Here is a 114,005-nt window from a genome sequence, read left to right on the forward strand (position 1 = left end):
CTAACTTGCCGGCCGTGCCGCTGCTTTTGCTTCGCTTCTCCCAAATCGACCTCGCCGCCTGGGATGCCTGCGTGGCGGCCAGCCCCAACCGCGGCGGGCTGCCGTATGCTTTTGCGTGGTATTTGCAAATCACGGCCGGCCGCTGGGATGCCGTGGTGGAGCCCGACGGGCGCGGCGGCTACCGCTCGGTGCTGGTGCTGCCGGTGCGTCGGCGGCCGTGGGGGCGCCAGGTCGTGCAGCCGCTTTTCACCCAGCAGCTCGGCCTGCTGCTAACCGCTGAAAGCCAGCACCGCGACCTGGCCGAGTATCTGGTCCTGGCTGTTTCCTACCCCCGCTTTTATACCCAGCTCGGCGCGGCCCAGCCCTGGCCGGCGCTGCCGCCGGCGCTGGGTTTTTCGCTCAGTGAGCGGCGCACGTATCACCTATCGCTGGCCCCGCTCTACCCTGCCCTGCTGGCCAACTACTGCGCCGACTACCGCCGCCGCCTGCGCCGCCTGCCCGGCCCGCTAGTTGGCGCCCCGCATGACGAGTTCAACTCACTTAATGAGCCCAATCCGGTGCGCGAAACCGCGTTCGCTGAAGCCATCATCAGCTTATTCCGCCAGCACAAAGGCGCTGAAATCGGAAGCCTGAAGCCGCGCCACTACCGCCTTTTGGCGCGCCTGATTGCCGGGTTGCAGCGCCACGGCCACGCGCTGCTGCTGGAGCTGCGTGCCCCCGAAACCGGCGAATTGCTGAGCGGCGCCGTGTTCGTGCGCCTGCCGGAAGTCATCATCTACCTGTTCTCCGCCACTTCCCCGGCGGGGCGGCAAGCGGCGGGCCCGCTGCGCCTGCTCGACCACGTTATTCAGCAGCACGCGGGCACGCCGGGCCTGGTGCTCGACTTCGAGGGTAGTATGCTGCCCGGCGTTGCCCGATTTTTCGCCAACTTCGGGGCCGCGCCCGTGCCTTACGCGGCCCTTACTTCCACCCGCCCACCCCGGCTTCGCCTGCTAAAATGGATGCGTCCCTGACTTCTGAATCTGCCGCCGCGACGGCCGGAATCCCTACCCCCCCTGCCGCCGCCAACCCCGCCGCCGACGACGCCCGGCTGCACATCGTCTGCGCCGAGCCCAGCATTGCCAACCATTTCCTGGCCGAGCTGCGCGACAAGGAGATTCAGAAGGACAGCCTGCGCTTCCGCCGCAACCTCCAGCGGCTGGGTGAAATCATCGCCTACCGCATTAGCGCCCACCTCAGCTACACCGACCAAACCGTGCAGACGCCGCTGGCCGCCGCCACCGGCAAGCTCCTGCACGACTTCCCGGTGCTGGCCACGGTGCTGCGCGCGGGCCTGCCGTTTCACCAGGGCTTTCTCAATTATTTCGACCAGTCGCCCAGCGCCTTCGTGGCCGCCTACCGCATCGAGGGCACGGCCCAGGTGCAGGTGCAGGTCGATTACCTCTCGGCGCCGCGCCTCGATGAGCGGGTGCTGATTCTGGCCGACCCGATGCTGGCCACCGGCAAAAGCCTCGTGCAGACGTACCGCGCCATGCTGCGCTTCGGTTTGCCGCGGCAGGTGCACATCGCGGCCGTCATTGCCTCGCCCGAAGGGCTGGACTACGTGCGGCGCGAAATTCCCGAAGCCACGCTCTGGGTGGCCGCCGTCGATGAAAAGCTCAACGAGCAGGCCTACATCGTGCCCGGCCTCGGCGATGCCGGCGACTTGGCATTCGGCTCCAAGATTTAAGTGGGAGCTTAGGATAAAAAGGCGGTCATGCAGAGCGCAGCGAAGCATCTCGCGTGCAGCAGTAATCTAATCGTTGCAAAAGCTGATTACTTCCCCGAGCGAGATGCTTCGCTGCGCTCTGCATGACCGTCCTTTTCCTACCACACAGCTTCACTACCACCAACACAACCGGTACCTTTACCAGCCCTACCCCCACTTCCGAAACCAACCGCCCGCCGTGCTGCCCCAGCTTGCCAAATACGCATCCGTATTCCTGATAAGCATGGTCAAGTTCGTGGGCGGACCGCTGGCGGGCGCCTCGCTGGGCCTGGGCTTCGCCGAAACGCTAGGCCTGACGGTGGCCGGCATGATGACGACGGTTATCCTGCTCTCGGGCGTCGGGCGGCGCTGGGTGCGCCACCGGCAGCAGCAGCGCCGCCTGCGCCACGAGAAGGTTTTTTCACGCCGCTCGCGCACCATCGTGCGCGTGTTTCAGCGCTTCGGGATGCCCGGTCTGGCCCTGTTCACACCCATTCTGTTCACGCCCATCGGCGGCACCGTCGTGGCTACGCTGCTGGGCGTGCCGCGCCCGCGCATCTTGCTGCACATGCTCTGGAGCGCCCTGCTCTGGGGCGTCACACTCACCTTGCTCAGCGACGAACTGGCGCACTGGCTTCACCGGTAGGAGCAGGCTGGGCCCGTGCCGCCTGCGCCGGGGAAGCGGTCCGGTCCGACGGCTTTTTCAGCTGTCCGACTGGTTGAAAGGCGCGCCGCTTGCTGGTTGTTATCAGGAACAGCCTTGCCGAATTAGCATCCCGAATCGTGCAAGCTGGCCTCACGACCACTGGTCGGACGCCTCCGGCGTCGGACCGGACCGCCTCCCCGGCGCAGGCGGCGCTACCGGCCAGGCTACCGGCCGCGCCGCTTCAGGGCCTTGGCGCCGGGCGCCGAGGCGCCTTTCTTGCCGGGGTGGGCCTTGCTGCCCTTGCGGCTTTTGGTGCGGCCGGCCACGAACACCTTGCCCGTCCGCTTGTCAATCGTCTCGCCGGGCTTAATCCACTCTTTCTTCTCGTGAAAGGCGCCCTGAAACGAAGGGTCGAGCTTGCGGCGGCGCTCGTCCAGCTCGCGGCCCATCGCCTGCTGCTCCTCAAAGGGCGTCTCCTCGACCTTCACCTCCGCGGGCAGGGGTAGGGATTCAATCTTCTGATTAATCAGCTGCTCAATCTCGCCCACGTGCACCATCTCGGCCTCGTTGGCGAAGGTGATGGCGGCGCCCGTGTGCAAGGCTCGCCCGGTGCGCCCGATGCGGTGCACGTAGTCGTCGTGAATCAGCGGCACGTCGAAGTTGATGACGTGGCTGACCTGCGGCACGTCGATGCCGCGGGCGGCCACATCAGTGGCTACCAGGTAGCGCACTTCGCCGGCGCGAAAGGCGTCCATGCTGTTCATGCGCGCGTTCTGACCTTTGTTACCGTGAATCACACGCACCTCGCCGGCCGGCGCCTTGCGCTCCAGAAAGTGCGCCACCTGGTCGGCGTGCTCCTTGGTGCGGGCGAAGAGCAGCACCCGCGTCATCGTATCCTGATTGGTGTGCAAGAGGTGATGCAGCAGGTTGATTTTGGTGAGCAGGTTGGGCGTTTGATACAGCGTCTGCGACACCGTGGAGGCGGTTTGGGCGGGCGGCGTGACTTCCACGCGCACCGGAAACTCCAGGAATTCCTCGCTCAGCAACGTCACGCGCTCCGGCATCGTGGCCGAGAACAGCACGTTTTGCCGCTTGCGCGGAATCACCTCCAGGATGCGCCGAATCTGCGGCATGAAGCCCATGTCCATCATCTTATCCGCCTCGTCCAGCACCAAAGTTTTCAGCTCCTTGAGCACCAAATCACCCTTCAGATAAATCTCCATCAGCCGGCCCGGCGTGGCAATGAGAATATCCAAGCCTTTAGCAATGGCCTCAATCTGCGACTTCGGCCCCAGTCCGCCGTAGATGGCCAGCAGGCGCAAATCGGTGTGCGCAGCCAGCTTTTGCAGGTGCGTTTCAATCTGAATCGCCAACTCGCGGGTCGGCGCCAGGATGAGGGCGCGCGGGTGCTGGCCCTGCGCGTACTTCACCTTCATGAGCAGCGGCAGGCCGAAGGCGGCGGTTTTGCCGGTGCCGGTCTGGGCGATGCCCAGCACGTCGTGGCCGGCCAGCAAGAGCGGAATAGTTTGGATTTGAACGGGCGTGGGATCAGTGAATCCGGCCTCAGCGACGGCGGTAAGTAGCTGTTTATTAAGCTTGAAGTCAGCGAAGGAAGGCGCGGCGGGAGTTTCGGGAGTCATGGGGCAAAGGTACGGCGCGCCGTAGCGTGGACTCTGCGAGTCCGCGCGTGGGCGGATTAGTTAGGCTGACGTTCGGATATCGTTCCCGCGCGGACTCGCAGAGTCCACGCTACTGCCCCACGAACTTTTCTTGCCCATTCCGGCTTCCTTTTCTATCTTTGCGCCAGCAAAACCAAACCTGGTAGATATAGCTCAGCTGGTTAGAGCGTCGGATTGTGATTCCGAAGGTCGTGGGTTCGAGCCCCATTATTTACCCTTATTTACTGCCTGAAAAGTCCCCGGAAAAGCTTCCGGGGACTTTTTTTATGGTCGGCGCCGTTGTGCCGCCAATTCGCATTTTCCTACCCCCTCTTTTCCCCAGCACTTATAGAGATGAGCTTACTCATTATCGGTTCCGTGGCCTTCGACATCCTGGAAACGCCTTTCGGCAAGACCGACAAAATCCTCGGCGGCGCGGCGCCCTTCATTGGCCTTGCCGCTTCCTACTCGGTAAAGCCCGTGAACCTGGTGGCCGTGGTGGGCGATGATTTTCCGCAAGCCGATATTTTGCTGTTGCAAGAGCACGGCGTTGACACCGAAGGCCTGCAAATCCGGGCCGGCGAAAAGTCGTTTTCCTGGTCGGGCAAATATTCGCAGGACCTGAGCACCCGCGAAACCATCGCCACGGAGCTGAACGTGCTGGCCGATTTCGACCCGGTTATCCCGCATTCCTACCTCGACTGCAAGTACCTGATGCTCGGCAACTTGTCGCCACAGGTGCAGCGCCTCGTCATTCAGCGCCTTGTCAACCGGCCCAAGCTGATTGTGATGGACACGATGAACTTCTGGATGGACAGCGCGCTGGAAGAGCTGAAAACCACGATTGAGATGGTCGACGTGCTTTGCATCAACGACGAGGAAGCCCGCCAGCTTTCGGGCGAGCACTCGCTGGTGAAAGCGGCCAAGAGCATCATGGCGCTCGGCCCCAAGTTCCTGATTATCAAGAAGGGCGAGCACGGCGCGCTGCTCTTTCACAAGCACAAGGTGTTCTACGCCCCGGCCCTGCCCCTGGAAGAAGTATTCGACCCCACGGGGGCCGGCGACACCTTCGCCGGCGGCTTCATCGGCTACCTGGCCGCCACCGACGACAACAGCTTCGAGAACATGAAGCGCGCCGTGATTCACGGCTCGGCGATGGCCTCGTTCTGCGTCGAGAAGTTCGGCACCGAGCGGCTGCTGCATCTGAGCCCGGAGGAAATCGAGGCCCGCGAAGCCCAGTTTGCCGACCTCGTGCGGGTGCTGCCCGAAACGGCCATCGCCAACGTGCCGGCCGTTTAGGGTTGGGCTGAAGAAGAGGGGTAGGGAATTGGCGGGTGGCAACCCTTTGGCGGCCGTGCGGGTACAAGGCAGCATCCGTTCACCTTATCTATCCCGCGCCATGTCTCTCAAGAACATTCCCCTCGACCTCAGCGAAGAAACTTCGGGCCAGACCAATTCCAAGAACCAGCCTAAAGGCGACGGCGACTCATCGGAAGTGCAGAACCTGAATCAGAATCACCTCACCGAGCAGGGCAACGAAACCAAGGGCAGCACGCCCGGCGGCAACTTCAACGAGGTGCGCCACACCCAGACCAACAAGCCCCGCAGCAATCCGCAAGGCAACGCCCCGATGTCGCAGGACAAGACGAACGCCGAGAAAGGCCCCGGCAGCCACGCTGATTAAGTTTTTAGCGACTTACAAAAAGCCCCGCTGGATGTTCCAGCGGGGTTTTTCGTTGTATGCCCACCAACCAACGCTGGCGCCAGGGCGGCATCTCTCACCGATTGGCAGGCCGTGGGCCGTGAAAAACGGCCCGCGCCATTCTTACACTTCGGCGTCGGAGAACACGTCGGTCCAGTCCATAGCCAGGCCGGGCAGCGTGTGGCAGGGAATGGCGCCCGGGCCGGCGTACTCGCCCACGAGGCGGTAGCGGCCCGAAGCCTCGTCGCGCACGAAGGCGGCCAGGCTGCTTTCCTGCGGCGTGACTATCCAGTATTCGCCCACTTCGTTTTCCTCGTAGAGGTCGAACTTGTCCTTCCAGTCGCGGGCGGCCGTGCCGGGCGACGTAACCTCAATGATGAGGTCCGGGGCGCCGAGGCAGCCCCGGCGCTCAATCTTAGCTGGGTCGCAGATGACGCAGATGTCGGGCTGCACCACGGTGTGGATGGCCGTGTCGGCAGGACGGGGCGAGGTGCCGCGCTTTATCAGGCGCACGTCGTAGGGAGCGATACGCACCTGACAGGCGTGCCGCCGCAAATGGGCTTTGAGCAGGAAGTGCAGCTCTCCCACGAGCGCCTGATGCTGGTCGGTAGGGGCGCTCATGCGGCGCATGACCTTGCCGCGCAGCAGCTCCACCAGCTCCGTGAACTGCCAGCTCAGGTAGTCGGCGTAGGTGTAGGTGCCGTTGGGGTCGAGGTCGGCGGCGGAAGTGATGAGGATGGCCATAAGTTAAAAATACGCCCCCGACCGGCAGCGTGACTATATGTACACGCTCGACAGCCTGTTTACGAGCCCTGTGTCGGGTCGAACTGCCACCCGCACGCCCTCAGACGGACTGGTAGATTTTGGCATACCGATGCTGCGGACTTGCCCAGCTTCATGGGCGACATTACAGGTACGCTGGCAGTATCCTATGCGGCGTGGGACAACCCTGACCTGCAAAAAGTTGCTACGCTGAATGATATTGTGGAGCTAGAATACCTCATTACCTCGTCCCATAATGACTTAGCATCCGATGCCGAAGGCTTTGGCTACTACGACTTGTGGAAGAATGTCTTTCGAGGTCGGCAGGAGGTAACGCTCTCCGAGCTATTAACCCGCTACTACTCCCCCAATTTTACCACCCATACGTATCGGCAGCGCTGGAAGAGCTTTTGCGAAATGCAAAAATTCATTATTCCCGCTGTGGAGTTGAATAAGTATAAATGAGTGCCTGACATAACTGATAGGCAATCTTCTTTTATGGTAGCACTCAGAAACAGAGCAATAAATTATTATACGTTTGGCTACTTTGCGGAAGCTGGCCTTGGAAGGCGATTTGCGCTCGGTCTTTTTACGACAACTCGTGGCTACTTCATACGCCCTACTGAGCCGCCAACCTTAGCCCCGGAACATATTGACCTGGTTCTGGGAAACGCTTTAACGCAAGTCAAGAGCCTACTTATTGCTGAAAACTCATGTCAATTAAGCTCCTAAAAGCCTTTACCGGGCGCAAATCCTTCTGGTTTGTGGTGGTCCTCGTGGTCGCAGGTCTGTTCTTCGCTATCAGTTTATTGCCCTAGTTACTCGTAGCTACGGAGGAAAAGGCGCGGCGTCAGGGTGCCCCCGACTACGGCGTATTGCATCTGCGCGGCCTGTTAGCCCTGCAACTCCTGGTAGAAGCGGGCATCGGTTATGGCCTGCTGCGCTATCTGCCGCGCACGGGGAGCTTCTATCTCGGATTACGGGTGATCGTGGTGGGGCTGCTGGTGGTGGCCTTTTTACTCTGGGCGCTATGGCTGGTAGGGAGCTTTGTGTTTACGGGCCTCGGCCCGAACCCCGAGGGCTTATTTGGGTAGGTTAGCCGCTCGCCCGAGCTCCTGCGTCCCACGTGTTTTTTCTACTTTCTTTTTAGTGCGTTACGTTATGACGTCATGACGTCAAATTCTTATCCTCGTCTTTCCAATCTATCCAATTTCAATCAGTTACCCACTGGATTGCAAATGTTGCAGCCGGCGGCCAATGCGGCGTTTGGTGTGCTAGAAAAGGTGCATTATCGCAATTTGCTGGTGCAGCTAGGCAGCAGTGCATCCTCACTTGCGGAACCACAACTAATCCGCTTTAGTCGTTAAAATCAGTTAAATCAGTAGATTAAAACTCCCAGCCCAGCCACCTGGCAAACCCCGTCCGCTGCGCCGCGTCGGCCTCGGCCAGCTTGGCAACCTCGTATTTGGGGCCGAAGCTCTCGCCTTCCTGCGCGGCCAGGGTCACGGTCAGCAGTCGGTTTTGGCGAAACACGCTGACCTCATACTGCGCGGCGCCGCTGGAAAGCAGGCTTTGCAGGTTCATGGTTACACGGCGGCCGTTGACGGCAATCAGCTCGTCATCTACCGTCAGGGCCGCGGCGGCGGGCGAGTTGGGCCAGATGTAGCTGACTTCGGTGCGCTCGTTTTTCAGCACCGTGCGGAAGCCGAACTGCCCTTCCGAGGCCGACACGTTTTCGCTGCTAATAAGCTGGCAGCCCACTTTGCGCAGCGCGTTTTGCAACGGCTCGATGAGCGGCGCGGTGCCGTCGATGAACTGGTCGAAATAGCGCTTCATGTCGCGCCCGGCCACTTCGCTCACCAGGCGCTGGTAGTCGGCCTCGGTGTAGCCGACGCCGGTTTTGCCGAACTCCTCGTACAAGCGGCGCATCACGTCATCGAGGCTGCGGGCATGGCCGGAAAGCTGCCGCAAGGTCAAATCAAGCAGCAGCGCGGCCAGCGCGCCTTTGTGGTATACCGACACTTTGCGGTCGGGCACGCCGGGCCGGTAGCCGTCGAGCCAGAGGTCCATGCTGGCGTCGGCCAGCGACAGATTGTCGCCGCCCGCGTCGTCAAAATGCTTGCGCAGCACGGCGTTCAGCTCCTCAAAATACTGGTCCGGCGTGCGCACCTGACTGCGCGCCAGCAGATATTCGCCGTAGTAGGTCGTGATACCCTCGGCGATGTAGCAGGTGCGGAAGTAGTTTTCGCGACTGTAATCATACGGCTGCAGCTCGGCCGGCCGGATGCTCTTGATGTTCCAGGTGTGAAACAGCTCGTGGCAGCTCACGCCCAGCAGCTCCTTATACAGGCCGTCGCTCATCAGCAGCTCGGCCGGGCCCAGCACAATCACGGTCGAGTTGGCGTGCTCGACGCCGTGGTAGTGCTTGTAGGGCAGAAACTGGTTCAGGAAGTGGTAGTCCTTGACCGGCAGTGAGCCGAATAGCTTGAGCTGCGCCTCGGTGAAGGCCTGAAAATCGGCCAGCAGAATGTCCCAGTTCAGCACCGCTTCCTCGCCCTGCGCCCAGACGTGAAAGCGCCTACCCCCCGCCTCATACTCAAAGTGCTCAAGTGTCGGGCTGGCAATGAGCGGCGAATCCGCCAGCTGGTCGAAGTTCTGAGCCGTGAGCACGTGCGGGCTGGTCTCGGGCAGGCCGCAGGCTATCTGCCAGTTATCCGGCAAGGCCAGCTCCAGCGTGCATTCCTCATCCTCGCGGCCCACGACGTACAGCAGCGCCTGCACCGGGTTCAGATACAGCTGCGACGCATCGAGCCAGGAGCCGCCGGCATCCATCTGGTGCGCGTAGAAGTTGTAGCTGACCTTGAGCTGCTTGCCGGCCGCGTCGGCCACTTCCCAGCGGTCCTTGGTTGTCTTGCGGGGGGGTAGGGATAGGCCCGTGGCCGCGTCCGTAACGACGACTTTCTGGATTTTCTGCGCGAAGTTTTGCAGCTCGTAGCGGCCGGGCCGCCAAGCGGGCAGCTGCAAGGCCAGCGGCGCGGGCGCCTCGGCCGGCACGTCGAGCGTAAGCTGAATTTGCAGGTAAAAAGTAAGCGGATTGTCAAAAGAGACGTGGTACTGAATCATCGGGCAAAGCAGAGTTAGAGTAGAGTTAAGGCGCAGAAGCTACAAGGGTACTTACAGTTTTGTACGTGAAAAAAGGCAATTCAAACACGTATCCTGAGTGCCTTCTAAGTCAGCGCGTTCAGATTATTTGCACGGCTTAATCGAAACCCGTACCTTTGCCGGCCCAACTCGAATCCCGACTTTTCGCTTTATCCCGATGAAACGCACCTACCAACCCTCGCAGCGCAAGCGCCGCAACAAGCACGGCTTCCGCTCGCGCATGGAAACCGTCAACGGCCGCAGCGTGCTGGCCCGCCGCCGCGCCAAAGGCCGCAAGCGCCTCACCGTCAGCGATGAAGGCCGCCACAAGCGCTAGAGTTTAGTACTTGGTTGTTGGTGCTTAGTGCTTGGTGATATCACTAAGCAGTTTTTGTATATGCCAAGCACCAAGCACCAAGCACCAAGCACCAGAAGACACACCTTCCCGAAAGAGGAACACCTGTGCCGCAAGAAGCTCATCGACGAGCTTTTCAGCGGCCGGGGTTCCTCTTTTGGCGTTTATCCCCTGCGCCTCATCTGGCTCCCGGCCGCGGCGCCCGGCCCGGGTCCCCCGCAGGTGCTCATCAGCGTCAGCAAGCGCACTTTCAAGCGGGCCGTGGACCGCAACTACCTCAAGCGCCTCATCCGCGAGGCCTACCGGCTGAATAAATACCGGCTGCTGGAAGCGCCGGGCGGGCATCCGGTGGCCGTTTTGGGCATCTTATACACCGGCAAGGAGCAGGCTCCGCTGGCCCTTGTGCAGAAAAAATTAATTTCCGGGTTTCAGCGTTTGCTGGCCGAATCAGATGCGCAACCTACGGCCTAGGTTTGGTATCTTCACGGCAGGTTATTGGTCGCAAGGAATACGCGCAAACAGGCGGTCATGCTGAGCTTGCGAAGCACCTGGCGTGCAGCAGTAATCTGGATGGCTGAACAATGATTGAATTAGTGCTGCACGCCAGATGCTTCGCAAGCTCAGCATGACGTTCTAACTGCCCCCGCCGCCGACCCAAATTAATCAGCTATTCGATATATGAACCGCAAGAAGCTCCTCCCCCTGCTGGCCCTGACCGGCGCCTCGCTCTTCGCCTTTCGCCCGGCCGGCGACAACGAGCGCTTCTTCGAAATTGCCAAAAACCTGGACATTTTCGTCACCCTCTTCAAGGAGGTGAACACGTATTACGTGGACGAAATCACGCCCGCCAAGCTGGTCAAGACCGGGATTGATGCCATGCTCAAATCCCTGGACCCATACACGAACTACATCCCCGAGGACGATATTGAGGACTACCGCACCCTCACCACGGGGCAGTACGGCGGTATCGGCATCTCGACGCCCGTTAAGCGCGGCGGCAAGATGGTGGTGCGCACTGTGTATGAGGGCTACCCGGCGCAGAAAGCGGGCCTGCTCCCCGGCGACGAAATCATCAGCATCAACGGCGTCAGCATCGAGAAAAAGTCGGACGCCGACGTGAGCAAGATGCTCAAGGGGCAGGCGCAGTCGGTGGTAAAGCTCGCCGTCACGCGCTACGGGCAGGACAAGCCGGTGGAACTGACCATTACTCGCGACCGAATCCAGGTAGAAAATGTGCCCTACGTAGGCATGATTTCGCCGGAAATCGGTTACTTCCGCCTGGGAGGATTCACCGTCGATGCGGGCCGTGAGGTGCGTGCCGCCGTGGCCAAGCTTAAGGAGCAGGGCGCCAAGAAGCTGGTGTTTGATATTCGCGGCAACCCCGGCGGCTTGCTCAATGAGGCCGTGAACGTGTCCAACCTCTTCATCGACAAGGGCCTGGACGTGGTGAGCACCAAGGGCAAGGTCACGGAGTGGAACAAGACCTACAAAGCGCTCGACACGCCTTTGGACACCCAGATTCCGATTGCTATCGTGACCAGCAACCGCTCGGCGTCGGCCTCGGAAATCGTGTCGGGCGTGCTTCAGGACTACGACCGGGCCGTGGTGGTGGGCGAGCGCACCTTCGGCAAGGGGCTGGTGCAGGCCACGCGCCCGCTGAGCTACAACTCGCAGCTCAAGGTGACGACCGCCAAATACTACATTCCCAGCGGGCGCTGCATCCAGGAAATCGACTACGCCCACCGCGCCGAGGATGGCGGCCTGACCAAGTTTCCCGATTCCTTGCGCACGGCCTTCAAAACCCAGGCCGGCCGCACCGTGTATGACGGCGGCGGCGTGGCCCCCGACGTGGACGTACCGGACCGCGAAATTGCCGACATCACCCGCGTGCTGCTCCAGAAAAGCTACCTTTTTGACTTCGCCACGCGCTACCGCGCCGAGCACGCCAGCATCGCGCCGGCCCGTGAGTTCAAGCTCGCCGAAGCCGACTACCAGAAGTTCATCGCCTATCTGCAAGGCAAAAACGTGAGCTACAGCACCGACGCCGAAAAAGTCCTGGCCGACCTCACCAAAAAGGTGAAGGAAGAAAAGCACTACGACGACGTGAAGGCCGAGCTGGAAGCCATGCGCCGCAAAGTCAGCACCAACAAAAGCAACGACCTCGTGCGCTTCAAGCCCGAAATTAAGGAGCTACTGGAGCAGGAAATCGTGTCGCGCTACTACTTCGAGAAAGGCCGCACCGAAGCCGGTTTCGATGATGACCCCAACATCCTGGCCGCCGTGCGGGTGCTCAACGACCCCAACCAGTACGCGGCGCTGCTCAAGCCCACGGGTCACGCGGCGAGTTCAAGGAAGTCGGCAGGAGTAGGGAAGTAGGCATTGCTACATTTCTGCCACCCCTCATTTTCAGCTTAATTTATATGACCGCTGACCAATGTCTCGACCAGCTCGAACCGCTCGTTGCGCAAGTACTGGCAGTTTCGGACCGCCACACGGCCCAACTCAAGCAACTGGTGAATTTTGCTATTCAGCAAAGCGAGAATATGGATTTCGTTTTGCGGACTTTACTAGAAGTGAAAGAGCAGTTGCAAATTATGAATGAGAAGCAGCAGACTCTAGACAGCAAACAACAAATGATAGATGGAAAGCTGCAAACAATAGAGGATAGGCAGCAGGGCATGGACACCAAGCTTGACCGGATTCTCGGCTTGCTTGGCGGGAGCGGCAAATAGAATTGGTGCATCACTGTTGTCCATCGTTACATCTCACTATTCAAACCCACGAGCCACACGGCCAGCGCGCGCAAGTCGGCGGGAACACCGAAGTAGGTAAGTGAATATTTGATAGTTCGATTTATGAAGCTGTATCACATCGGACTGTTGTATATTCTGCTTTTGTGCGAAGCATGTTCAACTCAATCGAAGCAGAATCTACCAACTGCTCAAGTCAAGGTGCCAATCGATTCACTCGCATGGATTGATACAGTTAGATTCAATAACAAATTGACGGACAGACAGCAAAAGCTAGTCTACCTCGTTCGAAATAATGAAGAAGACTACGAAAAACTGAAAGACACAAACAGAGTCGCGTTGCGCTTTTTTTGGTGGCGGGCTTTTAATCCCTATGTAGTAGTCCGTGTCGAAAATCGACCTCAGATATATGATTCCAGCGGTGTGCGCAAACTTTATCAAGAATGGTTCGCGCTTTATAAAGAAGACATCACTCAGCTTAACGATGATTGCCCAGTCCGCAAGGAGAATAAATGCTTTGGCAAGCCTTTTCCATTTGTGCATCAACAACAGGTCGCTATTTTACCATTAAATGAGACTACAGCAATTATTAATAAGCTGAACACCATTGGTTTTTGGCAGATGAAGCCTGAATATAATCGTGGTATACACACTGACGGCTCTAACTGGATTTTAGAAGTCTATTACAAAGGCCGCTATAAGCAAGTCGAGGTTGATTTGTCAGCGCACCCCGTGAAGGATGTGTGCCTGGAGATGTTAAGGTTGACTGGGAAAAAGCTGGACCCAAAAGAGATTTACTAAGTAATCCTATTCATTATAAAAATTACCGCGCGTCCCTACTTTCACTATTTCGACCAACAGCACGGCGTCGAAGATGGAATACAACACGCGGTAGTCGCCCACGCGAATCCGGTAGCCTTCGCGGCCTTTCAGCTTCAGATAACCATACGGGCGCGGGTTATCGGACAGCATTGCAATTTCAGTTTTTACTTGTTGGGCAATTTTAAGCGGCAGTTTCTTGAATTGCTTGGCAGCTTGCGGCGAAAATTCAACTCGGTATCGTTTGGGCGCGGGCGGTTCCTGATTGGGTTTGGGTGGGCGCTTCACGTAGGGCTAGGTAAGCTTGGCTTGGTGTAACGCCTCGTACTCCGCCATTACCTGCTCGAAGGGGATGCCCTTTTCCGCGGCAATACTTTCAAGATATTCGGCGCGAGCTGCGTCAAACTCTCGCGCCTCAAACTCTTCTTCCTGCTCCTCTATTTTCTGCACAATGCGCCATTTGATTGCGCCGGGCAGCGCATTGAAAAGAGCCATGAACGCTTCGGCTGTTGTTTCGATTGTGGCTTTCGGTAGCTTTTTGGCGCGGGCAGGCTTGGACGGCGCTGCCTCGGCGGCGGGTTTGGCGGCTGGGGCGCGGCGGCGTGGGGCGGCGGGTTGAGGAGCGGCGGTTTCCATGAGAAAGAGCGGGAATAAGCGGAGTAACCAAAGTTACTTCGGGCCTGGGGTAAATCCCTACCCCCTCGCGTTGGTCATGCTGAGCCTGCGAAGCATCCTCTCGCCGGGGAACGAAGCTAGAACAGTTAATTACTGCGTCGTCCCAAGGTGATAAGATGCTTCGCAGGCTCAGCATGACCAACGCGAGGGGGTAGGGAGTTCAAATGAAAAGTCTCTAAATTCCTGTTAACCAATCTTCACAGCGCGGTGTCCATCACCTCGTCCCCATCATCAGCCATCGTTTTAGCTAGCTTTTCGATGTTGAGGCTGCGGGCGGAGGCGTCGAATATCTCGCGGTAGGTGCCGCGGCGGGCGTACAGCTCATCGTGGGTGCCGCGTTCGACCATCCGGCCCTTTTTCATCACGAAAATGCAGTCCGAGTCCACGATTTGGGCGAGGCTGTGGGAAATGATGACCACGGTGCGGCCCTGCTTGATGGCGTCGAGCGAGTTCTTGATTTGCTCGGTGGCGATGGCGTCGAGGCTGGCGGTGGGCTCGTCGAGGAAAATGATGGGCGGGTTTTTCAAGAACAGCCGCGCGATAGCGATACGCTGTTGCTGGCCGCCAGAAAGCTGCTGGGCATCCGATTGGTACTGGCGGGGCAGGTCCAGAATCTGGTCGTGCAGGTAGGCCTGTTTGGCGGCGGCTTCGATGTCGGCCTGGGTGGCGGTGAAGTCGCCGTAGCGGATGTTTTCCTCGATGGTGCCCTTGAAGATGTGGTTTTTCTGGAGCACGAGGCCGATGCGCTGGCGCAGGGCCTGGGTGTCGTAGTCGGCCAGGGGTAGGCCGTCGAGCAACATCGTGCCTTCGTCGGGGGCGTAGAACTTGCAGAGCAGGTTGATGAGCGTGCTTTTGCCGGCGCCGCTCAGGCCGACCAGGGCGGTGGTTTTGCCCGCCTCAATAGTCAGGCAAACGTCGTGCAGCGCGGGCGTGCCGCCAGGGTACGTGAAATCGACATTGTAAATCTCGAACGTGCCGCGCACCTGGCCGGGCGCCAGCGGGCCGGTTTTTTCGGCCGCGTCGTCGGCGTCGAGGATGGCGAAAAAGCCTTCGGAATACGTCAGGGCCTCGTTCATCTCGTCGTAGATGCGGTGGAGCTGGCGGATGGGCGCCGAGACGTTGTTGAAAAGCAGGATGTGGAACATGATGGCGCCAATGGAAATCTGGCGGTCGAGCACGAGGTAGGCCGTGAGCACGATGATGACGACCACGCCGATTTGCTCGACGAAGGTTTTGAGGCCGTCGTAGCGGAAGTTGGTTTTGCGCGTCACGAGCTGGGCCTGCACTAGCTTGGCCTGGGTGTCGGCCTGCTTTTCGCCCTCGTAGGCTTCGCGCACGAAGCTTTTGATGACCACGATGGAGTCGATAATGCTGATGAGGCCGTGGTTTTTCTGCTCACGTAGGCGTTGCAAGCCGCGCCGCACGCCTTGCAGCCGGTCGGCTTGCCGGAAGCTGAGCCAGAAATACACCGGCAGCACGGCCAGCGCGACCATCCCGACCCACTTGTTGGCCACGAACATGATGACCAGCGCCACGATGGCGTTGGCGAAGAGGGGTAGGATGTCGATGAAGAAGTTCTGGACGAGCTTCATCAGGCTTTCCACGCCGCGGTCGATGCGGGTCTGGAGCTTGCCGGTCTGGTTTTCCTCGCTCGTGAAAAAGCCCAGCTCGTAGCTCAGCAGCCGGCTGACAGCGGTTTGGGAGAGCGTGCTGGAGACGTTGATGCGGATTTTCTCACCAAAATACTTCTGGCCGAAGGTGATGAAGGTGTTAATGATTTCCTTGCCCAGCAGGATGCCGCTCACGATGCCTAGCATCCGCCAGCCGGCGGCCAGCCCCAGCCCGCGGTCGAGCAGGCTCTGCACGTGGTCCACGATGTAGCGCAAGACGAACGGGTTGACCTGCGCGGCCAGCGAGCCGACCAGCGTGAGCAGCAGCGTGGCGACGACCAGCGGGCGGTAGGGCCGCACGAAAGGCAGCAGGCGTTGGATGATTTGCCAGAGGCTCATATCGGCGGCGAGGGGGGTAGGGAAGGCAGCGCGGGTTAGACGGGCGGGGTATGATGGAGGTTGTTGGCGCGGGGGAACCTCACCCCCCTACCCCCTCTCCAAAAAAGAGGGGGCGCCGGTCATGCGCAGCCAGAGCCATAAGTGAATAGCCATAAGTGACTTGTGACTCGGCTGCTCATTAAGGGCCCAGGCTTCGAGTTACTCAGCCACCTAACTTTGCTTTCTCTATTAATTACCCGCTTGGCCGACCTGCTACTTTCCCTCGATACCTCTTCGCCTATCTGCTCGGTGGCCTTGCACGCGCTGGCCGATGGCCGCCTGCTGGGCCTTTCGGAGCTGCGGGTGGCGCAGTCGCACTCCACGCACCTGACGGTGCTCATTGAGCAGTTGCTGGAGAACACTGGCCATTCCCTACCCCACCTCGCGGCCGTGGCCCTGAGCGACGGGCCGGGCTCCTACACGGGCCTGCGCATCGGGGCGGCGGCGGCCAAAGGGCTGTGCTTCGCGCTGGATATTCCGCTGCTGGCCGTGGGCACGCTGGCGGCACTGGCCCGGCAGGTGGCGGGCGTGACAGCTTCGGCTGAAGATTACTTACTTTGCCCGATGCTGGACGCGCGGCGGCAGGAGGTGTACACGGCTATTTACCGGGCGGATGGCGCGGAGGTGCTGGCCCCTACCCCCCTCATTCTAAGCGAAGGCGCGCTGGCCGAACATTTGGCCCAGTCCCGCGTGTTGTTCTTTGGCGACGGCGCCGCTAAGTTTCGGGCGCTGCTGCCGGCTGATTTGGCGGCTACGAACGCACGTTTCTTGGCGGGCGTGGTGCCGTCGGCAGCGGCGGTTGGCGGGCTGGCGCGGGCGGCGTACCAGCGGCACGAGTTTCGGGATGTAGCCTATTACGAGCCGTTTTATTTGAAAGAAGTTTACACTACCACGCCCCGCGCCTGAGCTTGCGCGCTAGTGCCGGTAGCCCTGCCAGGTGCCGCCGTAGCGGTAGCCGGGCTGGGTTTTAGCTTTGATACAGCAGCCCTCACAAACAAAAACCCAGCTTTTGCCTTCTCGCTGCGTTTGTATCCGGTACAGCGTGGCAGCTTCCGTCTGGCAATAGGCGCAAAACTTAGTTTTCATACCTGATGGCTCGTCATTAATTTCTGCTCTTACCGCTGTATTGGGCATCCTGTTTCTTATTTATCATCCCGCTATCTGCTTATGGAACCGCTCTTCGTGAACCGCGTCGCCAATTCGGGCCTCGTCACCCTGAACCTGGAAGAATTTATTCATGCCGGCGAGCGGGTTGTGTACGACATCAAGGACAACCTTTTCCACGGGCTGATGCTGCGCGAAAAAGACTTCCGCGAGTTCATCAAAACCCACGACTGGACGCAGTTTAATGGCCAGAGCGTGGCCATCATCTGCTCGGCCGATGCCATCGTGCCGACCTGGGCCTACATGCTGCTGGCCATCAGGCTGCAAGCCCACGCGCACCGCTACGTGTTCGGCAACTTGGAGGCGTTGGAGCAGGCTTTGTTTCAGGAAGCCATTGCCGGCATTCAGGTGGAAGAATACCGCGACGCGAAAGTAGTGGTGAAGGGCTGCGGCGACCAGCCCGTACCCACGTTTGCCTACGTCGAGATTATGCACAAGCTGCTGCCCGTGGCCGCCAGCGTGATGTATGGCGAGCCGTGCAGCACCGTGCCCCTATATAAAAAGGCGAAAGTGGCGGCCGGCGTGGCCGAGTAGTTAGCTGTAGCGCGGACTTGGTAGTCCGCGCTACTCAGAACTTATAGCGCACCTGCGCCTTCACCTCCGAGCGCTCGTTGCCCTGAATTTCCTCCAACCCGGAGCCAACCGTGGTTTGGTGCCGAAAGTGCGTGTTGGCGTAGCGCAGCCAGAGCGTGAAGTGCTGATTGACACTGATTTGGGTTAGCAAATAAACCCGCGTGCCCTGGCCGGAGAGCGCCGGAATGGAGACGGCATACAGAATATCCTGCTCGAATACGTACTGCCGGGTGTCGTAGTCGTCGGTATCGAAGAGGGCATAGCGAGCTGAGATTTTCAGCTTCCGGGAGGGCTGCACGCTCACGTCCTGGGCCAGGAGGTAGCCGCGGCGCCAGGGCAGGCCGATATCGTCGCGCAGTTGGCTGGCTTGCAGGCGGGTGCGCAGTTCCAGGGCGGGCAGGGGCTGGGTGTTGAGGTAGAGCAGTAACGAGCGGCGCGTTTGCGGCGCGGGCAGGGGTAGGGGCCGGGCGGGGTCGCTGGGTAGGTTATAGGGCTTTTCGCGCTGCCGGACTTGCAGGTAGAGCAAACTGGTTTTCGAGGGCGCATAGGCCAGCCGCAACAGCGCGTCGTGGCCGCGGCTGGGCGCTGTCACCTGGTAGCGTAGCCAGGGAAACCGGAACTGGTCGTAGTAGGCGCTGACTTCCCACTTAGCGGCCGGCCGCACTTTCAAGCCCAGGTAAAGGCCGGTTTCGTTGATGTTGCGGGTGTTCTCGCTGAAAGCGTTACCGTAGAGCGTGTGAAAATCGGGGGTGAAATGACGGGTCAGCACGGCCGCATCCACGTTGGCGGCCAGGCTGGCGAGCACGCCATTCACTGTCCCTACCCCCCCGCTAGCGCTGCGTGCCGTTTCGCCAAACCAGAGCAGATTGCGCCAGGCGTAGCTGTAGTGCAAGCCCAGGCTCAGGTTGTTCTGGCCCCGAAACTCAAATCGATTATAGGGCTCATCGCGCTTAAGCAAGGGCGTATCGAAGTGGGTGCCAACGACCGTCAGGCCGGCCGAGAAGCGGCCCTCACGGCTGCTGAACTCCAGGTTGCCGCCGCCCACGGTTTCGGCCAGGCGCTGGCGGTTGGCCTGCTCCGTGGCCGTGCGGTGCAAGCCCGTCAGCAAGAGGCCGGAGCTGAATTCATCGACCGCGGCCAGCGAATCAGCCCGCTGCTGAAGGTTAGCATCAACGTGCTTGTAAGAGGCAAACGCCGTGGCTGCCACGCGCGCCGTGAGCTGATACGTGGCCGCCGCGCCCCGGAAAAAGCTGTTTTCGAGCAGCGCCGCGTAGGGCCGCACCCCCACCGACGAGCGCCGCAGCGTCGTAATCGTCTCCGCGCCCTTGCCCACGGCCAGGCCCGACGAGAGCAGCAAGCCCTGCCCGAATTGCAGCTGGTAGTCGCCCAGTGCCAGCGTCCGCAGCTTACCCCGCTCCTGCACCACGAAGTGCGCCGACACATAATCGGCCCCAAACTGCCGCCGGCCCGGCCGCCAGGCTAAGGGCTCGCCGGCATCTTTTTCGGCCGTGACGCCCAGGCTGAAATCGCGGCTGTGGCTGACGCGGTAGCGCAGCACAAGCTTGTCAGGCGAGCCGAGGTAGCGCGTCGTGGGCCGGCCCTGAAACGTGTCGGAGGCCGCGTAGCCTTTGCGCGCTTGGAGCACCCGCTCGTAGCGCAGAAACAAGGCGTTGTTATCCTCATTTTTAATGCGCTGCCAGAGCGGCCCGCGCTGCCCATTGGCGTCGGCGCTGCTCACCACGACGAAGGGCGCCACGCGGTAGATAGTGCGCAAATCAAACCCCGGCACGATTTGCAGCTCATACAAGCTCAGCAGCTCGCCGGTGGCGGCGCGGTGAGCCAGCAGCGCGCCAATCTGGGTTTCCGACAGCAGCAGCAGCGCCCGCAGCTGCTCGCGCGTGGCCGTATTGAGGTTGAGCGGCGTTTGATAGTATTGCAGCAGCGTCTCGTACAAATCCTCGTAGGGCACTTGGTCGGAGGTGATTTCGGCGAACAGCTCCTGCGTCAGCCGGTCGAGGTCGGGGGGGCGGCGGGGGTAGTCTTGCGCTTGGGATGAATCAAAAATGAAGAATGAGAAATGAGGAATGAGCAGTACTCGAAGCCAGCCGCTACCGCTGAGGCCGCGGCCAAGGCTAGCCACCATCAATTTCCCTACCCCTCCCCCGCCGGAACATCCCTGTTTGCGCCCCGCGACACCCTGCGCGCTAACCCTGCCAAGCCCTGCGCGCAATAGTGCCTGGCCCACTAGCACGGAAAACCAATTTTTCATCGCTCGCTTTTTTCAAAGCGCAAACTCAGGCTCAGCTGCTGGCTCAGGCCCAGCGCCGTCTGCCAGGCCGCGGCGTAGTCAAAAGCATAGCGGCCGAAGCGCAAACCCAGCCCGGCCGTGGTTTGCTCGCTCAGGCTGGCGAAGCCCAGGCGGGCCGCCAGCACCGGCACCAGCTGGTATTCCAGGCCGGCCTTGAAATTGGCGGCGCGCTCTACCTCTTTCTCCGTTTCGACGCAGAGCAAAACCGACTTCGCTGGCCGGTATGCCAGGCCGGCCTTGAGCACCGTGGGCACCCGCTCATCCAAGTAATCAGCCAGCCGGGCCTGGTTTAAATTGTAGAGATAAGCGCCAAAAGTTAATTTTTTGGGCAGCATCTCCACCTGTCCGCCCAGGCTGGCCAGCAGCACGCGCCGGCTGCCGAGGCCTTCGAGGCTGAGTTGCAGCACCTCCAGCCGGGCACCCACGGCCACCAGTCCCAGCCGGTAGCCGTAGCCGGCCGCCAGCCGCGTCTCATTATAGAGCGCCCCACCAAAGCGCTGCGCCTCCAAGCCGACCACGCCCCGCCGGGCGCGGGGCCCGGCGCTTTCGGCGGCGCGCTCGGTGCCGCCCAGGGGCAGGGCCACAACCAGTGCCGCCACGTTAAGCGCAGCGCTGAAATAGCGGTTTTCGGCGTAGGCGCCCCCGGTCGGCTGGCTCAACTCGCCGAGGCCGGCGGCGTTGTTGCCCACGGCCCACACCTCACCGGCCAGCGCCACGGAAGCGTTGCTCAGGCCAGCGGCGCGGGCGCCGTGCACGCCCGGCCCGCTGGCCTGCGCCCGCGCGGCATGGCCTAGCGGCGCGGCGGCGCACAGCCCAAGCAAAAGTCGAAGAAAGATAAATCGCGCAGGCTGAGGCAGTAGCCGTCTAATCATAGCTGGAAGATAGGATGCGGCCCGTAGCTGGTCGGACCCGCCCGCTATTTTCTTAGTTTATTTATCTTCTACCTGATTTGCGTTATCCGCCGCTGCCGCTCATGCCCCGCCCTACCCCCCCTTCTTCCCGCACTGAAACGGTTACGTATCAGAATCAGCCGCTCACGTATCAGCTGCATTTTCGGCCCCGGCGCACGCTGGGCTTCGTGGTGCGCCCCGATGGCAGCCTGCACGTGAGTGCCCCGCGCGGCACCGCCCCGGCCTGGGTGGCGGCGCAGGTGCTGCGCAAGGCACCCTGGATTGTGAAACACCAGACGGCCTTCCGGCAGCGCCCACCCGCGGCACCGGCCCGCGTCCCCGAAGCGGGCACTCCGTACTATTTTCTGGGCAATCCCTACCCCCTGCTTTTAGCGCAAAGCCCGGCCACCGCCGTCACGCTCACGGCCGGGGCGCTGCGCGTAACGGCGCCCGAATCCCTACCCCCCGCCCAACTGGCAACCCTGCTCGATGACTGGTACAGGCGGCAGGCGGCCACCCAGTTTGCCGAGGCCCTGGCGCAGGTCTGGCCGCTATTTACCGAGTTCAGCCTGCCCCGCCCGGTGCTGCTGGTGCGGCCCATGCGCACGCGCTGGGGCTCGTGTACGCCACGCACGGGCCGCATCCGCCTGAGCCGCGACCTGGTGCGGGCCCGCCCGGAGTGCATCCGGTATGTGCTGCTGCACGAGTGCTGCCACCTGCTGGTGCCCAACCACTCGGCCGCCTTTTATGCCCTGCAAACCCGGCTGCTGCCCGACTGGCCGCACTGGAAACAAGAGCTGAACGCGCTGCCGCGGTAGGGCTGTTTGGAGAGGAGCGGCCCGGCAGCAGGCAGGACCCAGCCAGTTATCCGGCATCGCTGAATTTATGAACCACCTTTTTCGCTGCCTCTTGCTCGGCCTCATCTGGTTTTATCGGCACCTGATTTCGCCGCTCACGCCGGCCAGCTGCCGCTACGTGCCCACGTGCTCGGCCTACGCGGCCGAGGCCATTGGCCGGTATGGGCCCTGGCGCGGGGGCGGGCTGGCCCTGCGCCGCATAGCCCGCTGCCACCCCTGGGGCGGCCACGGCCCCGACCCCGTACCCTAGCGCTGGCCCGGCCCGTATAGCGAGGCCCACCGGGCACCGCGCCTGGCGAATAAGCCGCTGCTTTTGATTTACTTTTCTCTGATGCGCATTCCCATTTTCCTCGGCAGCCTGAGTCTGCTCGTGCTCACGGCCGGCTGCTCGCAGGCCCAATCCGACCAGGCCGCCGAAACCAGCACCGACCAAGCAGCTACCACGGACGGCGCCAAGGAAAAAGGCAAGGGCAAGAAGAACAAGGGCAAAACCAAAAGCAAAGACGCCGCCGCTGTCGCGGGGCTACGGCGCGTGGGCTCGCTCAAGGGCGTGGTGCCCGAAAGCTCCAGCCTGTGCCCGGCCCCGCAGCCGGGCACCTACTACAGCTTCGGCGACGGCGGCAATCCGTCCATCCTTTATCAATTCGACGGCACGGGCAAGCTGCTCGGCACCCTGGAGCTGGGCGCGACCAACGACGACTGGGAAAGCCTGAGCCGCGACGACCAGGGCAACTACTACCTCGGCAACTGCGGCAACAACGAGAGCCGCCGCCGCGACCTTTCCATCTATCGCCTGCGGCCCGACCAGCCCAACCAGCTCCAGCAAATCAGCTTCCGCTATCCCGACCAGACCGAGTTTCCGCCCAGCAGCAAAAAAGCCCAGAACTTCGACTGCGAGGCCATCGTCTGGCACGCCGGCCGGGTGTACCTGTTCACGAAAGACCGGGCCGGGCGCACCAGCAAAGTGTACAGCGTGCCCGCCGCGCCCGGCGACTATGAGGCCCAGTTGGTCACATCCCTGGCCATTGCCGGCGAAGTGACCGACGCCGCCCTGCGCCCCGACGGCCGCCGGCTGGTGCTGCTCGGCCGCGAAGAGCTGTTCATCCTCGACGGCAGCTCCTGGCAGGAAATCCTCAAAGCCACCCCGCGCCAGATATCATTGGCCGGCGCCGGCCAGACCGAAGGCTGCACCTTCAAAGACGCCAACACGCTGCTGATTTCAACCGAGCAGGGCGGCCTGTTTGAGTATAAGCTGCCATGAGTTGAGTTAAAAGTGAAGAGTTAAACGTTAAAATCCCTACCCCCTGGTCTGGCTTGAAGCCGAATAAGGGGGGTAGGGATTTTAACGTTTAACTCTTCACTTCTAACTTAAACGCTCTACCCCTTGCGCGGGGCGGTAACCTTGCCGGCGTCGGCGGCTTCCTGCTCGTCGAGGTCGCGCGGGGCGTAGCCGTAGGGGTTGTTGGGGTTTTTGCCGGCGCGCAACAGCACCGCGATGCCCACAAAAATCATCGGAATGCTCAGAATCTGGCCCATGTTCAGGGGCAGCTTGTCTTCAAATGCCTCCTGGTTGAGCTTGATGAACTCGACGAGAAAGCGTTGCGTGAAGAGCAGGACGACGAACAGCCCGAAAATCAGCCCGCGCGGGGTGCGCTCCTTGGTGCGGTTCCAGAGCAAGTACAGGAAAGCGAACAGCGCCACGCAAAACAGCCCTTCGTAGAGCTGCGAGGCGTGGTGCAGCTCATTCTGAATCGTGAGGTTGGCGGGCGTAGCGCCGTGCAGCTCGGCATAGCGCAGAAACTGGAAGCCCCAGGGCACGTCGGTTTTGCTGCCGATAATTTCGGAGTTCATCAGGTTACCCAGCCGGATGCAGGCCCCGCCCGTGGCCACCACCAGCACCAGCCTATCGAGCACCCAGAGGTAGTCAAACTTATTGTTGCGGGCAAAAAGCCAGGCCGCCAGCAAGATGCCAATGGTGGCGCCGTGGCTGGCCAGACCGCCCTCCCAAATCTTGAAAATCTCGGGCCAGTGCGCGGCCGTGAAGTAGTAGTCGGGCGCGTAGAAGATGACGTGCCCCAGCCGCGCCCCGATGATGGTGGCGATGAGAATGTAGACGAACAGCGTATCGACCCAGCGCGGCGACACCCGCTCGGCGCGGTAGATGTGGTTGAGGATGTAGAGCCCAATCAGGAAGCCCGACATAAACAGCACCCCGTACCAGCGGAAGGTGAGCGGCCCGAGGTGGCCGATAATGGGGTCCACGGACCAGGGAATGGCGGCGAAGAATGGGCTCATGGCACAAAGGTAGGCGTAAGGCGAAGTTTCCCTTGGCGCGGCCTTCGGACCGCCCGGCGGCACCACTACGCGAAGGGAAACTTCGCGCTACAGCCCGGCCAGCTCCTGAGCGAAGCCGCCGCTCAGAATCGGGAAGCGCAGCCAGGAGCGCGGGTCCACATTGTAGTCGTCGAGGTGAAAGCTCGGCGCGTAGCGCTCGCGCTTCCACTGGTTGCGGCTCCAGAGCTGGTAGAAGCGGCGCACGTAGGCGCGCAGCTGCTCCGGGTCGAAGCCGGTGCTCTCCGTTTCCAGCGCGGCCAGCACCTGGCTGGGGCTGAGCCGGTCGTAGAAGGCCAGGCGCTCGATGCGGTTGAGCAGGGGGTAGGGCATCAGGTCGCGCTCATCGGTTTGCTTATCCTCCAGGGGGCGCAGCTCGGCGGTGGGTTGCAGGGCGTTGACGTGGCGCAGGGCGGCGTAGCCCAGCTCCGTTTCGGCCCAGCGCAGCCATTTCTTCACGAAATCTTTATCGACGCCCGCGATGGGCGAGATGGAGCCGGCCGTGTCGCCGTCCATTGTGCAGTAGCCCACGCTGGCCTCCGAGCGGTTAGAGGTGGTGATGAGCAGGCAGTTCTGCACGTTGGCCAAAAGCCAGATACCCGGCGCCCGCACCCGCGCCTGAATATTTTGCAGGGCCAAATCGTCGGTTTGCCAGGTCAGCTCCCGGCCCAGCGCGCCCTCGATTTTGCCCACGTAGCCCGTCACCTGCTCGTCAATCGTCCAATTGAAAAACCGGGCGCCGAGGCTGTCAGCCAGCTCCTTGGCCGAATTAAACGTGTCGTCCGAGGAATTGACCGTGCCCTGATACGCGCAGGTTAGGAGCTGCTGCACCAGCTCCTGATTTTGAGTTGAAAGTTGAGAGTCAAAGGTTAAAAGCTCCGACGCATCTTGCCTATTTCCTACCCCTTCCTCCCCTTTTAACTCGTCCCTTTCAACTTTTAACTCCTTCACCACCTGCCGCGCCGCGCCGCCCGCGCCGGCCTGTTCCACCACGGTTTCGGCCGCGGCCGGGAAGCAGCCGCTACGCCGCTTGAACTCCTCGACGCCCAACTCCTCGACGCCCAGGCGCACCATCTCGGCCACGCCCACGGCGCAGAAGCACGAGTCGGCGCCGCCGCTGAGACTCAGCACGAAGCCGCGGCTGCGCGCCTTGCGCAGGTAGTCGAACAAACCCAGGCTCATGGCTTGGTTGAGTTCGCGGTATTCATCGGGGGTAGGGAGCTGCGCAATGGTTTCGGCCGGCGCCACTTGCTGGCTGAAATCTACGTCCACGAACTCCAGGTCGACTTCCTTGAAGCTCAGCAGCTGGTTGCGCAAGAGCAAGTGGCCGTTGCGGGCCACGATGATTTCGCCGTCGTAAATGACGCGGCCGGCCTCGTTGCCGAGCAGGTTGGCGTAGAGGTAGGTGCAGTTGAATTTGCGCGAGGCATTGAGCACCAACTGATAGCGCACGTCGGTTTTGCTCATCGCGAAGTGGCTGGCCGACGGATTCACAATCAAATCCACGCGTCCCACGAGGCGGCAGGCGGGCCGCACGTCGTCGGGCCGCCAGGCATCCTCACAAATCTCAAAGCCGAAGCGCACGCCCTGGTGCTCAAAAACCAGGTCGCCCAGCGGCCAGGTTTCGCCCTCAAACGTCACGATCGTGGTCTCGCCCGCCGGCCAGGGCACGAAGAAGCGCGTCTCGTAGTGCACGCCGTCGTTGGCCAGAAACTGCTTGGCCGCGAAGCCCAGAATCTGCCCGTCGCGCAACACGGCGGCCGTATTATAGGTGCGGTGCGCCAGCCGCACCGGCAGGCCCACGACCACGCAAATCCCCTCGGTCCAGGGCCGCACGGCTTGCAGCTGCGCCAGCGCCGCCGCCGGCAGCCACTCGCTCAGAAACAAATCCTCGCAGCCGTAGCCGCTGAGGCACAGCTCCGGCAAACACAAAATCCCTACCCCCCCTTCCTTCGCCAAGGCGATGGCGGTGCGGATGTTGCGCAGGTTGTTTTCCCAGTCGAGTGGAATCTGATTCAGGGCGGCGCCGGCAATTCTCATAAACCACGAAAAGTTAAACTTATTTAACCAGTGAAACGCAGGTCAGGTTGTGCGCAAATTAACAAAGCGGCGTTCTGCCCACGGCCAGCTAGCCGCGCTGAACTGCCTCGTGAAGTAGGCGCTCCGCGGTATAGCGCGGCTCGTAGCCCAACTGCTGGCGGGCTTTCTCGATGCTGTAAACCTGGTCGATGGAAGCGGGAAATTGCCAACCGAGCTGCTCGTAGATGACCGCTGCCTGTGGCAGGCGCTGGTCGATAACCTGGCGCGGCGAGTGCTTTAGCCTGCCGACATCATCGCGCTGAAACGGGCTGCCAGCCGAGATATTAAAAACCTCAAACTCCGAAAACCGGTGCTCCAATGCCAGTAAATGACCTAGTGCCCCGTCGCGCTCGTCCAATCCGCGGTAGAGCCGATTGTTGGCGGCCAAGTTCGGCGGCTCGGGCAGGAAGCGCGAGACGCGCAGCACGACCGTTTCAAGGCCTTCTTGCCCGAAAAAATCCCGACACAGGGCCTCCGCTGCCTGCTTGGTGATGTCGTAGATGTCGCGCGGTTCGGGCCGGAGCGTCTCCTCTACCCACACGGCTTGCTCGGGATGCACCATCGCCTGCCCATAAATGGACGTGGTGCTGGTATAAATAAACTTGCCAACGCCGTGCTGGCAGCCGGCCTCCAGCAGATTGAGCGTCCCACCGATATTGGTTTCGACAAACTCGGCCCGGGGGTAGTGCAACTCGTAGTGCCGACCGTGCAGCGCGGCCGTATGCAGAATAGCCCCTACGCCCCGCACGGCTCGCTGCACGGCGGCGGCCTCCCGAATGTCGAGCAACAAGTCAGTGGTTGTGGACGGCAGCAAATCGGCGCCGACTACCTTATAGCCGCGGGTGCGCAACAGCAGAACAATTTCCCGCCCCAGCCGCCCGGCCGCTCCCGTCACTAGCACTGGACCGCTTATGTTCATTGCTGCTTTAAAGAAGTTAAAGAAGTGCTATTGTCCGCGGCCTGCTCTCGGCCCTACCCTACCCCCAGCGCCTGAAGTGCCCGTTCCGCCGCCAACTGCTCGGCCTGCTTCTTACTCAGGCCCATGCCCGTCGCTACGGCCTCGTCATCGAGCAGCACTGTGGCCGAGAACTCCATTACGCCGCCGGGGCGGGGCTCGCCATTGATTTCGTAGCGCAGCACCTTACCCTGGCGCTGGGCCCATTCGATGAGCTTGCTCTTGTAGTTGCTGGTCGTCGTGGCCAGCGAGTGCACGTCCACGAAGGGCTTGACGAGGCGGTTGAGCACGAACTTGCGCGCCGCCTTGTAGCCCAAATCCAGGTAAATGGCGCCCACCAGGGCTTCCAGCGCGTTGCCGTTCACCGAGCGCGAGCGGGCCACGCGGGTCTGGGCGGCATCGAGCTGCACGAGCTTATCGAGGCCGAGCTTGAGAGCCAGCGCGTTGAGGCTTTCGCGGTTCACGATGCGCGAGCGGGTTTCGGTCAGAAAGCCTTCCTGCTCATACGGGAACTTGCGGAACAGGTATTCTGCCACCACGGCGCCCAGAATAGCGTCGCCGAGAAACTCCAGCCGCTCGTTGCTTTGGTGGCGGCCCGGCAGCCCTTGGTCGCGCACGGCCGAGGAGTGCGTGAACGCCAGCTGGTACAGCCGCACGTTGTCGGGCTCGTGGCCCGTCACGGTCATCACGGCCTGCCGAAACTGCTTATCCGAGCCGAGCAGGCGGCGAAAAAGACCGAAAAGCGGAAGCGGCATTACAAGATGAAGTCTGGGGGTAATTCCTCAAAAACAGAACGTCATGCGGCGCGCAGCGAAGCATCTCGCGTGGGGAAGTAACTCAATCGTTGTGGGCCATTGATTACTAACCGGGCGAGATGCTTCGCTGCGCGCTGCATGACGTTCTATTCTTCTCTATTCCGCGATTTTCCGAAAAACCACGGTCGTGTTGTGCCCGCCGAAGCCGAAGGTGTTGCTCAGGGCCACGTTCACCGGGCGGGCCTGCGCCGTGTTGGGCGTAAAGTTCAGGGCCTGATTGATGTCCGGGTCGGGGTTGTGCAGGTTAATCGTGGGCGGCACCATAGCGTGCTGCATAGCCAGCAGGCAGGCCACCGCCTCGATGCCGCCGGCGCCGCCCAGCAGGTGGCCGGTCATGCTCTTGGTCGAGGAAATGTTGAGCTGCGCGGCGTGCTCGCCAAACACCTGCTCAATAGCTTTCACCTCGGCGCCGTCGCCGAGCGGCGTGCTTGTGCCGTGGGTATTGATGTAGTCCACCTCCTCGGCCCCGATTCCGGCGTCGCGCAACGCGTTCTGCATCACCAGCACCACGCCGGAGCCGGTGGGGTCGGGCGCCGTGATATGGTAGGCATCCGACGACATGCCGCCGCCAATCAGCTCGGCGTAGATGCGGGCGCCGCGGGCGCGGGCGTGTTCGTATTCCTCCAAGACCAGCGCGCCGGCGCCCTCGCCCAACACGAAACCGTCGCGGTCGCGGTCGTAGGGCCGGGAGGCGGCGGCCGGGTCGTCATTGCGCTCACTCATGGCCTTGAGGGCGTTGAAGCCGCCAATGCCCGACTCGGTGATGGCCGCCTCCGAGCCGCCCGTCACCACCACCTCGGCCATGCCCAGGCGCAGGTAGTTGAAGGCCGCGATGATAGCGTCGTTGGACGAGGCGCAGGCCGACGTGGTGACGAAGTTAGGCCCGCGAAAGCCATTTTTAATCGAAATATTGCCCGACGCGGAGTCGGCAATCATGCGCGGAATAAAGAAGGGCGAGTAGCGCGGCGTGCCGTCGCCGCGCCCGAACTGAAAGCATTCTTCCTGCAACGAGCGCAGCCCGCCGATGCCGGAGCCCCAGATGACGCCCACCCGGTTTTTGTCTACGCCGCCCGTCAGCAGGCCCGCGTCGGCAATGGCCTCGTCGGCGGCCACGACCGCGAACTGCGTGAACAAGTCCATCTTGCGGCCCTCCTTGCGGTCAAAAAAGTCGTCGGCGTTGTAGCCTTTGACTTCGCAGGCGAAGCGGGTCTTGAACTTGGTGGCGTCGAAGCGGGTGATTTCGGCCGCGCCACTCGTGCCCGCGCGCAGGCTTTCCCAGTAGGCCGGGGCAGTATTGCCCAGGGGCGTGAGAGCCCCGAGGCCGGTGACGACAACACGTCGGATGGACATGACCACAGATTTAACTGATTTTAACGGACTGTTGAGAATTCCGCTCGTTTAGGCAACCTTCATTCTTAAATCAACTCATTTAAGCAGCCTGGCCAATAAGTGGCAATTACTGCCAGGCGTAATGCTGCCAGGCGCCAATCAGGCGGCCCCTACAAATGCCAAAACCGGCCGGCAGCAAGCCGGCCGGTGCATTTGAAGAGTGAGTGGAAGTGCTACTAGCTCAGATTAACTGATTATTCAACGAACCGCAACGGCGGGCGGAACCCCAAAAAGTCCGCGCTATCCGTCGAAATCAGTTAAATCGGCGGTCTTATTTGGCGTGCTCTTCGAGGTAGCTGATGGCCTGGCCTACGGTGCCAATGTTCTCGGCCTGATCGTCGGGGATGCTGACGTTAAACTCTTTCTCGAACTCCATAATCAGCTCGACCGTGTCGAGCGAGTCAGCGCCCAAGTCGTTGGTGAAGCTGGCTTCGGGAGTTACTTCGGAGGCTTCAACGCCCAGCTTGTCGATGATGATAGCCTTTACTTTTTCTGAGATTTCAGACATTTCCGTAGGAGGTTAGGAGAATATGAGGGCGCAAAGTAACGCTACTTTCCCGAACAATGCCAAGCTCAGCGCTGCCCGCCCGGCTTATAAGATTTGGGGCCGCCCGCTAGCCCGCCGCCCGCCGCCGGTGTAGATTTGCGCCGGGCGCCCCGCTCTGCTTGCCATGAAAACCTTCACCCTGGAAGTCGCCTTCGACTGCGACTTCGACTTGTTTGGCCTCGTTTCCAGCTCCCGCGACTACACCCTGGCCTGGACCCTGAACCGGACCCTGCGCCTGCGCCTCATCCGGCAGCCCGACCTCGTGGTGGACCTGCTCAGCCAGGGCCGGCTGCTCTTCAGCCACTACCTGCACGTCACCGAAACCCTCACCTTTCGCCTGCTGCGCAACCGCTCCCTGACTTCCTCAGCCCTGAAAAAGCCTTTTCTGGCCCCCGACTACAAGCAGTATGACTACCTGCTGCACATCACCAACGGCCAGGGCTCGCTGGCGGCCGACGAGCTGCTGCCCACGCTCGCCGTACTGCCGGCCGTGCAGTACGCCGGCCCGGTGGAGGTTGAGGGATTGAAATACAAGGAGAATTTTCAGTTTTAACTTTTTGAATCGAAGAGAACGTCATGTTCATCTGGCGTCCGCCCCGCGAAGCATCTCGCTCGGGGCAGTAATCAGACCTGGCCTTACGGTTGGATTAGTTACCCCAGCGAGATGCTTCGCTGGGCTCAGCATGACGTTCTTTACCAGCTCAAATCCGACCCAAGCAGCCCCTACCCCCCTCCCTTTATGGAATCTCGCCAGACCTACAACAAGACCAAAATCGTGGCCACGGTCGGCCCCGCCTCCAACACCTACGAGCGCCTCGGTACCCTCATCCGCGAGGGCGTGGACGTGTTCCGGCTCAATTTCTCGCACGGCGAGTACGAGGAGCATCTATCGGTAATCAACACCGTGCGACGCCTCAACAAGGATTTGCGTACCAACGTGGGTCTGCTCCAGGATTTGCAAGGGCCCAAAATTCGGCTGGGCGAAGTAGAGGGCGGCAGCGTCGAAATCAAGCGCGGCGACAAGATTAAGCTGGTTTGCGGCGAGAAGGAAATCACGACGGCCGAGCGCCTGAGCACCATCTATCTGGGGCTGGCGCGCGACGTGAAGCCGGGCGACCAGATTCTGCTCGACGACGGCAAGATTGAGCTGAAAGTGCTGGCCACGGACCGCGAAAAGGAAGTGGACGTGGAAGTTATTTACGGTGGCACCGTCAAGCCCCGCAAGGGCATCAACCTGCCCGACTCGGATGTGTCGGCGCCGAGTATGACCGAGAAAGACATTGCTGACCTCAAATTCGGCCTGGAGCACGACGTGGATTGGGTGGCGCTTAGCTTCGCGCGCCGCGCCGAGGACATCCGCTTTATCAAGCAGCTCATTGCCGAAAGTGGCAAAACGGCCCGCGTGGTGGCCAAAATCGAGACGCCCGAAGGCCTGCGCAACCTCGACGAAATCATTGCCCTGAGCGATGCCGTGATGGTGGCCCGCGGCGACCTCGGCGTGGAGGTGAGCATGGAGGAGGTGCCGATGGCCCAGAAGATGATTATCGCCAAGTGCAACCTCGCCGGCAAGCCCGTCATCGTGGCCACGCAGATGATGGAGAGCATGATTTCGGCCCCGCGGCCCACCCGCGCCGAAACCTCGGACGTGGCCAACGCCGTACTCGACGGCGCCGACGCCGTGATGCTCTCGGCCGAAACCGCCGTCGGCGCCTACCCCGCCGAAGTAATCCGGTCGATGGTGGGCACCATTTCCAGCGTCGAGAGCCGCAGCCCCACGCTGTTTAATAAGTGGTGGTCCATTGACCCCAACGCCCCGACGTTCATGGTCGACAGCATCCTGTCGGCCTCGTGCCACCTGGCCAAAAACACCAACGCCAAGGTCATTACCGGCATGACGCACCGCGGCTACACGGCCTTCCAGCTGGCCAAGTACCGCCCCAAAGCCAACATCTTTATTTTCACCGATAACCGCCTGCTGCTCACGGCCCTGAGCCTGGTGTGGGGCGTGCGCGGCTTCTACTATGACCGCCTCGTGAGCACGGATAACACCATCTCCGACATCCGCAACACGCTCCTTACCACCGGCCACCTGCAGGTCGGCGACGTGTTCATCAATACCGCCTCCATGCCGATTCAGGACAAGGGCCTGGCCAATATGGTGAAGGTGAATGTCGCGTAATGTCTGAACCACGGATTTATCGGAATTAAGCGGATTAGTCGGATTTCGGGGACGATTCCGCTCCTAAGCCGAAGATGAAAAAGGCCACTCGATTGAGTGGCCTTTTAGTTTTTGAGGGGGGTAGGGATATCAGATTGAGCGAAGCGGAATCGTCCCCGAAATTCGACTAATCCGCTTAATTCCGATAAATCCGTGGTTCAGATAACTTGCAAGCGCCACGTCAGTGGCGCGGCACCGGGCGCCAGCAGCTGCACCAGATACAGCCCGGCGGGACGCCCGGCCAGCGGCACTGGCAAAGCGGTTTGGCCCGCGCCTACTGACGTGCTCCACACGCGGCGGCCTAGCGCGTCGGTAAGGCTGAGCGTGGTGTCGGGCCGGGCGGGCGCGGCCAGTGTGAGCGTGGCCGCGCTACCGGCCGCCGGGTTGGGGTGGAGCGTGGCCGCCGCGGCGGCGCGCGCGGCGCGGGCCGGCAGCAAGGTTACGAAGTCGCCGCAGGTGCCGCACTCGCTGCGCTGGCCATTGGAAAGCTGGCGACGGGAGCAGGCCAGATTATCCTGGTACACATAGACGAGACCAACAGCAGGCGCAAATCCTTGGAGCCACGCTAGATAATCGATGCCGGGCACGAAAACTTTCAGCGCAACGGACGTCCCCGATTGCGGATACAGCCGGACGTTGCTAACCGAAAAGTCCGTCTCTTGGCAACCGGATGCACGGCTCATAATAATTGGCAAGCCAGCTTGGATAGCTTGCCGGTCCGACTGCCCCGCACTTGCCCGCTTGTATTCCAGCGTAAACAAACCGAGGTATGGAAACTGCGGCGACTGGCCCGTGCGTAGCGAAATAGCCAAGCGCTTTGTCGTGACGGGGGTGAAGCTCGTGGTGTTAGTGGAACCGCAGTCCAGCCCGCTTACCGCCTGATGGCGGATTTGCTCCAAATAAGTGTAACTCAGACTGTCCGTCGACTGCTGACGGGTCAAAATCCGGCGCAAAGTATAGGTGATAAAGCACGGAAACGGGTTTATCCAATCCTCCGTTCTAAACCCAAACTCATCCCCCGGCTGATAGTTAAACAGCACAGTCGGCGAGTAGTATTTTGACTCGCCGATGGGCACCGGCACGTCGGCCAGGTAGAGCGGCTGGCTGCCGGGCTGCCCGCGGTAGAGGTTGCGCGGCAGCTGCACGGCCCCGTGGCGGCGGCTGAAAACGAGCGTATCGCCGTCCGGCTGCGTGCGCAAGGTCAGCGTTAAGTCGCGGACGCCGGGCAGGATTTGACGCTCTTCCCGGCTTGCGACGCGCGCCGTGCCGGCCCGCTGGCCAGCGGGCTGCTCGTAGCTGCTGCCGACGGCGCCCTCGGTTTGCAGCGTCCACTGCCGGGCCGGGCCCAGGGTGTCGGCGTCTAGAAAAAAGGTGTAGGTGCCCGAGCCGGGCCGGAACCGCATCCGCGCGCCGAACAGGTTATTAGTGGTTGGCACGTAGCGGCTGCCATCCAACTGCCGCAGTGTTCGGTTGAAGCGGTACACCGAGTCCGGCCCGTCGGCATACACCGAATCCACGCGCAGCGTGAAGATGATATCCGCCTTGGCGGTGCGAAACGCATACACCAGCCCCGGCCGAAATGGCCGCCACGCCGTGACCTGTGCCATTACGCCTGGCAGTGAAGTTAACACCGATAGCCCGAGCAGCGGCAACGAGTACAAGCATTTCATGCGCTTCGCGGAAAAAGCGGGGGTAGGAAGAACCAGCAAGATACATCGCGCAGCCACTATATCCTCAGGGGCTGAACGCAAAAAGCCCCGCACCTTGCGGCGCGGGGCTTTTTGTGAGAGAGCGTGAAGCCAGGCGTTGGGGCGGCGCGGCCTGACTTCACTAGAGCCCGTTACGCGCTGAGCGCATTGACGAGCTTTGTCAGCTTGCTTTTGTTGTTAGCAGCTTTATTCTTATGGATGATGTTCTTCTTGGCGAGGCGGTCGAGCATCGACGATACCTTCTTGAGCAGCTCCTGCGCGGCGGTGGCATCAGTGGTTTGACGCAGGTTTTTGATGGCCGTGCGGGTAGATTTGTGCTGGTAGCGGTTTAGCACGCGCTTGGCTTCGTTGCTGCGGATGCGCTTGATAGCCGACTTATGATTTGCCATGAAAAGAGTAACTATGGGAGCCGGCGGGGCCGGAACGGATTCGCTTGGGCGGGCAAAGGTACGATTGGTTTTGGGAAATGCAAGCCATTAAAATCAGGAAAAAGAACGTCATGCAGAGCGTAAGCGAAGCATCTCGCTCGGGGAAGTAATCAAAATGACTGAACGATTGAGTTACTTCCCCGAGCGAGATGCTTCGCTTACGCTCTGCATGACGTTCTTATGGCATGACGTTCTTGTAGCTTACAATTCGATTTTCGTCCCCTTGCCTCTCCTGCCTTCCACCTACCGCCCACCGGCCTACCTGCTCGGCAGCGGCCACTTGCAAACCATCGTGCCCGCGCTGCTGCGCCGGGTGCCCGATTTGACGTACCGCCGCGAGCGGATTGAGCTGCCCGACGGCGACTTCCTCGCCCTGGACTGGGCCGCCGCCCAGCCAGCCCCTACCCCCCCCTCCGCTCGCAACCCCGCCCGCAAGCTGGCCATCATCTCCCACGGCCTGGAAGGCAGCTCCGACCGCGCCTATATCCGCGGCCTGGCGCGGACCCTGACCCGCGCCGGCCTCGACGCGCTGGCCTGGAACTACCGCTCCTGCGGCGAGCCCAACCGCCTGCTCCGCTCCTATCACCTCGGCGACACCGGCGACTTGCACCACGTCATCGGCCACGCGCTGGCTTCCGGGCGCTACGATTGTGTGTACCTGACGGGCTTCAGCGCCGGCGGCAACGTGACCCTTAAGTATTTGGGCGAAGACGCCGGCCGCGTGCCGGCGGCCGTGCGCCGGGCGGCCGTGTTTTCGGTACCCACCGATTTGAAAGCCAGCTCCGTGCACATTGCCCGGCCCCAAAACCAGGTGTACCTGCGCCGGTTTATGAAAACGCTGCGCCAGAAAATCCGCGACAAAGCCGCCCTGCTGCCCGGCGAGGTTGATTTGACTGGCCTGGAGAATTTGCGCGACTTCCCGCAGTTCGATGACCGCTACACGGCGCCCATGCACGGCTTCGCCTCGGCTGATGCGTACTACGCCCACGCCAGCTCCGGGCAGTACCTGGCCGGTATCCGGGTGCCCACGCTGCTCGTCAATGCCGAGAATGACCCCTTCCTACCCCCCTCCTGCTTCCCGAGGGCGGCGGCGGCGGCCAGCCAGTTCGTGTTTCTGGAAACGCCCACCGATGGCGGCCACGTCGGCTTCGCCGAAGGCCGGCCGGATGGCGCGTATTACTCGGAGCGGCGGGCCGTGGCGTTTTTGCTAGCCGAATGAATCAGAAAGGCGCTTCTATTTGCCGGCCGGAATGAACACAACTTTCTTCGTCTCGAAATATTCCTCCTGAAAAAAGTCGCTCAGACTGGCCGTCCGCGCGGGCAGTCCAGACTCGGCAATTTCCTGGCTCAAGTCGCCGCCCTTGAGGTAGTAAAGGCCGGCGCCCGGGGCGGGGTGCACCTTGTAGCTGCGCGCAATCCAGGGGTGAAATTCGGCCAGGCGGGCCACGGCCCGGCTTACCACGAAGTCAAATTTGGTTTTGACCTGCTCGGCCCGGATTTGCTCGGCCGTCACGTTATCCAGCCCCAGCGCGCCGGCCATAAACTGCACGGCCCGAATCTTCTTGCCGATGCTATCGACGAGGTGAAACTGCACCTCGGGAAATAGGATGGCTAGCGGCAGGCCCGGCAGGCCGCCGCCGGTGCCCACGTCGAGCACGGCGCTGCCGGCCGGGAACTGCACCACTTTGGCCAGGCCCAGACTGTGCAGCAGGTGGCGCTCCTCCAAATTCTCGATGTCGGGGCGGGCCACCAGGTTCACTTTCTCATTCCAGGCCCGGAACTCGGTTTCGAGCTGCGCGAACTGCTTTTTCTGAAGCGGCGTGAGGTCGGGGAAGTAGTGCGTGAGGAGAGACATAAGGGGTAGGGTGCGGGGCTTGCCCCCGCCCGGCGTTGGCGCCGCTCAATTCTTGATTACTACAACGATTGGTGCTCACGCGCCGGGCGGGGGCAAGCCCCGCCGCACCCTACAAAAAAGCCCCGACCTGCGCCGGGGCTTTTTGTTATTCAAAATCAGGCTTAAATCACGTGCTTGTTGTCTTTCACCATGTCAAAAAGCAGCTCACGGGCGCGGTGCAGCTGGGCCTTGACGGTGCCAAGCGGCGCTTTTAGCTCCGTGGCAATTTCCTCGTAGCTCAGCTCATCGAAGTAGCGCAGCGAGACCAGGCGCTTGTACTTCTCGGGCAGCCGCGAGACGACGTGCTGCATAATTTCAATTTTCTGGTTTTTAATCGTCGTCTCCTGCGGGTTGAGGCCCTGGTCGCGAAAGTCGATGGTGATTTCGTCGCCGTTGTCGATTTTAATGGCCGAGTCAATGCTCATCGTCTTGATTTTATTCTTGCGAATAAAGTCAATGCAGTTATTGGTGGCGATGCGGAACAGCCAGGTGCTGAAGGCGTACTCGGGGTTGAACTTGTGCAGGTTGCGGAAGGCCTTGGCGAAGGCCTCGATGGTGAGGTCTTCGGCGTCGTCCATGTTGCGCACCATCTTGAGCACCACGTGGTAGACCGGCTTCTTGTAAATCTGCATCAGCTCGGCATACGCCTTTTCGTCGCCGTTGTCGACGGCGCGGCGGATGAGCTTGAAGTCGTGCTTGGCCTTGGCCGAGAACTGCTTCTGAACGTCGGGGTTGTTTACTTCCATTGGAGACGGCGGCTGAAAAAGAGGGAGATTCCCAGCGCGAGATAGGAGATGAAATAAAGGAAGTCGAGCAACGGCAGCAGCACCAGCGGCGGCCGGCCAGCTTGCAGACGCCGGTTCAGGCGCCTATAAACCGCCAGTATGACTAAAGTTCTAAAAATTCCGACCAGGGTCAAAGTTACCCAATTTTGGGCAGATAATACGAGCCCCAAAAGCCCACAATAGTACGCCATATTAGCACTCAAAAACAGCCCCAGCCGCAGGCGGTCGGCGAGAGGGTAGGCGGGCCCGGCCGAGAGGTGGCGGCGCTTCTGCCGCCACCACGCCGCCCAGGTTTCGGCGGGCCAGCTGCTGGCTTGGGCCGGGCCGTCGGCCACCACAGCCACCCGCAAACCCCGCTTCACCGCCGCCTGCACAAACAAGTCGTCGTCGCCGCTGAGTTGTTTTAAATGGCTGGCAAAACCTTTCGTGGCCTCAAAGGCGGCGCGGGTGTAGGCCAGGTTGCGTCCGACGCCCATATAAGGCTGCCCGCGCCAGGCGAAGCTCAGGTACTGGGCGCCGGTGAGCAGCGTTTCGTAGCGGATAAGCTGGTTGAGCAGGCCCGGCCGGGCGGCGTAGGGCGAGAAGCCGAGCACGAGGTCCGCCCCGGCTGATTCCCTATCCCCCCCTTGCGGGCTGAAGCCGCGCTGCATCAGGCGCAGCCACTGCGGGCTGGCGGGGCGGCAGTCGGCGTCGGTGAAGAGCAGGCGGGCGTGGCGGGCGGCGCGGATGCCGAGGGTGAGGGCGTACTTTTTGGGGGCCAGGCCGGGCGGCGGCGCGCGCACGGTCACGAGGCGGAATTTATGAGGGTAGAGCTGGACGTACTGCTGGGCCAGCAGCGGCGTCTCGTCGGTGCTGCGGTCGTCGATGAGCACGATTTCAAAGCCGGCAGCATAATCCTGGGCCAGCAGCAGCGGCAGCAGCTCGCGCAGGTTGTCGGCCTCGTTGCGGGCGCAGACGATGACCGAGACCGGCTCCGTGTCGGGGCCGGGCTGGTCGGCGGGTGCCTCGGCCGGACGGCGGGCGAAGGGTAGGAAATAGTAGCCCGCGTAGCCGAGCTGCACCAGCACCGCCAGCAGCAGCAGGGCCAGGCCGGGCGTGATGGTCAGCTCAGGCAAGGGGGGGGGTAGGGAATCGGGCCAGCAAAAGTAGGCGCGGCAGGAGCAGGGGCTACCTTTGCGGGGAAAATCTGTCATGCTGAGCTTGCGAAGCATCTTATCCCCGTCGGACGACGCAGTAACTAATACTATACTGTTCGTTAAGGCGGGATAAGGTGCTTCGCAAGCTCAGCATGACAGATTTGATTTTCTGCCTTTCTGAATGACGTTCGACCTACTTACTACCGACCCGCAGACCAAGGCGCGGGCGGGCCGGCTGCAAACCGCGCACGGCGCCATCGAGACGCCGATTTTCATGCCCGTCGGCACGGCGGGCACCGTGAAGGCGGTGAGCCAGCAGACACTCAAGGCTGACGTGCAGGCGCAGGTTATTCTCGGCAATACCTACCACTTGTATCTGCGGCCGGGCTTGGAGGTGCTGCGGGCGGCCGGCGGCCTGCACCGGTTCAACGGCTGGGACCGGCCGATACTGACTGACTCCGGCGGCTACCAGGTGTTTTCGCTCTCCAACACCCGTAAAATCAAGGAGGAAGGCGTCACGTTCCGCTCGCACATCGACGGCTCGAAGCACCTGTTTTCGCCCGAGGGCGTGATGGACATTCAGCGCGTCATCGGGGCCGACATCATCATGGCCTTCGATGAGTGCACGCCCTGGCCCTGCGAGTACGCCTACGCCCGCCGCTCGCTCGACATGACGCACCGCTGGCTCACGCGCTGCATTCAGCGCTTCGACGGCACCGACGGCCTTTACGGCTACGAGCAGACCCTTTTTCCCATCGTGCAAGGCAGCACGTTCAAGGATTTGCGCGTGCAGTCAGCTGAGTTTGTGGCCAACCAAAACCGCGCCGGCAACGCCATCGGCGGGCTGAGCGTAGGCGAGCCAGCCGAGCTGATGTACGAGATGACGGAGCTGGTTTGCGATATTCTGCCCCCCGACCGTCCGCGCTATCTGATGGGGGTAGGGACGCCGGCTAATATTCTGGAAAACATTGCGTTGGGCGTCGATATGTTCGACTGCGTGCTGCCCACGCGCAATGCCCGCAACGGGATGTTGTTCACGAGCCAGGGCATTATTAACATCACGAATAAGAAGTGGGCCACCGATTTTGAGCCTATTGATGCGGCCATTGGCGGGCCGGCCAGCACGTTCTACTCGCGGGCCTACGTGCGTCATTTGTTCCAGAGCCAGGAAATGCTCGGCCCGCAAGTTGCGTCGGCGCATAATCTGACATTTTATCTCTGGCTGGTGCGGCAGGCGCGCACGCAGATTCTGGCCGGCACGTTCCGGGAGTGGAAGGAGCGCATGGTGACGCAGGTGATGACGCGATTATGAATCGCAGATGGTGCATATGAATCGAGATGAACGCAGATTCGTTCTGGCGTTGGATGATGTTCTGATGTCTGATTCGTTTCGATTGACTTTAATTAAATAATAGTACCGTTAAAATATCATCCACTAGTCGAACATCATCCAACGCCAGAACATCATCCGCTAGTCGAACATCATCTGCGTTCATCTCGATTCATCTGCACCATCTGCGATTCATGAAGCTACTCGACTGGTATATTATCAAGAAGTTCCTCAGCGCGTTTTTCTTTACCGTGCTGGTGCTCGTGTCGGTTATCTGCGTGATTGACTTCACCGAGAAAAACGATAACTTCATGAAGCACAGCCTGCCGATGGGCAAAATTATCTTCGGCTACTACGTTTACTTATTTCCTTATTTCGCCAATCTGCTCTCGCCGATTACGGTTTTTATTGCCGTGGTTTTCGTGACGGCGCAGCTGGCGGCGCGCACCGAGATTGTGGCCATTCTGGCCTCGGGCGTGAGCTTCCGGCGGCTGCTGCGGCCCTACGCCATCGGCGGGGCGGTGGTGGGCGTGGTCATTTTCGCCTTCGTCGGCTGGATACTGCCCATCGGCAACAAGACGCGGGTGCAGTTCGAGAAGGATTACGTCAAGAACCCGTACCGCTTCAAGGAGCGCAACATCCACATCCGCGTCGGGCCGAAAAGCTACGCCTACATGGAAAGCTACGACAACACGGCCAACGTGGGCTTTCGCTTTGCCTTGGAAACCATCGACGGCACGCTGCTCAGGCGCCGGATGACGGCCGACGCCATCACCTGGGACTCGACCAAGCACGTGTGGCACCTCACGCAGCAGCTCGTGCGCACGTTTCGGGGGCCGCAGGACGAGACGCTGCTCACCCTGCCGCCGCGCGACACCACGCTCAACCTGTTTCCGAAAGACTTTGCCAGCACCTACCGCCTGGCCGAAACCCTGACCTTGCCGGAGCTGAATAAACTAATCAGAACCAAGCAGGAGCGCGGCGCCGACGACACGCAAACGTATCTGAGCGAGAAGTACGAGCGCTATTCCTACCCCTTCGCCATCATCATTCTGACGCTCATCGGCGTGATTCTGAGCGCCCGCAAGTCCCGGGCCGGCGTGGGCGGGCAGATTGCGCTAGGCTTCGTGCTGGCGTTCGTGTTCATCATTTTCGTCATCTTCAGCCGCAACCTGGCCCAGGTCGGGCAGCTCTCGCCGCTGCTGGCCGCCTGGATTCCGAGTATGCTGTTCTCGGGCATCGGACTGGCGCTGTACCGATTTGTGCCGAAGTAGGGGGGGTAGGGAAATTAAGGGAATAGGCGGTCATGCTGAGCGCAGCGAAGCATCTCGCGTGCGGCAATAATCGGCTCAGCCAAACGATTCCACGCGAGATGCTTCACTGCGCTCAGCATGACCGCCTTTTAAGCTCCAAATCATCATCATGATCAAAGACTACCTCAAGCTTCATTTCATCGTCCTGCTGTGGGGGTTCACGGCCATTCTGGGCAAGCTGCTGAGTTTGCCGCCGGTCGAGATTGTGCTCTGGCGCACGGGGCTGGCGGCGGCCGGCATCGGGCTGCTGCTCACGCTGCGCGGGCAGCCTTTGCGCGTGCGTGGGGCGCAGTTGGCGCGCCTGCTGGGGGTAGGGACGCTGGTGGCGGCGCACTGGATTACGTTTTTTCTGGCCGCGCGCCTGAGCAGCGTGAGCGTGTGCCTGGCCGGCATGGCCACGCTGGCCCTGTGGACCTCGCTGCTGGAGCCGCTGCTGCTGCGCCGGCCGGTGCGCGGCTACGAGGTCGGGCTGGGGTTGCTCACGATGGGGGGCCTGTACCTGGTGTCGCAGGCCGAGCTGGACCAGCTCGCGGGCCTGCTGGTGGCGGTGCTCTCGGCAGGGCTGTCGGCCTTGTTTAGCGTGATTAACTCCAGGCTCACGCAGCAGCATTCGCCCTTGCAGCTCACGTTTTATGAGATGCTGGGCGCCAGCCTCAGCATCGCTCTGTTTCTGCCGTTCTACAGCCGCTACTTCACGCCGGGCGCGGGCCTGCACCTGGGCCTCAGCGGCCTCGACTGGCTGTGGCTGCTCTTGCTGGCCGGCGCCTGCACCGTGTATGCTTTTTCGGTTTTCGTCGAGCTGATGAAGCGCCTGACGCCCTTCACCGTCAACCTGACCATCAACCTGGAGCCCGTCTACGGCATCGTGCTGGCCGTGCTCATCTTCGGCGACAAGGAGCGCATGGCCGGCGGCTTCTACCTCGGCACGGCCGTGATTCTATTGAGCGTGCTGATTCATCCGCTGGTGGCGCGGCGGTTTAGGAGGAGTGAACAGTTAGCCGTGAACAGTTAGCAGGGAGGCGCTTAATAGTGAACGTTTGGCGCTTAGCCCCCGGCGGGGCGGCCCATCGGTAGATTCCCTACCCCCTCTTCCGTGAGCAAAGCCCCAGCGGGGCGACCCAATCCGCTTGCGCAAGTGGCGCGGTTGCGATGAGTCGCCCCGCTGGGGCTTTTCGTTTTTCCTACCCCCTACTTTCTACCGATGGGCTACCCCGCCGGGGCTCTCGTTCAAACTGTTCACTACTCACTACCTAAAGCCGGCCGCGCCACACCAGCCACTCCGGCCGGGCGGCCACGTCGGGCGCTTCCTCGCGGCCGGGCCAGAGGCCGTACACGGCTGAGCCGGAGCCCGACAGGCTGGCGTAGGCGGCGCCGGCGGCGTAGAGGGCGCTTTTCACCTCGGCCAGCACCGGATGATGCGGCGTGAGGGCCTCTTCAAAATCGTTGGTAACGGTCTGGCGCCACGTCTCAATCGGCCGGGCCAGGGCGGCGCGCAGCGCGTGGCGCGGCGGGCGCGGCGTGATGGCGGCGTAGGCTTCGGCGGTGCTGATGTGCAGATTAGGATAAATCACCACGGCCGCCGTGCCGGCCAAGTTCAAGGCTATCGGCTCGAATACATCACCTTTTTCCAGGGCCAGCACGGGCCGGTTTTCGAGAAAAAACGCGCAGTCGGCGCCCAGCCGGCGGGCATAAGCAAGTAATTTATCCGAAGGCAGATTCAGCGCAAACAGCTTATTTAGAGCGCTTAGCGCAAACGCGGCATCCGACGAGCCGCCGCCCAGGCCCGCGCCGATGGGCACGACTTTGTGCAGGTGCATCTGCACGGGCGGCAAGTTAAAGTCAGTGCGCAGCAGCGCGTAGGCGCGTAGGCAGAGGTTGGTTTCCGGCGCGCCCGGAATGGGGCGGCCGGTGAGGGTGAGGGGGGCTTCGGTCTGGCCGGGGGGGGTAGGGAGGATTTCCAGCGCGTCGGTCCAGGGCAGGGGCACGAACACCGATTCGAGGTTATGGAAGCCGTCGGGCCGCCGCGCCGTGACGTAGAGGCCCAGGTTGAGCTTGGCGTTGGGGAAAGTGAGCAACTGAATTACGAGTTATGAATTACGAATTACGAGTTATGACTTTCAGGCGCGGCCATTCACTCATTTATTTTCCTATCGGTTGATTTAAAGCTAAGCGCCGTCCGGCAATCTACTTTTGCACTTGTCGGCGGCAGGCCAAAATTCAGCATTGGAAACGCAAAACTCCTTTTACCGTCGCCGCGGCAAGCGCCTGCTCGACCTGGCACTGGCCGGGCCGCTGCTGGGGCTGACTTTGCCGCTGCTGGCGCTGGCGGCGGGCCTGGCGGCGGGGCAAAACCGGGGCGCCTGGCTGTTTCGGCAGGCGCGGCCGGGCCAGGATGGGCGGCTATTCACGCTCTATAAAGTTCAGACCATGACCCAGGCCCGCGACGCGGCCGGCCAGCTGCGGCCCGACGCCGAGCGCCTGCCGCCGCTGGGCCACTGGCTCCGGGCCACTTCTCTTGATGAGCTGCCCCAGCTCTGGAACGTGCTGCGCGGCGAGCTGAGTCTGGTCGGGCCGCGCCCGCTGCTGCCGCAGTACCTGCCGCTGTATTCGGCGCGGCAGGCGCGGCGCCACGCGGTGCGGCCCGGCCTCACGGGCTGGGCCCAGGTGAACGGGCGCAACGCCATCAGCTGGGAAGAAAAGTTTGAGCTGGACATCTGGTACGTCGAGAACGTGTCCTTGGCCCTGGATTTGCGCATTCTTTGGCGCACGGCTGGCCGGGTGCTGCGCGGCAGCGGCGTAGCCGCGACCGGCGCGGCCACCATGCCGGCCTTCACGGGCACGGCCTCATCGGCCGTTGGACCGCCCGGCAAGGCCGCGCCGGCTGCCGCGCGCCGTGCCTGAATTCCTGCTATGAGCCCGCTCCCTACCCCCCCTTCTCCCGCCAATACCGCCGCGCCCAGCCCACCGGCGCCGGCGGCTGCCCGGCCGCGCCTGGCTATTTTCGGGGCGGGCGGGCTGGGGCGCGAGGTGCTGGCGCTGGCCCACCAACTCAACGAGGCGGCGCCCACCTGGGAGCTGTTCGGCTTTTTCGACGACCAGCCGCCCGCCGCCCCCGCCCGGCTGGGCCTGCCCTACCGCGGCACCAGCACTGACCTGCTGGCGCTGGGCCGGGCGGCCAACCTCCCTACCCCCCTGCACGTGGCCATTGCCGTGGGCAATGGCCGCCACCGCGCCGCCGTGGCCGAGCGCCTGCGGGCCGCTGGACCCGAACTGTGCTTTCCCAGCCTTGTTCACCCCGGCGTGGCTTGCCAGCCCTACCAGCGCCTGCAAATAGGCCAGGGCTGCCTGATTCAGCAGGGCTGCATTCTGACCACGGACGTGACGCTGGGCGACTTCGTGCTGCTAAACCTGGGCTGCACCGTGGGCCACGACGCCCGGCTCGATGATTTTTGCTCCCTCATGCCGCACGCCAACGTGGGCGGCGGCGCCCACCTGTCGGCGGGCGTGTACCTGGGCACCAACGCCACCGTTATTCAGGGCGTGCGGGTCGGCGCGCGCACCATTGTGGGCGCGGGTGCCGTCGCGGTCCGCGACTTGCCGGCCGACGTGACGGCCGTGGGTGTACCGGCGAAGGCAATTATGAGTTATAAATTATGAGTTGTATCTACCTGATTAATAATCAATTCGTAACTCATAGTTTATAACTCACAGCTCAAACAAATGCGCAGTCAGGACCACGACCGGCTTTACCTTTCCCCGCCGCACCTGGGCCGGCACGAGCTGAACTACGTGCACAAGGCCATCGAGGACAACTGGGTAGCGCCGGCCGGGCCCAACATCACGGGCTTCGAGGCCGACATCTGCCAGGCCACGGGCGCGGCCCACGCCGTGGCGCTGGTGTCGGGCACGGCGGCCATTCACCTGGGGCTGGTTCTGCTCGGCGTCGGGCCGGGCGATGAGGTGCTGTGCCCCTCATTCACGTTTGTAGCCACGGCCAATCCCATTCTGTACCTGGGCGCCACGCCCGTCTTTATCGACAGCGAAGCCGATACCTGGAACCTGTGCCCAACGCGGCTGCGCGAGGCTATCATAGATAGAATCAGACTCGGCAAAAAGCCCAAAGCCCTCATCCTGGTGTACCTCTACGGGATGCCCGCCAAGCTAGCGGAAATCCTGGCTTTGACCGCGGAGTTTGGCATTCCGGTGCTCGAAGACGCGGCCGAGGCGCTGGGCGCCCACTACCAGGGCCGGGCCCTGGGCACGTTCGGGGGGGTAGGGATTTTCTCGTTTAATGGCAACAAGATTCTGACGACCAGCGGCGGCGGCGTCCTGGTTACCAACGATGCTGCCCTGGCCCAGAGAGCCCGCTTTCTAGCCACGCAAGCCAAGGATGAGGCGCCGTATTATCAGCATTCCGAAGTTGGCTACAACTACCGCCTCAGCAACCTGCTGGCTGGCATCGGCCGCGGCCAGATGGAGCTGCTGGCCGAGCGCGTGAAGCGGCGCCGCGAAATCTGCGGCTGGTATCAGCAGCACCTGCGTCCGCTCGCGCCGTCCCTGGCCGTGGCACCCGCCGCCGAGCCGCCCGGCGCCCACGCCAATCGCTGGCTCACCACCATCCTGCTCGCGGGCGCCGACGACTCTCTCGCCGGCGAATTCCCTACCCCCCCGCTCACGCCCGAAGCCCTGCGCCAGCACCTCGAAACCCATAACATCGAGAGCCGCCCGTTCTGGAAGCCGCTGCACTTGCAGCCGCTGTTTCGGGCCGCGCCGATGTATGGCGGCGCGGTCTGCGAAGACCTGTTTGCCCGCGGCCTGTGTTTGCCCAGCGGCACGGCCCTGACGGAGGCGGATTTGCAACGGGTGGCCGGGGCGCTGGCGGAGGGGGTAGGAAAAAGGTAGCGCGGACTTTGTAGTCCGCGCTACTGTGGCAGCTCCTTTACCAGCTGCAAGCCCAGCGCCGGCAGATGGTCGAAATCATTATCAGCGGTATGCAGGGGCAAATCTAAATCCAGCGCTGTGGCCGCTATCCACAGGTCATTCTTGCCCATGTTGCGGGCGCTCAGGCCGGCGGGCAGCGGCTGGCCCAGCAGCTTGCCCTGGCTGTAGGCATCTAGCCGAGCGTAATAATCAGTAAGATGCTGCCGCACGAATGCCACCGGGTAGCTTTCAATCAAGTGCTGTAGAAATGCTACGCGCTGATATCCCCAGTTATTTTTCAAGGCAAACGCTTTTAACTCACCAACCACCACAACTGGCAAAATAGCTTGTGTGGGCAACACCTGCTGCCACCGAATGTGCGCGATGACAAAATTCGTGTCACAAACCACGGGCGGAGGCTTCGCGCTCTTCGCGCAGAATTTCGTCCATCAACCGATTCTCCTCCTCGGTAAATCCGAGGTCAGGAATCTCCAGCGGCTTTTTGCCGCACACAGTATCAAGAAACCGCTGCACACCCCAGCGCTTAATGTCTGTGGTTGAATATTCATTTATCCGGCCCGGTCGCAGGGGCGGAATGATGTCGGAATCGGAGATGATTTCAATAGGCATGGCAAGGAGCGGATGTTAAGCAAGGGCAAGCTACAAACTTCGTCACCCGGCCCCGCGGTTCCGGCGGGCGCAACATCGGGCTTAGCTCAAGTAAGCCAGCTCGCCGGTCAGCAACCCGCCTCAGCTGCGGGCCCCTACCCCCTCCGTGAGCTTCTCCACCGATGGCGTGGTGGTGGGCACGTGCTTGGCCAGCACCCGGTTTTCGCGCTCGAACACGCGCATCAGGACAATGAAATAGGAGAGCAGCAGCGGGCCGATGGCCAGGCCCACGATGCCGAACACCTCGACGCCGCCGATAATGCCGACCAGTGTAATCCAGGGGTGAATGTCGCCCATCTTCTTGCCCAGGTAGATGCGCAGCACATTGTCGACGTTAATAATCACCACCACGCCCACGATGAGAATGCCCGCGCCCAGCCCCGGATGGCCCTGCGCAAACTGATAGAGCGCCGCCGGCCCCCAGACCAGCGGCGTGCCCAGCACCGGAATAAAGGCCACGAACACGGCCACCAGGCCCCAGAACAGCGGGTCGGGCACCTGGAAAATCCAGAGCGTGAGGCCCGTCAGGGCACCCTGAATGATGGTGAGCAGGCCCTGGCCGAGCACGTTGGCGTTCACGTTGTTTTTCAAGGACTCGCTCAGCTCTTCCTGGGTTTTCTCGCGGAAAGGCAGGTAGCGGTGCAGCCCGCGCAAGAACGCTTCTTGCTGCGAAAACATGAAGTAGAGCGTGAACAGCATCAGGCCCACGATGGCGATAAACTGAATCAGGCCGCTGGCCAGCGACGGCAGCCAGCCGCTGACGCGCGTGGCGCCCTGCTGCAAGAGCTGGCGCGTGTTCTGCGGGTCCGTTATCTTGAACTTGGTCAGGTCTTCGAGGCGGTGGACGACGGCCAGAATCTGGTCGGTGTTGCGGGACAGATTCGCCAGGCGCCCGATGAGCAGCGTCGTGAGCATGTAGAACGGTACGATGAGCACCACCAGCGAGAGAAGAATGAGCAGCACCGTGACCAGCGTGCGGTTCCAGCCGCGGCGGTGCACGAGCGCCGTAAAGATGGGCCGCAGCACGACGTAGAGAATGCCCGCGCCCAGGAAAGAAGTCAGGTACTGGAGCAGCCCGAACAGGATGAGCGCGGCCAGCACCAGGAGCGAGCAAATCAGCAGCAGGTGCCGCTGCGGGGGCGAAAAGATATTTTCTTCGGGTTCGGGCGTAAGGGAGGTTGGTTGCATAGAGGGGGGTAGGAAAGCTGACCAGGCGCGGCGCTGGCCGTTCGGAATACGAATTATGGCTTTCCGGGGCGATGCGGCCCGGCTTATTTTCCCGCACGGCAGCAGCGCAAACTTTGTAGTTCGCGAATGGGCGATTTTAGATTGTTCGACAATTGTTCAACTCGCGGACTACAAAGTCCGCGCTACTGCCCTACCCCCCTCCCCTACTCCAAGGCCTGCGCCAGGTCGGCCAGCAGCTCGTCGGCGTCCTCCACGCCCACGCTCAGGCGCAGCAGTCCCAGGCTGATGCCGAGCTTGGCGCGCTGCGCCTCGGTCAGGGCGCGGTGCGAGGTGGTGAGCGGGTGCGAGCAGCACGAATCGACGCCGGCCAGCGAGGGCGCGAACGGAAACAGGCGGGTGCGCCGCATAAAGCTGTTGACGGCGGCGCGCTCGTCGGCCAGGCGCAGGGTCACGATGCCACCGAAGCGGCCGGCGCCCTGCCGCGCCGCCAGCGCGTGCTCTGGGTGGGCCGGCAGGCCGGGGTAATATACCTGCCGCACCGCCGGCTGCTGGCTCAGAAAATCGGCGACGAGCTGGGCATTGGCGCAGTGCTGAGCTAGGCGCAGGCGCAGCGTTTTGAGGCCGCGCGCGGCCAGCCAGGCTTCCAGCGGGCTGATGGTGAGGCCCACAGTCGCGCCAATCTGGCACAGGCGAGCAGCATCGGCGGGGTCGGCGGCTACCACGGCGCCGGCCGTCACGTCGGAGTGGCCGGCCAGGTATTTGGTTATGCTGTGCAAGCTCAGGTCGGCGCCCAGGGTCAGCGGCCGGGTGAGCACGGGCGAGGCAAAGGTGTTGTCGACCACCAGCTTGATTGCCAGCGCCCGGCAGGCGCCGGCCACGGCCGGCAGGTCGGCCACGCGCAGCAGCGGGTTGCTCATCGTCTCGCAGAGCAAAAGCCGGGTGCGGGACTGGCAATAGGCTTGCAGTGCCTCCGCGCTATGCAGCTCGGCAAACGGCACATAGCTCACCGTAATAGCCAGCCGGCTCAGCTCCTGGCTGAGCAGCGCAGCCGAGCCGCCGTAAATGTCCTCGGCGCAGAGCACATGGTCGCCGGCCCGGCAATAGCACAAGATGGCCGCGAAGATGGCCGCCATGCCCGAGCCCGTCACGACGGCGCCGGCACCCTCCTCCAGCGCGTTGATTTTGGCGGCCAGCTCCTCGGCGTTGGGGTTGCCGTTGCGCGAATAGAGGTAGCGGCTGCCGGGCTCGCTGAAATACGCCTCCACGTCGTCGAGGTCCGCGAATTTGAACACCGACGTCTGATAGATGGGCGTGATTTTAGGATTAATTATCATAAGGCAAAAGAAGCGGGTTGCTACTAAAAATGGCCCGAAATGACGACTGGGCCGCGTGGCCCGCGCGGCCCAGTCGTCATTTCGGGCCCTAGCGCTGGCTCACCGCCCACCGAATCTTCCTGGTCCCCGCCCTGCCTCCGCCCAGCGGGCGAAAGGGGGGTAGGGAATGCGGCTTTTTATGAGTCAGGTAAAAACACCCGCTTCCTGTTGCTTAAAAATCAGAAATAGAGCAGGTTTTAGTTGAATAATACCGAATCAGAGTAGCTTTGCAGTTGGTCAATTTTTATCTTCTACCCTTTTCTTTCTTTCCATGAAACACCTGTTGACTCTCTTGGGAATGAGCCTGGCGTCGATGCCTTTGCTGGCGCAGTCGCCGCCGGCGCTGCGCCCGGATTTGCACCGGGCCGGGGCCGCCCAGCCGCCGGCCGTGGCCGCGCTGCGCACTACCCACCACTCGCCCCTCAGCCGCGACTTGCAGCAGCTGTTTCAGTACGCGCAAGGTGCCGGGCTGGGCGGCAGCCGCACGGCCAGCGCCACCACGGCCCTGCGCACGGCCTTCCCGCTGCTCTCGGTAAACGCAGCCGGCGGCAGCGCGAGCAGCAACAGCGGCCCTTCGGTGGTGCTCGTGCGCATCACGGCCCGCAACGTGGCGGCCCTGCGGCCGGCGCTCGAAGCCCGTGGCTTCGTCACGATTGCCGAGCGCGGCAAGCTGCACTTCATCGAGGGTGAGCTGCCCCTGAGCCAGCTCGCGCCGGGCGCCGCTGGCATCGGGGCGCTCACGGGCCAGGGCCTGCTGGGCGTGCGCGCCATCTGGCAGCCCATGACCAGCGCCGGCCGCTTCCAGAACCAGGCCGACTACGGCCTGCAAGTGAACCGGGTGCGGGCGGCCCGCCCCACCGGCTACGACGGCGCCGGCCAGCGCATCGGGGTGATGAGCGACTCCTATAATGCCCGCGGCGGCGCGGCGGCCGGCGTGACGGCCGGCGAGCTGCCCGCCGACGTGCAAGTGCTGCAAGACCGGGCCGCCGGCCAGGGCACCGACGAGGGCCGGGCCATGATTGAGCTGGTGCACGACCTGGCCCCCGGCGCGGGCAAGGCGTTCAGCGCCATTTTCCGGGGTGAGGCTGACTTCGCCGACCAGATGCTGCGCCTGGCCGACCCGACGCTGGGCAACTGCAACATCATCGTTGATGACATCTCGTACCTGGCCGAGCCCATGTTTCAGGATGGCGTGGTGGCGCAGGCCGTAAATGAGGCCAGCAACCGCCTGGGTGTCACGTATTTCGGCTCGGCTGGTAATGGCGCCGACGAGTCCTGCGAGTACGTCTCGCCGGTGTTCAAGCCCGTCTCGGCCGAAGCCGGCGCCGATGCCGAGCTGGACTTTGGTGCCAGCTTCGCCGCGGCCGGCGCTTCCGATACGCGCCAGCATTTCAGCATTCCCAAAGGTGCCACGTTCTTCCCGATTTTGCAGTGGAGCGACCCGTTTTATACGACCGACGGCGTCAAGTCGGACCTGGACATGTACCTGATTAAGACCCGCTCTAACGGCGTGGTGCTCCGGGGCGATACAGTGGCCATCAGCAACGACGACAATCTGGCCAGCCAGACGCCGGTAGAGGGCATTTCCTACACCAACAACAACGACACGGACACGGAATTTGACCTGGTTATCGTGCGCTACGGCGGCACGGCCAACCCGGCGCGGGTGAAGTATATTTCCTACGGCGACCTTATTTCCGACGACCCCGACGACGGGGGCATTCAACTCGAATATTTCACGCGCAGCAGTACCGTCACGGGCCACCACGCGGCCATCGGCAACATCTCGGTAGCGGCGGCGCCGGCCTACTTGCGGCTGGTAACGGAAGATTTCACGTCCAAAGGCGCCCCGGTTTTTCTGTTTAATCCCGACGGCAGCCCGCTGGCCGCCGCCGAAATCCGCGCCAAGCCCGACTTTACCTCTATTGACGGGGTGAGCACCTCATTTTTCGGGCAGAAATTTGACGGCCAGGACCCCAAGGATGGTTTCCTGTTCTTCGGCACCTCGGCGGCAGCTCCCAACGCGGCGGCCGTGGCGGCGCTGCTGCTCCAGGCCCAGCCCAACCTTACCCCTGTGCAAGTGAATGAGCGCCTCAAAAACACGGCCCGCGACATCGGCGCCGCCGGCTTCGACGCGCTGGCCGGCGCCGGCCTGATTAACGCCTACGACGCCATCTTTGGCCCGCAGACGCCCGCCGCGGGTCCGTTCGCCGAAACCTTCGACACGCCGGGACTCTCGCGGGCCTGGGAGCTGCAAGGCGCTTCCTACGGTCGCATCCTGGTGCGCAACGACTTCGGGCCGGCTTCCGGGCCGGGCCACCTGGTGATGGATGGCATTTTGGCCGCCGTCGGTGTGTCGGAGCGCCGCAACATTGCTTCTCTGCGGCTCAATTTGAGCGCCGCAGCCCCCGGCGGTTGGGTGCTGAGCTTCAAACACAAGAAGTTCGCGGGCGAAACCGACGAGGCTATGGCCGAAACCTTCACCGGCAACCCCAACGTCGACGGCGTGGCGCTGAGCGTGGACGGCGTGAACTGGTTTAGCCTGACGCCGCTGACCGGCACGGCCGCCACCACCAGCTACCAGACCGTGACGGTGAACCTGACGGAGTTTGCTGCCAGCAAGAACCTGACCTTGGGCGCCGACGTGCGCATCCGCTTCCAGCACTTCGGCAAGGGCGAGGTGGATACGGCGCCCGTGGCGGCCCGCGGCGGCCGGGCCTTCGACGACGTAACCGTGAGCGGCGCCAATGTGGTGCAGGCGCCGGTGGCGCAGTTCAGCTCATCTTCGACGGGGACGCCGCTGTGCCCCGGCAGCACCGTGCAGTACACCAACGCCGCGCTGTTTGCACCCACCAGCTTCCTCTGGACCTTCGAGGGTGGCACGCCCGCTACCAGCACCGACCCCAACCCCGTCGTGACCTACAACACGGCCGGCACCTACCGCACCACCCTGACCGTGACCAACGCCAGCGGCAGCTCGACCCGCACGACGGAGAGCGTGGTGGTTATCTCGGACGTCAAGCCGACGGCCAACTTCCGGGCCCGGCAGGCTCCGATTTGCCCCGGCAGCAGCATCAGGTTCACTAACCTGTCGACCAACTGCGCCAGCACTTACGCTTGGACCTTCGCCGGCGGCACGCCCGCCACGAGCACCGAGATGAGCCCGACCGTGACCTTCGCCACGGCCGGCACCTACACCGTGACGCTGGTGGCCCGGAACGCCAACGGCGAGAGCGGCCCCAAAACCTTCACGGTGGTGGTGCAGGGCGCGGCCCTGGCCGTGCCCTACGCCGAGAACTTCGCCAGCGGCATCCCCGCGGCCTGGGGCGTGCTCAACCCTAACAACGACCTGACCTGGACCGCGGCGCCCAACACGCTGCTCAAGGACGGCACCCGCGGCACGGCCGTGCTCATGCCCTTCTTCAACTACGTAGCTCAGGGCCGCCGCGACTCCTTGCAGTCGCCCACGTTTGATTTGCGGGGGCAGCCCCTTGCCAACCTGCGCTTCGACCTGGCTTACGCCCCGGCTACCCCGGTGGCCGACTACAACGACTCGCTGGCGGTGTTTGTGTACGCGGCCTGCACCAGCACGCCGCTGGCCCGCGTCTATCTGAAGTCCGCCACGGGCGAGCCGGGTGGGCTGGCCACGGCCTTGCCGCGCCCCAGCACGCCCTACACGCCGACTGCCACGAGCCAGTGGCGCCAGGAGAGCGTCAACCTGAACGCTTACCTGGGCCAGCAGATTTACCTGCGCTTCGTGGCCTACAATCAGTTCGGCAACAATCTCTACCTGAGCAATATTCGGGTGGATAATACCGCTGCGCTGGCCACGCGTGCCCAAGCCGACTCGCCGGCGCTGCAAGCCTTTCCCAACCCCGTGGCCGGCGGCGCCCGGCTCACGCTGGATTTGCCCCAGGCCCGCGGCACCGCCACGGTGCGCGTGCTCGACGCGCTCGGCCGCGTCAGCTACCAGACCCAGCTGATACTAAATCCTAGCGCCAGCACCCGGCGCGTGCTCACCTCGCCCGTAGCGGCCGGGCTCTACACCGTGCTCTGCCAGACGGCCGATGGGCAGCTCTACTCGCGCCGCGTGGTAGTGGAGTAAGCCGCCTGGCTTAATACAAAAAGCCCTGCCGCGCTGTGCGGCAGGGCTTTTTGTATTAAGCCAGGCGGCTTGGGCGCTGCTTGCCAGATTCCCTACTCCCCTTGTTCCCGGCCAAGGGTCGGCGCCGGCCGGCGCCGGCCGCGGGCAACTCAGAAGCTACCAATGAGCGGATACAAAAAAAGCCTCCCTAGTTATTAGGAAAGGCTTTTTTCGCTTAACTGAAGCCCGACCTCAGGCGCCCGCCGACTCGGCCAGCACTATCACGCTGTTGCGCAACACTTCCACCACGCCGCCGCTGATGCGGAACGCCTCGCGGCCGGTAGCACCGGTCAGCATTACGTCGCCGGCCTGCAGCGCCGAGATGAGCGGGGCGTGGTTGTCGAGCACTTCAAACTGCCCGCCTACCCCCGGAAATTTGGCCGACGACACTTCGCCCGCGAATACTTTCCGGTCAGGGGTGATGATTTCGAGATGCATATTTTTTCTGTCATGCTGAGCTTGCGAAGCATCTTATCACGTTCGCGCCGCTCGGGTTATTATTTCTGACAAAAGCAGCTGTGATAAGATGCTTCCTTCGTCAGCATGACAAACGGGATTACTTCGCTTCCGCAATCAGGCGCTCACCTTTCGTCACGGCGTCCTCGATGGTGCCGACGAGGTTGAAGGCGGCTTCGGGCAGGTGGTCGTGCTTGCCGTCGATGATTTCATTGAAGCCGCGGATGGTGTCCTTGATATCTACCAGCACGCCGGCCAGGCCAGTGAACTGCTCGGCCACGAAGAAGGGCTGCGAGAGGAAGCGCTGCACGCGACGGGCGCGGTTCACGGTCTGCTTGTCCTCCTCCGACAATTCGTCCATGCCCAGGATGGCGATGATGTCCTGCAACTCCTTGTAGCGCTGCAAAATCTCTTTCACGCGCTGCGCGGTGTTGTAGTGCTCGGCGCCCAGCACCTCGGCCGAAAGAATGCGCGAGGTCGAGTCGAGCGGGTCCACGGCGGGGTAAATGCCCAGCTCGGCGATTTTGCGGCTTAGTACGGTCGTCGCGTCCAGGTGAGCGAACGTGTTAGCTGGGGCCGGGTCGGTCAGGTCGTCGGCCGGCACATACACGGCCTGCACCGACGTGATGGAGCCGCGCTTGGTGCTCGTGATGCGCTCCTGCATGGCGCCCATCTCGGTGGCCAGCGTGGGCTGGTAGCCCACGGCCGACGGCATCCGGCCGAGCAACGCCGATACTTCGGAGCCGGCCTGGGTGAAGCGGAAGATGTTGTCGATGAAAAACAGGATGTCGCGGCCGGCGCCGGTGCCGTCGCCATCGCGGAAGCTCTCGGCGATGGTCAGGCCCGACAGGGCCACGCGGGCGCGGGCGCCGGGCGGCTCGTTCATCTGCCCGAAAACCAGCGTGGCCTGCGACTTCTCCATCTCGGCCATGTCCACTTTGGTCAGGTCCCAGCCGCCGGCTTCCATCGAATGCTTGAACTCGGTGCCGTAGCGGATGATGTCGGACTCGATGAATTCGCGCAGCAGGTCGTTGCCCTCGCGAGTGCGCTCGCCTACCCCCGCAAACACCGACAAGCCCGAATAGGCCTTAGCGATGTTGTTGATAAGCTCCTGAATCAGCACCGTTTTCCCTACCCCCGCCCCGCCGAACAAACCGATTTTGCCGCCCTTCACGTAGGGCGCCAGCAGGTCAATCACCTTGATGCCAGTGAAGAACACCTCCGAGGTCGTCGCCAAATCCTCGAAGGCCGGCGCGCCGCGGTGAATGCTCAGCCGGGCCTGGCTGCGGGGCTGCGGAATGCCATCGATAGCCTGGCCGATAACGTTGAAAAGCCGGCCTTTCACGCCATCGCCGGTGGGCATGGAGATGGGCGAGCCCAAGTCACGGACTTCGGCGCCGCGGGTCAAGCCCTCGGTCGAGTCCATCGCGATGGTGCGCACGCGGTCTTCGCCCAAATGCTGCTGGCACTCCAGCACTACCACCTGGCCATTGTCCTTGGTAACTTCGAGGGCATCGAGGATATTAGGCAGCTTTGCGTTTTCACCCGCGAAGCTCACGTCCACGACGGGACCAATGACCTGGGTGATTTTGCCGGTATTCGCCATTATAATGTCATTAAGTAAATCAAAGAGGAAGCTCTTTCCGGGTGCAAAAGTACGGCGCCGGGCGGGCTTTTGCAAGGTACGCGCGAAGGCGCTTGGCGCCGAGCCCGGTAAAGTAAGCTAGCCGAAAGACGGTCATGCTGAGCTTGTCGAAGCATCTCGCGGGCAGTACTAACCCATGATGAAAGAACAACGATTGAATTACTTTCCCGCGCCAGATGCTTCGCAAGCTCAGCATGACCGCCTTTCGACTTACCTACAAAAAATTTCGCCACACCTCTTGGCCTTAAATTTTTCGCCGCTTACCTTTGCGCTCCCAAACGGCTCCTCCGCCTTTGGGACTTTGTCCGATGGTGTAACTGGCAACACGCTTGATTTTGATTCAAGAAAGTCCAGGTTCGAGCCCTGGTCGGACAACGACAAAGCTCACGTAAAAGCAAAAGGCGCTGGCCTTCTCCGACAAGGGGAAGTCGGCGCCTTTCGCTTTTTATTCCCTTCGCCTACCCCCCCTTCTGCACATGGACCCGCAAGTAAAAATCTTCACCGGCAGCGCCTCCACGGAGTTAGGAGCCAAAATCGCCGCCGCTTACGGCTGCTCCCTCGGCGACCTCACCCTCCAGCGCTTCGCCGACTCGGAGATGGGGCCCAGCTTCAACGAGAGCGTGCGCGGCTGCGAGGTGTTTCTGATTCAGAGCACCTTCCCGCCCGCCGAGCACCTGATGGAGCTGATGCTGATGGTGGATGCCTGCAAGCGGGCCTCGGCCCATAAGGTCAACATTGTGATGCCCTACATGGGTTACGCCCGCCAGGACCGCAAGGACAAGCCCCGCGTGAGCATCGGCGCCAAAGTCGTGGCCAACATCATCCAGAGCGTGGGCACCGACCGCCTGATGACCTGCGACCTGCACGCGGGCCAGATTCAGGGCTTCTTTGATATTCCCGTCGACCACCTCGACGCCTCCACCGTCACGGCGCCCTACATCAAGTCGCTGAACCTGGACAACCTGATTTTCGCCTCGCCCGACGTGGGCGGCGTGGTGCGCACCCGCGCGATGGCCAAGCGTTTCGGTGCCGAAATCGTGGTCTGCGACAAGATGCGCCTGCGAGCCAACGAAATTGCCTCCATGCAAGTCATCGGCGACGTGAAGGGCGCCAACGTCATCTTCGTCGATGACATGGTCGACACGGCCGGCACCATCTGCAAGGCCGCCGAGCTGGTGATGGAGCGCGGCGCCAAGTCGGTGCGCGCCGTCATCACCCACCCGCTGCTCTCCGACCCGGCCCATCAGCGCATCCGCGACTCCGTGCTCACCGAGTTGATTACAACCGACACGATTCCGCAGCGCGAGGCCAATGAGAAGATTCACGTCATTTCCCTGGCCGAGCTGTTCGCCCACGCCATCCGCAATGTGGTCACGCACGAGAGCATCAGCTCGCTGTTTGGGTAAGAGACACGGCGATGTTAAGTAAATGTCTAACTTTGGCGAATGTTAGACAATTATCTAACTTCGAACTATGCCTGTTATTATCACAGGGGACATAATCAGTTCGAGTAAGCTAGCCTTGCCGAAAAGACAGCAACAGCTCAATGAGCTGTTGAGAGGTCTATTTACTGATTTACGTGGAATATGGCGACGCAAGGAGTTGCTACGGGCCGAAACCATTCAAGGCGACTCTTTCCAAATTTATTTGCTTGATGATAAGGAAGCTATACGAGCAGCACTGCTAATAAAATGCTTCTGCTTGTCTCAAAGCAAAGTTGGTAGCACCTATCGCTTTAATTGCCGCTTGAGTATTGCGATAGGCGCTGTCACGCTGCTTCATCCCAGTTCATTAGCTAAATCCGGAGGGTTAGCTTTTGATTACTCTGGCCGCGGACTGAAGGCAATTTCGCGAACCGGCTCCCAGCTTGTCTTCGAGTCTATAGAAATAGCTTGGACGCAAGCAATCAACATGGGGCTAGCCTTAGCTGATGAGCTATTAAGCCGGTGCACCCCAGCTCAGAACCAAGCAGTGCTTCTTAAGCTTTTCTACCCCCAGCAAACCCAGGAATGGCTAGCTGGCCAGATAGGTATTGGTCGCTCAGCCTATTCTCAACGCCTCAAGCAGACTGGCTGGACTGCTCTGGAAATGCTGCTTACTTACTACACCGATACGGTCAAATCCTAGCTCCATGACGCGGCTTGATTACGGGATTGCCACTGCGGCTTACCTATTTCTGGCATCACCTGCTGGTTGGCTCATTGGCTCGCTCATTCGATACGTGGGCGGAAGCTCATTTCCTACCGATGAAGGCACTAAGCGCATGGGATTCTGGATTGGCTGCACCGAGCGACTTATTATTTTGACGTTCATCCTGGCAAATTACTATGATGCTGTTGGGCTGTTGATTGCGGCTAAATCAATCCTGCATGTCAGTGACCAACAGGCGCGGAAGCAGACTGAGTATGTGCTACTGGGCACGTTGCTGAGCTTGGCGGTCGCGGTGGGGGTAGGGGAAAGCTTGAAGTTGCTACTGCCCACACTTGCTGCCACCAAGTAAAAACCCTACCTTTGCGGCCCGTTTCGGCATAAGGATGCTGGGGCGGTAACTCATTCCAAACCAATTCTTTTTATGAAAAGCCTCGAGATTGTAGGGTTTAAAAGAGCGAATCTCGGTAAGACGGACGCCAAGGCATTGCGCCTCGACGCCCAGGTACCGTGCGTGTTGTATGGCGGCGAGGAGGCAGTGCACTTTTCAGTGCCGGCCATCCTGTTCCGCGAGCTGCTGTATACGCCCGAGGCGCACATCGTGGATCTCAACATTGAGGGCGCCACCTACCGCGCCATCGTGCAGGAAGCGCAGTTTCATCCCGTGAACGAAATGCTGCTGCACGTCGATTTCCTGGAGCTGGCCGGGGGCGGCAAGGAAGTGAAGATGGACATTCCCGTGAAGTACGTGGGCGTCTCGCCGGGCGTGCTGGCCGGCGGCAAGCTGGTAAGCAAGCTGCGCAAATTGCGCGTAAAAGCGTCGGCCGAAAACCTGCCCGACTACGTGGAAGTAAACATTTCTGACCTGGAGCTGGGCAAATCGGTGAAAGTGGCCTCGGTGCAGACCAAGAACTACACCATCCTGACCAGCCCGCAGGCCCCGATTGCCACCGTCGCCATCCCACGCGCCCTGAAGGGCGAGCTGGCCGCCGGCAAATAAATCGCAGATGGTGCTGAGCAGATGGTGCTGATTAATTGTGATGTCGCAGATTGAAGCTGCCTCCTTACAACGTCTTTGATTCAGCACGACTTAAAAAGAAAGCCGCCCCTAAGCAGGGGCGGCTTTCTTTTTAAGTCGAGCGCATAACTTTATTCCCTACCCCCCTCTCAGCGGCAAAACTGCCTTAAAGCTTGTCATTTGCTGAATCTATAAAACTCAACTAATCTGTGATTTCGTGAAGATTCTGGTTCTTGGTCTGGGCAATATTGGTCCCGAATACGCGGACTCGCGCCACAACATTGGCTTTATGGTGGCCGATTTCCTGGCCACAAAATATGACGCGCCCCGCTTTGAAGTCGGGCGCCATGCGTTCGTGACCGAAATGCGGCATAAAGGCCACTCGTTGGTGCTTGTCAAGCCCACCACTTATATGAATTTGAGCGGCAAAGCAGCAGCGCATTATTTGAGCAGCCTGAAAATTCCAGTCGGAAATATGGTCGTCGTAACGGATGATTTAGCGTTGCCGTTCGGCAAATTACGGCTGAAAGGTCAGGGCTCGGCCGGCGGGCATAATGGGCTGAAATCCATCCAAGAAACGCTGGGTACCAGCGAGTACGCCCGACTGCGCTTTGGCGTGGATGCCAATTTTGCAAAAGGCCGGCAAGTGGATTATGTGCTTAATCCTTTTTCGGCTGATGAGCAAATTGAGTTGCCCACGCGCATCGAAAAGGCGGCCGATGCCGTGCTGGCGTTCGGCGCGCTGGGCCTGGAGCGCGCTATGAACGTGGTAAATGTGAAGTAGCTTCTCAGCTTATGGCTCTAACTTTTACTTACAGACTCGGAGAATATGGTTGGGCCGAGGCCCACCTCAGCGACGAAGTGCATACTTTGGTAGGTACGGTTTCATATTTGCATGACACCGTAACAAATATTGTTGAGGCTGCCCTGTCCCTATTGCTCGACCCAGCGACGCCTCAACGCATTGTATTTATGGACGAGCCTGGCGAATTACAGCTACTACTAACACCTGCCACGGATGGCTCGGTAGATGTCGTATTACGCTGGTATGACGATTGGGAAAGTTGGGGCATGCACCCAGAATACCAATTCAAATTGGTTTGGGAAACCACCACGAACGCAGTCAATTTTGCACAGATTGTTAAGAAAGTACTGGATGATTTATGGATGAAGTATGGCGCTGAACACTATAAAGCGCGTTGGCTTGAGCACGACTTTCCAATAAGCCTTCACGAGAAGCTAAATTGTATTTTAGCCGAGTAGCCGGTTCACTACACCACGCCGCTGCCGTTGCGCACAGCGGCACCCGGCTGCATTAGCGCCAGCGAGCCATCCGCATTCTCGGCCAGCAGCAGCATTCCCTGGCTCTGAATGCCTTTAATCTCGCGCGGCGCCAGATTTAGCAATACCAGCACCTGCTGGCCAATCAGCGCTTCGGCAATAAAATGCTCAGCAATGCCGCTCACGATGGTGCGCTGCTCAAGGCCGGTGTCAACTGTGAGCTTGAGCAGCTTCTTGGTTTTGGCTACTTTCTCGGCGGCCGTGATGGTGCCCACGCGCAAATCCATTTTGCCGAACTCGTCAAAGCTTACGTTTCCCTTGGCCGGCGCAACCGGCGTAGTCGCCAACTGATTGGCTTTTTTGGTGTCCAGCAGCTTCTGCACCTGCGCCTCCACCGTGGCGTCTTCAATTTTGGCGAAAAGCAGCTCGGGCGCCTTCAGCTGATGAGCGGGGGGTAGGGAATCGGGGTGGGCGGCGCTTTGCCAGTCGCCGGGCGCCAGGTTGAGCATCGTGGCCAGCTTCTGGGCCGATTCGGGCAGGAAGGGCGTGAGCAGCGGCACGAGACCGGCGGCTAGTTGGAGTGCGACGTGCAGCACCGTGGCGGTGCGCTCGGCGTCGGTTTTAATCAGGTGCCAGGGCTGCGTGTCGGCCAGGTATTTGTTGCCCAGGCGGGCCAGGTTGAGCACCTCAGCCAGCGCGTCGCGGAAGCGGTAATTTTCAATCAGCTCGCCCACGCGGCCCGGAAATTCGGCCAACTGGTTTAATGCCTCCTGGTCAATCGGCTGCAACTCATTTCGGGCCGGGACTTTGCCTTCGAAGAACTTGTGCGTGAGCACGGCGGCACGATTCACGAAATTACCGAGCGTAGCAACTAATTCGTTGTTGTTGCGGGCCTGAAAGTCCTTCCAGGTGAAGTCATTATCCTTGGTTTCGGGCGCGTTGGCGCAGAGCACGTAGCGCAGCACGTCGGCCTGACCAGGAAAATCCTGCAAATATTCGTGCAGCCAGACGGCCCAGTTGCGCGAGGTGGAAATCTTGTCGCCTTCCAGGTTCAGAAACTCATTAGCCGGCACATTATCCGGCAAAATATAGTCGCCGTGCGCGCGCAGCATCACCGGAAATATGATGCAGTGAAAAACAATATTATCCTTGCCGATAAAATGCACCAGCTTGGTGCCGGCGTCTTTCCAATACAGCTCCCATTCATCGGGAAAAGCTTCTTTCGTGGCCGAAATGTAGCCGATGGGCGCGTCAAACCACACGTACAACACTTTGCCCTCGGCGCCGGGCACCGGCACCGGCACGCCCCAATCAAGGTCGCGGGTGACGGCGCGCGGGTGCAAGCCCTGGTCAATCCAGGATTTGCACTGCCCGTACACGTTGGTTTTCCAGTCGGCTTGGTGGCCCTCCACTATCCATTCGCGTAGCCAGGGCTCGTACTCATTTAGCGGCAAAAACCAGTGTTTGGTGTCGCGCAAAACCGGCGCCGCGCCGCTCAGCATCGAGCGCGGATTAATTAATTCGGTCGGGCTGAGTGAGGTGCCGCAACGCTCGCACTGGTCGCCGTAGGCATTTTCGTTGCCGCAGTTCGGGCAGGTGCCCACGATGTAGCGGTCGGCCAGAAATTGCTGGGCCGACTCATCGAAATACTGCTGCGTGGTTTGCTCGATGAATTTGCCGTCGGCGTATAACTTCTCGAAAAAACCGCTCGAAACCTCGCGGTGCGTGGCAGACGAAGTGCGCGAATACACGTCGAATGAGACGTTGAAGTCGCGGAAGGAATCCCGAATCAGGGCGTGGTATTTATCGACAATCTGCTGGGGCGTGACGCCTTCTTTTTGGGCCCGGATGGTGATGGGCACGCCGTGCTCGTCGGAGCCGCAGATAAATTTCACGTCGCGGTTCTGGGCGCGCAGGTAGCGCACGTAGATATCGGCCGGCAGATAGACGCCGGCCAGGTGGCCAATGTGCACCGGGCCATTGGCGTAGGGCAGGGCGGCAGTAACGGTATAGCGTTGGGGAAGAGCAGCCATCGAAAGTTTAGAGAGCAAGAGTGTCGCCAGCAGAATTGGCGCAAAGTCGGCGGCAATTCTGGTTTAATAACCGGAAATTGGAAAAGGTAAATCAACCTGATTTACAAGGGCAGCGTTTGCTGAATAATTAATTTTATATTTGAGCGACTTATTTAGTACTAAGCACCCGAATACTTCCTTCATCTCACCAAACTTTCTTTATTTCCTAATGAAAAAACCTGCTCAAGCAGCCGAAAAACCGGCTAAGCGCGCGAAACGCTCGCCCGAGGAAAAAGCGCAGCGTAAGTCGGCCAAAGACAGTGGCCGCGCCTCTGACTCGATGACCGACGACCGGGCCGCTAAGAAAGCTAGTCAGAAAAAGTCGCTCAAGTCGGCCGCCAAAGAATTGCAGAAAGAGCTTAACAACCGCATGAGTGAGGTGGTGATTCGCATTCGCAAAGAAACGAAAGCCAAGCTGAAGGAAGTGGTGAAGGAGGCCACGCGCCGCCTCGACGTGGATACGGAGCGCATGTTTGAGCAGGCCCTGCACACCATCGTGCGCCACTACGACTCTATTTCCACGTCGTCATCTTCCGCAGCCGCCAATGGCGCCGCTGACACCGGCAGCAGCAACGGCCAGCAGACTGAAGCGGCGACCGGCGGAGCAGCCGGTGCTGGCAACGAAGCCCGCTCGGACAACGGCAGCGTCCGCACTGGCGCCCGTGGCCGCCGCAAGGGTCCGACACTGAATAAAGACGGCAGCCCCCGCAAGCCGCGCACCCCGCGCGCTGCCACAGCCGGTACGGACGCTAATAATACGGGTACCAACGGCGCCGAAACCGCGCCGCGCCGCCGCGGCCCCAAACCCGGTACTCCACGCCGCAGCGCCACCCCGGCCGCCACTAGCGCCGACGCCAAGCCCAAAGGCCGCCCCGGCCGCAAGCCCCGCGCCGCCCCAGCCGATGTTGCCAGCACCGGCATTTTGGGCACCACGGCCAGCGACAACGGCGCCGGTGAAGACAACGCGTAGGCAATTCCCTACCCCCCTCCAGAGTAAGCAACCATCGAAAAAGCGGCTCGCTGCTGGTATTACACCAGCAGCGAGCCGCTTTCTTATTACCCGAAAGCCTTTCCGTTACTGCGGCGCGGTGGTGGCGGCCGGAATCTCGCTTTGGCGCTGCACGCGGGTTTCGGGCGTGGTGGTGTTGGGGTCGTTGGTGTTGATGGTTTCGAGGCGCTTGCGGCGGTTGATATCGGAGGCCTGCTCGCCGAGGCGCTGGGTGTTGGGCGTAGCGTCAGGCACGGCGCTGGTGCGGGTGTTGCGGCCGTTGTCGTAGATGGCCTGGCGGTCGGCGTCGGTGCGCACTTCGGTGGGCACAGCGCGGGCGGCGCTGCTTTCGGCCGTCTGCTCGGTGGCGGTGCAGGCGGTGAGGCCGGCCAGCAGCAAGGGGGTAGGAAATAAGCGGAGGAGGCGTTTCATACGCTTGTAACGGCGCCCAAATCAAAGTGGCCGAACGACTGGGAGGTCGTCCGGCCACCGAGTTTGATATGCTAACTGCGCGCAACTTATTTCTTCTCGAAAACCAGGGCGTTGCCGTCCATGCAGTAGCGCTGGCCGGTGGGCTTCGGGCCGTCGTTGAAAACGTGGCCGAGGTGGCCGCCGCACTTGGCGCACACAATCTCGTCGCGGCTCATGCCGAAGGTGTCGTCGGAGGCGACTTTGACGCTAGCGACCGTGGCCGGCGCGAAGAAGCTGGGCCAGCCGGTGCCCGACTCAAACTTGGTGTCGGAGACGAAAAGCAGGTTGTGGTCGGCGGCGCAGTAGTAGGTGCCGGCGGCGTGGTTGTCGTGGTATTTGCCGGTGAAGGGCCGCTCGGTGCCTTTCTGGCGCAGGATATAGTACTGGTCGGGCGTGAGCTGCTTCCGCCACTGGGCGTCGGTTTTCTGCACTGCAAACTCGCCCGGCTGGCCGGTTACGGGCCGGGGCTGGGGGTAGGACTTGGCCGGGCGGGCGGGCACCACGCTGGCGCCTTTGGGGCCGGTGGCGGCCAGGGCCTCGCCGCCGCGCTGCTGCGAGCAGGCGCTGCCCAGCGTCAGGGCCGAGAGCAGCAGGGTTAAAAAGGAATTACGCATTTGAGAATCAGGATGAAGAAGATAAGCGGTCAACATACGGCGTCGCCGGTCAGTTCGGCTGAGCGATTAGACGCGGGACCGACTGCGACCTTACAGCCGGTTCTGGCCGGACGAGGGGGGTAGGGAATGAGGGAACCGCTAGGCCCGGCGGCCGGGTTAAGACGTGGTTATCCCTGATACTTAATATGATTTGCGCTTAAAAAGCCGTACCTTTGCGGCCGCAAACAAGACCACCTATGGCCCAGAACATTCGTAATATTGCCATCATCGCGCACGTTGACCACGGCAAAACGACCCTCGTGGATAAGATTATCCACGCTTCCAAGATTTTCGACGCCCACCAGCACTTCGACGACCTTATCCTCGACGATAACCCCCTGGAGCGGGAGCGCGGCATCACCATCGTTTCCAAGAACGTCTCGGTTCGGTATAAAGATGTTAAAATCAATATTATTGACACGCCCGGTCACGCCGACTTCGGCGGCGAAGTAGAGCGCGTACTGAAGCTGGCCGACGGCGTGCTGCTGCTCGTGGACGCCTTCGAGGGCGCCATGCCGCAGACCCGCTTCGTGCTCGGCAAAGCCATCGATTTGGGTTTGAAGCCCATCGTGGTGGTGAACAAGGTGGACAAGGAAAACTGCCGGCCCGATGAGGTGCACGAGCAGGTATTCGACCTCATGTTCAACCTCGGCGCCTCGGAGGACCAGTTAGATTTCGTGACGCTCTACGGCTCCTCGAAGCAGGGCTGGATGAGTACCGACTGGAAAGAGAAAACCGACAACATTATCCCGCTGCTCGACGCCGTGGTGGCCTCGATTCCGCCCGCGCCGGTGCTAGAAGGCACGCCGCAGATGCAGATTACCTCGCTCGACTACTCGTCGTTCGTGGGCCGCATCGCCATCGGGCGCGTGCATCGCGGCACCCTGAAAGAGGGCGCCAACATGAGCTTGATGAAGGCCGACGGCTCCATCAAAAAGGTGAAAATCCGGGAGCTGCACGTGTTTGAGGGCCTGGGTCGCGTGAAAGTGGACCAGGTGAGCAGCGGCGAAATCTGCGCCGTGTCGGGCATCGAAGGCTTCGACATCGGCGATACGCTGGCCGACGCCGACAACCCCGAGCAGTTGGAGCGCATCAGCATCGATGAGCCGACGATGAACATGCTGTTCACGATTAACAACTCGCCGTTCTTCGGCAAGGAAGGCAAGTTTGTGACCTCGCGCCACCTGCGCGATCGGCTCTTCAAGGAGACCGAAAAGAACCTCGCCCTGCGCGTGGAGGCCACCGACAAAGAGGACACGTTCCTCGTGTTCGGCCGCGGCATTCTGCACTTGTCGGTTCTGATTGAAACCATGCGCCGCGAGGGCTACGAGCTGCAAGTCGGGCAGCCGCAGGTCTTGTTCAAGGAAGACGAGAACGGCAAGCGCCTGGAGCCCGTCGAGTTGCTTGTGGTGGACGTGCCGGAGGAGTCGGCCGGCAAGGTGATTGAACTGGTGAGTATGCGCAAGGGCGAGATGACCATCATGGAGCCCAAGGGCGACTTGCAGCACCTGGAGTTCAGCATCCCATCGCGCGGCCTCATCGGCCTGCGCAACAACGTGCTAACGGCCACCGCCGGCGAGGCCATCATGAACCACCGCTTCATCGATTACGAAGAGCACAAGGGCCAGATTCCGGGCCGCATTGCGGGCTCATTGATTTCGCTGGAAACCGGCCCCGGCACGGCCTACACAATTGACAAGATGCAGGACCGCGGCTCGTTCTTCGTCGACCCCGGCGAAGAAGTGTACGCCGGCCAGGTAATCGGCGAGCATACCCGCCCCAACGATCTGACCATCAACATTCAAAAAGGCAAGAAGCTGACCAACATGCGCGCCTCGGGCACCGACGACAACGCCAAAATCGTCCCCAAGCGCCAGTTTTCGCTCGAAGAGGCGATGGAGTACATCCAGAAGGATGAGTACCTGGAGGTGACGCCCAAGGCTATTCGGATGCGCAAGATTCTGCTCGATGAGAATGAGCGCCTGCGCTACGCCAAGACGGCGGAGTAAATCGCGGATGGTGCAGACTGGTTGAATTTCGCAGATTACTCTATTAGGTTGATTTTGAAAAGGCGCGACTTCGGTCGCGCCTTTCTCATTTAGAAACTTATTTGATTATCACATTCATTTTTTACCATGAATCAAGACACATTACAGCAATTCGTACAGCTTTTCACTCTTACTGATAATGAGGCAACGGTCCGTGTAAGCGAACGCTTGATTCTGGCCTTGCACGACTCCATCGCTTATCAGGAGCAAGACCTGTATGCTGACGAGTTAGAGCAGCGTGGCATAGTGACAGCGTTGCCGGAACAGGAACTACGGGACATTGCTTTGATTGACGCGCTACAGAGTGAGGGACTGCTATGGGAAAGCAGTATGCGCGAGGCAACCGATGCGCTGGCCGAAGGCATTAATGACATTTTAAGTATTCAGCAGCGTACAGCGCGCCTGAATGAGTCGGCACTCGCTGGTCGCCGAAATACTGGCCCCGAAGTACTGGATTATTTGCAGGATGAGCTAGAGCCGCTAGGCTTGGCGCTGGTGCTATTCCAGCTTGACAGTGACTCTTACCCGTTGAGCGTAGTGACGGATGCGCAGGCGGTGAATTTACGTCGGCTTGCCAAAGAAATGGGTTTCAACCTGACAGTATACTAATCCTGATACGAGCGGCGCGAACATGTGCGCCAGCAAGGGGTTAGAAGCTCTTAGCTCCCCTGTGACCCTACCCCCCCTCATGCGCCAAACCTGGCGCAACCTGCTCTTTGCGCACTGGCCCGTGCCGGCGGCGCTGCTACGGCCCTACCTACCGGCGCGGCTGGAGGTAGACACGTTTGAGGGGCAGGCGTGGGTGGGCGTGGTGCCGTTCACGATGAGCGGCATCCGGCCGCTGGGGCTGCCGGCGGTGCCGGGCCTGAGCCGGCTGCACGAGCTGAACGTGCGCACTTATGCCACGCTCGACGGCGCGCCGGGCGTGTGGTTTCTCTCGCTCGATGCCACCAACGCGCTGGGTGTGTGGGCGGCGCGCACGTTTTTTCACCTGCCTTACTTATACGCCAACATTAGCTTCGGAAACACCGAAACCGGCCGGCGGATGGAAGCCAGGCGCACCCACCAAGGCGCGGCGCCCGCCACTTTCCGGGCGGAGTGGACGCCGGGCACTTTCCTACCCCCCTCCCGGCCCGGAACCCTGGCCTACTTCCTCACCGAGCGCTACCGGCTCTTCACGGCCGGCCCGGACCTGGCCCAGGGCCTGCGCGGCCACGACCTCTGGCAGGGCCGGCTCTGGCACGCGCCCTGGCGGCTGCGCGCGGCCGAGCTGCACACGTGGGAATCGACGCTGCTCGAAAGCCACGGCCTGCCCACGCCCGCCGGTCCGCCGCTGCTCTACGCCGCCGATGCGGTGGACGTGTGGGTGCGGGGGTTCGGGCGGGTAGGAGGGGGTAGGAAATCCTAGCAAAGCCCGGCCGGGAAGCGGACGCAACAGGGAAGCAACTGTACTTTCGGGGTTCCTATCCCCTACCCCATGTCTTTTCTGAAACTGCTGGCCGCCACGCTCCTGCTGCTGGCCGCCGGCCCGGCCCCTGCCCAAACCCGGCAGGACTACCTGCTCGCCACCGACTGGAAATTTATCAAAGGCGACCCTGCTAACGCCGCCAGCCCGGAGTTCCGGGATGCCAAATGGCAGACCGTGAGCGTGCCGCACGACTGGGCCATCGCCGGGCCATTTGATGGCAACAACGACCTGCAAACGGTAAAAATTGAGCAGAACAACGATAAGACCGCGACCCCGAAAGCGGGCCGCACCGGCGGGCTGCCCTTCATCGGCACGGGCTGGTACCGCCACAAGCTGGCGGTGCCGAAGTTCGGGCCGGGCCGGCGGGCGGTGCTGCTCTTCGACGGGGCCATGAGCAACGCGCACGTCTTCGTCAATGGCCGGGAAGTCGGTTTCTGGCCCTACGGCTACAACTCGTTTTCCTTCGACATCACCGGCTTCCTGCGCCCCGACGGCGGCGAAAATACGCTGGCCGTGCGGCTCCAGAATCAGCCGGAATCCTCGCGCTGGTATCCCGGCGCGGGCCTCTACCGCAACGTGCACCTGCTTGTGACTGAAGACGTGCACATTCCCGTCTGGGGCACTTATTTGACCACGCCGGAAATTAAAAGTGAGTACGCCAAAGTCAGACTTAGAACTAAGGTCGAGACGCCCGGCGGCACCTTTCAGCCACTGCGCCTGCTCACCGAAGTCCGCGACGCGGACGGGCAGGTGGTAGCCACTACGACCACCGCGCTGACCGCCACCGACGGGCAGGAGTTTGAGCAAAACCTTGTGGTGCCCACGCCCCGGCTGTGGTCGCCGGAAACGCCGCTGCTCTACACGGCGGCGTCCAAGCTCTATGCCGGCGAGGTGCTGAAGGACGAGTACACCACGCGGTTCGGCATTCGCTCCTTCCAGTTTGAGGCGAACAAAGGCTTTTCGCTCAATGGGCAGCCGCGCGACTTCAAGGGCGTGTGCAACCACCACGACTTGGGGCCGTTGGGCACGGCCGTGAACGTGGCCGCCCTGCGCCGGCAACTCACCTTGCTCAAGCAAATCGGCTGCGACGCCATCCGCACGACCCACAACATGCCCGCCCCGGAGCTGGTCAGCCTGGCCGACGAAATGGGCTTTATGCTGATTGTGGAGGCCTTTGACGAGTGGAAAACGCCCAAGGTCAAGAACGGCTACAGCCAGTATTTTGATGAGTGGTCGGAGAGAGATTTAGTGAACATGGTGCGCCGCGACCGCAACCACCCATCGGTCATTCTGTGGAGCATCGGCAATGAGGTGCCCGACCAGTGGGCGCCGGGCGGCAACAAAATCGCCAAGCGCTTGCAGGACATCGTGCACCGCGAAGACCCCACGCGGCCCGTCACGGCGGGCCTCGACCAGTTCGACGCGGCCGTGGGCAATGGCTTCGCCGCCGTGCTCGACGTGCCGGGCTTCAACTACAAGCCCCACCGCTACGCCGAGGCGTATGGCAAGCTGCCGCAGGGCTTTCTGCTGGGCTCCGAAACGGCCTCAACGGTCAGCTCGCGCGGCGTGTACAAGTTTCCGGCCGTGCCAGCCAAGGATAAAAAGTACGACGACAACCAGTCCTCGTCCTATGATTTGGAAGCCTGCAACTGGTCGCAGACGCCGGATGAGGAATTTGTGGCGCAGGATGACATTCCTTATGCGCTGGGCGAGTTCGTCTGGACCGGCTTCGATTACCTCGGCGAGCCGGCGCCCTACGACGCGCAGTGGCCGTCGCACAGCTCCTACTTCGGCATCCTGGACCTGGCCGGCCTGCCTAAGGACCGCTACTACCTCTACCGCGCCCGCTGGAACCCCACCCAGCCCACGCTGCACCTGCTGCCCCACTGGACCTGGCCCGGCCGCGAGGGTCAAGCCACGCCCGTGTTCTGCTATACCAATCACCCCTCGGCCGAGCTGTTCGTGAACGGCCAGAGCCAGGGCCGCCAGACCAAAGGCCCTTCGGACCGGCCCCAAACCCGCTACCGCCTGATGTGGCCCGACGTGAAATACGCGCCCGGCACGCTGAAAGTAGTGGCCTACGACGCCCAGGGCAAAGCCGTGGCGACCGAGGAAGTGCGCACGGCCGGCCAGCCCCACCATCTGCGCCTGGTCGCTGACCGCGCCGCCCTTGCTGCCGACGGTCAGGATTTAGCTTTCGTAACCGTGCGCGTCGAGGATGCCCAAGGCAACCTTTGCCCCGACGCGGCCCCGGAGCTGAGCTTCAAGGTGAGCGGCGCGGGCCGCTTCCGCGCCGTCGGCAACGGCGACCCGACCAACCTGCAACCCTTCCAAAATCCGCAAATGCGGGCCTTTCACGGGCAGCTCGTGGCCATCATGCAGGCCGGCGGCAAGGCCGGACCGCTGCGTTTGCAAGCTTCGAGCAAGGGGCTGCGCGGGGCGACGGTTGAGGTGCAAGTCGGCGGCGCGCAGTAGCGTGGACTCTGCGAGTCCGCGCGTGGGCCGTTTGGACAAGTCGTTCGGGTGTCGTTCCCGCGCGGACTCGCAGCCTCCTCGCTCCATTTCCCTACCCCCCTTCCGTGGCCAGAATCAGGCTGAGGTCCGGCAGGATTTCGCCGGTTTGCTCCATGCTGCGGTAGGGGCGCACGAAGCAGTAGTTCCAGCGCAACTCATCGTAGCGGTACGAGCTGCGGGCGTTGATGTCCTGGGCGCAGGTATCGTCGAAGCCACGCAGCAGACAGAGGCGGCGGACAGCAGGCAGCCAGGCCGCAGGAGTTTCCAACTGGTAGCGAATCCCGTATCTTGGCTGAAAATTATCCTCTGAAAGCAATGGAACCCTATAAGCGCGACTTGCCCGAAATCGTGGCCGAAATTCTGATTGAGCAGCACGCCATGCGGCAGGACATAAATGCTTTGCGAGAGGAAATGACCTTTGTGCGCGAAGAGGTAAGTGGCCTGCGCGAAGAGGTAAGTGGCCTGCGTGGTGAGGTCGGCGGCCTGCGCGGTGAGGTCGGCGGCCTGCGCGGTGAGGTCGGCGGCCTGCGCGGTGAGGTCGGCGGCCTGCGCGAAGAGGTAAGTGGCCTGCGTGAAGACATGCGCGAAAGCTCGGCCCGGATGGAAAATCTGGTTTCGGTGATGACTAATGCCATCCTTGACGCAATGAACCGGCAAGCTGACCGCTACGACAACACTAACCGCCGGGTGGACGACCTGGAAGGCCGGGTCGAGAGTCTGGAAGGCCAAGCCGCCCAACAGCCCGGCTAATCCCTACCCCCTTCCCGCTGCCGAACGGCCTCAAAGGTGAGCACGGCGGCGGCCACGCTCACGTTGAGCGAGTCGATGCGGCCGCGCATGGGAATGATGATGGTGTGGTCGCAGGCCGCGCGCAGCCCGGCGCTCAGGCCGTCGGCCTCGGTGCCGAGCACCAGGGCCGTGGGGCCGCGAAAATCGTAGCTGGTGTAGGCCTGCGCCTCGGGCGCGAGGGCGGCGGCGTAGGTTGTAATCTGATTCTGCTTCAGAAAAGCCAGCACTTCGACCACCGGCGCGGCCACCACCGGCACCGTGAACACGCAGCCGATGCTGGCCCGGATGACATTGGGATTATACAAATCGGTGCGCGCGTCGCCGATGAGCACGGCATCGACCGGGGCGGCGTCGGCGGTGCGCAGGATGGCGCCCAGGTTGCCGGGCTTCTCGACGGCTTCGAGCACGAGCACCAGCGGATGGGGGGGTAGGCGCAGCTCGGCCAGCGTGCGCTGCGGCGCCGGCGCCAGGGCCAGCAGCCCGTCGGAGCCTTCGCGGTAGGCCACGCGCTCGAAGGCAGCGCGCGCCACCTCGACCCACTCGGTGGCAGGCGCCGGCAGGCGTTGGCGCAGCTCGCGCAGGGCCGCCTCGTCGCTCAGCTCCGGGCAGTAGAACACGGTGCTAACGGGCAGGCCCGCGCCGGCCGCGATGGTTAGCTCGCGGTGGCCTTCCAGCAGCAGCAGCCCCAGCGCCCGGCGCTCGCTGGCCTTCTGCTGGAGCCGCAGCAGCTGCTTGATGCGCGGGTTCTGGGGACTGGTGATTATCAATGGGTGAATGAGTGAGTGAATGGGGGTAGGGCCTGCTGCAAAGAACGGCATCGGCACTTGTTCAGGTCTGGCGTTCTTTGCAGCCTACCCCGCCTACCCCGCCTACCCCCGCCTACCCCCGCCTACCCCCGCCTACCCCCACTCACCCACTCACCCACTCACCCACTCACCCACTCACCCACTCACCTACTCACCCATTGGCCTTAAAGCTGAACTCGAAAATCCTGCTGGGCTTCGCCATCGCCACGGGCGTGCTGCTGCTGACCACGGCGGCCTCGCTGCTGAGCATCCGCGGGCTGGGCGTGCAGACGCGCCGCGTCGAGCACACCTACCAGGTGCTCGAAACCGGCGAGGTCATCACCGGGCTGCTCAAGGATGCGCAGGCCGGCGTGCGCGGCTACCTGCTCACCGGCGACACGGCGTTTTTGCGCACCTACGGCCGCGCGCCGGCCCAGCTCGAGGTGGCGTTGGGGCGCATGAAAAGCCTGACCGCCGACAACGCGCCCCAGCAGCAGCGCCTCGATTCGGTGCAGCCGCTCATCGGGCAGGAGCTGCGCACTTTGCAGCCACTGGCCCGCCCCCAAACCGCCCTGACCCGCGCCACCACCCAGACCCTGCTCGACACCGACCGCCAGACCGTGCAGCGGGTGCGCGCGCTCATGGGCCGGGTGCGGGCCAATGAGCTGGCCCTGCTGGCCGAGCGCAGCCAGCGCCAGGAGCTGTTCGAGGACACGACGCCCCTGTTCGTGCTGGCCTCCACGGTGCTGGCCGTCGTCATTATGCTGGGGCTGCTGCGCCAGATTGGGCGCGAGCTGCGCGACAACCGCCGCCTGCAAGCCACGCTCGCCCGCACCCACGCCGACACCAGCCGCCGCATTGGCCTGATTAAGGAGCTGGCCGAGCAGGTCGTGCAGGGCCACTACGACGTGAAGATTCCCGACTCAGGCCAGGACAACCTCGGGGATTTGGCTTTTTCGCTCAACCGCATGACCCAGACCCTGGACGAGGTGTTTTCGGCCCTGGCCCAGCGCAACCAGGAGCTGGACCAGTTTGCCTACGTGGCCTCGCACGACCTCAAGGCGCCCCTGCGCGGCGTGACGACCATCGTCAAGTGGATTGAGGACGAATTGCAGACCGAACTCTCGCCCCAGCTGCGCCGCTACCTCGACCAGATGAAGGGCCGCCTGGCTCGGCTCGAGGACCTCATCGACGGCCTGCTGGCCTACGCCCGCGCCGGGCGCACGGCCGGCACCCCGGAGGAAGTGGCGGTGGCGCACCTGGCCCGCGACGTGGCCGAGCTGGTCGTGCCGCCCGGCTTTGGGCTGGCGCTGGCCCCCAACCTGCCCGTGTTCGTCACCGACCGCCTGCGCCTGGAGCAGGTGCTGACCAACTTATTCAGCAACGCCGTGAAGTACCACGACCAGCCCGCGGCCGGCCACCTGCGCCTGAGCGCCCGCGACCTGGGCGCGGCCTACGAGTTTCGGGTCGAAGACGACGGCCCCGGCATCGCCCCGGAGCACCGCGACAAGGTTTTTCTGCTTTTCCAGACCCTGCGCGACCGCCACACAGCCGAAAGCACCGGCCTCGGCCTGAGCATCGTCAAAAAAATCATCGACGAGCAAAAAGGCAGCGTTCATATTGAGCAGGGGCTGAACGGACGCGGCGCGGCCTTTGTCTTCACCTGGGCGAAAAATCAGTGAACAGAATGAACAAACAAGCACTCAGGCTCAGCCCCATGAAGCATCGCGCGCGGGGAAGTAATCAGCTTCTGCGACGCTTGAGTTAGCTCACCCCGCGCGATGCTTCGCGGGGCGGACGCCAGATGAGCCTGACGTTCTTTCCGAACTTATCACTAATTATTAATTGAAATTATGCGCTCAGTTTTACTGGTCGAAGACGACTTTTTTGACACGATGACGGCCCAGAAGTCATTTGAAAAGTTCAGCGTGCCCCACCAGCTCTACACCGCTTTCAATGGCGAAGAGGCGCTGGACCTGCTTTTGGGCCGCAACAGTCAGGAGGCCATCCGGCCGCTGCCGGAGGTGATTCTGCTGGACTTGAACATGCCCCGCATGAATGGGCACGAGTTTCTGGCCGAGCTGCGCGCCAACGACGAGCTGCGCGAGATTCCGGTGTTCATCACCACCACCTCGGCGATGGACGTGGACCGGCTGCAGGCCGAGGGCCTGGGCGTGGACGGCTACATCCTCAAGCCTCTCGACTTCGAGACCAGCCCCAACCTCGTCGACAGCCTCAACCTGCTCGAAAAGCTGCTTAAATAAGCGAAGCGAAGGGAGGCGGGCGCGGCAATGCCGCCGCCGGATGCTATCTTGAGCGGGCTTATGAAAGCGTCTTATCTCGTGCTCATAGGGCTGGGGCTGGGGATAGGGAGCCAGCGCACCCTGGCCCAGACCAGTGATGCCCCGCGGCAGCTCGGCAACCCGCCGCGCGTGCCGCCGCCCACTCGCCCGCTGTCGCCGCCCCCGCGTCAGCTTAGCCCGGCGCCGGCCATCCCGCCGGCCGGGGCGGCGCCTGCCCTACCCCCCACCGCGCCGCCAACCCCCGGCTATAGCAGTAGCGAAAGCCGCCGGCCGGCCCCGCGCTACCAGGTGGGCCTCAAAAATGGCCAGCTTTTCAGCGCCGCCGAGGTGAGCCAGCAAAGCCCGCTCTTCGGGCCGACTTTTTTGCTGCTCGATGGGCAGCAGCGCCTGAGCCTGGAGGCTGTGCGCTTCTACGAGGATGAAACCGGCCACTACGTGCGCGCCAGGCCCGTGGGTACTCTTCGCGAGACGACTTACCGCCGCGTGCTGTCCGGCCGGCTGAGCCTGTATCAGCCCCGGAATGCTATTTTCGGGCAGCTGGCCGGAGGCGCGGCCATGCTGGCTTTCGGAGGCCCCGGCCCGGCCGCCCTGACGGATTATCGCCGCGTGGCACCGCTTTACTTCGGCAAGGATGATGGCCCCGTCCAACACCTCAATCACCACAACCTGACGCCGGCCATCCAGGATAATGTCCGTGCCCAGACGCTGGAAACCCGGGCCCACCGCTACGAGCTGGGCAACGCGGCGGCCACGGTGGTGGGCAGTGGCCTGCTGCTGGCCGGCCTGGTGCGGGCCCTCCAGCAGTTGGGCGGCGCCAACCTCAACGGCCGCCTGACCGGCGGCCTGCTGCTGGGCAGTTTGCCGGTGCTGGCCGTACCACTGGTGCTGAAAAACCAGCCCGCCAAAAACCGGCGCCAGGTCATTGCCCTCTATAACGCGGGCTTGTGAGCCGAGGGGGGGGGTAGGGAATGCGGCCGGGGGCCGGATAACTGTCAGTTGCCGCCGAGCGTATTGTAGGTATGAAAGCTACCTCCGCACCGCCGGCTGATTTTGCCCTTTTGCAAGCGAAAGCGCTGTTGGTACACGAGCGTCTGTGCCAGGAATACGGCGCGCCGTTCCGGTTTTTTAGCTCCAAGGATGCGTTGAGTGAGCTAATTAGCGCCCTGCTTTCGCACCGCACCAAAAACGCCGACTCGCACCGCGCCTACCAGCAGCTGATAGCGGCTTTCCCGACCTGGGAGCAGGTGCGCGACGCGCCCCTGGCTGAGGTCGAAGCCGCCCTCAAGCCCTGCACCTGGCCCGAGCAAAAGGCACCCCGCATCCAAGCCGTGCTGCGCGAAATCTCGGCCCGCTGCGGCAGCGAAGCCCCTTGCGCTCTCGACTTTCTGGCCGAGATGCCCGTGGCCGAGGCCCGCGCCTGGCTCGAAACGATTCCGGGGGTAGGGCGCAAAACCAGCGCCGCTACGCTGCTTTTCAGCACCTTACGTATTCCGGCCATGCCCGTTGATAGCCACCATCACCGCGTGGCCCAGCGCCTGGGCCTCATCGGCCCCAAGGTGAGCGAGGCCAACAGCCACGCCATCCTGGAGAGTTTCCTACCCCCCGACTGGGACGCCCAGCAGGTCTACGACCACCACGAGGCGTTCATGTTTCACGGCCAGAAGTGCTGCTACTTCAGCGGCCCCGCCTGCGGGCGTTGCGTCGTGCTGGACCAGTGCCCGTTCGGGCAGGGAAGAATGGGGAAAGGCAGTGAGCAGTGAGCAGTAAGCAAAAAGAGCGTCATGCTGAGCTTGTGAAGCATCTTATCACGCCAGGGCGAGCAGTATATCATTGATTATGCTTACTTTATCCTGGTAAAATGCTTTATTGCGCTCAGCATGACGTTCTTTTTGCTCGCCACAAAATGATTCTGCACTGGCGCGCCGAATCCAACGCCCGGCAAAGCCAGTTCCTGCACGCTTCAGATGGCCGCTCCGGCTCACGGCGGCCATACCAACAACACTGCTGGTCCTGCTGGCCGCTACCTTCGGCGTCCCCAAAAGCCAGGTAGCACTGCTCAGAGGGCACACGACGGCCTTCAGGAAATGGAGAATGAAGATTTGAGCGGGGAGCAAGGACCAGCCGGCTGGAGCCAGCGGCTGGGCTGATTTTTGCCGGGAGGCAGCGCGCCGGGTTGCGGCGCCTTGCCGCAGTAACTTCCGACCGAATCATTCGCCAATCCATGTCCGCCGACCTTCAGCCGCTGCTCGACGCCCTGCAATTTTCGCCCAACAACCTCGCCTTGCGCCAGCACCTGGTGCGCCAGCTCAACGGCGCCGACCGCCACCAGGACGCCGAAACCCTGTGCCGCGAGGGCCTGCGCCAGTTTCCCACCGACGCCGCCTTGCAGCTGAGCCTGGCCGAAGCCTACTTCGCCCTTAATAAGCACTCGGCGGCCTTTGTGGTCGTGGAAGAGCTGCTGAGCCACGATGCCGGCCACGCCGCCGCGCACCTACTGCACGCCCGCCTGCTGCTGGCCGCCGGCCAGCCCGCCGATGCCCGCGCCGCCTACGAGCAGGCCCTGACCCTCAACCCCGGCCTGGCCGACCGCGACCTGGGCCAGCAGCTGGAGCAGGCCGCGCCGGCCCGCCGCGTCCCTACCCCCGCCGCCGGCGCCTATGGCTCTCCGCCTACCCCCGACTCCGACGACGAGGCCGAGCCCAGCGCGCAGGCCCGGCTGCTGGGCCTGGAAAAGCCGAAAATCAGGTTCGCTGACGTGGGCGGCATGGAAGCCGTGAAAGAGGAAATCCGCCTCAAAATCATTCACCCGCTGCAATTCCCCGACCTCTACAAGGCCTACGGCAAGGCCAGCGGCGGCGGGCTGCTGCTCTATGGCCCGCCGGGCTGCGGCAAAACCCACCTAGCCCGCGCCACGGCCGGCGAGGTGCAGGCCAGCTTCATTAGCGTAGGCATCAGCGACATCCTGGATATGTGGCTGGGCAACAGCGAGAAAAACCTGCACCAGCTCTTCGAGCTGGCCCGCGCCCAGGCCCCGTGCGTCCTGTTTTTCGATGAAGTGGACGCCCTGGCCGCCAACCGCCACGACCTGCGCCAGAGCGCCGGGCGCACGGTCATCAACCAGTTTCTGGATGAGCTGGACGGCGCCACCCGCTCGAACGAGGGCGTGCTCATCATGGCCGCCACCAATACGCCCTGGCAGCTCGACCCCGCCTTCCGCCGCCCCGGCCGCTTCGACCGCATCCTGCTCGTCACGCCGCCCGACGAGCCCGCACGCGCCGCCATCCTCGACATCCTGCTGCGCGGCAAGCCCTTGGCCGCGAGCATCAGCCCCGCCGCCATTGCCGCCCGCACCGCCGGCCTGAGCGGCGCCGACCTGAAAGCCGTGGTGGACATGGCTGTGGAAACCAGCCTGCGCGCCGCTATGCGCGCCGGCCGCCCGCTGCCCATCGAGCAAAGCAGCCTACTCGACGCGGCCAAGCAAGTGAAGCCCAGTACCAAGGAGTGGTTTGCCACGGCCCGCAACTACGCGCTGTACTCGAATGAAGGCGGGCTGTACGATGATATTTTGGTGTATCTGGGGGTGAAGAAGCCGGGCAGCTGATATGACGCCGAGCACTTGGTCGCCCGCGCAGCCGCCGGCCTGGTTTGAGCAGGCCCGCCACCTGGCGGCGGTACGCCGCTACCAGCTAGCCGAGGAGCTGACCCGCCGGGAGTTAGCGCAGAACCCCCGCTCACCGCTGGCTTTTGTCGTGCTGAGTATGCTGCTCTGGCAGCAGGCCCGCTATGACGAAGCCGAAGCGGCGGCCCGCGACGCGCTGGCCGTGCAGCCAACTTACGACGAGGCGTTTTACTTCCTGGCCCTGAGCTGCGCCAGTCAGGGCCGCTCGGCCGAAGCCAGGGCCGCCATTCATACGGCCATCGAGCTGGACCCGGCCTCGGCGAAATATTACGCCCTGCGCAGCCGGTTTGAGTTGGAATGGCACTACGCCGCTCAAAGCCGGGCCACCGCCGAGGAAGGCCTGCGCGTAGAGCCCACCAACCTGGAGTGCCTGCACCGCCGGCTACTGGCCCTGCGGCAGTTGAGCGAAACCAGCCTCGCCGAGGAGACTGCCCGCAACATGCTAGCCCTGGACCCGGAGTGTGCGCCGGCGCATCTGGCGCTGGGTGAGCTACTGCTGAGCCAGGCCGACTATGTAACCGCAGAAGCCTACTTCCGCGCGGCATTGCGTCAGCAACCGGGCCTGGCAGCCGCCCGACAGGGCCTGTCCGAGAGCTGGAAGCAGCGTTACTGGCTTTCCCGTCGCCTGGCGCGGCTCGATGCTTGGGTGGCGCGCGCGGGCCAGTGGCTTACCGCGCGGGGGTTGGGCGGCCACCTGGTTCTGCTGCTGGGTTTCGTGCTGGTGGTGCCGGTTGTCTGCCTGCCGCTGTGCTTGGCCTACGGCTGGTCGTATCTGCGCTGGCGCCTGGCGCCGGCCATACTGCTGGTGCGGGGCCGGCCGCTGGGGCAGCCGTGCTGGCAGTGCTGGTACCGGCTCATTTGCCCGGCGTGGCGCTGGCCGTGGGGGTGCTGGCGGCCTACGGCTTCTGGCGCGAGGTATGGGGCGAGCCGGCGCCCGAACCAGAGCGCGATCACGTAGAGTGGTTCTGGCTGGGAGCCGGCGCGGCCGTTGTCCTGCTCTTTTGGCTCGATGATGCTCCCCCATCGGCCCGCGCCCGATTGGTGCTGTTTCTTTACGGCACGGGCCTTAGCTTCATGACCTTTATCAAACCCGACGCCTCCCGGTAGCGCCTGCTGTTTGCCTCTCTACATGTCATCCGAAAGCACTTCCACCGACTACCTGCCCCGCGTCCAGCTGCTGCTGAGCCAGCACCGCCCCGCGCCTGCCGCTGAGATGCTGCGCCGCCAGCTCGCCCACGACCCGCACGACTTCGTGGCCCACGGCCTGCTGGCCCTGTGTTTAGTGGAGCAAAACCAGCCCGCCGAAGCCCAGCAGGAAGCCGAGTTGGCCATCCACTTGGCGCCGGAGTATGACTTTGGGTTTTACGTGCTGGCCCTGGCCTGGCACCGGCAGCACCGGCTGAAGGAAGCGTTGGCCGCTATCAACGAGGCCTTGGCCCTGGACCCCAACGACGCCGACTACTACCACCTGCTGGGCTCGTTGCGGCTGGAAAGCGGGCAGTGGCAGGCCGCGCTGCAAGCCGCCCAAACCGGCCTGCGCCTCGATGCCGAGCACGCCGACCTGCACGGCCTGCAGGCCCGCGCCCTGGCCCGGCAGGGCCGCCGCGACGAAGCCGGCGTCGCCGCCCGCTCGGCCCTGGTCTACGCCGCCGACAGCAGTGCCACCCAGGCGCAGGCCGGCTGGGTCGCCCTCGAAACCAACCGCTGCCAGGAAGCCCTGGAGCACTTTCGCGAGGCGCTGCGCCTGGACCCCAGCTCGGAGTTTGCCCGCGAAGGCCTCGTCGAAGCCCTCAAGGCCCGCTACTGGGTCTACCGCACCTTCATGCGCTTCGTGTACTGGTCAGGCTCACTCAGTGACGGCGCCCGGCGCGGCCTCTTCATCGGGGCCTACGTGGTGACGCGCTTCGTGCGCCCGCTGCTGCCGGTTTACCTGGTGTTCGTGTTTCTAAGCTGGTTTTCCGATGTCATTTTCGAGAGCCTGCTCCGGGCAACTGCCTACGGCCGGCTGGCCCTGAGTCAGGAGCAGACCCGGCGCTCGAACCAGTTTCTGGGCTTGCTGGTCGGGGCTGCCGGGGCCGGCGTCGCGGCCGGATGGCAGCCGGCACTGCCCGGCCCCGGCCGGCTGGCGATGGTTGCGCTAGGGCTGCTGTTTCCGCTCATCGGCACCTCCCGCCTCCCGGAGGGCACGCCGGCCCGTAACCGCTCGCGCTGGGCCGGGTTGGGGCTGGGAGCTGTGGGCGTGCTGAGCGTGATACTGGCCGTGGCTGGCGTTGAAGGCCACGGAGTGCTGTTTAGCGCGTTCCTGCTGGGCACCCTGGCTTATACCTGGGTTTTCGCGCTGCGCTAAGCGCAGCTTAAAGCGTTAGCCTCAGCAGCTTCAGAGCCCAATTCCCTACCCCCTGCTTTGCGGCTCAAGCACCAAATGCCCCGCTACCTTTGGGCCCGGCCCATCACGTTGTCCAGGTATTTCTGGCCGTTACCGGTGTTGAGCAGCAGCACCCGCTCCTCGGCCCGCAGCCAGCCGCTGCTGAGCAGGCGGCGGGCGGCCATCCAGACGGCCGCGCCCTCGGGGGCTACGAACAGGCCCTCGTGGCGGCCCAACTCGCGCATTCCAGTCAGCATGTCTTCCTCGCTGATGCTGACCACGGTGCCGCCGGATTCGCGCAGCACGCGCAGCATCATCGCCTCGCCCAGCGGGTGCGGCACGGCCAGGCCGTTGGCCAGCGTGGGGCGGCCGTGGTAGTCGTGGCAGTTGGCCTGGCGGCCTTCGTAGGTTTCAAGCAGCGGGCAGCAGTTTTCGGCTTGCACCGCCACCATGCGCGGCAGGGCCACCTCCGGCGCGAGCCAACCCAATTGTTTCATTTCCTGGAACGCTTTCCAGATGCCGATGAGGCCGGTGCCGCCGCCGGCGGGGTAAAGCAGCACGTCGGGCAGGCGCCAGCCCAACTGCTCGGCAATTTCGTAGCCCATCGTTTTCTTGCCTTCGAGGCGGTAGGGCTCCTTTAGGGTCGAAACGTCAAGCAGCTCGCCGCCGGCGTTGCGCTGCCGCACCCGCGCCCCGCAGTCGCTGATAAGGCCGTCGACCAGCTCCACGTCGGCGCCGTACCAATAGCACTCTTCCCGGAACGAGGCCGGCGTGTGGCGCGGCATCACGACCGTGGCCGAGAGGCCAGCGCGAGCGCAGTAGGCGGCCAGGGCTACGCCGGCGTTACCGGCCGTCGGGATGATGCAGCCTTCGACTCCTAGCTCTTTGGCTTTGGAAATGGCCATGCTCAGCCCCCGCGCCTTGAACGAGCCGGTCGGGTTCTGGCCTTCGTCTTTCAAAAACAAAGCGTCGAAGCCGTATTGACCGGCCAGGCGGGGTAGGGAAAGCAGCGGCGTCAGGCCCTCGCCCAGGCTGACGCGGTTTTCGTCGTGGAGCAGGGGTAGGAGCGCGGCGTAGCGCCACATCGAGGGCTCGGCTTGGTTGATAACGTCCTTGCTGAGCGGCTCAGTCAGGTCGTAGTCGGCGACCAGCGGTACGCGGCAGCAGGCCGACGTATGCTGCATTTCAAAGGCCGAATAGACGGTGCCGCACTGCGAGCAGTGCAGGGATGATAGCCGCGAAAGCGGCGGGGAACTGACGAGTTTCATGCCCCAAAGTACGGGAGTGGGCCAGCCAGGAGATGCCGGACAGGCATGGCATTTTGGAACAGGCTATGCCGGTTTGGAATAGTAGCGCCGCGTGAAATTCAGAAAATCCCGGTAGGGCGCATTGTTCTCGGTGCCCTTGCGCTGGATAAAGTTGAACTCCCGCTGCAAGGTCAATCCCTTGACCTTCACCTCAAACAGCTCGCCGGAAGCCAATTCCTTCACCACTGCCTGCCGGGGTAGGAAAGCCAGACAGGTATCCACGCGCACAAAATTCTTGAGGGCCTCAGTGCCGCCCAAGCGCACCCGCACGGGCAGGGCCTCCAGCTTAATGGCGTGCCGGGCCAGGGCAGCTTCCAGCACCGCGAGCGTGCCGGAGCCGGCCTCGCGCAGGGCCAAGGGCGTGCTCAGCAGGTCGCGCACTTCCAGCTCGCGCCCGGCCAGCGGGTTGCCGGCGGCGCACACAGCTACCACGTCGTCGGTGAGCAGGGGCGTGTAGGTGACGTGGCTGACTTTGTGGATGCCCTCGATGATGCCCAGCTCAATCTCGTGGTCGAGCAGGGCGCGCAGAATATTGTCGGAGTTGCGGTTTTTGAGGCTGAGCTGCCGGTTGGGGTGCTGGCGCAGATAGGCGGACACTACTGGGGGTAGGACGTAGAGCGAAATCGTGGTGCTGGCCCCGATAACCAGGTGCAGCGGCGGCGCGAACTCCGGGCTCAGCTCGCTCATCTCCTGGTGCAGCTCCTGCTGCAACTGCTTGGCTTGCAGTAGCTTTTGGTACAGCTTGCGGCCCGCCGCGGTGAGCTGCACGCTGCCGCCAAGCCGCTCGAACAGGCCGGTTTGGTAGTGCTCTTCCAGCGCCTTTACTTGCTTGCTCACCGCCGACTGACTCAGAAACAGCGCCTGCCCGGCCTTGGTGAAGCTCAGCAGCCGGGCCACTTCCAGGAAGACTTCGTGCGATTGGGAGAGCATAAATCAAAGGTAGGCGAGGCATTACGTGACCTGCTCCGCGTCCTTTCGTGCCGAGTTTCGCAGCGCGAAAGCGCCGGGTTTCGCGGGATCATTCAACAACGCGCTGGCGCAGTCAGAATAGCACTGCGCAGCCTGGCGCGAAATGACGCGGAGCAGCCTCACCGCCCAAAATCCCAGCCCTACGTAAGCAAGACCGTTTTTTGGCCTTACCTGCTTATGCCCACTGCTGCCCTGGCGCCGCCCGCGCCCGCCTCGCCGCTGGCGCCACTCCAGATTCCGATGTTTCGGATGCTGTGGCTGGCCTCCTTCGTGTCCAACCTGGGCACCTGGATGCAGAACGTGGGCGCCGTGGGCCTGATGACCGAGCTGACGCCCTCGCCGGTGCTGGTGGCGCTGCTGCAAACCGCCTCGGCCCTGCCCGTCTTCCTGCTGAGCTTGCCCGCCGGCGCCCTGGCCGACCTCGTGGACCGGCGCCGAATGCTGCTGCTCACCCAGCTCTGGATGGCGACGGTGGCGCTGGTGCTGGCCGCCGTCACGCTGCTGGGCTTCACCACGCCCAGCTTGCTTCTCTTGCTCACGTTTCTGCTCGGCCTGGGCGGGGCGCTCAACAATCCGGTCTGGCAAACCGTGACGCCGGAGCTGGTGCCGCGCGACCAATTGCCGTCGGCCCTGGCCCTGAACAGCGTGAGCTTCAACCTGGCCCGCTCGTTCGGGCCGGCGCTGGGCGGGCTTCTGATTGGCTATTTCTCGGCCGGCGCGGCGTTTTTGCTTAATGGACTCTCGTTTTTGGCTACTATTTATATGGTCTGGCGGTGGCAGCGGGCGCCGCAGCCGACGGCTAGCCTGGCCGGCGAGCGGGTGCTGGCCGCCATCCGGGGTGGGGTGCGCTACGCCCGGTTTGCGCCGCCGGTGCAGCACATTCTGGTGCGGGGGGTAGGCTTCACGTTCGGGGCGTCGGCGCTGCTGGCCCTCATGCCGGCCGTGGTGGCGCGCCGGCTGCTGCTGCCCACTTCCTTCTATTCGGTGCTGCTCTCGTGCATGGGGGCGGGCGCCGTGCTGGGCGCCGTGCTGCTGCCCCGCCTCAACCGCCGCCTGGGCATCAATGCCCGCGTCACGCTGGCCACGGGCATCTTTGCCGCCGGGCTGCTGGGCCTGGCCTACGTGGACAGCCAAGTGGTGCTGGCGGTGCTGCTGGTGCTGGTGGGCCTGGCCTGGATGCTGGCTCTCAACTCGTTCAGCGTGGGCGTGCAGACGGTGGTGCCGCGCTGGGTGCAGGCCCGCACCATCAGCCTGTATCTGCTCACTATTCAGGGCGGCATGGCGCTGGGCAGCTTGGTCTGGGGCACGGCGGCCAGCCGCTGGGGCCTACCCCCCGCCCTGAGCGGCGCGGCCGTTTGGCTGGCTCTGAGCACCTTGCTGGTTCGTCGCTTCTCGCTTCTTGAGAATGCGGAGAGCTTGGATTTCACGCCCGTCCGGTTGCGCCCCGAGCCGGTGCTGGCTCAGGCCGAGCCGGCGCCCGACGCCGGCCCCATTATCGTGACGACCACTTACCACGTGACGCCTGCCGACCGGCCCGCCTTTGCCGGAATCATGGACCAGCTCAGCCGCATCCGGCGCCGCGAGGGCGCCATCCGCGTGGGCCTCTACGCCGATTTGGCCGACCCCACGCGGCTAGTGGAGTATTTCATGGTGGAATCGTGGGAGGAATATGAGCAGCTCCACGACCGCGGCGTGAGCCGCGAAGAAGCTGCCGTAAAAACCCAGGCCCGCCAGCTCCATCAGGGCCCGGACCTGCCTGTGGTAGCCCGCCTGCTGGCCGAGCATCCGGCGGCGGGGACAGCCACTCCGCCCGGCATGGTGCCCGGCAGCACCCGCCTCGTGGCCAGCACCGCCGGCGAAACCACGGGCTAAGGCGGCGCTATTCCCTACCCCCACTACAAAGCCAGCAGCGCCCCGAACACGCCATTCACGACCTGGGCCATACGCGCGAAATCCAGCGTACCGATGGTATCAGTGGGCTGGTGGTAGTTGGGGTTGCGCAGAAAGGAGGTGTCATTAATCATGACGGCCTCGTAGCCCTGCGCCCAGTAGTTGCGGTGGTCAGAGAGGCCGGCCAGGCCCATATTTTCGGGCAAATTGATGCGCTGCACATCAAGGGTGCCGGCGTGGGCTTGCATCAGCGTTTGGACCTGCTGGGTGATTTTCTCCTGCCCCATCTTGCCCACAACGATGATAAAGTTGCCGGTGCTGGGGTAGAGCTTGGCCAGCGCGTCGTCGGGGAAGTGCTGGGAGCCGGGCCGGTCGTTGAAGTAGCCAATCATCTCGTAGCAGAGCATGGCGCGCACCGGCACCTTGGCGGCCCTCAGCGACTTGGCGTGCACGGCGCTGCCCATGTGCTCAGTGGCGAAGTAGGGCGGTTCCTCGTTGGGGTAGGCCACGAAATCGATGCGGTGCTTCAGCGCCGGGTTGGTCGGGGAGGCTAGGTGTAGCAGGCGGGCGGTTTCGAGCAGGCCGGCCACGGCGCTAGCGTTGTCGTCGGCGCCGGGCTGCTCGCCGCACACGTCGTAGTGCGCACCGACGATAATACGCTCGGCCTCGGGCGGGCCGAACGAGGCGATAATGTTGCGGTAGCGCCGGCCGTCGGCCTCGAACGCCTGCTCCGTGACGGGGACGCGCAGCTTCTCGAAGGCGCCTTTGATGTAGTCGGCGGCGCGGTTCAGGGATTCCAGGTTGCGGTAGGTGCGGGCCGGGTGCAGGTTGGTGAGGAAGGCAACGTCGGCGTAGAGGCGGCTTTGGTCGGCGGGCATGGGGCAGGGAATTGGGTGAGCCGGCGAGCTATACTGTTAATAAAGTCGGCGGTCTTTAGCTGAGTACGGACGGCTTGCGCCGCCAGGCGGTCCGGTCCGACGGCGCAAGCCGTCCGACCGGTTGTCGTCACGATAGTAGAATAGTAGAACAACGGCTGCCTGATGGCGCAAACGACAACCGGTCGGACGGCTCGCGCCGTCGGACCGGACCGCCTGGCGGCGCTAAATACCCCTGTTTTTAATCTAGAAAAACCAAGATTCTCGCTACCTTCCGGCGCCCTTACGCTCCTGCTTATATGCGCCATTTTTTCCGGCCCAGCTTGCTGCTCGCCGCGCTGCTACTCACCTTTTCCTGCTCGAAGAAAACGCCGGAGCAACAGGCTACGAAAACCGCCGCCGCAACCGATGGTGACGAAATAGACCCTTACCAAAACGTGGTCTTCACCTTCGATGAGGGGGTAGTAAACGAAGACCAGCTAGGCCGCTGGGACACCACGCAACTCGTGCGCTTCACGCCGGCGGTGCGGGGCAAATTCAAGTGGACCGGCGACCGGGAGCTGACGTTTTCGCCGCTCGCGCCCTTCCGGCCCAGCACCGTGTTTGCTGCCGCGCTGCGGCCCGAAGCGCTGCCGAGTGGCAAAAAGCTGACGCTCAATCGGACGAAGTTTCACACGCCGTTTCTGCGCATGGAGGCGCCGCAGGTGTTCTACGGCCGCTCGCAGCGGGCGGCGGGCACGGCCGAGCTGCAAGCCAACCTCGTATTCAACTACCCGGTGCGGCCCGCCGATTTGCGCCCGCGTCTGGAAATCAGCCAGGACGGGCGGCCGGTAGCGTTTGAGCTGAGCGCGGCCGAGCCGGACAAGCTGCTGGCCGTCACGTTTGCGCAGGATGTGCGGCCGGGTGCGCCGCTGCAAGTGGAAGTCGCGCCCGGCCTAAGCGCCGTGGCGGGCGGACGGCCCACTTCCCTACCCCTCTCCCAGCTGGCCGAGGTGCCCAACCCGCAGACGCTGGAAGTGCGCGAGCTAACCGCCTCGCTGCTCAACGGCGAGGCCGTGGTGACGGTAAGTACCAACCAGCCCGTGGCGGCTGATGAGGTGCAGCGCCAGGTGAAAATCACGCCCACGGTGGCGTTTGCGGCCGAGGCGCAAGAAAGTGGCTTCACCCTGAAAGGTGGCTTTGAGGTGGGCAAAACCTACCAGGTGAGCTTGCCGGCCGGGCTGCGCGGCGCGCTCGGCGGCACTTTGGAATCGGCGTTTAGCCAGGGCGTTTCGGTGGGCGACACGCGGCCGAGCCTGGAGTTTGCCAGCGGCGACCAGGCCCTGTATCTGGACGCACTAGGCAGCCGCAACCTGGGCCTGCGCATCAACCAGATTCAGAAAGTGAAGGTGACGGTGGCGAAGATTTACGCCAACAACTTGCAGCAGCTGCTAAAGGGTGAGCCGGAATATGGCTACGAATCGGGCGACGATGACGATGAGCCCAGTCAAGGCGAGGACGGCGAATACATCGACCGCAGCTACCGCTACTACGACGTGGAAAGCCTGGGCAACGTGCTGAGTGAGCGCACGATGTCAGTGGACGCGCTGCCCAAATCCGGCGGGCTGCGGCTGCTGAATCTGAGTTTGAAAGACCTGGAGTTCAGCGGGGCGCGCAAGGGCTTGTTCGTGATTCGGGTGCAGGACACCGAGCGGCTCTGGCTGCGGCAGGACAAGCTGGTAGCCGTGACTGATATCGGCCTGATTGTGAAGCAGTCGGCGCGGGGCACGACCACGGTTTTCGCCAACTCCATCCAGACCGCCCAGCCGCTGAGCGGGGTAGCGGTGCAGTTCGTGAGCACGAATAATCAGGTGATGGGCAGCGTGACCACGAACGCCAGCGGCGTGGCGCAGTTCGACTCGACGGCCGAAACCAGCCGCTTCCGGCTGGGCATGATAACCGGCGTGCGGGAAGCGGATTTCACGTTTCTGAATTTGCAGGGCAGCCGGGTCGAGACCTCACGCTTCGAGGTCGGTGGGCTGACCAACAACGCGGCGCACTACCAGGCGTTCAGCTACGGCGACCGGGATTTGTACCGCCCCGGCGACACGATTCAAACCAACACCATCATCCGCAACGCCGATGACTGGCAAACCCCGCCCGCCGGCCTACCCCTCAAAATCCGGCTGCTGCTGCCCACGGGCCAGGAATACAGCAGCTTGCGCCAGAGTCTGAGCAAAGCCGGCTCGTTCGCGACGCGTTTTATCCTGCCGCAAACTGTGATGACCGGCGCCTACACGCTGGAAGTGCTCACCGGCAACGACGTGCTGCTGACCTCGCGCCAAATCAGCGTTGAGGAGTTCATCCCCGACCGGCTGAAAGTAACCGTGACGGCCGCGCCCACGACCGTGAAGCCCGGCCAGCCGCTCACGGCGCAGATTTCGGCCGTGAATCTGTTTGGGCCGCCGGCGGCCGACCGCAAGTTTGAGGTCGAGTTTTCGCTCAAACCCAAGGCGTTTTCGGCGAAGAAATACCCGGATTACAACTTCACTATTGAGAGCGGCGAAGGGCCGCGCCGCAACGAGGACACCGGCGAAGAAACGCCCGCCAGCAGCCCGGCGCAGCGGTTCGAGAAAACCGTGCGCGAGGGCGTGACCGACGCGGCCGGGCGCGGCACGGCCACGTTCGCGGTGCCCGAACTGCGCGACCTCGGCACGCTGGAAGGCGCGGCCTTCGTGACCGTATTCGACGAAACCGGCCGGCCCGTGAACCGGCTGGCGACCTTCGAGGTGCAAACCCAGGCGGCGATGTTCGGTATTCAGAAGCTGCCCGATTTGGTGAGCACCCGCCAGCCGCTGACCGTGCGGCTGCTGGCCCTGACGCCGAAAGGCGCGCCGACCACGGCGCCAGCCCAGGTGCGCGTGGTGCGCCGGCTCTGGGAAACCGTGTTGGAGCGCCAGGGCGGGCGCTACGTGTATAACTCGCAGCGGCGCGAACAAACGATATTGACTCAGCGCATGGGGGTAGGGAATGCGAGCGAGTTTCGGTTTACGCCGCTGGCCTCGGGCGAGTACGAGGTGCGGGTGAGCCGGCCGGGCGCGGCGGCCTACGTGGCGGAGTCGTTCTACGCCTACGGCTACGGCGACACGCAGGCCAACGCCTTCGAGGTCAGCACCGAAGGCGAGGTGAGCATTGAGGCCGACAAGGCCAAATACCAGCCGGGCGAGACGGCCAACCTGCTGCTGAGAACGCCGTTTGCGGGCCGCGTGCTCGTGACCGTGGAGCGGGACCGGGTGCTGGAACACTTCTACGTGAACACCGACGAGAAATCGGCGCAGGTTAAGGTCGATATCAAGGCCGGGCACGTGCCGAACGTGTACGTGACGGCCACGGCCATCCGGGCGCGGGGACCGGGCGCGGCGGCCGTACCGCTGAACGTGGCCCGCGGCTTCGTGCCGCTGAGCGTGGAAAAGCCCGATTCGCGCCTGCCCGTGACCATCGCGGCGCCCACGCAAAGCCGCTCCCAGACCTTCCAGACCGTGGAAGTGACGACCAAGCCCGGCGCGCAAGTCACGCTGGCAGTGGTGGACGAGGGCATTTTGCAGCGCAAGGATTTCCGCACGCCCGACCCGCACGGCTACTTCTACCAGAAGCGCGCCCTGGAAGTCAACGCCTACGACGTGTACCCCTTCCTGCTGCCTGAACTCGGCACGAGCAGCAGCGGCGGCGACGCGGCCGACCTGCGCCGCCGCACCACGCCCGTGCCCAGCCGCCGCGTGCGCCTGGTGGCCAATTGGAGCGGCGTGCTCACGGCCGATGGCGCCGGCAAAGTGCGCTACCGCCTGCGCGTGCCGCAGTTCAGCGGGGCGCTACGAGTGATGGCCGTGGCCTACCAGGGCGACGCGTTCGGCAACGCCGAGCAGCAAATGAAGGTGGCTGACCCGGTGGTGATTTCTACGGCCCTACCCCGATTCTTGAGCCCAGGCGACACGATAGACGTGCCGGTGACGCTGACGAACACGACAAAAACCAAGCTAGCAATTGCTATTACTGATGAGTTGACTGGCCCACTTCAAGCCGTTGACGAGAGCTATGAGGGTGGCGTTGATGGCATCCCAATGCGAAAGATTATAGGACCAATGAGTAAGGCCATTCCAGTTCTACCTAATGCTGAAGAAAGAGTTGTATTTCGTGTGGTCGCAAAACAAAGTATTGGGACAGCCAAGGTGCGTATTGTTGCCGAAGCCTATACAATTACAACTGGAGCAAGAACTAAGGAAACCTTCACTGAAACCATTGAACTCCCCATCCGCCCCGCGGCGCCGTTGGAAAAGCGCACCGGCAGCGGCGAGATAGCCGCCGGGCAGCCCGCCACGCTCAACCTGAAAAACGACTTCCTGCCCTTCGGTCAGCGCAGCCGGCTAGTGTTGAGCCGCTCGCCGCTCACGGCGTTTGCCCAGGATTTGAGCTACCTGCTGCAATACCCCTACGGCTGCCTGGAGCAAACCGTGTCGGCCGCGTTTCCGCAGCTCTACTACGCTGATTTGGCCGCCACGCTCCAGCAGAAAAACGGTGCCGGCCCCAAGGCGCAGCGCTACAACCCCAACTACAACGTGCAGCAGGCCATCCGCAAAATCGAGGCCCAGCAGCTCTACAACGGCTCGTTGAGCTACTGGCCCGGCGGCGACTACGACAACTGGTGGGCCACGGCCTACGCCGCTCACTTCCTGCAAGAAGCTCAGCGCGCCGGCTTCGCGGTCAATAAAACCGTGCTCGACAAGGTGCTGAAATACCTGCAATTCCGCCTCAAAAAGCGCGAAACCGAGCCCTATCAGTACGTCGACGCCAACAACCTGGCGCGGGAGCGCACCATCGCCAAAAAGGAAATCGCCTACTCGCTCTACGTGCTAGCCCTGGCCGGCCGCCAAGACCCCGTGGCCGTGAACTACTACCGCGCCAACCGGCCGCTGCTGGCCCAGGATTCGCGCTTCCTGCTGGCCTGCACCCAGGCCCTGACCGGCAACCAGCGCGAATTCCGCCAGCTCCTACCCCCCCGTTTCGGCGGGGAGACGGCCGCCGGCCGCGCCCTCGATGGCTCATTTTACTCGCCCATGCGCGACCAAGCGCTCGTGCTCAACGCGCTGCTCGAAACCGACCCGACCAACCCGCAAATCAGCCCGCTGGCCACCCAGCTCAGCCGGCAGCTGCGCGGCGGCGGCTACTGGAACACCCAGGAACGGGCCTTTGCGCTGCTGGCGCTGGGCAAAATCGCGCGCAAAAACGCCGGCAGCACCGCCACGGCCCGCCTGCTGGTCAATGGTAAGGCGGCGGGCCAGTTTACGGGCAAAGACCTGACGGTGAACAACGTGGCCAACCGCGCCCTGAGCTTGCGCACGGCCGGCACCGGCCGGCTCTACTACTATTGGGAAGCCGAGGGCATCAGCGCCGCCGGGCAGGTGCGCGAGGAGGACGCCTACCTGCGCGTGCGCCGCCAGTTCCTGACCCGCGACGGCCAACCCATCGGCGCGCCCAGCTTCCAGCAGAACGATTTGGTCGTCGTTAAAATCACCCTCGCAGCCGCCGACGCGGCCGGCACCGTGAAGAACGTGGCCATCACCGATTTGCTGCCCGCCGGCCTCGAAATTGAAAACCCGCGCCTCGGCGCCGTGCGCGAGCTGAGCTGGGCTAAAGACGCCGCCCAGCCCGACTACCTCGACGTGCGCGACGACCGCATCAACTTCTTCACCACGGCCACGGGCACGCCCAAGGTGTTCTATTACCTGGCCCGCGCCGTGAGCAAAGGCACGTTCAAGCTCGGTCCGATGAGCGCCGACGCGATGTACAACGCGGCGTACCATTCCTACAATGGGGCCGGCACGGTGCGTGTGCGGTAGAGACACAATATTTTGTGTCTCATCGTTGAACGACTCGCCTTCAACGATTTGTATCGCGCCTTCTTTATTGTTCAAACTTAATGTTCAACGACGAGACACAAAATGTTGTGTCTCTACCCCCTATGGAAGACACCAACGGTTTATTTCGGGAGCAATACCGCATTAATTCAGCGCGCCGGGCGGGGTATGATTATAGCCAGGGTGGCAGCTATTTCATTACTATCTGTACCAAAAACCGGCAGCCTTATTTTGGCGAAATTCAACCAGCTACCACCAGGGCCGACGCCTGGCTGGCCGGCACGCAGCTGGCGGCGCGGGCCTGGGAATGCTGGCAGCAGATACCTCAGCATTTCCCGTTTGTTGAAGCCGATGCGTTTGTGGTGATGCCAGACCATATGCACGGCATTCTAATTATAAATCGACCCGCCGACTACGCCGAACAGGCTGCTCCGCATTTCGGCCCGCAGTCGAATAATCTGGCTTCCATAGTGCGGGGCTTTAAAGTCGGCGTGAAAGGTTGGGCCACTCAAAACAAGTTGCCGTTTGAGTGGCAGGCTGGCTATTACGACCGGGTTATTCGCAATGAAATCGAACTCGAAAAGAGTCGAGCCTATATTCAATCCAATCCCAACCGCTGGGAATCAGACAAGCAAAATGAGTTGAGTATTTTCCGGTAAAATAGCTAAAATGTGTTTGTCAATCTGACGCGAGACGGGTAGAGACACAATATCTTGTGTCTCGTCGTTGAACGATGACATTGGAATGGCGCAGTGCAGACTGTTCAACGACGAGACACAAAATATTGTGTCTCTACGCCGCCTGACGCCATTTAATACTCAGTATGCACCTGCTCTACCTGGTCTTCGGCCCCAACTCCAAGAATCACGCGCAAGCCGCGTTTTCGATGCTCACGTTTTTGCGGCAAAGCGCGGCGCTGACCGGCATCACCATCCTGACGGATGCGCCTGATTTTTACCGGCATTTAAGCGGCCATATCACCGTCGTACCCGTCTCGGAAGCGACGCTTGAGGAGTGGAAAGGCGAGTTTAATTTCTTCTGGCGCATCAAGATAAAGGCCCTTGAATACCTGGCGCGGCAGCAGCCGAACACGGCGCTCATGTACCTGGATTCGGACACGTTTCTGCACGGCTCGCTGGCAGAGTTGAGCGCCGCGCTCGGCCGGGGCGAGGCGCTGATGCACGAGCCGGAAGGCGCATTAGCGGCCCTGCGCAGCAAAACCGAGCGGCTGATGTGGCAGCAAACCAAAGGGCAGACGTTTGGCGGCGTTTCCATAAAGCAAACGCATGAGATGTGGAATGCCGGAGTCGTCGCGGTGCCTGCCCGAAATGCTTTGTCGACCATCGCCCTGGCCCTGCAAATCTGCGATGAGTTGTGCCGGGCGCAGGTCACGCCGCGCCTGATTGAGCAGTTCGCGCTGGCCGTGGCCCTGGCCGAGAAGCAGCCGTTGCACACCGCCCGGCCCTACATCGGCCACTATTGGAGCACCAAGGAGCAGTGGCAGGAGCACATCGGCGGGTTCTTCATCGAGTCGCATTTGCGGGGCCGCGGCGTGGCCGAGGAGCTGGCGGCGCTGGCTGATTTCAATTTTGGCGCGACGCCGGTGAAAAGACTGGAAAAGAACACCTTGCTTCGCGTGCAAAAACTGGTCGGCAAATTGTTCCCGGCGCGGGAAGTTGTTTATGCGGGCACGGAGTAACTTTATTTCCTACCCCCCTTCCGCCGGCCAGCTTCCCAAGCCGGGCTTGGTATTTTTAAGGATGAAACGCCGCGTCTGGCAACGTCTGCTGCTCGGTTTCGGCGCGCTGCTGGCGCTGGCCGGGCTGCTCGACCGCTGGTTTCCGCTGCCGCCTACCCCCCTTTATTCGCCCATCGTGCTCGCGGCCGACGGCAGCATTCTTCACGCTTACTTAAATCCGACGCAGAAGTGGCGGATGAAAACGGAATTAGCGGAAGTTACGCCGGCGCTGCGGGCGGCCATCATCGCCAAGGAAGACCGCTATTTTGAGTATCACTTCGGGGTCAATCCGCTGGCCATCGTGCAGGCCGCCGGGCGCAATCTGTTTGGCAGGGGGGGTAGGACGACCGGCGCCAGCACCATCACGATGCAAGTAGCGCGGCTGCTGCAACCCAAAGAGCGCACGTTAGGAAACAAATGCAAGGAAATGCTGCGCGCCGTGCAGCTGGAGGCGCATTTGAGCAAAGCGGAGATTTTGCAGCTCTACCTGAATCTGGTGCCCTATGGCGGTAACGTGGAGGGCGTGAAGTCGGCGGCGCTGCTGTATTTCCAGCAGCCGCCGGATTACTTATCCCTGGCCCAAACCGTGACCTTGGCCGTGATTCCGAACCGGCCGCGCACGCTGGTTTTGGGGCGAAATAACGCCGAGATTCTGGCGGAGCGCAACCGCTGGCTGCGCTATTTTCAGCAGCAAAAGCTGTTTCCTAATCAGGTCATTGAAGACGCGCTAAACGAGCCGCTCGATGCCGCGCGGCACGCCGCGCCGGCCCTGGCGCCGCACCTGGCGCGCCGGCTGGTGTCGCAGTTTCCGGGTCAGGCCATTATTCATTCGACCTTGCTCAAAAACCAGCAGGCCAAGGCCGAAAGCCTGACCTGGAACTACGTGCGCCGCCTGCACGAGCTGGGCATCACGCAGGCAGCCGTGCTGGTGCTCAACAACCGCACCCGCGCTGTGGAAGCCTACGTCGGTTCGGCCGACTTTGCCGACGCCGCCAGCCTGGGGCAGGTCGATGGCGTGCGGGCCGTGCGCTCGCCCGGCTCCACGCTCAAGCCGCTGCTCTACGGGTTGGCTTTCGACCGCGGCCTGGTGACGCCCAAGCTCAAAATCCCGGACGTGCCCAGCAACTTCCAGGGCTTCCGGCCCGAGAACTTCGACCGCCACTACAGCGGCGAAGTGACCCTGGAGCGGGCCCTGACTTATTCGCTCAACATCCCGGCCGTGCGGGTGCTCGCGGAAGTCGGCGTGCCCGCTTTCACCGCCAAGCTGCGCGCGACGGGCTTCCGCAGCGTGGCGCGCAGCGGGCCGCGGCTGGGGCTGAGCACGGTGCTCGGCGGCTGCGGCGCCACGCTGGAAGAGCTGACGGGGCTGTACGCGGCCCTGGCGGATGGGGGCCGGTGGCGAAACCTTCGGTTTTTGAATGAAGAACTAGGAATGAAGACCGAAAAATCAGCAGTAAAGAACCGAGGCGCGCTGGCCGCACCAGTTGAAAATTCTTCATTCTTCATTCCCAATTCTTCATTAATAAGCCCCGCCGCCGCCTTCCTACTCACCGACATCCTGGCCCAGCCCCAGCGGCCCGACCTCCCGGCCGCCTACCAGGGCAGCCGCCATTTGCCCAAAATCGCCTGGAAAACCGGCACCTCCTACGGCCGCCGCGACGCCTGGAGCTTGGGCTATAACCGCGACTACACCATCGGGGTGTGGGTCGGGAATTTCTCGGGCCAGGGCAGCCCGGCCCTGACCGGCGCCGACGTGGCCTCGCCCCTGCTCTTTGAGCTATTTAACTCGCTGGCTTACAACTCGCCCAATAACTGGTTTGCGCCGCCGGCCACGCTGGATTTCCGGCTCGTGTGCGCCGAAACGGGGCTGGTGCCGGGCGAGTTTTGCCCCAACCAGCTGCTCGACTATTACTTGCCCGGCGTGAGCAGCGCCGCGCACTGCCAGCACCAGCGGCCGGTGCTGGTTTCGGCCGATGGGCTGATGAGCTACTGCCGCGCCTGCGTGCCGGCCGCCGGCTTTCGGCAGGAGCTTTTTGCGAATTTCAGGCCTGAAGTGCTGGCCTTCCGCGAAGCGGAAGGACGGCCGGCCCGCCGCCTACCCCCTCATAATCCTGATTGCCGACTGGTGCGCGCCGATGCAGAGAACGGAGCCGCCGCGCCGCTCAGCATCACCTCGCCGCAGGCCGGCACCGAGTATGTGCTCACCCGCGGCGAAAAGCAACAGCTGCTGCTCAGCTGCGCAACGGATAACAGCGTGCGCCAGGTGTACTGGTACGTGAACGACCGGTTTCTGCGAGCGGCAGCGGCTACGGAGCGGGTGTTTTTCCGGCCCCCGGCCGGGCAGCTGAAAATCAGCTGTGCCGACGACCACGGCCGCAACGTGGATGTGCGGGTGCTGGTGCAGCAGCTATAGCGCGGGCTCTGTAGTGCCCGAATGCGTCGGAAGGTGGCGCAGATTTCCTACCCCCTCGTCGGTGCCAAGCCGCCGGGCTGCGCCAGCGGCTATTCCGCGTCGTAGCTCAGGCCCACAATCTCTACTACTTCTTCCTGCGGACCCAGCTTCAGCAGCACTTGCTGGCCCAGCCGGGCGCCCTGCACGGCCCGCGCAATGGGCGCCACAAAGGCTACTTTGCCCGCCGCCACCGACGCTTCGTCGACGCCCACAATCGTGAATTTGCGCTCAAACCCCACCTTGCCGCCGCGCACGGTGCGCACCGCGACCGTCGCGCCGAAGCGTACCTCGGCCGGGGGCGACTGGGGCGGCTCGACGAGGCGGGCGCTGCCGAGACGCTCTTGGAGCAGGGCCAGCCGGCCATTATAGAGCGAGAGCTGGTGGCTGCGGTCGGTGTCGTTGTCGCGGTTGGCTTCGGCGGCGGCGCGCTCGGCTTCAAGTTGGGTTAGCTCGGCGCGCAGCTGGGCCAGGCCGGCGGGCGTGACGTAGTTGGGCTGGCCGGGGGGTAGGGCCGCCCGCGGCGGAATCAGGGGCGGCGTCTGCGCGTCGTCTTCTTTGGTGAATCCTCGGCTCATAGTGTCGCAGATGGTGCAGATGGGATGGATAGCGCAGATTTCTGGCAGCGCGACATTTAGCAAACCCTTTCGCCGGTCGACTGACTCAGGCTGATTTGTAGGGGCTTTATTCCAGCTCTTTGCGGGGCCGCCGCAGGCCGGCGCTGATTTCCTTGCCCTCAATCTGAGCCTTGTTCTTAATCGGCTCGAACCGCATTTCGCGGGGCTGCTTTTCGCTCAGATATTTCCAGTAGCGCAGCGGCATGTGGCGGCGGTGCAGCTTGAGGTTGCGGCGCTCGGGGATGTTGACGTGGTCGAAATACGACTGCCAGAGCAGCTTGAACAAGGGCTCGCGCTCATCGAGCACGGTGGCCGAGACGGTGGTGCTTTTCAGCCGCGCTGCGCCAACGGCCTCGAACTGCACCACGTCGGTGCGGGTCAGGTCATAGTATAAGCCGTAGCGGCGGCGCTTATCAAAGATGAGCCAGCGCTGGTCGGCGTAGCGCTTGGTGAAGTGCTCGGCGATGAGCGGCAGCACGTCGAAATCAGGGTCGATGGTGGCGTGAAACAGGTCGTCGCTGGTTTTCTCGAAGCGCACGAAGGCTTCCATACGGTGCTTTTCGCGGTACATCTGCTGGGCCAGGCGCTGCACCCGGCGCACGTTGTCGTCGGCGTAGTTCTCGCTGATGTCCTGGGCAGTGCGCAGGGCCAAATCGGCGTAGCGGAAAATCAGCAGCTCGCGGTCCTCGGCTTCGCTCAGAAATACGTGAAACAGGCGCGTGCGGGCGTCTTTATCCAGGTACTTGAGCAGGCCTTCCCACACGCGGCTGGCCGTGGCCTCGTGGGTTTCAATAAACACGGGCGCCGCGAACAGTCCGCCCTGCGCCTGCCCTTCCGGCTGAATGGAATTAGGCGCCGCCTTGCGCTCATAAATGGCAAAGAGCACCGTCAGCAGGCCCTCAAAGGTGCCGTCGTAGGTGTAGTCGAGCGGCGCGGCCGTGAGCGGCGGGGCCTTGGGGCCCGAGGGGGGGGTAGGGAGTTGGGGGGCAGACGCCGGGCGGCGGGAGGGAAGTTTGGCCATGTAGGGGGCGGGGCTTAGCTGCGCTGTCCTTCGGTTGTCCCCGCCCGGCGCGGGAACAAAATCGTTAAATAAGTAACCTAACGCTGATAATCTGACGGCGCAAGTGTCGGGCGGGGACAACCGGAGGACAGCGCAGCTAAGCCCCGCCCCTACAAAAACGCCAGCAGCAACCTATTCACTTCGGCCGCTTCCTCGTGCTGCACCCAATGGCTGGCTTTGAGGTACGTCAGCTGCCCATCATCGCAAAACTCCAGACTTTGCCGGGCCAAATCTGCCTCCAGAAACGCGTCTTTCTCGCCCCAGATAATGTGCAGCGGCCCCGTCACCCGGCCCGTGCCAGCCAGGCGCCGAGCGTGGCGGGCGGCGGCGCGGTACCAGTTTATCATGCCGCGCAGCGCACCGGGCTGCCGCCAGGCCTGCACATACTCGACCAAATCAGCATTCGAGAACGTGCCGGGCCGGCTCGTGCGGCGCAGGCTTTGGCGGCCAAGCCAGTAATTGCGCAGCCGAATAAAGAACTCGGGCAGCAAGGGTAGCTGAAAGAAAAACACGTACCAGCTTTTGCGCAGCTGCCGCCGGTTTTGGCGCAGCGCCCGGCCCAGCACGCGCGGATGCGGCACGTTCAGCACCACGGTGCGGCTGATGCGGTCAGGATGGTTAGCGGCCAGGTGCCAGGCCACGGCCGCGCCCCAGTCGTGGCCGACGATGGCGGCCGTCTCGCGGCCAGCGGCGTTAATCAGGCCCACAATGTCGGCGGCGAGCTTGTCGATGGTGTAGTCGCGCACGCGGCGCGGCTTGTCGCTCAGGTTGTAGCCGCGCTGGTCGGGCGCCCAGACGCGGTAGCCAGCTTCGGCCAGCGCCTCAATCTGCCGGCGCCAGCCAAACCAGAACTCGGGGAAGCCATGAAGCAGGATAACCAGCGGCCCGGCCGGCGGGCCGCACTGCACCACGTGCAGCGTGAGGCCGTTGGTCGGCACCTGGTGATGTTCGAGGGGGTAGGGCATGAGGGCAGTACCGGCGCCGGGCCGGGCGGGTTGCCTATTACCGGCTGATTATTAGGCGCTTTGCAGCGCGGGCTTGCTGCGGAATAAGAAAGCGCGAACCAGCGGCTGCAACTTGTCCTCCAGGAGATAGGCCACCAGGGTAGTGAACCCAAAATAAAGCACGACCCGAATTCCAAACGACGCTAAAGAGCCCGAGAAAAAGGTGATTCGGTTGAAAAGCAGCAGCACAGGTATGTGAAACACGTAAAGCGCATATGAAATACTGCCTACCCAAGTCAAAAACCGCACGCCGTAGGCGGACACGGCCTCGAGCACTTTAACAGGAAGGCGTAGCAGCCAGCTGATGCCGTAGCACGCCAGCGGCGCAATCAGCCTGATGATGTCGGACCGCTGCTGAACGGTGTAGCAGATGGCAAGCAAAGGCAGTGCTTGCAGCAGCAAGACTACCTGTCTTTTGTAGCGGAGCTTATTGTTTATAAACAGAATAACGCCGACAAAGCAGTACGGCCAGTAGGAGAAATCCGCGAACGTAAACGCTATCTTAAACCAGTGGCTAATGTCCCCATCGTAGGGAAAGCCGATTACGTACCCGTAATGATGAGTTGACAGGCGTTCAAAAGCCAGGGCAAAGCAATTGAAATAAGGAATTGTGAGCAGCAGAAATAAATAGCTCAACAGCTCCCGGCGGCTTACCGGCCGGGTCTCCTTCTGCGCGAAGTGCCGGGCTACTACCACGCCCGACAGCCAAAATGCGAAGCCAAAACAGTAGGACGTAAGGGATGGCGTGTGGAAATGCGCCGCGTAGAAATAGTTGGCAGTGCCGATGACCACCGCTAAAACGCCAACTCTTACAGCGTTCAGGCTAAGATAGGAAAGGGGAATAAATGCCGCGTAGAATAAAACCTCATAGTGCAGCGACCAGATGGGGCCGTTGTCTAATAGCACATTGGAGAGAAAGACGTCTATAAAGGTGAGGTTGCTTAGGATCGTAAAAAAAGAATGAGCGGCCGCGCTTACCAGCAGGGCGGCGACCAGGCTCAGAACGTAAATGGGATAAATTCGAGTAAACCGCTTTTTGACGTACTGGCCGGTAGTGGAGGAGGTGAGGCGTTGTTTGGTACTGATGGCAATAACAAACCCGGACAGCACGAAAAAGACCAGCACCATCAGATGTCCCCCGTCGTAGAGCGCCGTCAGCTTACCGGGGAAATAGTTGGGGTCCAGAAATTTACCGTAGCTGATAACGTGCGAAACCACCACTACCAGGGCCGCGAACCCTCGCAACGCCTCCAGGTCATACTCTATTTTCGGGGGGGCTGCTATCGGCTGGTCTTGCATAGGTAGTGCGGAGGAGAGACGAGGTTGGACTCTCTTCCCGCAAGCTACAACGAGTCAGAGGACGGAAGCTCAGTAGTTGAACTCCTGCTTCACCCTGTATCGGAAGTCCCAGATTCAGGCAACTGGTTTGGCAGCCACCCAAGCCCAGGTCTTGTACTCAGTCATTGACTTCGGGCTGCCGTCCAGAAAATTAGGTGGGCACCTACGCCGCCTGCGCCGGCGCGGCCGCCGAGTTCAGCGCCCGCGCCTCATCGTGGAGCTGGCGCACGAGCGGCAGCAACTCGCTCAGCCGGCAGCAGCAGGAGAGCCGGGCCACTTTGCCGGCCTGGTGCAGCAGGTGGGGCCTGGGTTCCTGGGCCAGGGTGAGTTCGGCGGTTTCGGGGGCGGCTGACGCGACAGCAGCGCGGTAGGAGATATTCATGGGGGTAGGGATTGGAGTTGACGAGCAAGAAAGGCGGTCATGCAGAGCATGTGGCGCATCAAGCCAGGGACGATGCATCTCGCTCGCGGCACTAATCAGCGGAACCAGACGATTAGATTACTACCCCGAGCGAGATGCTTCGCTGTGCTCTGCATGACGTTCTTTTCTAAGGTGTTCTAACTGGCCTGGGCAAACAAATCGAGCTGCTGCGTGACCAGCGCCGAGCGCACCGAGCCGGAACCGAACAGAATCTGCCGCCGCACGGTCTGCTCGTCGAAATCGCGTTGCACGGCGGCATCGTTCTGGCCGCGGCAAGTGAGAAAATACTTGGCCCGCTTGAGCACCACGCCAAACTTGTGCAGGTGCTCAGTCGTGAGGCTGGCGAAGCGGCGGGCGGCCACGATGCGCTTGGCCGAGCGGGCGCCCACGCCGGGGATGCGCAGAATCATCTCGTAATCCGCCGTATTCACATCGACTGGGAAAATGTGGCGGTTGCGCAGGGCCCAGGCCAGCTTGGGGTCAATTTCAAGGTCGAGGTGCGGGTGCGTAGGGTCCAGGATTTCGTCGGCGTCGAAGCCGTAGAAGCGCATGAGCCAGTCGGTCTGGTAGAGCCGGTGCTCGCGGATGACGGGCGGCTGGGTGAGCTGCGGCAGGCGCGCATCATCGGTGACGGGGATGTAGCCGGAGTAGTACACGCGCTTGAGGCCGTAGCCTTTGTAGAGCGAATCGGTCAGCTTGATGATGTCGTGGTCGGTCTCGGCGCTGGCGCCGACGATGAGCTGGGTACTCTGCCCGGCGGTGGCGAAGGCGGGCACCTTCTTGAACAAGGCTTTCTCGTCCTTATTCTGCTGGATGTTGTCCCGAATCTGGCCCATCGGCGTCAGGATTTCCTGGTAGTTCTTCTCCGGCGCGAGCGTGGTGAGGCTCAGCTCCGAGGGCAGCTCGATGTTGACGCTCAGGCGGTCGGCGTAGAGGCCGGCCTCGTGAATCAGCTCCGGCGAGGCGCCGGGGATGGTCTTGACGTGGATGTAGCCATTGAACTGATGCTCGGTGCGCAGCTTTTTGATGATGCGCACGAGGCGCTCCATCGTATAGTCAGGCGAGGAGAAGATGCCGGAACTCAGGAACAGCCCTTCGATGTAGTTGCGGCGGTAGAAGTTAATGGTCAAATCCACCACTTCATCCACGGTGAAGGCGGCGCGCTTCACGTCGTTGGAGCGGCGCGAGACGCAGTAGGCGCAGTCGAAGATGCAGTGGTTGGTGAGCAGAATCTTGAGCAAACTCACGCAACGGCCGTCCTCGGTGTAGGAGTGGCAGATGCCCATACCCTCGGCGTTACCCAGGCCTTTGTTCTCGTTTTTGCGCTTGCCGCCGCTGCTGCTGCACGAAACATCGTACTTGGCGGCGTCGGCTAAAATGCTTAGTTTCTCCTGAATTCGCTCGTTCATCCGGGGCAGGTTCTTATCGGGCCTAAATGTAGGAAATTGTTGCCGAAATGGCGGTATGCTTTAAGCTAATTTTCTTGGAAATAGTTCGATAACAAGGAGGGCAAGGCGAGGAAAAAGGCGGTCATGCTGAGCCCCGCGAAGCATCTCTACCGCTGACTAACTCAATCGTTGCTTGCCATTGATTGCTGCTGCGGTAGAGGTGCTCCGACTCCGCTGCGCTGCGCGGATGCCAGATGAGCGTGACCACCTTTTTAACTCAATTCTCCCTACACACCCACTGCCCCCATTTCCTACCCCCCTACCTTCGTGTAAGCCTGAGCTTAGCCCACTATGCGCCGCGTTGTTTTCCTGTGTTGGTTTCTGCTTTGCGCTGCCCGGTACGCCGCTGGCCAGACGGGCTTCGACCCGCGCGCGGCCGTGCCGCCCGACTCGCTCAACACCCGCCTCAACCGCGCCGGCATCCGGCCCGACTCGCTGCGCCGCCGCTTCGATGAGGAGCGGATTCTGACGGGCCTGAAAAAATACACCAAGCGTAAAACCATTGCCGGCAAGGCGGCGGCGGCCGTATTTCGATTCACCCAGCGCCAGGAAGAACGCACCGGCCTCGATGCCCAGCTGCTGGACCGGCAGTTCGACCAGCACAACTACAAGGTTATCAGGCGCATCAATATCCGCACGCTCGATGCATTCGGCTACTCCTTGCGCGACTCGACCCGGCGGCCGGGCTCGTTCTGGGAGCGGGCCGGCAACACGCTGCACGTGCGCACGGCCCCCAGCCGGGTGCGGCAGGTGCTCACCTTCCGGGTGGGCCACCTGCTGGAGCCACAGGATTTGGCCGAGTCGGAGCGCCTGCTGCGCCAGACCGCCGAGCTGCTCGACGCGCGCGTGCTGGTCAACGAGCGGACGACCACCCGCGACAGCGTAGACATTGAGGTGGTCACGACCGACGTGTTCAGCCTGACCGGGGGCTTCGATCTGGGCGGGGCCGCGGCGGGCGTGGTGCGGGTCGGCGACCTCAACTTCCTGGGCCTGGGCCACAAGCTGCGCAACCGCTACCAGTACGGCCGCTCCCTACCCCAGGCCTGGAGCTACGAGGGCTCCTACGTGGTGCCGTTCCGCAGCTTTCTCACGGCCGAAGCCCGCTACCGCAACCAGTACCAGGACCAGACCGGGGGCGTGTCGCTGCGCCGCGACTTCTACTCGATTACGACCAAGTACGCCGGCGCTTTCTCGGTTGATTTCTACGACCGCGGCGTGGTGCCGCCCCTGAATCAGCCCACCGAAACCCCAGAGTTTCAGCCCCTGCGCTACGCCACCCAGGATGCCTGGCTGGGCCGCTCGTTCCGGCTGCGCTCCTACGATTTGGGCTATGAGAATCCGGGCCGCCTCATCGTCTCGGGCCGGGTGCTGCGCTCGGATTATAGCCGGCGCCCGGCCTTCGATTCCAGCGCCAGCGCCCCCATCTACCGCAACTCGACCTTGCTCTTGGGCACGGTGGGCTACTCGGTGCGCCGCTACTACAAAGACCAGTACCTGTTCGGCTTCGGCCGCACTGAGGACGTGCCGACGGGCACGCTGCTCAGCTTCACGGCTGGGATGGACCTGAGCCGCGAAATTCCGCGCCGCTACCTGGCCGCGCGCCTCGCGGCCGCCGGCTACAACGCGCGCGCCGGCTACCTCTACGCCAGCGCCGAGCTAGGCGCATTTCAACGCACCGGTGGCGCCGCGCGCGGCGGCTGGGAGCAGGGGCTGCTCAGCGCCGAAACCCTGTACTTCACCCGCCTGCTACACCGCGGCAACTACCAGTTCCGGCATTCGCTTAGCAGCCGCACCACGCTGGGCATCAACCGCTTCGAGACCGAAAGCCTCGGTCAGGGCATTGGGGGCGACCGGGGCCTGCGCGGCTTCCGGGCCGGCCAGAGTTTGTTTCCCACCTCGCGCATGGTGCTCAACTATGAAACCACGATGTTCACGCCGCTCTCCTTTCTGGGCTTCCGCCTGGCCGGCGTCGCCTTTGCCGATGCGGCCTGGATTTCGCAGCGGGCCGGCGGCGGCTCGCCCTTCGGCCGCAGCAGCGTGCCCTACACGGGCTTCGGGCTGGGCCTGCGCTTTCGCAACGAGTTCACGGCCATCCGCACGTTTCAGGTGCTGCTGGGTTTTTATCCGCGCGGCCAGCTCACGCCCAACGGGCTGCGCCTATTTGAAAGCTCCCGCGACGCGTATCAGTTTTCGGATTTCAGCTTCGGGCAGCCGGGCATCGCGCAGTATCAGTAGGGTGGTGAGGTGGTGATTCAGTGAGGGGTTAGGCGAACACCAACTCCCCTCCTTTTTTAAGGAGGGGACGTTTTCACGAAGTGAAAACTGGGGTGGTGCAGGTCGTTGAACGACTTCGGCCGCAAAGCGGGGGGTAGGAAAATAGCCGGGAGTAGTCGTTCAGCTATTGTTCAACGACGCCCACCACCCCAATTTTTGCTGCGCAAAAATGTCCCTTCCTTAAAAAAGGAGGGAAGTTGTTGTTCGCCTACCCCCTCCCCAGCCCGCTACCTTTGCCCACTCCCTACCCCCCTATTCAAGAAATGCAGCTCGGCGACTATAACGACCTGGAAGTAGCCCGCGAAACCAGCATCGGCCTCTACCTGACCTCGGATGATGGTGACCTGCTCTTGCCCGGCAAGTACGTGGCGCCCGGCACCCGCGTGGGCGACGTGCTGCGCGTGTTCGTGTACCGCGACTCTGAAGACCGCCTCATTGCCACCACCCAGCGCCCGCTGGCCGTCGTCAATTCCTTTGCCGGCCTGAGCGTGCGCGACCAGGGCCCGGCCGGCGCCTTTCTGGACTGGGGCCTGGAAAAAGACCTGCTCCTGCCCTTCCCCAACCAGCGGCGGCCGGTGCGGGTGGGCGAACGGGTGCTGGTGTACGTGTACCTGGATGACACCACCGACCGCCTTGTGGCCACCACCAAGTGGGCCGGCTTCCTGTCCGACGAGCCTTTCCAAGGAAGAAGTGGCGAGGAGGTGCAGCTGCTCATTGCCGATGAAACCGACCTGGGCTACAACGTCATCGTCAATGGTACGCATCGCGGCCTGCTCTACGCCAATGAGGTCTTCCGGCCCCTGCGGCCGGGCGACGCGCTGCCCGGCTTTCTGCGCCAGGTGCGCCCCCAGGACGGCAAGCTCGACGTGACTTTGCGCCGCCCTGGCTACGCCGAAGCCCAGGCCGCTACTGACGTGCTGCTCAGCGCCTTGCGCGACAACCAGGGCCGCCTGCCGCTCGGCGACAAAAGCCTGTCCGACGACGTGTACCGCCGCCTGGGCATGAGCAAGAAAGTGTTCAAGCAGGCCCTGGGCGCCCTGTTCCGGCGGGGCCTGGTGGAGCTGGCGCCGGAAGAGACGCGCCTGCGGTGAGGAAGTTCATAAGCCCATTGTAGCATCGCTTTCTTCATTTAAAACTACCTCAACAATGCTCACTTATAGTCAAGTAACCTTCAAAACCCTGCGGGAGCATTTTGGTATTCGGGTCGAAACTATTCCGTTCCTACCCCCCATTGTACCGCGGGCGCTGCCCGACTGGCTGGTGCGCTATTTGGCTATCAACCCCCTGACCCCGACCATCAGCAAGTCCGAAAAAGCCGTTTCGGAAGTGCTCATCGCGCCGGTACTCTCCGCCGTGAAAGAGCACTACGCCGGGCAGATTGGCGTTTTTTCCGGCGAACCGCTCAGCACGGATGAGCTGGTAGGGGTCTGTGACTTTATTATCACGGCTAGTGCCACCGCCCCGCTAGCCGAGCCGCCCATCATCGTGCTGGTCAAAGCCAAGCGGCAGAACATCCTGAGCGGCGTGCCGCAGTGCGCCGCCGAGATGTTGGCGGCCCGTGAGCTTAATCGGCAGGAAAACATTGCCTACCCCGCCATCTACGGGTGCGTGACTTCCGGCATTGAGTGGGCGTTTTTACGCTTGCAGCAGGACCTTGTTCAAGCGGACCCCAGCGTGTTCAATCACCGGGAGTTGGAGCAGGTGCTGGGCGTCTTCGACTACCTGCTAACGCAGTTTGACTTAAAGCGGCAGGCGGTTTAAAACTTAATTACTCCCCTCCCTACCCCCTCTTTGCTACCAAATGCCCAAAACTGCTTTACTCGCCGGGGCCACGGGCCTTATTGGCTCGCAGCTGCTGCCCCTGCTGCTGGCCTCAGCGCGCTACTCGAAGGTGATAGTGGTCGGGCGCCGGCCGCTCCCGCAGGCGCATCCCAAGCTGGTGCAGGTCGTCACGGAGCTGGATAAGCTGGAAGACTTCCGGGCGCAGCTCATGGCCGATGACGTGTTTTGCTGCCTGGGCACCACCATGAAGCAGGCGGGCTCGCGGGAAGCCTTCTATAAAGTTGATTATCAGTACGTGGTGCGACTGGCGGCGCTGGCGGCCGGCAACTTCGCGGCCCAGTTCATGGTCGTCTCCAGCCTGGGTGCCGACGCGCGCAGCCGGGTGTACTACACCCGCGTGAAGGGCGAGATGGAGGCTACCGTGCGGCAAACCGCGTTCCGGGCCATCCATATCTTCCGGCCCTCGCTGCTGCTCGGCGCGCGGGCTACGCCCCGGCTGGCCGAGCGCATTAGCGCCGCGCTGCTGGCGCTGACCCGGCCGCTGCTCGTGGGGCCGCTGTGGGCCTACCGGGCGGTGCCCGCTGCGGCGGTGGCGGCGGCTATGCTGCGCGCCGCCGAAGACGACGGCGGCGGCGTGCGCGTGCACGGGGCGGTCGAAATCGCCCGTGCTGCCTGAGTGGCGGCAGCGCCACCAGCCGGAGTAGCTGGCGGGACAGCGGGGCCTCAAAGAAGCCCCGCTGGCAGGTGGCGAGGCTGCCCGGAAGGCCGGGAAAGCTGATTGCGGATGGGCCGGCGCTGCCAGCTCAGCGCGCTTGGTAGAGAAGGCTGAATGCCTTCTCCCGCGACTTTCCGCTGTCGATATACTGCTGAAGGGCCCCCAAAGCGGTGGGCGTCGCCTTGTAGCCGCTTATCAAGTGACTGAGCAGCGCGTTTTCTACCTCGCGCTGCCGCTGGCACCGGGCGCAGGCCACCTCGGGCGGCAGGCCATCGGGGGCGGATGAAAAATAATTGCTAAACATAATAAATTTTAACTTAATAATATGGATTTTTCAACAAGCACCCCTAAAATAAGGAGGAGCTTAGGGACTAAATAATTTGAACCTCAGCACGAGCTTACGCTCTCACTTTCAGACTCAAATTTATTTATCATTGGCCCGGATAAATTATTTACTCTGCTAATGAAAACAGTTACTCGTTGAACGATTCCGCTGTCCGGACCAACCACCAAACTCTTCAGCCAGCACCTTGAGCGGGGGTTTTGTGAGAATATTGTATAACATATATTATTTTGCGACGCCCGTTCGGAAAGCTCTGATGCAGCATCCGTGCGTCCTACAAGTGCTGGCCCCGGCTCCCGTAAATCAGCTGCTGAAACCACGGCTCTGGCGGAGCGCCCCGGCCCCCGGCCCAGCTGCCACCGGGCGCGGTAAGCGGGCGCGGCAAGCGGCTCCGACGAGTTTCGGGGAAAGCTTGCGCAGAGCCATTGGCCCGGCCGTATCCGGCCGGCAGTCCCTACCCCCCTGGCGGACGCCAACGCCCCAGCAGCCGCGCCCGCCAGCGGCTAGAAGAGGCGGATGCGGTAGGTGACATCGGTGGCGCCGCCGAACAGGCCGTAACCGGCGCGCACGTTGGAGGCCAGCGGGGCAGGCTCGGCGAAGGGGTTGTCGTTGCTGTCGTAGTAGCGGCGGCGCGAGAGGTAAAACTGGTAGGCCTCGGCTGTGATGCTGCTCACCGTCACCTCGATGTAGCCCGGCTCCGGCGGCACGCTGCCCTGAACGGAATAAGCAAGGTAGAAGCGCGCGTCGGTGGCCAGCGTGAGGCGCTGCCCGTTCAAGCCGTCGTCGGCAAACGGAAACAGCTGGTAGCCGTAGCTGCCGCCGGGGCTGGAGAGCTGAAACTGCCCCAGCACCACATCCTGGTCCTGGCTTTCGTAGTCCGGCTCCAGCGCCGACCATTCCGCCGGCTGCCCCTGCCGGTCGAGCACGCGGGCGTAGGCCAGGTAGTAGTTGGCGGTGGCGGGGTCGTCGCGCACGGTCAGGGTGAGGCGGCCACGGTAGCTGCCGGGGTAGTCGTTGGGTCCGGCGGCGCGGAGCACGTAGGCGGCCGTATCAATGACGGCCGGCTGGGGCAGCGTGAGGGTGCTTTCGGCGGTTTCGAGGCCGGGCAGCGTGGCGCGCAGCGTGTAGGTTTGGCCGGGCCGGGGCTGGAAGTTGAGCACAGGGCGGTAAGCACCAGGCAGGCCATTACCGGGCGCGGCACCGGGCGGCAGGTGCCGGTAGCGCTCCACGACGGCGCCGGCAGCATCGCGCAGCTCCACGGTGGCGTCGGCGCGCCCGCGCAGTTCGCTTTGGTCGAACACGCGCTGGCTGTTGCTGAGGTAGAGCTGGCGCCCCTGGTACAGCTCCCGGAAGGATGAGTCCTGGGGCGTGGTGGTAAGCGTGTAGGTGAGGGCCACGCGGGGCGTATGCGGCGGCTCGGGCAAATCGACGGTGGATTCGCAGCTGCTGAGGGCGGCGGTCAGGAGCAGCAGGGAGATTTTAGCCATGATGGAAAGCGCAAGTAAAAATGACGGGCGGGCCACCTTCCCTACCCCCCCGCGCCAGACAGGGGGGTAGGGAATGCGGCCAACTTCCTCAGAATCGAAACGTTTTGCTGAACGAAGGCAGAATCGGAAATAGCGACACCTGCCGGTAGGTTGACTTGTCGTTGGAGTCCCGGCCGAGGTAGATGAAGTAGGGATTCTTGCGGTTGTAGGCGTTGTAGACGCTGAAGCTGTTTACCACTTCGCCCCAGCGCTTTTTCTTGGTCTTGCTCAAATCCAGGTCGAGGCGGTGGTAGGCGGCCATGCGGTAGCCGTTGCGGTTGCCGTAGTCCTCGAAGGTGTCGCCGCCGGAGGGGCCCGGCAGCGAATAGCGGCCCTGCGAGAGCGTGACGGCGTTGCCGGAGCCATACACGGCCGTACCCGAGAGCGTAAACGTAGGGCTGAACTCGTGAATCACGACCAGCTTGACATCGTGGCGGCGGTCATATTTATAGGAAAAAAGGCGGCCCTGATTCAGGTCGGCGAAGCGGCGCGTGCTCCAGGCCAGGGTGTAGCCGAGCCAGCCGGTGGTGCGGCCGGATTTCTTCTGCACGAATACCTCGCCGCCGTAGGCCCAGCCCCGGCCGCTCGTGACTTTGCTTTCGTAATTATCGTCCGACGTGCCGATAAAGTCGGCGCCCTCCCGAAACTCAATCAGGTGGCGCATGGGCTTGTAGTAGGTCTCGAAGCTCAGTTCAAAATCCTCGTCCCGGAAGCGCAGGCTGCGGGCCGCGCCCAGGCTCACTTGCTGGGCCAGCTGGGGCCGCACGCGGGCCGTGGCCGGCACCCACAAATCGGTGGGCAGGCCGATGCTGGAGTTGGTGAGCAGGTGCACGTACTGCGTGGTGCGGGCGTAGGCAGCTTTCAGGGCCCAGTTTTCGGTGAGCAGCAGGCGGCCGGAGACCCGCGGCTCCAGCGACGGATAGAGCTTGCTATCGACCCGAAAGGAATTCAGGCGCAGGCCGGCGTTCACCTTCAGGCGGTCCGTGAGCTTGTAATCGTCCTCGGCGTAGAGGCTGGCCTCGTCGGCGGGGATGCGGCGGCCGGTTCGCACGTTCTCGGTGGGGTCGGTGCTGCCCTTGGTTTGGAAGGCGCCGGGCCGGAACTGATGGCGGATGTACTGCCCGCCGAAGCGCACGTAGTGGGCCGGGTTGGGCACGTAGTCGAAATCGGTTTTCAAGCTCAAATCCTGAATATTCGACAGGTAGTTAAGCGCAAACTTCTCGGTGCGCGACTGGCCCTGCGCATCGCGGAATCGGTCTTCCTGCGCGATGCCGACATCGAACTGATAGCGGGTGTAAGTGAAGTGGGTGTTCACGAACAGCCGGTCGTTCACGATGTGGTTCCAGCGCAGGGCGGCGGTGCGGTTGCCCCAGCCCAGGGCGTTGGTTTGCTTGCTTGACTCGTCGCTGCCGCGCTCATATTCGTCGTTGGCGTAGAACTCATCGTAGCCGGTGTAGCCGCTCAGATACAGCCGGTCGCGGGCGCCTAGTTTCCAGTTGAGCTTGCCGTTGAGGTCGTAGAAATAGTAGCCGGCGCTCACGCCGTCGGACTGCGCCAGGATGAGCGGGCGGGCCAGAATGTCGATGTAGGTGCGCCGGGCCGAGAAGATAAACGAGGCCGTATCCTTCTTGATGGGCCCTTCCAGGGTCAGGCGCGAGGCGATGAGGCCGATGGCACCTTCGCCGTGAAACTTTTGCATGTTGCCTTCCTTGAGGCTGATATCGACCACCGACGAAAGCCTACCCCCATACCGGGCCGGGAAACCGCCCTTAATCAACTCCACGTTCTTGATGGCGTCGGCGTTGAAGACCGAGAAGAAGCCAAACAGGTGCGAGGCGTTGTAGACCGGCGTGCCGTCGAGCAGAATCAGGTTCTGGTCGGGCGAGCCGCCGCGCACGTAGAGGCCGCTGCTGCCCTCGCCGCCGCTCTGCACGCCGGGCAGCAGTTGCAGGGCCTTGAGCACGTCGGTTTCGCCAAACAGCGCCGGCAGGAGCTTGATTTGGTTGATGGGAATGTTAATAGTGCCCATGCGGGTGCTCTCGGCCAGCTTCTCGTCGCGGCTGCCCACCACCTCGACCCCCGTCAGCTCGGCCGAGGCGGCTTTCAACCGGAAATCATACGTAAAGCTGCCCTCGGCCCGCCGCGCCAGCCGCTGCCGCTCGTAGCCCAGCGACGAAACCAGCAGCCGCACCGAATCAGGAGCCGCCCCGCCGCCGCTGAGCGTGAGCGAGTAGAAGCCGTAGGTGTTGGTGGTGGTGCCCTGCCCGCTGGCCGGGTGCACCACGGCCACGCCGGGCAGGCTTTCGCCGGTGGCGCCGTCGCGCACGTAGCCGCTGATGGTGAGCCGGTTGCCGGTCTGTGCCTGGCCCGGCCGGGCGCTCAGCAGCGCGCCGCTCAGCAGCAGAAAGCGAAAAGGTGTTTTCATGCAGGGAAGAAAGGGAAAGCAATGGGCAGCGAAGCTAGCTGAGCATTTGTTTAGCAGGAGCCACCGGCGCGGGTTTGGGTTGCTTAAGAATGAAAAAAGCCGACTGTTCGGGCGAAACAGCCGGCTTTGAGCGGTCCGGGCAACGGCAGTGAATTTGAGGGGGTAGGCAGTAGCGTGGACTTTGCGAGTCCGCGCGGGAACGAGACCTGAACGATACCCGCTCAGCAAACGCGCGGACTCGCAGAGTCCACGCTACTAGCCGCTACTTCTTGCGGTACTCGCTGTTCAAATAGGTCAGCACGGGGGCCGTGATGTCGAGGTCTTTCTGGCCGTAGGCGATGGTGCCGCTGGGCGCGGCGATGAGGATGAGCTGGTAGCCGCGGGCCTTGCCGTAGGCCTCGACCTGCTTGTTGATGCGGCCGAGCACGGTGCTGGTGAGCTTGGCTTCCTCCTCCTGGGCCTGCTGCTGAAGCTGCTGCTGCTGCTGGGCCACCTGCTGCTGCTGGGCGCCGAGCTTCTGCTCGGTGGCGGCGCGCTGCTCGGCCGTGAGGCCGTCGGCCGATTTCTGATACTGCTCGACGGCGGTTTTGAAGCCCGTGAGCAGGGTTTGGTTTTGGCGCTCCCAGCCTTTGGCTTTCGTCTCGAAGGCTTTGCGAGCGTCCTTCATGCCCTGGTAGCCATCGAGCAGCTTGCCCGACTCGACGTAGGCAATTTTGCCTTTGGTAGCGGCCGTGGGTGCGGGCAGGGCCGCGGCTGCGGCCGTCACCGCCGGGGTTTGCTCGGCTACGGGCGTTTCGGGGGGGGTAGGGATTTCGGGGGTTGTAGCGGCGGTCGTAGCGGTCGTGGCCGAATCAGCGGTAGCAGCGGTGGTTGCTATGGCGGCCGGCTTGGCAGCGCCGCCGACGGAGCGGGAGCTGAAATGCAGGAAAAACAGCACGGCTACGGCCACTCCGAGCACGGCGTTGATAACGGTTTGCAAAGAATTCATGAACAGGATAAAGCAGTTGGGCTTACAAAGAAAGGTGTTTTGGCGACGTGGCACTGAGGCTGACCTGGCGCGGGGCTGGGTCCCGTGGCAGGTCAGAAGAGGTCTCCGGCCCACAGGATGCCCCCTGCCGCATGACCCATGAACGACGCGAGCGGCGCAACCCGGCCGGAGGCCGGGCACTAATCGGCACGGGCACAACCCCGCGCCAAACGGATTTGTCAGCTCCCCTACCCCAGCATGGCCAGGTGCAGCAGGGCGTCGCCCTGATTGACGACGGGCATGTAGTTAAGGCCAATGACGTAACCGCTCAGCGGCGACTCCAGGCGCACGGCCTGCAGGCCATACGGGTCGGCCACGGAGCCGAAGAGCTGGCCTTTTTCCACGAAGTCGCCCAGCCCGACGTGGGCCCGGAATAGGCCCGCGAACCTTGCCCGCAGCCAGCGGTGACGCCGGCACACGAGGCCTGGCCGCCCCGGCGCCGGCGCCGCCGGCCCCATGCCCAGGTGGTGCAGCACCCGCAAGGTGCCCGCCACGGCCTCCTCAATGCCGGGCTCGTCGAGGCGCAGGCTCTCGCCGGTTTCGTAGACGATGAGCGGCTTGCCGGCGGCGCCGGCCGCCTCGCGCAGCGAGCCCGGCCGCAGCGCCGCGTGCAAGGTGAAGGGCGCGGCAAAAGCGCTGGCCAGCGCATCGGTGCGCGGGTCGTCGCCGAGCACACAGCGCACTTGCGGGGCGTTGGCGCGGGCCGCGCCGCCAGTATGAAAATCAATGCCATAGTCCACCAATGGCATAATTTCGCGCATGAAGCGGTGGGCCACGCGGCTGGCCACCGAGCCGCGCGGATGGCCCGGAAAGGCGCGGTTCACGTCCTTGCCGTCGGGCACGTCGCGGCTGAAGTTCAGAAAGCCGTAGATGTTGAGAATCGGAATGGCGATGATGCTGCCGCTGGTAGGTTGAAGCAAGTTGCGGCGCACGAGCCGGCGGATGGTCTCGATGCCGTTCACCTCGTCGCCGTGCATCCCGGCCATCAGCAGCAAGCCCGGCCCCGGCGCCGCGGCCCGGATGACGTGCACCGGCACGTCAATCACGGCCCCCGACGGCAGCTTGGCAATGACCAGGCGGGTGAGCACCCGCTCGCCGGGAGCAATGGTCAAGCCATTGAGGTGGAGAAGGTCAGGCAAGGCAAGGGGGGGGGTAGGGAATGGAGGCGGTCAAACTCCCCTCCTTTTTTAAGGAGGGGATGTCAGGCCGCAAGCCTGACGGGGGTGGTGCGCGTCGTTGAACAAGGACGGGCGACCCTTGAGTTAAAACAGGGGGGTAAGGAAGTAGCGTGGGCACCACCGTTCAGGTTTCGTTCAACGACGCGCACCACCCCAGTGGCCGCTACGCGGCCACGTCCCCTCCTTAAAAAAGGAGGGGAGTTGTCGTTCTACCCCGCCACATCCGCCTGCGAATCCGGCGCGGCTTCTTTCTTCGTTTTGGGCTTGGCCGCCGCTTTCTTGCGCTTGCTGAGCCCGGCGGTATAGTCGATGATGCGGCCGGCGATGTCCAGGCCGGTGGCGCGCTCGATGCCTTCGAGGCCGGGCGAGGAGTTGACTTCCAGCACCAGCGGGCCGCGCTTGCTTTGCAGCATATCGACGCCCGCGATGCCCAGGCCCAGGGCTTTAGTGGCGAGCAGGGCGGCGGCCTTCTCAGAGCGCGAGAGCTTGACCAGCGTCCCTACCCCCCCCCGGTGCAGGTTAGAGCGAAACTCGCCCTCGGCGCCCTGCCGGCGCATGGCGCCCACCACCTCGCCATCCACCACAAAGGCGCGCAGGTCGGCCCCCTTGCTTTCGGCGATGAACTCCTGCACGATGATGCGGGCCTTGAGGTTGTGAAAGGCCTCAATCACGCTCTGGGCGGCTTTTTCGGATTCGGCCAGCACCACGCCCAGGCCCTGGGTGCCTTCCAGTAACTTGATGATGACCGGCGCGCCGCCGACCTGCCGAATCATGGCCGGCACGTCTTCGGAGTAGTTGGTGAAGGCGGTTTTGGGCATCCCTACCCCCGCCCGGCTCAGAATCTGCATCGAGCGCAGCTTGTCGCGCGAGCGCACGATGGCCTGCGACTCGACGGCCGTGCGCACCTTCATCATCTCAAACTGCCGCACCACGGCCGTACCGTAGAACGTGACCGACGCCCCGATGCGCGGCACGATGGCGTCGAAGCCGCTGAGCAGCTCACTCTTATAAATAATGCCCGGCCGGCCCTTTTCCAGCACCAGGTTGCACTGCAAATGGTCCACGACCACGGCCACGTGCCCGCGCGCAAGGGCAGCCGCCACGAGCCGCTGCGTGGAGTAGGATTTGGGCTCCCGCGAGAGGATAGCTAGTTTCATCAGCGGCGGCGGTGAATGAGTGATTAAGTGAAGTTGCGGACGGACAAACTAACTAGTAAGCCAGCGCACCAGGAAAAAGCAAACAAAGACAAGAAAAGACAAAACAACTGCACAGGCACGCAACTCAGCCCTTGGCGTCGCTCCCGGCCCTCCACTCAATCACCCATTCACTCAGTCACCGCGCCCGCCGCGCCTTAACTTCAAACCGGCGCGAGAGGTTACGCCGGGCCACATCGACCATGAAGCGACCCTGGCGCAACAGGCTGCGGCCCAGCAAGACCGGGTATTTCATGTCGGAGCGGTCGGCGAGCGAAAACTCGGCCTCAAAGTCTTCGCCGTAGAGGCGCACCACGGCCCGAATCACGTAGCGCTCCTGCACCTCGCCGTTGGAGGAGCGGATGTCGCGCAGCTGAAATTCCTGGAAAGTGAGCGGCCGGCCGTCGAAGCCGGCGTGATCGGGGTCGAGCAGGCGGGCGTGCAGCAGCGGCCCCGCGCCGGGCCGGATTTCGAGGCGCACGTCGGCGCAGTGCAGGGCGCTGGTGTAGGCGCCGGTGTCCACCTTGGCCTCGA

102 protein-coding genes and 2 tRNA genes (1 of these 104 only partly in view) are annotated in these 114,005 nt (G+C 62.5%); 57 read left to right on the forward strand and 47 right to left on the reverse strand.

Going from position 1 to position 114,005, the window contains the following annotated elements:
• From ACFE70_RS03795 to ACFE70_RS03805, 3 genes are all read left to right on the forward strand, one after another.
• Window positions 1–1,013 (forward strand): GNAT family N-acetyltransferase (locus tag ACFE70_RS03795; RefSeq protein WP_375416388.1); only part of this gene is annotated, 1,013 nt, incomplete at its 5' end.
• A complete protein-coding gene (gene upp, locus ACFE70_RS03800) occupies window positions 998–1,729 on the forward strand; it encodes a uracil phosphoribosyltransferase (protein ID WP_375416389.1) in 732 nt (243 codons plus the stop codon). The genes ACFE70_RS03795 and upp, both read left to right, overlap by 16 nt.
• A 217-nt stretch (window positions 1,730–1,946) precedes the next feature.
• Entirely contained in the window at window positions 1,947–2,393 is a 447-nt protein-coding gene (locus ACFE70_RS03805; protein ID WP_375416390.1) for a hypothetical protein, read from the forward strand.
• 224 nt (window positions 2,394–2,617) lie between these two features.
• On the opposite strand, the gene ACFE70_RS03810 is transcribed toward ACFE70_RS03805, so the two are convergent.
• Entirely contained in the window at window positions 2,618–4,033 is a 1,416-nt protein-coding gene (locus ACFE70_RS03810) for a DEAD/DEAH box helicase (protein ID WP_375416391.1), read from the reverse strand.
• A gap of 181 nt (window positions 4,034–4,214) precedes the next feature.
• Between ACFE70_RS03810 and ACFE70_RS03815 the strand changes: the two genes are divergently transcribed.
• The 3 genes from ACFE70_RS03815 (at window position 4,215) to ACFE70_RS03825 (ending at window position 5,735) form a co-directional block, all read left to right on the forward strand.
• A tRNA-His gene (locus ACFE70_RS03815) sits at window positions 4,215–4,288 on the forward strand.
• Between the two features lie 117 nt (window positions 4,289–4,405).
• Window positions 4,406–5,350 (forward strand): PfkB family carbohydrate kinase, encoded by a 945-nt coding sequence (locus tag ACFE70_RS03820; RefSeq protein ID WP_375416392.1) that lies wholly within the window; start codon window positions 4,406–4,408, stop codon window positions 5,348–5,350.
• A 100-nt stretch (window positions 5,351–5,450) separates the two neighbouring features.
• The gene (locus tag ACFE70_RS03825) at window positions 5,451–5,735 is read left to right on the forward strand and encodes a hypothetical protein (protein ID WP_375416393.1); all 285 of its coding nucleotides are present in this window, start codon (window positions 5,451–5,453) and stop codon (window positions 5,733–5,735) included.
• 141 nt (window positions 5,736–5,876) lie between these two features.
• On the opposite strand, the gene ACFE70_RS03830 is transcribed toward ACFE70_RS03825, so the two are convergent.
• Complete coding sequence (locus tag ACFE70_RS03830; RefSeq protein WP_375416394.1) at window positions 5,877–6,497, reverse strand: Uma2 family endonuclease; 621 nt, start codon at window positions 6,495–6,497, stop codon at window positions 5,877–5,879.
• A gap of 153 nt (window positions 6,498–6,650) precedes the next feature.
• Here ACFE70_RS03830 and ACFE70_RS03835 point away from each other — a divergent pair, with 153 nt between their 5' ends.
• Complete coding sequence (locus ACFE70_RS03835; protein WP_375416395.1) at window positions 6,651–6,980, forward strand: hypothetical protein; 330 nt, start codon at window positions 6,651–6,653, stop codon at window positions 6,978–6,980.
• A 410-nt stretch (window positions 6,981–7,390) separates the two neighbouring features.
• Entirely contained in the window at window positions 7,391–7,609 is a 219-nt protein-coding gene (locus tag ACFE70_RS03840) for a hypothetical protein (protein WP_375416396.1), read from the forward strand.
• 292 nt (window positions 7,610–7,901) lie between these two features.
• Here the strand turns inward: ACFE70_RS03840 and ACFE70_RS03845 are convergent, their stop codons facing one another.
• A complete protein-coding gene (locus ACFE70_RS03845) occupies window positions 7,902–9,638 on the reverse strand; it encodes a M61 family metallopeptidase (RefSeq protein WP_375416397.1) in 1,737 nt (578 codons plus the stop codon).
• Window positions 9,639–9,834: 196 nt separating this feature from the next.
• On the opposite strand from ACFE70_RS03845, the gene rpmH reads away from it, so the two are divergent.
• The 5 genes from rpmH (at window position 9,835) to ACFE70_RS03870 (ending at window position 13,562) form a co-directional block, all read left to right on the forward strand.
• Window positions 9,835–9,993: a 50S ribosomal protein L34 gene (rpmH, locus tag ACFE70_RS03850; RefSeq protein WP_375416398.1), complete on the forward strand. Its 159-nt coding sequence runs from the start codon at window positions 9,835–9,837 to the stop codon at window positions 9,991–9,993.
• A gap of 60 nt (window positions 9,994–10,053) precedes the next feature.
• The gene (locus ACFE70_RS03855) at window positions 10,054–10,482 is read left to right on the forward strand and encodes a ribonuclease P protein component (RefSeq protein WP_375416399.1); all 429 of its coding nucleotides are present in this window, start codon (window positions 10,054–10,056) and stop codon (window positions 10,480–10,482) included.
• A 207-nt stretch (window positions 10,483–10,689) separates the two neighbouring features.
• A complete protein-coding gene (locus ACFE70_RS03860) occupies window positions 10,690–12,387 on the forward strand; it encodes a S41 family peptidase (protein WP_375416400.1) in 1,698 nt (565 codons plus the stop codon).
• Between the two features lie 44 nt (window positions 12,388–12,431).
• Window positions 12,432–12,743: a hypothetical protein gene (locus ACFE70_RS03865; RefSeq protein WP_375416401.1), complete on the forward strand. Its 312-nt coding sequence runs from the start codon at window positions 12,432–12,434 to the stop codon at window positions 12,741–12,743.
• A 123-nt stretch (window positions 12,744–12,866) separates the two neighbouring features.
• The gene (locus tag ACFE70_RS03870; protein ID WP_375416402.1) at window positions 12,867–13,562 is read left to right on the forward strand and encodes a hypothetical protein; all 696 of its coding nucleotides are present in this window, start codon (window positions 12,867–12,869) and stop codon (window positions 13,560–13,562) included.
• Window positions 13,563–13,568: 6 nt separating this feature from the next.
• Here ACFE70_RS03870 and ACFE70_RS03875 read toward each other — a convergent pair whose 3' ends face one another.
• From ACFE70_RS03875 to ACFE70_RS03885, 3 genes are all read right to left on the reverse strand, one after another.
• Complete coding sequence (locus tag ACFE70_RS03875; RefSeq protein ID WP_375416403.1) at window positions 13,569–13,868, reverse strand: type II toxin-antitoxin system RelE/ParE family toxin; 300 nt, start codon at window positions 13,866–13,868, stop codon at window positions 13,569–13,571.
• A gap of 6 nt (window positions 13,869–13,874) precedes the next feature.
• Window positions 13,875–14,216 (reverse strand): hypothetical protein, encoded by a 342-nt coding sequence (locus tag ACFE70_RS03880; RefSeq protein WP_375416404.1) that lies wholly within the window; start codon window positions 14,214–14,216, stop codon window positions 13,875–13,877.
• Between the two features lie 236 nt (window positions 14,217–14,452).
• Window positions 14,453–16,264, reverse strand: a complete 1,812-nt coding sequence (locus ACFE70_RS03885) for an ABC transporter ATP-binding protein (protein ID WP_375416405.1) — start codon at window positions 16,262–16,264, stop codon at window positions 14,453–14,455.
• A gap of 240 nt (window positions 16,265–16,504) precedes the next feature.
• Here ACFE70_RS03885 and tsaB point away from each other — a divergent pair, with 240 nt between their 5' ends.
• Window positions 16,505–17,209: a tRNA (adenosine(37)-N6)-threonylcarbamoyltransferase complex dimerization subunit type 1 TsaB gene (gene tsaB / locus ACFE70_RS03890; RefSeq protein ID WP_375416406.1), complete on the forward strand. Its 705-nt coding sequence runs from the start codon at window positions 16,505–16,507 to the stop codon at window positions 17,207–17,209.
• Between the two features lie 9 nt (window positions 17,210–17,218).
• Here the strand turns inward: tsaB and ACFE70_RS03895 are convergent, their stop codons facing one another.
• Window positions 17,219–17,389: a hypothetical protein gene (locus ACFE70_RS03895; protein ID WP_375416407.1), complete on the reverse strand. Its 171-nt coding sequence runs from the start codon at window positions 17,387–17,389 to the stop codon at window positions 17,219–17,221.
• Between the two features lie 81 nt (window positions 17,390–17,470).
• On the opposite strand from ACFE70_RS03895, the gene ACFE70_RS03900 reads away from it, so the two are divergent.
• Window positions 17,471–18,001 (forward strand): DUF2480 family protein, encoded by a 531-nt coding sequence (locus tag ACFE70_RS03900; protein WP_375416408.1) that lies wholly within the window; start codon window positions 17,471–17,473, stop codon window positions 17,999–18,001.
• Window positions 18,002–18,035: 34 nt separating this feature from the next.
• Here ACFE70_RS03900 and ACFE70_RS03905 read toward each other — a convergent pair whose 3' ends face one another.
• Together ACFE70_RS03905 and ACFE70_RS03910 are read right to left on the reverse strand one after the other, a co-directional pair.
• Window positions 18,036–20,183, reverse strand: coding sequence for a ComEA family DNA-binding protein (locus tag ACFE70_RS03905; protein WP_375416409.1), 2,148 nt, complete (start codon window positions 20,181–20,183; stop codon window positions 18,036–18,038).
• A 122-nt stretch (window positions 20,184–20,305) separates the two neighbouring features.
• Window positions 20,306–21,169 (reverse strand): hypothetical protein, encoded by an 864-nt coding sequence (locus ACFE70_RS03910; RefSeq protein WP_375416410.1) that lies wholly within the window; start codon window positions 21,167–21,169, stop codon window positions 20,306–20,308.
• A gap of 128 nt (window positions 21,170–21,297) precedes the next feature.
• Here ACFE70_RS03910 and ACFE70_RS03915 point away from each other — a divergent pair, with 128 nt between their 5' ends.
• The 3 genes from ACFE70_RS03915 (at window position 21,298) to ACFE70_RS03925 (ending at window position 23,356) form a co-directional block, all read left to right on the forward strand.
• Window positions 21,298–22,056 (forward strand): M48 family metallopeptidase, encoded by a 759-nt coding sequence (locus ACFE70_RS03915; protein WP_375416411.1) that lies wholly within the window; start codon window positions 21,298–21,300, stop codon window positions 22,054–22,056.
• A 67-nt stretch (window positions 22,057–22,123) separates the two neighbouring features.
• The gene (yidD, locus tag ACFE70_RS03920; RefSeq protein ID WP_375416412.1) at window positions 22,124–22,345 is read left to right on the forward strand and encodes a membrane protein insertion efficiency factor YidD; all 222 of its coding nucleotides are present in this window, start codon (window positions 22,124–22,126) and stop codon (window positions 22,343–22,345) included.
• An 81-nt stretch (window positions 22,346–22,426) separates the two neighbouring features.
• A complete protein-coding gene (locus ACFE70_RS03925; protein ID WP_375416413.1) occupies window positions 22,427–23,356 on the forward strand; it encodes a hypothetical protein in 930 nt (309 codons plus the stop codon).
• Window positions 23,357–23,472: 116 nt separating this feature from the next.
• On the opposite strand, the gene lgt is transcribed toward ACFE70_RS03925, so the two are convergent.
• The 6 genes from lgt to ACFE70_RS03955 all read right to left on the reverse strand — a co-directional run bounded on the left by lgt (window position 23,473) and on the right by ACFE70_RS03955 (window position 30,172).
• The gene (gene lgt / locus ACFE70_RS03930; protein WP_375416414.1) at window positions 23,473–24,390 is read right to left on the reverse strand and encodes a prolipoprotein diacylglyceryl transferase; all 918 of its coding nucleotides are present in this window, start codon (window positions 24,388–24,390) and stop codon (window positions 23,473–23,475) included.
• A gap of 87 nt (window positions 24,391–24,477) precedes the next feature.
• Complete coding sequence (gene nadE / locus ACFE70_RS03935; protein WP_375416415.1) at window positions 24,478–26,466, reverse strand: NAD(+) synthase; 1,989 nt, start codon at window positions 26,464–26,466, stop codon at window positions 24,478–24,480.
• Window positions 26,467–26,554: 88 nt separating this feature from the next.
• Window positions 26,555–27,424: an NAD-dependent epimerase/dehydratase family protein gene (locus ACFE70_RS03940; RefSeq protein WP_375416416.1), complete on the reverse strand. Its 870-nt coding sequence runs from the start codon at window positions 27,422–27,424 to the stop codon at window positions 26,555–26,557.
• A gap of 53 nt (window positions 27,425–27,477) precedes the next feature.
• On the reverse strand, window positions 27,478–28,215 hold the full coding sequence (gene rnc, locus ACFE70_RS03945; protein WP_375416417.1) for a ribonuclease III: 738 nt from the start codon (window positions 28,213–28,215) through the stop codon (window positions 27,478–27,480).
• A gap of 156 nt (window positions 28,216–28,371) precedes the next feature.
• Complete coding sequence (gene fabF / locus ACFE70_RS03950) at window positions 28,372–29,625, reverse strand: beta-ketoacyl-ACP synthase II (RefSeq protein WP_375416418.1); 1,254 nt, start codon at window positions 29,623–29,625, stop codon at window positions 28,372–28,374.
• A gap of 310 nt (window positions 29,626–29,935) precedes the next feature.
• Entirely contained in the window at window positions 29,936–30,172 is a 237-nt protein-coding gene (locus ACFE70_RS03955) for an acyl carrier protein (protein ID WP_375416419.1), read from the reverse strand.
• Window positions 30,173–30,335: 163 nt separating this feature from the next.
• On the opposite strand from ACFE70_RS03955, the gene ACFE70_RS03960 reads away from it, so the two are divergent.
• A complete protein-coding gene (locus ACFE70_RS03960) occupies window positions 30,336–30,764 on the forward strand; it encodes an IPExxxVDY family protein (RefSeq protein WP_375416420.1) in 429 nt (142 codons plus the stop codon).
• Window positions 30,765–30,950: 186 nt separating this feature from the next.
• On the forward strand, window positions 30,951–32,390 hold the full coding sequence (gene pyk / locus ACFE70_RS03965) for a pyruvate kinase (RefSeq protein ID WP_375416421.1): 1,440 nt from the start codon (window positions 30,951–30,953) through the stop codon (window positions 32,388–32,390).
• Between the two features lie 197 nt (window positions 32,391–32,587).
• Here the strand turns inward: pyk and ACFE70_RS03970 are convergent, their stop codons facing one another.
• Together ACFE70_RS03970 and rpsT are read right to left on the reverse strand one after the other, a co-directional pair.
• Window positions 32,588–34,036 carry a hypothetical protein gene (locus ACFE70_RS03970; RefSeq protein WP_375416422.1) on the reverse strand — a complete coding sequence of 483 codons (1,449 nt, stop codon included), beginning with the start codon at window positions 34,034–34,036 and terminating at the stop codon, window positions 32,588–32,590.
• Window positions 34,037–34,269: 233 nt separating this feature from the next.
• Window positions 34,270–34,527, reverse strand: a complete 258-nt coding sequence (gene rpsT / locus ACFE70_RS03975; RefSeq protein ID WP_375416423.1) for a 30S ribosomal protein S20 — start codon at window positions 34,525–34,527, stop codon at window positions 34,270–34,272.
• A 262-nt stretch (window positions 34,528–34,789) separates the two neighbouring features.
• On the opposite strand from rpsT, the gene ACFE70_RS03980 reads away from it, so the two are divergent.
• Complete coding sequence (locus ACFE70_RS03980) at window positions 34,790–35,785, forward strand: YheT family hydrolase (RefSeq protein WP_375416424.1); 996 nt, start codon at window positions 34,790–34,792, stop codon at window positions 35,783–35,785.
• Between the two features lie 15 nt (window positions 35,786–35,800).
• Here the strand turns inward: ACFE70_RS03980 and rsmG are convergent, their stop codons facing one another.
• The 3 genes from rsmG to ACFE70_RS03995 form a co-directional block, all read right to left on the reverse strand.
• On the reverse strand, window positions 35,801–36,421 hold the full coding sequence (rsmG, locus tag ACFE70_RS03985; RefSeq protein WP_375416425.1) for a 16S rRNA (guanine(527)-N(7))-methyltransferase RsmG: 621 nt from the start codon (window positions 36,419–36,421) through the stop codon (window positions 35,801–35,803).
• A 161-nt stretch (window positions 36,422–36,582) separates the two neighbouring features.
• The gene (locus tag ACFE70_RS03990; protein WP_375416426.1) at window positions 36,583–37,206 is read right to left on the reverse strand and encodes an RNA polymerase sigma factor; all 624 of its coding nucleotides are present in this window, start codon (window positions 37,204–37,206) and stop codon (window positions 36,583–36,585) included.
• A complete protein-coding gene (locus ACFE70_RS03995) occupies window positions 37,197–38,438 on the reverse strand; it encodes a glycosyltransferase (protein WP_375416427.1) in 1,242 nt (413 codons plus the stop codon). The genes ACFE70_RS03990 and ACFE70_RS03995 overlap by 10 nt, the downstream gene beginning before the upstream one ends.
• A gap of 124 nt (window positions 38,439–38,562) precedes the next feature.
• Here ACFE70_RS03995 and tgt point away from each other — a divergent pair, with 124 nt between their 5' ends.
• From tgt to ACFE70_RS04010, 3 genes are all read left to right on the forward strand, one after another.
• On the forward strand, window positions 38,563–39,693 hold the full coding sequence (tgt, locus tag ACFE70_RS04000; protein WP_375416428.1) for a tRNA guanosine(34) transglycosylase Tgt: 1,131 nt from the start codon (window positions 38,563–38,565) through the stop codon (window positions 39,691–39,693).
• Window positions 39,694–39,905: 212 nt separating this feature from the next.
• A complete protein-coding gene (locus tag ACFE70_RS04005) occupies window positions 39,906–40,985 on the forward strand; it encodes an LptF/LptG family permease (RefSeq protein ID WP_375416429.1) in 1,080 nt (359 codons plus the stop codon).
• Window positions 40,986–41,133: 148 nt separating this feature from the next.
• Window positions 41,134–42,036, forward strand: coding sequence for a DMT family transporter (locus tag ACFE70_RS04010; RefSeq protein WP_375416430.1), 903 nt, complete (start codon window positions 41,134–41,136; stop codon window positions 42,034–42,036).
• 238 nt (window positions 42,037–42,274) lie between these two features.
• Here ACFE70_RS04010 and ispE read toward each other — a convergent pair whose 3' ends face one another.
• Entirely contained in the window at window positions 42,275–43,099 is an 825-nt protein-coding gene (gene ispE / locus ACFE70_RS04015) for a 4-(cytidine 5'-diphospho)-2-C-methyl-D-erythritol kinase (protein ID WP_375416431.1), read from the reverse strand.
• 148 nt (window positions 43,100–43,247) lie between these two features.
• On the opposite strand from ispE, the gene ACFE70_RS04020 reads away from it, so the two are divergent.
• The 3 genes from ACFE70_RS04020 (at window position 43,248) to ACFE70_RS04030 (ending at window position 45,926) form a co-directional block, all read left to right on the forward strand.
• Window positions 43,248–43,925, forward strand: a complete 678-nt coding sequence (locus ACFE70_RS04020) for a sugar transferase (protein ID WP_375416432.1) — start codon at window positions 43,248–43,250, stop codon at window positions 43,923–43,925.
• A 9-nt stretch (window positions 43,926–43,934) separates the two neighbouring features.
• Window positions 43,935–44,681 (forward strand): acetyltransferase, encoded by a 747-nt coding sequence (locus ACFE70_RS04025; protein WP_375416433.1) that lies wholly within the window; start codon window positions 43,935–43,937, stop codon window positions 44,679–44,681.
• 63 nt (window positions 44,682–44,744) lie between these two features.
• Window positions 44,745–45,926, forward strand: coding sequence for a DegT/DnrJ/EryC1/StrS family aminotransferase (locus ACFE70_RS04030; RefSeq protein ID WP_375416434.1), 1,182 nt, complete (start codon window positions 44,745–44,747; stop codon window positions 45,924–45,926).
• A gap of 20 nt (window positions 45,927–45,946) precedes the next feature.
• On the opposite strand, the gene ACFE70_RS04035 is transcribed toward ACFE70_RS04030, so the two are convergent.
• From ACFE70_RS04035 to ACFE70_RS04050, 4 genes are all read right to left on the reverse strand, one after another.
• Window positions 45,947–46,354, reverse strand: a complete 408-nt coding sequence (locus ACFE70_RS04035; RefSeq protein ID WP_375416435.1) for a PIN domain-containing protein — start codon at window positions 46,352–46,354, stop codon at window positions 45,947–45,949.
• Complete coding sequence (locus ACFE70_RS04040) at window positions 46,344–46,574, reverse strand: hypothetical protein (protein ID WP_375416436.1); 231 nt, start codon at window positions 46,572–46,574, stop codon at window positions 46,344–46,346. The genes ACFE70_RS04035 and ACFE70_RS04040 overlap by 11 nt, the downstream gene beginning before the upstream one ends.
• A 120-nt stretch (window positions 46,575–46,694) precedes the next feature.
• Window positions 46,695–47,801 (reverse strand): AI-2E family transporter, encoded by a 1,107-nt coding sequence (locus tag ACFE70_RS04045; protein WP_375416437.1) that lies wholly within the window; start codon window positions 47,799–47,801, stop codon window positions 46,695–46,697.
• 203 nt (window positions 47,802–48,004) lie between these two features.
• Window positions 48,005–49,135: a trans-sulfuration enzyme family protein gene (locus ACFE70_RS04050; protein WP_375416438.1), complete on the reverse strand. Its 1,131-nt coding sequence runs from the start codon at window positions 49,133–49,135 to the stop codon at window positions 48,005–48,007.
• A 310-nt stretch (window positions 49,136–49,445) separates the two neighbouring features.
• Here ACFE70_RS04050 and ACFE70_RS04055 point away from each other — a divergent pair, with 310 nt between their 5' ends.
• A complete protein-coding gene (locus ACFE70_RS04055; protein ID WP_375416439.1) occupies window positions 49,446–53,279 on the forward strand; it encodes a PKD domain-containing protein in 3,834 nt (1,277 codons plus the stop codon).
• Window positions 53,280–53,510: 231 nt separating this feature from the next.
• Here the strand turns inward: ACFE70_RS04055 and atpC are convergent, their stop codons facing one another.
• A complete protein-coding gene (atpC, locus tag ACFE70_RS04060; RefSeq protein WP_375416440.1) occupies window positions 53,511–53,756 on the reverse strand; it encodes an ATP synthase F1 subunit epsilon in 246 nt (81 codons plus the stop codon).
• Window positions 53,757–53,874: 118 nt separating this feature from the next.
• A complete protein-coding gene (atpD, locus tag ACFE70_RS04065) occupies window positions 53,875–55,380 on the reverse strand; it encodes a F0F1 ATP synthase subunit beta (protein ID WP_375416441.1) in 1,506 nt (501 codons plus the stop codon).
• Between the two features lie 341 nt (window positions 55,381–55,721).
• On the opposite strand from atpD, the gene ACFE70_RS04070 reads away from it, so the two are divergent.
• From ACFE70_RS04070 to ACFE70_RS04100, 7 genes are all read left to right on the forward strand, one after another.
• A tRNA-Gln gene (locus tag ACFE70_RS04070) sits at window positions 55,722–55,794 on the forward strand.
• A 101-nt stretch (window positions 55,795–55,895) separates the two neighbouring features.
• Window positions 55,896–56,825 carry a ribose-phosphate pyrophosphokinase gene (locus ACFE70_RS04075; protein ID WP_375416442.1) on the forward strand — a complete coding sequence of 310 codons (930 nt, stop codon included), beginning with the start codon at window positions 55,896–55,898 and terminating at the stop codon, window positions 56,823–56,825.
• A gap of 67 nt (window positions 56,826–56,892) precedes the next feature.
• Entirely contained in the window at window positions 56,893–57,546 is a 654-nt protein-coding gene (locus ACFE70_RS04080; protein ID WP_375416443.1) for a hypothetical protein, read from the forward strand.
• 4 nt (window positions 57,547–57,550) lie between these two features.
• Window positions 57,551–57,919, forward strand: coding sequence for a hypothetical protein (locus ACFE70_RS04085; RefSeq protein WP_375416444.1), 369 nt, complete (start codon window positions 57,551–57,553; stop codon window positions 57,917–57,919).
• Between the two features lie 72 nt (window positions 57,920–57,991).
• Window positions 57,992–58,567, forward strand: coding sequence for a 50S ribosomal protein L25/general stress protein Ctc (locus ACFE70_RS04090; RefSeq protein WP_375416445.1), 576 nt, complete (start codon window positions 57,992–57,994; stop codon window positions 58,565–58,567).
• Window positions 58,568–58,802: 235 nt separating this feature from the next.
• Window positions 58,803–59,369 carry an aminoacyl-tRNA hydrolase gene (gene pth, locus ACFE70_RS04095; protein WP_375416446.1) on the forward strand — a complete coding sequence of 189 codons (567 nt, stop codon included), beginning with the start codon at window positions 58,803–58,805 and terminating at the stop codon, window positions 59,367–59,369.
• A gap of 11 nt (window positions 59,370–59,380) precedes the next feature.
• A complete protein-coding gene (locus tag ACFE70_RS04100; RefSeq protein ID WP_375416447.1) occupies window positions 59,381–59,848 on the forward strand; it encodes a hypothetical protein in 468 nt (155 codons plus the stop codon).
• Between the two features lie 8 nt (window positions 59,849–59,856).
• On the opposite strand, the gene metG is transcribed toward ACFE70_RS04100, so the two are convergent.
• Window positions 59,857–61,899, reverse strand: a complete 2,043-nt coding sequence (gene metG / locus ACFE70_RS04105; RefSeq protein ID WP_375416448.1) for a methionine--tRNA ligase — start codon at window positions 61,897–61,899, stop codon at window positions 59,857–59,859.
• 208 nt (window positions 61,900–62,107) lie between these two features.
• On the opposite strand from metG, the gene ACFE70_RS04110 reads away from it, so the two are divergent.
• The gene (locus ACFE70_RS04110; RefSeq protein WP_375416449.1) at window positions 62,108–62,908 is read left to right on the forward strand and encodes a hypothetical protein; all 801 of its coding nucleotides are present in this window, start codon (window positions 62,108–62,110) and stop codon (window positions 62,906–62,908) included.
• Window positions 62,909–63,013: 105 nt separating this feature from the next.
• Here the strand turns inward: ACFE70_RS04110 and ACFE70_RS04115 are convergent, their stop codons facing one another.
• Both ACFE70_RS04115 and msrB read right to left on the reverse strand, forming a co-directional pair.
• Window positions 63,014–63,358, reverse strand: coding sequence for a hypothetical protein (locus ACFE70_RS04115; RefSeq protein WP_375416450.1), 345 nt, complete (start codon window positions 63,356–63,358; stop codon window positions 63,014–63,016).
• Between the two features lie 86 nt (window positions 63,359–63,444).
• Window positions 63,445–64,011 (reverse strand): peptide-methionine (R)-S-oxide reductase MsrB, encoded by a 567-nt coding sequence (msrB, locus tag ACFE70_RS04120; RefSeq protein WP_375416451.1) that lies wholly within the window; start codon window positions 64,009–64,011, stop codon window positions 63,445–63,447.
• Window positions 64,012–64,247: 236 nt separating this feature from the next.
• Here msrB and typA point away from each other — a divergent pair, with 236 nt between their 5' ends.
• The 4 genes from typA to galB all read left to right on the forward strand — a co-directional run bounded on the left by typA (window position 64,248) and on the right by galB (window position 70,041).
• Window positions 64,248–66,059 (forward strand): translational GTPase TypA, encoded by a 1,812-nt coding sequence (typA, locus tag ACFE70_RS04125; RefSeq protein WP_375416452.1) that lies wholly within the window; start codon window positions 64,248–64,250, stop codon window positions 66,057–66,059.
• A 126-nt stretch (window positions 66,060–66,185) separates the two neighbouring features.
• Window positions 66,186–66,707 carry a hypothetical protein gene (locus ACFE70_RS04130; RefSeq protein WP_375416453.1) on the forward strand — a complete coding sequence of 174 codons (522 nt, stop codon included), beginning with the start codon at window positions 66,186–66,188 and terminating at the stop codon, window positions 66,705–66,707.
• 22 nt (window positions 66,708–66,729) lie between these two features.
• Window positions 66,730–67,506, forward strand: coding sequence for a YqjF family protein (locus ACFE70_RS04135; RefSeq protein ID WP_375416454.1), 777 nt, complete (start codon window positions 66,730–66,732; stop codon window positions 67,504–67,506).
• Window positions 67,507–67,575: 69 nt separating this feature from the next.
• Window positions 67,576–70,041, forward strand: coding sequence for a beta-galactosidase GalB (gene galB, locus ACFE70_RS04140; RefSeq protein WP_375416455.1), 2,466 nt, complete (start codon window positions 67,576–67,578; stop codon window positions 70,039–70,041).
• 91 nt (window positions 70,042–70,132) lie between these two features.
• Here galB and ACFE70_RS04145 read toward each other — a convergent pair whose 3' ends face one another.
• Window positions 70,133–70,348, reverse strand: coding sequence for a hypothetical protein (locus ACFE70_RS04145; protein ID WP_375416456.1), 216 nt, complete (start codon window positions 70,346–70,348; stop codon window positions 70,133–70,135).
• Window positions 70,349–70,395: 47 nt separating this feature from the next.
• Between ACFE70_RS04145 and ACFE70_RS04150 the strand changes: the two genes are divergently transcribed.
• Window positions 70,396–70,830, forward strand: a complete 435-nt coding sequence (locus ACFE70_RS04150; RefSeq protein ID WP_375416457.1) for a hypothetical protein — start codon at window positions 70,396–70,398, stop codon at window positions 70,828–70,830.
• Here ACFE70_RS04150 and ACFE70_RS04155 read toward each other — a convergent pair.
• Window positions 70,827–71,636 (reverse strand): TrmH family RNA methyltransferase, encoded by an 810-nt coding sequence (locus ACFE70_RS04155; protein ID WP_375416458.1) that lies wholly within the window; start codon window positions 71,634–71,636, stop codon window positions 70,827–70,829. The genes ACFE70_RS04150 and ACFE70_RS04155 overlap by 4 nt on opposite strands.
• Window positions 71,637–71,713: 77 nt before the next feature.
• On the opposite strand from ACFE70_RS04155, the gene ACFE70_RS04160 reads away from it, so the two are divergent.
• From ACFE70_RS04160 to ACFE70_RS04190, 7 genes are all read left to right on the forward strand, one after another.
• Window positions 71,714–73,336, forward strand: a complete 1,623-nt coding sequence (locus tag ACFE70_RS04160; protein ID WP_375416459.1) for a CHASE3 domain-containing protein — start codon at window positions 71,714–71,716, stop codon at window positions 73,334–73,336.
• A 171-nt stretch (window positions 73,337–73,507) separates the two neighbouring features.
• Window positions 73,508–73,918, forward strand: coding sequence for a response regulator (locus tag ACFE70_RS04165; RefSeq protein ID WP_375416460.1), 411 nt, complete (start codon window positions 73,508–73,510; stop codon window positions 73,916–73,918).
• Between the two features lie 60 nt (window positions 73,919–73,978).
• Window positions 73,979–74,905: a hypothetical protein gene (locus tag ACFE70_RS04170; RefSeq protein ID WP_375416461.1), complete on the forward strand. Its 927-nt coding sequence runs from the start codon at window positions 73,979–73,981 to the stop codon at window positions 74,903–74,905.
• A 71-nt stretch (window positions 74,906–74,976) separates the two neighbouring features.
• Window positions 74,977–75,717 carry an endonuclease III domain-containing protein gene (gene nth, locus ACFE70_RS04175; protein ID WP_375416462.1) on the forward strand — a complete coding sequence of 247 codons (741 nt, stop codon included), beginning with the start codon at window positions 74,977–74,979 and terminating at the stop codon, window positions 75,715–75,717.
• A 461-nt stretch (window positions 75,718–76,178) separates the two neighbouring features.
• Window positions 76,179–77,558 (forward strand): AAA family ATPase, encoded by a 1,380-nt coding sequence (locus tag ACFE70_RS04180; RefSeq protein ID WP_375416463.1) that lies wholly within the window; start codon window positions 76,179–76,181, stop codon window positions 77,556–77,558.
• 1 nt (window position 77,559) lies between these two features.
• Window positions 77,560–78,594 (forward strand): tetratricopeptide repeat protein, encoded by a 1,035-nt coding sequence (locus ACFE70_RS04185; protein WP_375416464.1) that lies wholly within the window; start codon window positions 77,560–77,562, stop codon window positions 78,592–78,594.
• Between the two features lie 171 nt (window positions 78,595–78,765).
• Window positions 78,766–79,983, forward strand: a complete 1,218-nt coding sequence (locus ACFE70_RS04190) for a tetratricopeptide repeat protein (protein WP_375416465.1) — start codon at window positions 78,766–78,768, stop codon at window positions 79,981–79,983.
• 83 nt (window positions 79,984–80,066) lie between these two features.
• Here the strand turns inward: ACFE70_RS04190 and ACFE70_RS04195 are convergent, their stop codons facing one another.
• Both ACFE70_RS04195 and ACFE70_RS04200 read right to left on the reverse strand, forming a co-directional pair.
• On the reverse strand, window positions 80,067–81,269 hold the full coding sequence (locus ACFE70_RS04195) for a threonine synthase (protein WP_375416466.1): 1,203 nt from the start codon (window positions 81,267–81,269) through the stop codon (window positions 80,067–80,069).
• 63 nt (window positions 81,270–81,332) lie between these two features.
• Window positions 81,333–82,238 carry a LysR family transcriptional regulator gene (locus ACFE70_RS04200; RefSeq protein WP_375416467.1) on the reverse strand — a complete coding sequence of 302 codons (906 nt, stop codon included), beginning with the start codon at window positions 82,236–82,238 and terminating at the stop codon, window positions 81,333–81,335.
• A 216-nt stretch (window positions 82,239–82,454) separates the two neighbouring features.
• Between ACFE70_RS04200 and ACFE70_RS04205 the strand changes: the two genes are divergently transcribed.
• Window positions 82,455–84,149, forward strand: a complete 1,695-nt coding sequence (locus tag ACFE70_RS04205; RefSeq protein ID WP_375416468.1) for an MFS transporter — start codon at window positions 82,455–82,457, stop codon at window positions 84,147–84,149.
• A 23-nt stretch (window positions 84,150–84,172) separates the two neighbouring features.
• Here the strand turns inward: ACFE70_RS04205 and ACFE70_RS04210 are convergent, their stop codons facing one another.
• On the reverse strand, window positions 84,173–85,045 hold the full coding sequence (locus tag ACFE70_RS04210; RefSeq protein WP_375416469.1) for a M28 family peptidase: 873 nt from the start codon (window positions 85,043–85,045) through the stop codon (window positions 84,173–84,175).
• A 296-nt stretch (window positions 85,046–85,341) separates the two neighbouring features.
• Between ACFE70_RS04210 and ACFE70_RS04215 the strand changes: the two genes are divergently transcribed.
• The 4 genes from ACFE70_RS04215 (at window position 85,342) to pbpC (ending at window position 95,084) form a co-directional block, all read left to right on the forward strand.
• The gene (locus ACFE70_RS04215; protein WP_375416470.1) at window positions 85,342–90,915 is read left to right on the forward strand and encodes an alpha-2-macroglobulin; all 5,574 of its coding nucleotides are present in this window, start codon (window positions 85,342–85,344) and stop codon (window positions 90,913–90,915) included.
• Window positions 90,916–90,995: 80 nt separating this feature from the next.
• Complete coding sequence (locus ACFE70_RS04220; protein WP_375416471.1) at window positions 90,996–91,592, forward strand: transposase; 597 nt, start codon at window positions 90,996–90,998, stop codon at window positions 91,590–91,592.
• Window positions 91,593–91,756: 164 nt separating this feature from the next.
• Window positions 91,757–92,632 (forward strand): hypothetical protein, encoded by an 876-nt coding sequence (locus ACFE70_RS04225; protein ID WP_375416472.1) that lies wholly within the window; start codon window positions 91,757–91,759, stop codon window positions 92,630–92,632.
• A gap of 61 nt (window positions 92,633–92,693) precedes the next feature.
• Window positions 92,694–95,084 (forward strand): penicillin-binding protein 1C, encoded by a 2,391-nt coding sequence (gene pbpC, locus ACFE70_RS04230; RefSeq protein WP_375416473.1) that lies wholly within the window; start codon window positions 92,694–92,696, stop codon window positions 95,082–95,084.
• 89 nt (window positions 95,085–95,173) lie between these two features.
• Here pbpC and ACFE70_RS04235 read toward each other — a convergent pair whose 3' ends face one another.
• The 6 genes from ACFE70_RS04235 to ACFE70_RS04260 all read right to left on the reverse strand — a co-directional run bounded on the left by ACFE70_RS04235 (window position 95,174) and on the right by ACFE70_RS04260 (window position 100,969).
• Window positions 95,174–95,698: a GreA/GreB family elongation factor gene (locus ACFE70_RS04235; protein WP_375416474.1), complete on the reverse strand. Its 525-nt coding sequence runs from the start codon at window positions 95,696–95,698 to the stop codon at window positions 95,174–95,176.
• Window positions 95,699–95,804: 106 nt separating this feature from the next.
• Entirely contained in the window at window positions 95,805–96,758 is a 954-nt protein-coding gene (locus ACFE70_RS04240) for a TIGR03915 family putative DNA repair protein (protein WP_375416475.1), read from the reverse strand.
• 149 nt (window positions 96,759–96,907) lie between these two features.
• Window positions 96,908–97,762, reverse strand: coding sequence for an alpha/beta fold hydrolase (locus ACFE70_RS04245; protein ID WP_375416476.1), 855 nt, complete (start codon window positions 97,760–97,762; stop codon window positions 96,908–96,910).
• A gap of 51 nt (window positions 97,763–97,813) precedes the next feature.
• On the reverse strand, window positions 97,814–99,100 hold the full coding sequence (locus tag ACFE70_RS04250) for an acyltransferase family protein (RefSeq protein WP_375416477.1): 1,287 nt from the start codon (window positions 99,098–99,100) through the stop codon (window positions 97,814–97,816).
• A 202-nt stretch (window positions 99,101–99,302) separates the two neighbouring features.
• Window positions 99,303–99,521, reverse strand: coding sequence for a hypothetical protein (locus ACFE70_RS04255; protein WP_375416478.1), 219 nt, complete (start codon window positions 99,519–99,521; stop codon window positions 99,303–99,305).
• A gap of 176 nt (window positions 99,522–99,697) precedes the next feature.
• Entirely contained in the window at window positions 99,698–100,969 is a 1,272-nt protein-coding gene (locus tag ACFE70_RS04260) for a putative DNA modification/repair radical SAM protein (RefSeq protein ID WP_375416479.1), read from the reverse strand.
• 330 nt (window positions 100,970–101,299) lie between these two features.
• Here ACFE70_RS04260 and ACFE70_RS04265 point away from each other — a divergent pair, with 330 nt between their 5' ends.
• The 4 genes from ACFE70_RS04265 (at window position 101,300) to ACFE70_RS04280 (ending at window position 105,740) form a co-directional block, all read left to right on the forward strand.
• Window positions 101,300–103,243 (forward strand): hypothetical protein, encoded by a 1,944-nt coding sequence (locus ACFE70_RS04265; protein ID WP_375416480.1) that lies wholly within the window; start codon window positions 101,300–101,302, stop codon window positions 103,241–103,243.
• Between the two features lie 272 nt (window positions 103,244–103,515).
• Window positions 103,516–104,373: a S1 RNA-binding domain-containing protein gene (locus tag ACFE70_RS04270; RefSeq protein ID WP_375416481.1), complete on the forward strand. Its 858-nt coding sequence runs from the start codon at window positions 103,516–103,518 to the stop codon at window positions 104,371–104,373.
• 55 nt (window positions 104,374–104,428) lie between these two features.
• Entirely contained in the window at window positions 104,429–105,043 is a 615-nt protein-coding gene (locus ACFE70_RS04275; RefSeq protein WP_375416482.1) for a hypothetical protein, read from the forward strand.
• A 40-nt stretch (window positions 105,044–105,083) separates the two neighbouring features.
• Entirely contained in the window at window positions 105,084–105,740 is a 657-nt protein-coding gene (locus ACFE70_RS04280; RefSeq protein WP_375416483.1) for an NAD-dependent epimerase/dehydratase family protein, read from the forward strand.
• Between the two features lie 885 nt (window positions 105,741–106,625).
• Here the strand turns inward: ACFE70_RS04280 and ACFE70_RS04285 are convergent.
• The 6 genes from ACFE70_RS04285 to ACFE70_RS04310 all read right to left on the reverse strand — a co-directional run.
• A complete protein-coding gene (locus ACFE70_RS04285; protein WP_375416484.1) occupies window positions 106,626–107,609 on the reverse strand; it encodes a DUF4249 domain-containing protein in 984 nt (327 codons plus the stop codon).
• An 88-nt stretch (window positions 107,610–107,697) separates the two neighbouring features.
• Window positions 107,698–110,073 carry a TonB-dependent receptor domain-containing protein gene (locus ACFE70_RS04290; RefSeq protein WP_375416485.1) on the reverse strand — a complete coding sequence of 792 codons (2,376 nt, stop codon included), beginning with the start codon at window positions 110,071–110,073 and terminating at the stop codon, window positions 107,698–107,700.
• Between the two features lie 262 nt (window positions 110,074–110,335).
• Window positions 110,336–111,061 carry an OmpH family outer membrane protein gene (locus ACFE70_RS04295; RefSeq protein WP_375416486.1) on the reverse strand — a complete coding sequence of 242 codons (726 nt, stop codon included), beginning with the start codon at window positions 111,059–111,061 and terminating at the stop codon, window positions 110,336–110,338.
• Window positions 111,062–111,288: 227 nt separating this feature from the next.
• Window positions 111,289–112,239, reverse strand: a complete 951-nt coding sequence (locus ACFE70_RS04300; protein WP_375416487.1) for a succinylglutamate desuccinylase/aspartoacylase family protein — start codon at window positions 112,237–112,239, stop codon at window positions 111,289–111,291.
• Between the two features lie 248 nt (window positions 112,240–112,487).
• Entirely contained in the window at window positions 112,488–113,435 is a 948-nt protein-coding gene (gene rimK, locus ACFE70_RS04305) for a 30S ribosomal protein S6--L-glutamate ligase (RefSeq protein WP_375416488.1), read from the reverse strand.
• 175 nt (window positions 113,436–113,610) lie between these two features.
• Window positions 113,611–114,005 carry the 3' portion of an ATP-dependent zinc protease gene (locus tag ACFE70_RS04310; protein ID WP_375416489.1) on the reverse strand. The gene runs 73 nt beyond the window's last position, so 395 of the gene's 468 nt are visible here — the last part of the coding sequence; its start codon lies beyond the right edge, outside the window; the stop codon is at window positions 113,611–113,613.

Origin of the sequence: uncultured Hymenobacter sp., from assembly GCF_964243305.1 — a bacterium.
Classification (GTDB): domain Bacteria; phylum Bacteroidota; class Bacteroidia; order Cytophagales; family Hymenobacteraceae; genus Hymenobacter.

Coding starts and splice junctions, on each gene's coding strand:
- upp (WP_375416389.1), top strand. CDS start 998: ATGGATGCGTCCCTGACTTCTGAATCTGCCGCCGCGACGGCCGGAATC.
- ACFE70_RS03810 (WP_375416391.1), bottom strand. CDS start 4,033: ATGACTCCCGAAACTCCCGCCGCGCCTTCCTTCGCTGACTTCAAGCTT.
- ACFE70_RS03820 (WP_375416392.1), top strand. CDS start 4,406: ATGAGCTTACTCATTATCGGTTCCGTGGCCTTCGACATCCTGGAAACG.
- ACFE70_RS03825 (WP_375416393.1), top strand. CDS start 5,451: ATGTCTCTCAAGAACATTCCCCTCGACCTCAGCGAAGAAACTTCGGGC.
- ACFE70_RS03830 (WP_375416394.1), bottom strand. CDS start 6,497: ATGGCCATCCTCATCACTTCCGCCGCCGACCTCGACCCCAACGGCACC.
- ACFE70_RS03835 (WP_375416395.1), top strand. CDS start 6,651: ATGGGCGACATTACAGGTACGCTGGCAGTATCCTATGCGGCGTGGGAC.
- ACFE70_RS03845 (WP_375416397.1), bottom strand. CDS start 9,638: ATGATTCAGTACCACGTCTCTTTTGACAATCCGCTTACTTTTTACCTG.
- rpmH (WP_375416398.1), top strand. CDS start 9,835: ATGAAACGCACCTACCAACCCTCGCAGCGCAAGCGCCGCAACAAGCAC.
- ACFE70_RS03855 (WP_375416399.1), top strand. CDS start 10,054: ATGCCAAGCACCAAGCACCAAGCACCAAGCACCAGAAGACACACCTTC.
- ACFE70_RS03860 (WP_375416400.1), top strand. CDS start 10,690: ATGAACCGCAAGAAGCTCCTCCCCCTGCTGGCCCTGACCGGCGCCTCG.
- ACFE70_RS03865 (WP_375416401.1), top strand. CDS start 12,432: ATGACCGCTGACCAATGTCTCGACCAGCTCGAACCGCTCGTTGCGCAA.
- ACFE70_RS03870 (WP_375416402.1), top strand. CDS start 12,867: ATGAAGCTGTATCACATCGGACTGTTGTATATTCTGCTTTTGTGCGAA.
- ACFE70_RS03880 (WP_375416404.1), bottom strand. CDS start 14,216: ATGGAAACCGCCGCTCCTCAACCCGCCGCCCCACGCCGCCGCGCCCCA.
- ACFE70_RS03885 (WP_375416405.1), bottom strand. CDS start 16,264: ATGAGCCTCTGGCAAATCATCCAACGCCTGCTGCCTTTCGTGCGGCCC.
- ACFE70_RS03895 (WP_375416407.1), bottom strand. CDS start 17,389: ATGAAAACTAAGTTTTGCGCCTATTGCCAGACGGAAGCTGCCACGCTG.
- ACFE70_RS03900 (WP_375416408.1), top strand. CDS start 17,471: ATGGAACCGCTCTTCGTGAACCGCGTCGCCAATTCGGGCCTCGTCACC.
- ACFE70_RS03905 (WP_375416409.1), bottom strand. CDS start 20,183: ATGGTGGCTAGCCTTGGCCGCGGCCTCAGCGGTAGCGGCTGGCTTCGA.
- yidD (WP_375416412.1), top strand. CDS start 22,124: ATGAACCACCTTTTTCGCTGCCTCTTGCTCGGCCTCATCTGGTTTTAT.
- ACFE70_RS03925 (WP_375416413.1), top strand. CDS start 22,427: ATGCGCATTCCCATTTTCCTCGGCAGCCTGAGTCTGCTCGTGCTCACG.
- lgt (WP_375416414.1), bottom strand. CDS start 24,390: ATGAGCCCATTCTTCGCCGCCATTCCCTGGTCCGTGGACCCCATTATC.
- nadE (WP_375416415.1), bottom strand. CDS start 26,466: ATGAGAATTGCCGGCGCCGCCCTGAATCAGATTCCACTCGACTGGGAA.
- ACFE70_RS03940 (WP_375416416.1), bottom strand. CDS start 27,424: ATGAACATAAGCGGTCCAGTGCTAGTGACGGGAGCGGCCGGGCGGCTG.
- rnc (WP_375416417.1), bottom strand. CDS start 28,215: ATGCCGCTTCCGCTTTTCGGTCTTTTTCGCCGCCTGCTCGGCTCGGAT.
- fabF (WP_375416418.1), bottom strand. CDS start 29,625: ATGTCCATCCGACGTGTTGTCGTCACCGGCCTCGGGGCTCTCACGCCC.
- ACFE70_RS03955 (WP_375416419.1), bottom strand. CDS start 30,172: ATGTCTGAAATCTCAGAAAAAGTAAAGGCTATCATCATCGACAAGCTG.
- ACFE70_RS03960 (WP_375416420.1), top strand. CDS start 30,336: ATGAAAACCTTCACCCTGGAAGTCGCCTTCGACTGCGACTTCGACTTG.
- pyk (WP_375416421.1), top strand. CDS start 30,951: ATGGAATCTCGCCAGACCTACAACAAGACCAAAATCGTGGCCACGGTC.
- ACFE70_RS03970 (WP_375416422.1), bottom strand. CDS start 34,036: ATGGCACAGGTCACGGCGTGGCGGCCATTTCGGCCGGGGCTGGTGTAT.
- rpsT (WP_375416423.1), bottom strand. CDS start 34,527: ATGGCAAATCATAAGTCGGCTATCAAGCGCATCCGCAGCAACGAAGCC.
- rsmG (WP_375416425.1), bottom strand. CDS start 36,421: ATGTCTCTCCTCACGCACTACTTCCCCGACCTCACGCCGCTTCAGAAA.
- ACFE70_RS03990 (WP_375416426.1), bottom strand. CDS start 37,206: ATGGAAGTAAACAACCCCGACGTTCAGAAGCAGTTCTCGGCCAAGGCC.
- ACFE70_RS03995 (WP_375416427.1), bottom strand. CDS start 38,438: ATGACAGATTTTCCCCGCAAAGGTAGCCCCTGCTCCTGCCGCGCCTAC.
- tgt (WP_375416428.1), top strand. CDS start 38,563: ATGACGTTCGACCTACTTACTACCGACCCGCAGACCAAGGCGCGGGCG.
- ACFE70_RS04005 (WP_375416429.1), top strand. CDS start 39,906: ATGAAGCTACTCGACTGGTATATTATCAAGAAGTTCCTCAGCGCGTTT.
- ACFE70_RS04010 (WP_375416430.1), top strand. CDS start 41,134: ATGATCAAAGACTACCTCAAGCTTCATTTCATCGTCCTGCTGTGGGGG.
- ACFE70_RS04025 (WP_375416433.1), top strand. CDS start 43,935: ATGAGCCCGCTCCCTACCCCCCCTTCTCCCGCCAATACCGCCGCGCCC.
- ACFE70_RS04030 (WP_375416434.1), top strand. CDS start 44,745: ATGCGCAGTCAGGACCACGACCGGCTTTACCTTTCCCCGCCGCACCTG.
- ACFE70_RS04040 (WP_375416436.1), bottom strand. CDS start 46,574: ATGCCTATTGAAATCATCTCCGATTCCGACATCATTCCGCCCCTGCGA.
- ACFE70_RS04045 (WP_375416437.1), bottom strand. CDS start 47,801: ATGCAACCAACCTCCCTTACGCCCGAACCCGAAGAAAATATCTTTTCG.
- ACFE70_RS04050 (WP_375416438.1), bottom strand. CDS start 49,135: ATGATAATTAATCCTAAAATCACGCCCATCTATCAGACGTCGGTGTTC.
- ACFE70_RS04055 (WP_375416439.1), top strand. CDS start 49,446: ATGAAACACCTGTTGACTCTCTTGGGAATGAGCCTGGCGTCGATGCCT.
- atpC (WP_375416440.1), bottom strand. CDS start 53,756: ATGCATCTCGAAATCATCACCCCTGACCGGAAAGTATTCGCGGGCGAA.
- atpD (WP_375416441.1), bottom strand. CDS start 55,380: ATGGCGAATACCGGCAAAATCACCCAGGTCATTGGTCCCGTCGTGGAC.
- ACFE70_RS04075 (WP_375416442.1), top strand. CDS start 55,896: ATGGACCCGCAAGTAAAAATCTTCACCGGCAGCGCCTCCACGGAGTTA.
- ACFE70_RS04080 (WP_375416443.1), top strand. CDS start 56,893: ATGCCTGTTATTATCACAGGGGACATAATCAGTTCGAGTAAGCTAGCC.
- ACFE70_RS04085 (WP_375416444.1), top strand. CDS start 57,551: ATGACGCGGCTTGATTACGGGATTGCCACTGCGGCTTACCTATTTCTG.
- ACFE70_RS04090 (WP_375416445.1), top strand. CDS start 57,992: ATGAAAAGCCTCGAGATTGTAGGGTTTAAAAGAGCGAATCTCGGTAAG.
- ACFE70_RS04100 (WP_375416447.1), top strand. CDS start 59,381: ATGGCTCTAACTTTTACTTACAGACTCGGAGAATATGGTTGGGCCGAG.
- metG (WP_375416448.1), bottom strand. CDS start 61,899: ATGGCTGCTCTTCCCCAACGCTATACCGTTACTGCCGCCCTGCCCTAC.
- ACFE70_RS04110 (WP_375416449.1), top strand. CDS start 62,108: ATGAAAAAACCTGCTCAAGCAGCCGAAAAACCGGCTAAGCGCGCGAAA.
- ACFE70_RS04115 (WP_375416450.1), bottom strand. CDS start 63,358: ATGAAACGCCTCCTCCGCTTATTTCCTACCCCCTTGCTGCTGGCCGGC.
- msrB (WP_375416451.1), bottom strand. CDS start 64,011: ATGCGTAATTCCTTTTTAACCCTGCTGCTCTCGGCCCTGACGCTGGGC.
- typA (WP_375416452.1), top strand. CDS start 64,248: ATGGCCCAGAACATTCGTAATATTGCCATCATCGCGCACGTTGACCAC.
- ACFE70_RS04130 (WP_375416453.1), top strand. CDS start 66,186: ATGAATCAAGACACATTACAGCAATTCGTACAGCTTTTCACTCTTACT.
- ACFE70_RS04135 (WP_375416454.1), top strand. CDS start 66,730: ATGTGCGCCAGCAAGGGGTTAGAAGCTCTTAGCTCCCCTGTGACCCTA.
- galB (WP_375416455.1), top strand. CDS start 67,576: ATGTCTTTTCTGAAACTGCTGGCCGCCACGCTCCTGCTGCTGGCCGCC.
- ACFE70_RS04150 (WP_375416457.1), top strand. CDS start 70,396: ATGGAACCCTATAAGCGCGACTTGCCCGAAATCGTGGCCGAAATTCTG.
- ACFE70_RS04165 (WP_375416460.1), top strand. CDS start 73,508: ATGCGCTCAGTTTTACTGGTCGAAGACGACTTTTTTGACACGATGACG.
- ACFE70_RS04170 (WP_375416461.1), top strand. CDS start 73,979: ATGAAAGCGTCTTATCTCGTGCTCATAGGGCTGGGGCTGGGGATAGGG.
- nth (WP_375416462.1), top strand. CDS start 74,977: ATGAAAGCTACCTCCGCACCGCCGGCTGATTTTGCCCTTTTGCAAGCG.
- ACFE70_RS04180 (WP_375416463.1), top strand. CDS start 76,179: ATGTCCGCCGACCTTCAGCCGCTGCTCGACGCCCTGCAATTTTCGCCC.
- ACFE70_RS04185 (WP_375416464.1), top strand. CDS start 77,560: ATGACGCCGAGCACTTGGTCGCCCGCGCAGCCGCCGGCCTGGTTTGAG.
- ACFE70_RS04190 (WP_375416465.1), top strand. CDS start 78,766: ATGTCATCCGAAAGCACTTCCACCGACTACCTGCCCCGCGTCCAGCTG.
- ACFE70_RS04195 (WP_375416466.1), bottom strand. CDS start 81,269: ATGAAACTCGTCAGTTCCCCGCCGCTTTCGCGGCTATCATCCCTGCAC.
- ACFE70_RS04200 (WP_375416467.1), bottom strand. CDS start 82,238: ATGCTCTCCCAATCGCACGAAGTCTTCCTGGAAGTGGCCCGGCTGCTG.
- ACFE70_RS04205 (WP_375416468.1), top strand. CDS start 82,455: ATGCCCACTGCTGCCCTGGCGCCGCCCGCGCCCGCCTCGCCGCTGGCG.
- ACFE70_RS04210 (WP_375416469.1), bottom strand. CDS start 85,045: ATGCCCGCCGACCAAAGCCGCCTCTACGCCGACGTTGCCTTCCTCACC.
- ACFE70_RS04215 (WP_375416470.1), top strand. CDS start 85,342: ATGCGCCATTTTTTCCGGCCCAGCTTGCTGCTCGCCGCGCTGCTACTC.
- ACFE70_RS04220 (WP_375416471.1), top strand. CDS start 90,996: ATGTTCAACGACGAGACACAAAATGTTGTGTCTCTACCCCCTATGGAA.
- ACFE70_RS04225 (WP_375416472.1), top strand. CDS start 91,757: ATGCACCTGCTCTACCTGGTCTTCGGCCCCAACTCCAAGAATCACGCG.
- pbpC (WP_375416473.1), top strand. CDS start 92,694: ATGAAACGCCGCGTCTGGCAACGTCTGCTGCTCGGTTTCGGCGCGCTG.
- ACFE70_RS04235 (WP_375416474.1), bottom strand. CDS start 95,698: ATGAGCCGAGGATTCACCAAAGAAGACGACGCGCAGACGCCGCCCCTG.
- ACFE70_RS04240 (WP_375416475.1), bottom strand. CDS start 96,758: ATGGCCAAACTTCCCTCCCGCCGCCCGGCGTCTGCCCCCCAACTCCCT.
- ACFE70_RS04245 (WP_375416476.1), bottom strand. CDS start 97,762: ATGCCCTACCCCCTCGAACATCACCAGGTGCCGACCAACGGCCTCACG.
- ACFE70_RS04250 (WP_375416477.1), bottom strand. CDS start 99,100: ATGCAAGACCAGCCGATAGCAGCCCCCCCGAAAATAGAGTATGACCTG.
- ACFE70_RS04255 (WP_375416478.1), bottom strand. CDS start 99,521: ATGAATATCTCCTACCGCGCTGCTGTCGCGTCAGCCGCCCCCGAAACC.
- ACFE70_RS04260 (WP_375416479.1), bottom strand. CDS start 100,969: ATGAACGAGCGAATTCAGGAGAAACTAAGCATTTTAGCCGACGCCGCC.
- ACFE70_RS04265 (WP_375416480.1), top strand. CDS start 101,300: ATGCGCCGCGTTGTTTTCCTGTGTTGGTTTCTGCTTTGCGCTGCCCGG.
- ACFE70_RS04275 (WP_375416482.1), top strand. CDS start 104,429: ATGCTCACTTATAGTCAAGTAACCTTCAAAACCCTGCGGGAGCATTTT.
- ACFE70_RS04280 (WP_375416483.1), top strand. CDS start 105,084: ATGCCCAAAACTGCTTTACTCGCCGGGGCCACGGGCCTTATTGGCTCG.
- ACFE70_RS04285 (WP_375416484.1), bottom strand. CDS start 107,609: ATGGCTAAAATCTCCCTGCTGCTCCTGACCGCCGCCCTCAGCAGCTGC.
- ACFE70_RS04290 (WP_375416485.1), bottom strand. CDS start 110,073: ATGAAAACACCTTTTCGCTTTCTGCTGCTGAGCGGCGCGCTGCTGAGC.
- ACFE70_RS04295 (WP_375416486.1), bottom strand. CDS start 111,061: ATGAATTCTTTGCAAACCGTTATCAACGCCGTGCTCGGAGTGGCCGTA.
- rimK (WP_375416488.1), bottom strand. CDS start 113,435: ATGAAACTAGCTATCCTCTCGCGGGAGCCCAAATCCTACTCCACGCAG.